At 70.1% G+C, this 107,223-nt stretch carries 94 protein-coding genes, 1 tRNA gene and 2 pseudogenes (1 of these 97 running past the window's edge); 44 read left to right on the forward strand and 53 right to left on the reverse strand.

What is annotated here, in order from left to right:
- Positions 1-100, reverse strand: the start of a protein-coding gene (locus tag QRN56_RS20480; protein ID WP_285106321.1) for a diacylglycerol/lipid kinase family protein. It extends 860 nt beyond the left edge of the window; only the first 100 of its 960 coding nucleotides appear in the window; the start codon lies at positions 98-100; its stop codon lies off the left edge, out of view.
- Between the two features lie 129 nt (positions 101-229).
- Here QRN56_RS20480 and QRN56_RS20485 point away from each other — a divergent pair, with 129 nt between their 5' ends.
- Positions 230-3,445 carry an ATP-binding protein gene (locus tag QRN56_RS20485; protein ID WP_285106322.1) on the forward strand — a complete coding sequence of 1,072 codons (3,216 nt, stop codon included), beginning with the start codon at positions 230-232 and terminating at the stop codon, positions 3,443-3,445.
- Here QRN56_RS20485 and QRN56_RS20490 read toward each other — a convergent pair.
- Genes QRN56_RS20490 through QRN56_RS20500 form a run of 3 tightly spaced genes read right to left on the reverse strand, consistent with a single transcriptional unit; the run spans position 3,429 to position 5,943 of the window.
- Entirely contained in the window at positions 3,429-4,178 is a 750-nt protein-coding gene (locus QRN56_RS20490; protein WP_285106324.1) for an ABC transporter permease, read from the reverse strand. The genes QRN56_RS20485 and QRN56_RS20490 overlap by 17 nt on opposite strands.
- A complete protein-coding gene (locus tag QRN56_RS20495) occupies positions 4,175-5,134 on the reverse strand; it encodes an ATP-binding cassette domain-containing protein (RefSeq protein WP_285106326.1) in 960 nt (319 codons plus the stop codon). The genes QRN56_RS20490 and QRN56_RS20495 overlap by 4 nt, the downstream gene beginning before the upstream one ends.
- Complete coding sequence (locus QRN56_RS20500) at positions 5,134-5,943, reverse strand: CPBP family intramembrane glutamic endopeptidase (protein WP_285106328.1); 810 nt, start codon at positions 5,941-5,943, stop codon at positions 5,134-5,136. Before QRN56_RS20500 ends, QRN56_RS20495 begins: the two co-directional genes overlap by 1 nt.
- Positions 5,944-6,110: 167 nt before the next feature.
- On the opposite strand from QRN56_RS20500, the gene QRN56_RS20505 reads away from it, so the two are divergent.
- Positions 6,111-6,473: a zf-HC2 domain-containing protein gene (locus tag QRN56_RS20505; RefSeq protein WP_285106329.1), complete on the forward strand. Its 363-nt coding sequence runs from the start codon at positions 6,111-6,113 to the stop codon at positions 6,471-6,473.
- A gap of 9 nt (positions 6,474-6,482) precedes the next feature.
- On the opposite strand, the gene QRN56_RS20510 is transcribed toward QRN56_RS20505, so the two are convergent.
- The 9 genes from QRN56_RS20510 to QRN56_RS20550 form a co-directional block, all read right to left on the reverse strand.
- On the reverse strand, positions 6,483-8,048 hold the full coding sequence (locus QRN56_RS20510) for a glycoside hydrolase family 5 protein (RefSeq protein WP_285106331.1): 1,566 nt from the start codon (positions 8,046-8,048) through the stop codon (positions 6,483-6,485).
- Between the two features lie 154 nt (positions 8,049-8,202).
- Positions 8,203-9,813 carry an FAD-dependent oxidoreductase gene (locus tag QRN56_RS20515; protein ID WP_285106332.1) on the reverse strand — a complete coding sequence of 537 codons (1,611 nt, stop codon included), beginning with the start codon at positions 9,811-9,813 and terminating at the stop codon, positions 8,203-8,205.
- Positions 9,810-10,892 carry a LacI family DNA-binding transcriptional regulator gene (locus QRN56_RS20520; protein WP_285106334.1) on the reverse strand — a complete coding sequence of 361 codons (1,083 nt, stop codon included), beginning with the start codon at positions 10,890-10,892 and terminating at the stop codon, positions 9,810-9,812. Before QRN56_RS20520 ends, QRN56_RS20515 begins: the two co-directional genes overlap by 4 nt.
- Positions 10,889-11,944 carry an ABC transporter ATP-binding protein gene (locus tag QRN56_RS20525; RefSeq protein WP_285106336.1) on the reverse strand — a complete coding sequence of 352 codons (1,056 nt, stop codon included), beginning with the start codon at positions 11,942-11,944 and terminating at the stop codon, positions 10,889-10,891. The genes QRN56_RS20520 and QRN56_RS20525 overlap by 4 nt, the downstream gene beginning before the upstream one ends.
- On the reverse strand, positions 11,941-13,032 hold the full coding sequence (locus QRN56_RS20530) for an ABC transporter ATP-binding protein (protein WP_285106338.1): 1,092 nt from the start codon (positions 13,030-13,032) through the stop codon (positions 11,941-11,943). The genes QRN56_RS20525 and QRN56_RS20530 overlap by 4 nt, the downstream gene beginning before the upstream one ends.
- Positions 13,032-13,928 (reverse strand): ABC transporter permease, encoded by an 897-nt coding sequence (locus QRN56_RS20535; protein ID WP_285106340.1) that lies wholly within the window; start codon positions 13,926-13,928, stop codon positions 13,032-13,034. The genes QRN56_RS20530 and QRN56_RS20535 overlap by 1 nt, the downstream gene beginning before the upstream one ends.
- 5 nt (positions 13,929-13,933) lie before the next feature.
- On the reverse strand, positions 13,934-15,004 hold the full coding sequence (locus QRN56_RS20540) for an ABC transporter permease (protein ID WP_285106342.1): 1,071 nt from the start codon (positions 15,002-15,004) through the stop codon (positions 13,934-13,936).
- A 2-nt stretch (positions 15,005-15,006) separates the two neighbouring features.
- The gene (locus QRN56_RS20545; RefSeq protein WP_285106344.1) at positions 15,007-16,668 is read right to left on the reverse strand and encodes an ABC transporter substrate-binding protein; all 1,662 of its coding nucleotides are present in this window, start codon (positions 16,666-16,668) and stop codon (positions 15,007-15,009) included.
- Positions 16,669-16,850: 182 nt separating this feature from the next.
- Complete coding sequence (locus QRN56_RS20550; RefSeq protein WP_285106346.1) at positions 16,851-17,303, reverse strand: hypothetical protein; 453 nt, start codon at positions 17,301-17,303, stop codon at positions 16,851-16,853.
- 118 nt (positions 17,304-17,421) lie between these two features.
- Between QRN56_RS20550 and QRN56_RS20555 the strand changes: the two genes are divergently transcribed.
- Positions 17,422-18,252 carry a TIGR02452 family protein gene (locus tag QRN56_RS20555; protein WP_285106348.1) on the forward strand — a complete coding sequence of 277 codons (831 nt, stop codon included), beginning with the start codon at positions 17,422-17,424 and terminating at the stop codon, positions 18,250-18,252.
- Between the two features lie 98 nt (positions 18,253-18,350).
- Here QRN56_RS20555 and QRN56_RS20560 read toward each other — a convergent pair whose 3' ends face one another.
- Together QRN56_RS20560 and QRN56_RS20565 are read right to left on the reverse strand one after the other, a co-directional pair.
- The gene (locus QRN56_RS20560; protein ID WP_285106350.1) at positions 18,351-19,118 is read right to left on the reverse strand and encodes an SDR family NAD(P)-dependent oxidoreductase; all 768 of its coding nucleotides are present in this window, start codon (positions 19,116-19,118) and stop codon (positions 18,351-18,353) included.
- 28 nt (positions 19,119-19,146) lie between these two features.
- A complete protein-coding gene (locus tag QRN56_RS20565) occupies positions 19,147-19,992 on the reverse strand; it encodes an SDR family oxidoreductase (RefSeq protein ID WP_285106352.1) in 846 nt (281 codons plus the stop codon).
- Between the two features lie 100 nt (positions 19,993-20,092).
- Here QRN56_RS20565 and QRN56_RS20570 point away from each other — a divergent pair, with 100 nt between their 5' ends.
- The 3 genes from QRN56_RS20570 (at position 20,093) to QRN56_RS20580 (ending at position 22,733) form a co-directional block, all read left to right on the forward strand.
- Positions 20,093-20,995: a helix-turn-helix transcriptional regulator gene (locus QRN56_RS20570; RefSeq protein ID WP_285106354.1), complete on the forward strand. Its 903-nt coding sequence runs from the start codon at positions 20,093-20,095 to the stop codon at positions 20,993-20,995.
- A gap of 121 nt (positions 20,996-21,116) precedes the next feature.
- Positions 21,117-22,193 (forward strand): hypothetical protein, encoded by a 1,077-nt coding sequence (locus QRN56_RS20575; RefSeq protein ID WP_285106356.1) that lies wholly within the window; start codon positions 21,117-21,119, stop codon positions 22,191-22,193.
- A 90-nt stretch (positions 22,194-22,283) separates the two neighbouring features.
- Positions 22,284-22,733 carry an SRPBCC family protein gene (locus QRN56_RS20580; protein ID WP_285106357.1) on the forward strand — a complete coding sequence of 150 codons (450 nt, stop codon included), beginning with the start codon at positions 22,284-22,286 and terminating at the stop codon, positions 22,731-22,733.
- Positions 22,734-22,746: 13 nt separating this feature from the next.
- Here QRN56_RS20580 and QRN56_RS20585 read toward each other — a convergent pair whose 3' ends face one another.
- From QRN56_RS20585 to QRN56_RS20600, 4 genes are all read right to left on the reverse strand, one after another.
- Positions 22,747-23,760 carry a protein kinase family protein gene (locus tag QRN56_RS20585; protein ID WP_285106358.1) on the reverse strand — a complete coding sequence of 338 codons (1,014 nt, stop codon included), beginning with the start codon at positions 23,758-23,760 and terminating at the stop codon, positions 22,747-22,749.
- Positions 23,761-23,807: 47 nt separating this feature from the next.
- Positions 23,808-24,290, reverse strand: coding sequence for an SRPBCC family protein (locus QRN56_RS20590; protein ID WP_285106359.1), 483 nt, complete (start codon positions 24,288-24,290; stop codon positions 23,808-23,810).
- Entirely contained in the window at positions 24,287-24,673 is a 387-nt protein-coding gene (locus QRN56_RS20595) for an ArsR/SmtB family transcription factor (protein ID WP_285106360.1), read from the reverse strand. Before QRN56_RS20595 ends, QRN56_RS20590 begins: the two co-directional genes overlap by 4 nt.
- A 381-nt stretch (positions 24,674-25,054) precedes the next feature.
- Positions 25,055-26,110 carry a LacI family DNA-binding transcriptional regulator gene (locus QRN56_RS20600; protein WP_285106361.1) on the reverse strand — a complete coding sequence of 352 codons (1,056 nt, stop codon included), beginning with the start codon at positions 26,108-26,110 and terminating at the stop codon, positions 25,055-25,057.
- Positions 26,111-26,258: 148 nt separating this feature from the next.
- Here QRN56_RS20600 and QRN56_RS20605 point away from each other — a divergent pair, with 148 nt between their 5' ends.
- The 3 genes from QRN56_RS20605 to QRN56_RS20615 all read left to right on the forward strand — a co-directional run bounded on the left by QRN56_RS20605 (position 26,259) and on the right by QRN56_RS20615 (position 30,723).
- Positions 26,259-29,183, forward strand: a complete 2,925-nt coding sequence (locus QRN56_RS20605; protein ID WP_285106363.1) for a CBM35 domain-containing protein — start codon at positions 26,259-26,261, stop codon at positions 29,181-29,183.
- Between the two features lie 288 nt (positions 29,184-29,471).
- On the forward strand, positions 29,472-30,476 hold the full coding sequence (locus tag QRN56_RS20610) for a LacI family DNA-binding transcriptional regulator (RefSeq protein WP_285106365.1): 1,005 nt from the start codon (positions 29,472-29,474) through the stop codon (positions 30,474-30,476).
- A gap of 109 nt (positions 30,477-30,585) precedes the next feature.
- The gene (locus QRN56_RS20615) at positions 30,586-30,723 is read left to right on the forward strand and encodes a hypothetical protein (protein ID WP_285106367.1); all 138 of its coding nucleotides are present in this window, start codon (positions 30,586-30,588) and stop codon (positions 30,721-30,723) included.
- Between the two features lie 40 nt (positions 30,724-30,763).
- Here the strand turns inward: QRN56_RS20615 and QRN56_RS20620 are convergent, their stop codons facing one another.
- Positions 30,764-31,849, reverse strand: coding sequence for a Gfo/Idh/MocA family protein (locus QRN56_RS20620; RefSeq protein WP_285106368.1), 1,086 nt, complete (start codon positions 31,847-31,849; stop codon positions 30,764-30,766).
- On the reverse strand, positions 31,834-32,544 hold the full coding sequence (locus QRN56_RS20625; RefSeq protein WP_285106369.1) for a ThuA domain-containing protein: 711 nt from the start codon (positions 32,542-32,544) through the stop codon (positions 31,834-31,836). Before QRN56_RS20625 ends, QRN56_RS20620 begins: the two co-directional genes overlap by 16 nt.
- A 134-nt stretch (positions 32,545-32,678) precedes the next feature.
- Here QRN56_RS20625 and QRN56_RS20630 point away from each other — a divergent pair, with 134 nt between their 5' ends.
- The 4 genes from QRN56_RS20630 (at position 32,679) to QRN56_RS20645 (ending at position 36,471) form a co-directional block, all read left to right on the forward strand.
- Entirely contained in the window at positions 32,679-33,689 is a 1,011-nt protein-coding gene (locus QRN56_RS20630; RefSeq protein WP_285106371.1) for a LacI family DNA-binding transcriptional regulator, read from the forward strand.
- Between the two features lie 105 nt (positions 33,690-33,794).
- On the forward strand, positions 33,795-34,682 hold the full coding sequence (locus tag QRN56_RS20635; protein WP_285106372.1) for an alpha/beta fold hydrolase: 888 nt from the start codon (positions 33,795-33,797) through the stop codon (positions 34,680-34,682).
- 237 nt (positions 34,683-34,919) lie between these two features.
- Positions 34,920-34,993 (forward strand) — tRNA-Pro (locus QRN56_RS20640).
- A 239-nt stretch (positions 34,994-35,232) separates the two neighbouring features.
- A complete protein-coding gene (locus tag QRN56_RS20645) occupies positions 35,233-36,471 on the forward strand; it encodes a tyrosine-type recombinase/integrase (RefSeq protein ID WP_285106374.1) in 1,239 nt (412 codons plus the stop codon).
- Positions 36,472-37,333: 862 nt separating this feature from the next.
- Here QRN56_RS20645 and QRN56_RS20650 read toward each other — a convergent pair.
- Entirely contained in the window at positions 37,334-38,239 is a 906-nt protein-coding gene (locus tag QRN56_RS20650; protein ID WP_285106375.1) for an SMP-30/gluconolactonase/LRE family protein, read from the reverse strand.
- Between the two features lie 141 nt (positions 38,240-38,380).
- On the opposite strand from QRN56_RS20650, the gene QRN56_RS20655 reads away from it, so the two are divergent.
- Together QRN56_RS20655 and QRN56_RS20660 are read left to right on the forward strand one after the other, a co-directional pair.
- Positions 38,381-39,349, forward strand: coding sequence for a dihydrodipicolinate synthase family protein (locus QRN56_RS20655; RefSeq protein ID WP_285106377.1), 969 nt, complete (start codon positions 38,381-38,383; stop codon positions 39,347-39,349).
- Entirely contained in the window at positions 39,346-40,074 is a 729-nt protein-coding gene (locus QRN56_RS20660; RefSeq protein WP_285106379.1) for an SDR family NAD(P)-dependent oxidoreductase, read from the forward strand. Before QRN56_RS20655 ends, QRN56_RS20660 begins: the two co-directional genes overlap by 4 nt.
- 97 nt (positions 40,075-40,171) lie before the next feature.
- Here QRN56_RS20660 and QRN56_RS20665 read toward each other — a convergent pair whose 3' ends face one another.
- From QRN56_RS20665 to QRN56_RS20680, 4 genes are all read right to left on the reverse strand, one after another.
- Positions 40,172-42,853 (reverse strand): golvesin C-terminal-like domain-containing protein, encoded by a 2,682-nt coding sequence (locus tag QRN56_RS20665; protein ID WP_285106380.1) that lies wholly within the window; start codon positions 42,851-42,853, stop codon positions 40,172-40,174.
- An 85-nt stretch (positions 42,854-42,938) separates the two neighbouring features.
- Complete coding sequence (locus QRN56_RS20670) at positions 42,939-44,243, reverse strand: ABC transporter substrate-binding protein (RefSeq protein ID WP_285106382.1); 1,305 nt, start codon at positions 44,241-44,243, stop codon at positions 42,939-42,941.
- A 49-nt stretch (positions 44,244-44,292) separates the two neighbouring features.
- Positions 44,293-45,150: a carbohydrate ABC transporter permease gene (locus QRN56_RS20675; RefSeq protein ID WP_285106384.1), complete on the reverse strand. Its 858-nt coding sequence runs from the start codon at positions 45,148-45,150 to the stop codon at positions 44,293-44,295.
- Positions 45,147-45,980: a carbohydrate ABC transporter permease gene (locus QRN56_RS20680; protein WP_285106386.1), complete on the reverse strand. Its 834-nt coding sequence runs from the start codon at positions 45,978-45,980 to the stop codon at positions 45,147-45,149. The genes QRN56_RS20675 and QRN56_RS20680 overlap by 4 nt, the downstream gene beginning before the upstream one ends.
- Positions 45,981-46,282: 302 nt before the next feature.
- Between QRN56_RS20680 and QRN56_RS20685 the strand changes: the two genes are divergently transcribed.
- From QRN56_RS20685 to QRN56_RS20695, 3 genes are all read left to right on the forward strand, one after another.
- Positions 46,283-47,083: an IclR family transcriptional regulator gene (locus QRN56_RS20685; RefSeq protein WP_285106388.1), complete on the forward strand. Its 801-nt coding sequence runs from the start codon at positions 46,283-46,285 to the stop codon at positions 47,081-47,083.
- 11 nt (positions 47,084-47,094) lie between these two features.
- Positions 47,095-48,276, forward strand: a complete 1,182-nt coding sequence (locus QRN56_RS20690; protein WP_285106390.1) for a mandelate racemase/muconate lactonizing enzyme family protein — start codon at positions 47,095-47,097, stop codon at positions 48,274-48,276.
- Between the two features lie 558 nt (positions 48,277-48,834).
- Entirely contained in the window at positions 48,835-49,455 is a 621-nt protein-coding gene (locus QRN56_RS20695; protein WP_285106392.1) for a hypothetical protein, read from the forward strand.
- Between the two features lie 230 nt (positions 49,456-49,685).
- On the opposite strand, the gene QRN56_RS20700 is transcribed toward QRN56_RS20695, so the two are convergent.
- Positions 49,686-50,228: a TetR/AcrR family transcriptional regulator gene (locus tag QRN56_RS20700; protein ID WP_285106394.1), complete on the reverse strand. Its 543-nt coding sequence runs from the start codon at positions 50,226-50,228 to the stop codon at positions 49,686-49,688.
- Between the two features lie 26 nt (positions 50,229-50,254).
- Here QRN56_RS20700 and QRN56_RS20705 point away from each other — a divergent pair, with 26 nt between their 5' ends.
- Positions 50,255-50,953: an SRPBCC family protein gene (locus QRN56_RS20705; protein WP_285106396.1), complete on the forward strand. Its 699-nt coding sequence runs from the start codon at positions 50,255-50,257 to the stop codon at positions 50,951-50,953.
- A gap of 256 nt (positions 50,954-51,209) precedes the next feature.
- On the opposite strand, the gene QRN56_RS20710 is transcribed toward QRN56_RS20705, so the two are convergent.
- A complete protein-coding gene (locus QRN56_RS20710; RefSeq protein ID WP_285106398.1) occupies positions 51,210-53,375 on the reverse strand; it encodes an MMPL family transporter in 2,166 nt (721 codons plus the stop codon).
- Positions 53,376-53,531: 156 nt separating this feature from the next.
- On the opposite strand from QRN56_RS20710, the gene QRN56_RS20715 reads away from it, so the two are divergent.
- Positions 53,532-54,113 carry a TetR/AcrR family transcriptional regulator gene (locus QRN56_RS20715; RefSeq protein WP_285106400.1) on the forward strand — a complete coding sequence of 194 codons (582 nt, stop codon included), beginning with the start codon at positions 53,532-53,534 and terminating at the stop codon, positions 54,111-54,113.
- A 1,184-nt stretch (positions 54,114-55,297) separates the two neighbouring features.
- Here QRN56_RS20715 and QRN56_RS20720 read toward each other — a convergent pair.
- Positions 55,298-56,035 (reverse strand): SDR family NAD(P)-dependent oxidoreductase, encoded by a 738-nt coding sequence (locus QRN56_RS20720; RefSeq protein WP_285106402.1) that lies wholly within the window; start codon positions 56,033-56,035, stop codon positions 55,298-55,300.
- Positions 56,036-56,155: 120 nt separating this feature from the next.
- Between QRN56_RS20720 and QRN56_RS20725 the strand changes: the two genes are divergently transcribed.
- The 5 genes from QRN56_RS20725 (at position 56,156) to QRN56_RS20745 (ending at position 60,486) form a co-directional block, all read left to right on the forward strand.
- Positions 56,156-56,830 (forward strand): TetR/AcrR family transcriptional regulator, encoded by a 675-nt coding sequence (locus QRN56_RS20725; RefSeq protein ID WP_285106404.1) that lies wholly within the window; start codon positions 56,156-56,158, stop codon positions 56,828-56,830.
- A 331-nt stretch (positions 56,831-57,161) separates the two neighbouring features.
- Positions 57,162-57,518 (forward strand): zinc-binding dehydrogenase, encoded by a 357-nt coding sequence (locus QRN56_RS20730; protein WP_350224593.1) that lies wholly within the window; start codon positions 57,162-57,164, stop codon positions 57,516-57,518.
- Between the two features lie 246 nt (positions 57,519-57,764).
- A complete protein-coding gene (locus tag QRN56_RS20735) occupies positions 57,765-58,832 on the forward strand; it encodes a DNA topoisomerase IB (RefSeq protein WP_285106406.1) in 1,068 nt (355 codons plus the stop codon).
- A 108-nt stretch (positions 58,833-58,940) separates the two neighbouring features.
- Positions 58,941-59,543, forward strand: coding sequence for a type 1 glutamine amidotransferase domain-containing protein (locus tag QRN56_RS20740; RefSeq protein WP_285106408.1), 603 nt, complete (start codon positions 58,941-58,943; stop codon positions 59,541-59,543).
- Entirely contained in the window at positions 59,536-60,486 is a 951-nt protein-coding gene (locus QRN56_RS20745) for an SDR family NAD(P)-dependent oxidoreductase (protein ID WP_285106410.1), read from the forward strand. Before QRN56_RS20740 ends, QRN56_RS20745 begins: the two co-directional genes overlap by 8 nt.
- A 161-nt stretch (positions 60,487-60,647) precedes the next feature.
- Here QRN56_RS20745 and QRN56_RS20750 read toward each other — a convergent pair whose 3' ends face one another.
- Entirely contained in the window at positions 60,648-61,607 is a 960-nt protein-coding gene (locus QRN56_RS20750) for an alpha/beta hydrolase (RefSeq protein WP_285106412.1), read from the reverse strand.
- Positions 61,608-61,760: 153 nt separating this feature from the next.
- On the opposite strand from QRN56_RS20750, the gene QRN56_RS20755 reads away from it, so the two are divergent.
- Complete coding sequence (locus QRN56_RS20755) at positions 61,761-64,514, forward strand: helix-turn-helix transcriptional regulator (protein WP_285106414.1); 2,754 nt, start codon at positions 61,761-61,763, stop codon at positions 64,512-64,514.
- Between the two features lie 34 nt (positions 64,515-64,548).
- Positions 64,549-65,232 (forward strand): GntR family transcriptional regulator, encoded by a 684-nt coding sequence (locus QRN56_RS20760; RefSeq protein WP_285106416.1) that lies wholly within the window; start codon positions 64,549-64,551, stop codon positions 65,230-65,232.
- Between the two features lie 178 nt (positions 65,233-65,410).
- On the opposite strand, the gene QRN56_RS20765 is transcribed toward QRN56_RS20760, so the two are convergent.
- Positions 65,411-66,736, reverse strand: coding sequence for an FtsX-like permease family protein (locus tag QRN56_RS20765; protein WP_285106417.1), 1,326 nt, complete (start codon positions 66,734-66,736; stop codon positions 65,411-65,413).
- Positions 66,733-67,485 carry an ABC transporter ATP-binding protein gene (locus QRN56_RS20770; protein WP_285106419.1) on the reverse strand — a complete coding sequence of 251 codons (753 nt, stop codon included), beginning with the start codon at positions 67,483-67,485 and terminating at the stop codon, positions 66,733-66,735. Before QRN56_RS20770 ends, QRN56_RS20765 begins: the two co-directional genes overlap by 4 nt.
- A gap of 385 nt (positions 67,486-67,870) precedes the next feature.
- Here QRN56_RS20770 and QRN56_RS20775 point away from each other — a divergent pair, with 385 nt between their 5' ends.
- Positions 67,871-68,524, forward strand: a complete 654-nt coding sequence (locus tag QRN56_RS20775; RefSeq protein ID WP_285106420.1) for a DNA-3-methyladenine glycosylase family protein — start codon at positions 67,871-67,873, stop codon at positions 68,522-68,524.
- Between the two features lie 122 nt (positions 68,525-68,646).
- On the opposite strand, the gene QRN56_RS20780 is transcribed toward QRN56_RS20775, so the two are convergent.
- On the reverse strand, positions 68,647-69,432 hold the full coding sequence (locus tag QRN56_RS20780) for an SDR family NAD(P)-dependent oxidoreductase (protein WP_285106421.1): 786 nt from the start codon (positions 69,430-69,432) through the stop codon (positions 68,647-68,649).
- Positions 69,433-69,979: 547 nt separating this feature from the next.
- Between QRN56_RS20780 and QRN56_RS20785 the strand changes: the two genes are divergently transcribed.
- The 5 genes from QRN56_RS20785 to QRN56_RS20805 all read left to right on the forward strand — a co-directional run bounded on the left by QRN56_RS20785 (position 69,980) and on the right by QRN56_RS20805 (position 75,062).
- Positions 69,980-71,053 (forward strand): alkaline phosphatase family protein, encoded by a 1,074-nt coding sequence (locus tag QRN56_RS20785; protein WP_285106485.1) that lies wholly within the window; start codon positions 69,980-69,982, stop codon positions 71,051-71,053.
- A gap of 4 nt (positions 71,054-71,057) precedes the next feature.
- The gene (locus tag QRN56_RS20790; RefSeq protein WP_285106423.1) at positions 71,058-72,653 is read left to right on the forward strand and encodes a RecQ family ATP-dependent DNA helicase; all 1,596 of its coding nucleotides are present in this window, start codon (positions 71,058-71,060) and stop codon (positions 72,651-72,653) included.
- 232 nt (positions 72,654-72,885) lie between these two features.
- Positions 72,886-73,251 carry a nuclear transport factor 2 family protein gene (locus QRN56_RS20795; protein WP_285106424.1) on the forward strand — a complete coding sequence of 122 codons (366 nt, stop codon included), beginning with the start codon at positions 72,886-72,888 and terminating at the stop codon, positions 73,249-73,251.
- 78 nt (positions 73,252-73,329) lie between these two features.
- Positions 73,330-73,800: a nuclear transport factor 2 family protein gene (locus QRN56_RS20800; protein ID WP_285106425.1), complete on the forward strand. Its 471-nt coding sequence runs from the start codon at positions 73,330-73,332 to the stop codon at positions 73,798-73,800.
- A 443-nt stretch (positions 73,801-74,243) separates the two neighbouring features.
- On the forward strand, positions 74,244-75,062 hold the full coding sequence (locus QRN56_RS20805; protein WP_285106487.1) for an NAD(P)H-binding protein: 819 nt from the start codon (positions 74,244-74,246) through the stop codon (positions 75,060-75,062).
- A 387-nt stretch (positions 75,063-75,449) separates the two neighbouring features.
- Here the strand turns inward: QRN56_RS20805 and QRN56_RS20810 are convergent, their stop codons facing one another.
- Positions 75,450-76,709: an MFS transporter gene (locus QRN56_RS20810; RefSeq protein WP_285106426.1), complete on the reverse strand. Its 1,260-nt coding sequence runs from the start codon at positions 76,707-76,709 to the stop codon at positions 75,450-75,452.
- A 103-nt stretch (positions 76,710-76,812) separates the two neighbouring features.
- On the opposite strand from QRN56_RS20810, the gene QRN56_RS20815 reads away from it, so the two are divergent.
- Positions 76,813-78,435, forward strand: coding sequence for a DUF5597 domain-containing protein (locus QRN56_RS20815; protein WP_285106427.1), 1,623 nt, complete (start codon positions 76,813-76,815; stop codon positions 78,433-78,435).
- 65 nt (positions 78,436-78,500) lie between these two features.
- Here the strand turns inward: QRN56_RS20815 and QRN56_RS20820 are convergent, their stop codons facing one another.
- Both QRN56_RS20820 and QRN56_RS20825 read right to left on the reverse strand, forming a co-directional pair.
- Positions 78,501-79,130, reverse strand: a complete 630-nt coding sequence (locus QRN56_RS20820) for a TetR/AcrR family transcriptional regulator (RefSeq protein WP_285106429.1) — start codon at positions 79,128-79,130, stop codon at positions 78,501-78,503.
- Between the two features lie 352 nt (positions 79,131-79,482).
- Positions 79,483-79,929 carry a serine integrase family protein gene (locus tag QRN56_RS20825; RefSeq protein ID WP_285106430.1) on the reverse strand — a complete coding sequence of 149 codons (447 nt, stop codon included), beginning with the start codon at positions 79,927-79,929 and terminating at the stop codon, positions 79,483-79,485.
- Positions 79,930-80,215: 286 nt separating this feature from the next.
- Between QRN56_RS20825 and QRN56_RS20830 the strand changes: the two genes are divergently transcribed.
- Complete coding sequence (locus QRN56_RS20830) at positions 80,216-81,544, forward strand: hypothetical protein (RefSeq protein WP_285106432.1); 1,329 nt, start codon at positions 80,216-80,218, stop codon at positions 81,542-81,544.
- A gap of 491 nt (positions 81,545-82,035) precedes the next feature.
- Here the strand turns inward: QRN56_RS20830 and QRN56_RS20835 are convergent, their stop codons facing one another.
- Positions 82,036-84,888 (reverse strand): ATP-binding protein, encoded by a 2,853-nt coding sequence (locus tag QRN56_RS20835; RefSeq protein ID WP_285106433.1) that lies wholly within the window; start codon positions 84,886-84,888, stop codon positions 82,036-82,038.
- Between the two features lie 214 nt (positions 84,889-85,102).
- On the opposite strand from QRN56_RS20835, the gene QRN56_RS20840 reads away from it, so the two are divergent.
- Both QRN56_RS20840 and QRN56_RS20845 read left to right on the forward strand, forming a co-directional pair.
- Entirely contained in the window at positions 85,103-85,669 is a 567-nt protein-coding gene (locus QRN56_RS20840) for a hypothetical protein (protein ID WP_285106434.1), read from the forward strand.
- 101 nt (positions 85,670-85,770) lie between these two features.
- Complete coding sequence (locus QRN56_RS20845) at positions 85,771-86,763, forward strand: NAD(P)H-quinone oxidoreductase (protein ID WP_285106436.1); 993 nt, start codon at positions 85,771-85,773, stop codon at positions 86,761-86,763.
- Positions 86,764-87,069: 306 nt separating this feature from the next.
- On the opposite strand, the gene QRN56_RS20850 is transcribed toward QRN56_RS20845, so the two are convergent.
- Positions 87,070-88,056, reverse strand: coding sequence for an SDR family NAD(P)-dependent oxidoreductase (locus QRN56_RS20850; RefSeq protein WP_285106437.1), 987 nt, complete (start codon positions 88,054-88,056; stop codon positions 87,070-87,072).
- Positions 88,057-88,137: 81 nt separating this feature from the next.
- Between QRN56_RS20850 and QRN56_RS20855 the strand changes: the two genes are divergently transcribed.
- Positions 88,138-88,701 (forward strand): TetR/AcrR family transcriptional regulator, encoded by a 564-nt coding sequence (locus QRN56_RS20855; protein WP_285106439.1) that lies wholly within the window; start codon positions 88,138-88,140, stop codon positions 88,699-88,701.
- Here QRN56_RS20855 and QRN56_RS20860 read toward each other — a convergent pair.
- Positions 88,661-89,602 carry a DMT family transporter gene (locus QRN56_RS20860; protein ID WP_285106441.1) on the reverse strand — a complete coding sequence of 314 codons (942 nt, stop codon included), beginning with the start codon at positions 89,600-89,602 and terminating at the stop codon, positions 88,661-88,663. The two genes, QRN56_RS20855 and QRN56_RS20860, sit on opposite strands and share 41 nt — an antisense overlap.
- A gap of 143 nt (positions 89,603-89,745) precedes the next feature.
- On the opposite strand from QRN56_RS20860, the pseudogene smpB reads away from it, so the two are divergent.
- Positions 89,746-90,221: pseudogene (gene smpB, locus QRN56_RS20865) on the forward strand (SsrA-binding protein SmpB).
- A gap of 78 nt (positions 90,222-90,299) precedes the next feature.
- Here smpB and msrA read toward each other — a convergent pair.
- Entirely contained in the window at positions 90,300-90,827 is a 528-nt protein-coding gene (msrA, locus tag QRN56_RS20870) for a peptide-methionine (S)-S-oxide reductase MsrA (RefSeq protein WP_502928822.1), read from the reverse strand.
- Between the two features lie 180 nt (positions 90,828-91,007).
- Here msrA and QRN56_RS20875 point away from each other — a divergent pair, with 180 nt between their 5' ends.
- A complete protein-coding gene (locus tag QRN56_RS20875) occupies positions 91,008-91,460 on the forward strand; it encodes an Lrp/AsnC family transcriptional regulator (protein WP_285106444.1) in 453 nt (150 codons plus the stop codon).
- Between the two features lie 222 nt (positions 91,461-91,682).
- Here the strand turns inward: QRN56_RS20875 and QRN56_RS20880 are convergent, their stop codons facing one another.
- The 4 genes and pseudogenes from QRN56_RS20880 to QRN56_RS20890 form a co-directional block, all read right to left on the reverse strand.
- Positions 91,683-92,210: an alpha/beta hydrolase fold domain-containing protein gene (locus QRN56_RS20880; protein WP_350224594.1), complete on the reverse strand. Its 528-nt coding sequence runs from the start codon at positions 92,208-92,210 to the stop codon at positions 91,683-91,685.
- Positions 92,170-92,352 (reverse strand): annotated as a pseudogene (locus QRN56_RS27670) (alpha/beta hydrolase fold domain-containing protein); the annotation flags it as partial. The gene QRN56_RS20880 and the pseudogene QRN56_RS27670, both read right to left, overlap by 41 nt.
- 70 nt (positions 92,353-92,422) lie before the next feature.
- Positions 92,423-92,629 carry a hypothetical protein gene (locus QRN56_RS20885; RefSeq protein ID WP_285106446.1) on the reverse strand — a complete coding sequence of 69 codons (207 nt, stop codon included), beginning with the start codon at positions 92,627-92,629 and terminating at the stop codon, positions 92,423-92,425.
- 521 nt (positions 92,630-93,150) lie between these two features.
- Positions 93,151-93,639 (reverse strand): hypothetical protein, encoded by a 489-nt coding sequence (locus QRN56_RS20890; RefSeq protein ID WP_285106448.1) that lies wholly within the window; start codon positions 93,637-93,639, stop codon positions 93,151-93,153.
- A 220-nt stretch (positions 93,640-93,859) separates the two neighbouring features.
- On the opposite strand from QRN56_RS20890, the gene QRN56_RS20895 reads away from it, so the two are divergent.
- The 4 genes from QRN56_RS20895 (at position 93,860) to QRN56_RS20910 (ending at position 98,079) form a co-directional block, all read left to right on the forward strand.
- Positions 93,860-94,282 (forward strand): hypothetical protein, encoded by a 423-nt coding sequence (locus tag QRN56_RS20895; RefSeq protein ID WP_285106450.1) that lies wholly within the window; start codon positions 93,860-93,862, stop codon positions 94,280-94,282.
- A gap of 343 nt (positions 94,283-94,625) precedes the next feature.
- Positions 94,626-95,030, forward strand: coding sequence for a hypothetical protein (locus QRN56_RS20900; RefSeq protein WP_285106452.1), 405 nt, complete (start codon positions 94,626-94,628; stop codon positions 95,028-95,030).
- 125 nt (positions 95,031-95,155) lie between these two features.
- A complete protein-coding gene (locus QRN56_RS20905; RefSeq protein WP_285106491.1) occupies positions 95,156-95,365 on the forward strand; it encodes a tyrosine-type recombinase/integrase in 210 nt (69 codons plus the stop codon).
- A 362-nt stretch (positions 95,366-95,727) separates the two neighbouring features.
- Positions 95,728-98,079, forward strand: coding sequence for a carbohydrate-binding protein (locus QRN56_RS20910; protein WP_285106453.1), 2,352 nt, complete (start codon positions 95,728-95,730; stop codon positions 98,077-98,079).
- A 77-nt stretch (positions 98,080-98,156) separates the two neighbouring features.
- Here QRN56_RS20910 and QRN56_RS20915 read toward each other — a convergent pair whose 3' ends face one another.
- The 9 genes from QRN56_RS20915 to QRN56_RS20955 all read right to left on the reverse strand — a co-directional run bounded on the left by QRN56_RS20915 (position 98,157) and on the right by QRN56_RS20955 (position 107,183).
- The gene (locus QRN56_RS20915) at positions 98,157-98,951 is read right to left on the reverse strand and encodes an SDR family NAD(P)-dependent oxidoreductase (RefSeq protein WP_285106455.1); all 795 of its coding nucleotides are present in this window, start codon (positions 98,949-98,951) and stop codon (positions 98,157-98,159) included.
- On the reverse strand, positions 98,948-99,799 hold the full coding sequence (locus tag QRN56_RS20920; protein WP_285106457.1) for a fumarylacetoacetate hydrolase family protein: 852 nt from the start codon (positions 99,797-99,799) through the stop codon (positions 98,948-98,950). The genes QRN56_RS20915 and QRN56_RS20920 overlap by 4 nt, the downstream gene beginning before the upstream one ends.
- Before the next feature lie 12 nt (positions 99,800-99,811).
- Positions 99,812-100,738, reverse strand: a complete 927-nt coding sequence (locus QRN56_RS20925) for an aldo/keto reductase (RefSeq protein ID WP_285106459.1) — start codon at positions 100,736-100,738, stop codon at positions 99,812-99,814.
- Between the two features lie 34 nt (positions 100,739-100,772).
- The gene (locus tag QRN56_RS20930; protein ID WP_350224595.1) at positions 100,773-101,294 is read right to left on the reverse strand and encodes an amidohydrolase family protein; all 522 of its coding nucleotides are present in this window, start codon (positions 101,292-101,294) and stop codon (positions 100,773-100,775) included.
- A gap of 143 nt (positions 101,295-101,437) precedes the next feature.
- A complete protein-coding gene (locus QRN56_RS20935; protein WP_285106461.1) occupies positions 101,438-102,229 on the reverse strand; it encodes an RraA family protein in 792 nt (263 codons plus the stop codon).
- Positions 102,226-104,157, reverse strand: coding sequence for a DUF8034 domain-containing protein (locus QRN56_RS20940; RefSeq protein WP_285106463.1), 1,932 nt, complete (start codon positions 104,155-104,157; stop codon positions 102,226-102,228). The genes QRN56_RS20935 and QRN56_RS20940 overlap by 4 nt, the downstream gene beginning before the upstream one ends.
- Positions 104,154-105,005 (reverse strand): carbohydrate ABC transporter permease, encoded by an 852-nt coding sequence (locus tag QRN56_RS20945; protein WP_285106464.1) that lies wholly within the window; start codon positions 105,003-105,005, stop codon positions 104,154-104,156. The genes QRN56_RS20940 and QRN56_RS20945 overlap by 4 nt, the downstream gene beginning before the upstream one ends.
- Complete coding sequence (locus tag QRN56_RS20950; protein ID WP_285106465.1) at positions 105,002-105,937, reverse strand: carbohydrate ABC transporter permease; 936 nt, start codon at positions 105,935-105,937, stop codon at positions 105,002-105,004. The genes QRN56_RS20945 and QRN56_RS20950 overlap by 4 nt, the downstream gene beginning before the upstream one ends.
- 4 nt (positions 105,938-105,941) lie before the next feature.
- Positions 105,942-107,183 (reverse strand): ABC transporter substrate-binding protein, encoded by a 1,242-nt coding sequence (locus QRN56_RS20955; protein WP_285106466.1) that lies wholly within the window; start codon positions 107,181-107,183, stop codon positions 105,942-105,944.
- Positions 107,184-107,223: the final 40 nt, after the last annotated feature.

The raw sequence follows: 107,223 nt of genomic DNA on the forward strand, positions 1-107,223 counted from the left end.
CGGCGAGGCGCTCGGCGGCCACGGCCTTGTCCAGCGCGGTGTCGAGGGCCTGCCTGGTCGTCTTGGCGGGGTTCCAGATGATGCCGAGGCGTGCGGTCATGGCGCCATGCTCGCACGCCGGGGGGCACGGCACGGGTGCGGGCACAGCACGTCACCCTTCTGGCCGGGACGGTCGTCGCGTGCGTCGTGGTCGCCGCGACGGTCTCCCGTCCTGTGCCAAGATCTGCCGGTGCAGATCAGGATGATCGGTCCGTTCGAGGTCACTCTGGACGACGGCGCCGCCGCCGACGTCCCCGGGACGCGGCTGCGCGCGCTGCTGGCCGCCCTCGCGCTCAACCCGGGCCGGGTGGTGCCCAGGGCCACGCTCGTGGACTGGATCTGGGGCGAGGCCCCGCCGTCCGACGCGACGAACGCGCTCCAGCGCCTGGTCTCCCGGCTGCGCAAGGTGCTGCCGGACGGCGCCCTGGAGGGTCAGGTGAGCGGCTACCGGCTGCTCGTGGACCCCGACGGCGTCGACGCTGTGCGGTTCGAGCGGCTGGTCGCCCGCGCGCACGACGCCGACGTCGCCGGCAGGGTCCGGCTGCTGCGCGAGGCCCTCGCCCTGTGGCGGGGCCCGGCGCTGCAGGACGTCGGCGGGACGGACGGCGGGATCGACGGTGCGGTCGGCAGCGGGTTCGGTGGTGGGAGCCTCGGTGCCGCCGTCACCCGGCTCGACCGGCTCCGCCTGACGGCCCTGGAGGACCGGTTCGACGCGGAGCTCGGGCTCGGCCACGGCGCCGAGGTGGTCGCGGAGCTGACCGACCTGGTCGCCGAGCACCCCGTGCGCGAACGGCTGGTCGCCGCGCTGATGCGCGCGCTGGCCGCGACCGGGCGCGACGCCGAGGCGCTGCAGGTCTACCAGCGCGCCCGCGAGGCCCTCGCCGACGCGCTCGGCGTGGATCCCTCGCCGGAGCTGTCGGCCCTGCACGTCGCCCTGCTGCGTGGCGAGCTGGCCCCGCGCGAGGCGACCCGCCGGACCAACGTCCGGGCCGCCCTGACCAGCTTCGTGGGCCGGGACGCCGACCTCGCCGTGGTGCGCGGCCTCGTCGCGGACCACCGGCTGACCACGCTGGTCGGGCCGGGCGGCGCGGGCAAGACCCGGCTGGCCACCGAGACCGCGGGCCTCCTGGCCGCCGACCTCCCCGACGGGGCGTGGCTGGTCGAGCTGGCCCCGCTCGGGCCCGACGACGACGTGGCGCAGGCGGCACTCACCGCGCTCGAGCTCCGCGACGCCCTGCTCGGCGAGGGGTCCACCCTGGACGCGACCGACCGGGTCGTCGCCGCCGTCCGCGACCGTGAGGCCCTGCTGGTCCTGGACAACTGCGAGCACGTGATCGACTCCGTGGCGCGGTTCGCCGAGCGCGTGCTCGGCGAGTGCCGGCGGCTGCGGATCCTGGCCACGAGCCGGGAGGCCGTCGGCATCCCGGGCGAGGCGCTCTGGCAGGTGCTGCCCCTGGCCCTGCCGGGCGCCGCGGCCCGCGACGACGAGATCGGCTCCGCGCCCGCCGTCCGGCTGCTCCTCGACCGGGCGGGCGCCGTGCGCGCCGACCTCGCCTCCGCCGCCGGCACCGACGCCGACGCCGCCATGCTGGCGACCATGGCGCGCGTCTGCCGGGCCCTGGACGGGATGCCCCTGGCCATCGAGCTGGCCGCCGCCCGGCTGCGCACCATGTCGATCGACCAGCTCGCCGCCCGGCTCGACGACCGGTTCCGCCTGCTGACCGGCGGCAGCCGCACCGCGCTGCCCCGCCACCGCACGCTGCGCGCGATGGTCGACTGGAGCTGGGAGCTGCTGACGGACGCCGAGCGGACGGTCCTGCGCCGGCTGTCGGTGTTCCGCGGCGGGGCGAGCCTGGAGGCCGCCGAACGCGTCTGTACCGACCCGGCGGCCGACGTCGCGCAGGACGACGTGCTCGACCTGCTCACCGCGCTGACCGAGAAGTCGCTGCTCGTCGCGGACGGCGACGCCCACGCCCCGCGCTACCGGATGCTCGGCACCATCAAGGAGTACGCCGCCGGGCGCCTCGCGGAGGCCGGGGAGGCCGAGCTGGCCCGCCGGGCCCACCTGGCCTGGTGCACCGAGCTCGCCGAGACCGCCGAGCCACACCTGCGCCGCGCCGAGCAGCTCACCTGGCTCGCCACGCTCACCGTGGAGCACGACAACCTGACGGCCGCGATGCGCGGGGCCCTGGCGTCGGGTGAGGCTGCGGAGGCGATGCGGCTGGCGGCGGGCTCCGGCTGGTACTGGTGGCTCAGCGGGCACAAGTCCGAGGGCATGGACCTGCTGCTGGCCGCCACCAGGCTGCCCGGCGACGTGGCGGACGACGTCCGGGCCTGGGTGTACGCCCTGCTCTCGGTGTTCCTGAGCGCCGGCCTGGGCGACGAGCACACGGCCGCCGACTGGATCCACAAGGCCTACCGCTTCAGCCGGGACGCCGAACGGCAGCACCCGGCGCTGCCGCTGACCGTCCCGCTGGAACGCCTGCTGGTGGCCCCGGAGGAGGGCGTGGCGGCCTGGACGGACGTGCTGGACGACGAGGACCCGTGGGTGCGCGCGCTGGCCCGCCTGCACCTGGGCAAGCTCAAGCTGATGATCGGCCAGGACGAGCTCGGGGCCGAGGCGGACCTCCGGCGCGCGCTCGCCGAGTTCCGCGCGCTCGGCGAGCGGTTCGGGATCTCGTTCGCCCTGTCCGAGCTGGCCGACCAGCTCGCGGCGCGCGGCGAGCTCGCGGCCGCCTGCGAGCACTACGAGCAGGCCGCCGTGGTCGTCACCGAGATCGGCGCCGTCGACGACGTCATCCAGATCCGCTCGCGCCTGGCCCATCTGCACTGGCTGCTGGGTGACGAGGAGGCGAGCGCGGCCGCCATGGCCGAGGCCGAGCGGCACGCACGGCGGGTCACGTGGCCGGGCACCCTGGGCGCGCTGGCGCTCGCCAGGGCAGAGCTCGCACGGTGGCGGGGCGACGCCGCCGCGGCGCACGAGCACCTCGCCACCGCCGCGGAGATCTGGGGTGAGGAGTCCGACGGGGCGCACGTCAGCGCCGTCATGCGCGACCAGCTCGGCTACCTCTCGCCCGACCTCGACGAGGCGCGCACCCACCACGCCGCGGCGTGCCGGGCCGCCGTGGAGACCGGGCACGCGCCGATGGTCGCCGTCGCGCTCGTCGGTGTCGCGGACCTGGCGCTGAGGCTCGGGGAGCACGAGCAGGCCGCGCGCCTGCTCGGGGCGAGCGCCGGGGTGCACGAGCGGCGCGACTACCGCGCCACGCCGGACATCGCGCGGGTCGAGGGCGCGGCGCGCGGCCGCCTCGGCGACACCGGGTTCGCCGAGGCGGCTCGGGCAGGACGGGAGCTGGAGCGGGAGTCCGGCTGGGAACCACTCGCCGCCGTCACGCTCGCTTCGTGAACGTGGCCCCCGCCCACAGGTAGCCCACCAGGGCGATGGCCACGCACCAGCCGACGGCGACGAGCGCGGTGCCGAGCGACGGCGTGCCCGCGAGCAGGCCGCGCACGGTCTCGATGATCGGCGTGAACGGCTGGTACTGCGCGAACTGCGCCAGCCCGGGGCCCATCGTGTCGGCCGGGACGATCGCGCTGCTGAAGAACGGCAGCATGACCAGCGGCACGGAGGCCAGACCCGCCGTCTCGGGCGACTTCGCCGCCAGGCCGAGCGCGACGGTCAGCCAGCCGGTCGCGAACCCGAGCAGCACGACCATGCCGGCCACGCCCAGCCAGTCCAGGGGGCCCGCCGCCGGGCCGAACCCGAGCAGGAACGCCACCCCGAGCAGGGCCGCGACGGCGACCACGTTCGTGAGCAGGCTGGCCACGACATGCCCCGTGAGCACGGCGCTGCGCGAGACGTCCATGACCTTGAACCGGTTGATGATCCCCTTGGTCATGTCGGAGTTCACCGCGGTGGCCGTGGACCCGAGTCCGTAGCAGACGGCCAGCAGGATCAGGCCGGGGGTCGCGTAGTCGATGTAGTCGACGCCGACGTCGAAGGCGTCGCCGAACATGTAGACGAACATCAGCAGGATGATGATCGGCATCAGCACCGCGTTGAACACGGCGGTCGGGTTGCGGGCGATGTGCTTGAAGTTGCGGCGCAGCATGACGGCGGCGTGGGGTGTGGCGCTCATCGGGCGGCCTCCGTCTCTGTGGTGCGGTCCGTCGTCTCGGCCGTCCGACCGGTGAGGGCGAGGAAGACGTCGTCGAGGTCGGGGGTGTGCACGGACAGCTCCTCCGCGGTCAGGGAGTACTCGTCGAGCCGGTCCAGCAGGGTGCGCAGCGACCGGGTGCCGCCGTCGCCGGGTACGCGCAGGCTCAGCGCCTCGTCGTCCCGCGTGCCGTCGGCCAGGACGCGCGCGGCGGCGTCGAGCTCCGCGAGGGTGGCGAACCGCAGCCGCACGTGGGTGCCGGGGATCTGGCGCTTGAGCTCGTCGGCCGTGCCCTGGGCCACGATGTGGCCCTGGTCCAGGACGGCGATCCGGTCGGCGAGCTGGTCGGCCTCCTCCAGGTACTGCGTGGTGAGGAAGATCGTCACGCCGTCGGCCACCAGGTCGCGGATGATCGACCACATCGTGCGGCGGCTGCGCGGGTCCAGGCCCGTCGTCGGCTCGTCCAGGAAGATGATCTCCGGGTCGCCGACCAGGGTCATGGCCAGGTCGAGCTTGCGGCGCATGCCGCCCGAGTAGGTCGACGCCGGCTTGTGCGCCGCCTCGGTCAGCTCGAACCGCTCCAGCAGCTCCGCGACGGACCTGCCGCCGGCGCCCCGGCCGTTGAGGTCGACCATGAGCTGCAGGTTCTCGCTCCCGGTCAGCAGCTCGTCGACGGCGGCGAACTGGCCCGTCACGCCGATCGCGGCGCGCACGGCCTTCGCCTCGGTCGCCAGGTCGTGGCCGGCGACCCGTGCGGTGCCGCCGTCGGCCCGGGTCAGGGTGGTCAGCAGGTTCACCGTCGTCGTCTTGCCAGCGCCGTTCGGGCCGAGCAGCGAGAAGATGGTGCCGGCCCGGACGTCGAGGTCGATGCCGTCGAGCACCACCTTGTCCTTGAACGTCTTGCGCAGTCCCGAGACCGCGATCGCCGAGGTGGGCATCACATGACCCCCAGCATCAGCGCGACGGTGCCGCCGGTGGCCATGAGCAGGGTGGTGCCGGCGTGCATCCCGATCGACAGCCGCAGGTCCTGCTTCTTCCAGACGAACCAGGGGCCGGGGAAGAAGAAGATCACGCGGGAGAGGAACACCCACGGCGACCAGAGGTGGTATAGCGAGAACAGGACGGTGCTGAGCACCGGCGCCCACGCACCCAGGTGGGCCAGGCGCGGCATCAGGAACCCGCGGAACCAGTACTCCTCGATGAGCGGCAGCGTGAAGCCGGTGAACGGGATGGACGCGGCCAGCGTGATGATCATGACCGTGCGGTCGTTGCCCTCCAGGTACGTGGTGGCGCTGGCGCCGACGTCGTCGAACGGGAGCCACGTGAAGAAGGCCTCGAAGACGGCCGTGTCGAGGACGGTCAGCACGGAGGACACCACGATGAACCAGGCCATGAGGCCGGCGACCATGGCGACGAGCCGGCCGCGCGGGACCGGCTTGTCCAGGTAACCCAGGACGCCCCGGAGCGAGTACCGGCCGGTGCGCCGGCGGCCGAGCCAGAGCAGACCGAACTGGAGCGGGTAGAGCACGATGACCAGGGCGATCGCCCAGCCCAGGAACGACGGGTAGTCGATGGCCCGCACCAGCGGCTGGGCCACGAGCAGGTAGACGGCGACGATCAGGACGCCGGGCACGAGGTGCAGCGCGATCGACAGGGGCAGGGAGTGGCGCTCGGCGAGCAGCAGCTCGACGACGCGGTTGGTTCGCGTGTCTTCGACGAAGGCCGTGGGGCCGGATATGTTCTCCATGCCGAGGATGCTGTCGGCACCCGCGGACACGACGCTGACACGACGCTGACACGGCTCCCGGACCGTGTCAGCGTGTATCACCCGCACGTTTGGGAAACTCCCGGTGGGCAGTGGCACTATTACCCGGCCAGTCAGACCGGACACTCTGCGCTAAGGGGGCAGTTCGCGTGAGGAACACGGGTGCGCGCCAGGCCGACGTCGCCAGGCTCCGCACCGCGTTGGCCGGGCTGTCGGGCGAGCCCGAGTGGTCGGGCGACGGCATGCAGCGCCCCGAGTGCCGCTCGACGCGGGCCTCGATCCACGACTACCTCTCGGGGCGGCTGCTCCCCCACCGCCGGCACCGGCTGGAGCGACACCTGGACGGCTGTGCCGCGTGCATCCGCGCGTTCATCGACGTCCGCCAGGTGTCCTGGAACCGCAGCGCCCTGGACCGGCGCCTGGTCGCCGACGACCACCGGGGCGGCCGGCACCGCCGGCCCCTCCGCCGACGTGTCAGACGTACAGGTCACTCGGGTGACCTGTACGTCTGACACGCTCCGCTAGGCCGCGCGGACCGCCACCTCGAAGACCCGGGCCACGTCCGGGGTGTAGTTGGACGGGTCGGTGATCACGAGCCGCACCTGGTCGACGGCGGCCGCCGGGCCGGGCGCGCTGACCAGGCCAAGCGTGTTGTCGTCGAAGACGGCCGCCTGCTGCCACCCGGCGGACGTGTGCACCTCGACCGTGAAGTCGCGCAGCACGTTGACCGAGCCCCCGCCGATGAACCCGCTGTACACGTCGACCTGGTCGACGACGGTCGGCGCGTCGAGCGTGATCGTCAGGGTGGGCATGGTGTCACCGGCCGCCGAGAGCCAGCGGCCCGCGTTGGTGCAGTCGCCGTCCACGGCCTTCGCCGCGCCGCTGGAGGCGCTCCCGGACGACGACGCGACCGCCGTGGCCCCGACCGCCGCGTGGTCCGCGCACGGGGACGCGTACGGCTGGTCGGCGAGCCACGCCTTGATCATCGCGCCCTGGTGCTCGCCGCCGAGCAGGTTCCAGTCGTGGTCGAACATCTGCGGCTTCCAGTAGTTGTCGAAGAGCCACGCCGTCCAGCTGATGTGCGGCCGGGCGTCGAGGTACTGACGCAGCGGGATGCCCCAGCCGGACGTCGTGCCCTGGGTGACCACCGGGTCGGAGAACTCGCCGGGCGGGTTCCAGCCGAACTCCGTGAGGATCACCGGGATCTGCTGGGCGGCGTTGCCGAACTTCGCGTCCAGGTTCGCGGCCGTGGCGTCCCCCTGGTTGGGGTACAGGTGGTAGACGTACGCGATGTCGTTCCCGACGATCGGGTCGGCCGCCGCCTGGTTGACGTACGTGCTCCACTGCGGGCCGCCCATGAGCAGCAGCGTCTCGGGCGCGACCGCCCGGATGTCGTCCACCACCGGCTGGATGTACGCCTTCCAGGTGGCCCAGCTCGCGGGCGCGACGGGCTCGTTGAAGACCTCGTAGATCACGTTCGGCACGTCGGCGTACAGCGGCGCCACGTAGTCCCAGAACTCCGCGACCGTGGACTGCGGGACGCCCGTGCTGCCGTAGTCGGACACGTAGTGCAGGTCCACGATGATGTAGATGCCCAGCTCCACGGCCTGCTGCACGTACGGGTCCACGTACTGGGCCACGTTGTCCTCGACGCTGAGCGAACCCCAGACCGTGACGGGCAGGCGCACGACGTCGGACTGCCAGCCGTCGGACACGGTCATGTCGATCACGTCGGAGATCGGCTTGGGATGGCACTCCGGGCACTCGGCGTTGTGCCGCGGCGCCAGCACGGACACGCCGCGCAGCTGCACGGGGGTGCCGGCGGCGTTCACGATCTTGTTGCCCGAGGTGCCCAGCCGCGAGACGGCGGCGGGGGCGGCCTCGGCGGCAGGCGTGGGCTCCGCGGCGGGGGCGACCCCGGCGGCTCCCGCCGCCGGGACCATCAGGCCGAGACCGGCCACGGCGAGCGCGAGCGCCGCGGCGGCGAGCGCGTGCCGCCGCGGCGGGCGGGCCGGTGGCCGGGCGACGGCGGGGACTGGTGAGGTGGGCTGGGGCGCGCGGCCCCTGTGGTGGTTGGTGCGCAGCACGATGGTTCTCCGTTCTTCGTTGAACGAGCGGTCGAGCTCCGGGGGTGGAACCGGTCAGCCGGGTAGCACCACCCCCTCGGTAGGCGCAGGCGGCGTGTCAGGCCTACAGATCCCTCGGGTGACCTGTAGGTCTGACACGTCGGGTGGTGAGGGTTCAGTCACGGTGGGTGCGGATCTTGTCGGGCCAGGCCAGCGCGATGCCGAGGGTGTCGCTCAGCAGGCGCTGGTAGTCGGCCAGCCGCGCGGGGTCGCTGCGCACCTTGCGGGGCGGCAGGCCGCGGTCCAGGCAGAACGCCACGAGCGCCCCGACGGCCTCGCCGATGCCCCACTCCACGGGGTGCAGCCGGTAGCAGCCGTTGGTGATGTGCGTCGTGCCGATGTTCTTGCCCGCGGGCAGCAGGTTCTCCACCCGCACCGGGACGAGGGCGCCGAGCGGCACCTGGAACGGGTACGCCTCGATGTCCACGTAGGTGCGGCCGGCGGTGCTGGGGTGCAGGTCGATCCGGTAGCGGCCCAGGCCCACGGTGTCGGGAAAGATCTCGCTGCCCGCGCCGTCGGGCCTCGCCTGCACGCCCACGTGCTGCTCGGTGACGGTCAGCTCCGCCTTGATGCGGCGGGCCTCGCGGATGTAGGGGGTCTTGGCCAGACCGTCCGGCGTGCCGGTCACGTCGGGGCGCAGGCGCAGTCCGGGGTAGCCGGTACCGCCGTCGGGGCGGGGTGCCTCGGTCTGGAGCCAGTGCAGGAACGAGAGCGACAGCTCGCGCGCGCCCGCGAGCGCCGCCGCGCGGGCGGCGTCGTCGACGCCGGGGCCGAGCAGGGGCGCCGCCCAGTAGTCGATCTGGGGCCAGTTGACGATCGTGACGTCGCCAACCGCGCCGCCGGCGAAGTTCTCGCGGGCCAGGACGCGGCGGAAGGTCCACAGCGGGAAGTGGGCGTTGCGGGCGTGGTCGGCCTCGAACAGGCGCGAGGTACGCGGCTCGAGGGTGATGGGCACGACGTCGTCGAAGGAGAGCTGCGGGCCGGGCCAGAAGGGGGCCACGGCGGTGCGCCAGTGGGCGTAGCCGGCAGGCCGACCCACGGTGTGGTCCTCGCCGGGCCGGTGCTCCAGGGCGAAGCACCAGGAGATCGCCTGCTGGTCGAGGGGGTCGGCGACGGCGGGGGCGTGCGGCTCGCCGGTCTCGTCGCGGCCCTCGGCGCCGACCACGTGCTCGACCGCGGCGAGCTCCAGCAGGTCGCCGAGCTCGGTGGCGTCCACGACGTAGTCGGCGTGCACGGTGGTCTCGTGGCCGTCGCGGGTGTCGCGCAGGGTGACGGCGTCCACCTCGTCGCCGGAGGTGTGGGCGGCGGTGGGCTCGTGACACAGCAGCAGCTCGATCTGCCCGCCGGCGCGCCAGGGCGCGATCATCTCCTCCAGCACGGCGGCCGCGACGCGCGGCTCGTGGCACAGGTGGCTGACGATGCCGAGGCCGGGGTCGAGCAGGGGGTCCGCGGCGGCGCGCGGCGTCAGGGGGTAGTTGCGGCGGTAGTAGTCGCGCACCCGACGGCGCAGCTCGGCGTAGCCGGGCGGGGCGTAGCCGTCCTCGATCCACGTGTGCTCGTCCGGGGGCACGGCCTGCGCGGTGAGCTGGCCGCCGAGCCAGTCGGTGGGCTCGGTCAGCACCACCCGCCGGCCCAGCCGGGCCGCGGTCAGTGCGGCGGCCACGCCGCCCAGCCCGCCGCCCACGATCAGCACGTCCGTCTTGCGCTCGCTCGTACCCGCGCTCATACGGTGCTCCCCCTCGTGTCTCCTGATGGTCCGGCCGGCGGCGCGGCCACGGTCTCTCCCTCGACGACGACGCACTCCACGAGCACGTCCGCGACCGGCTCGCCGGGCTCGTCGAGCATGCCGACGAGCGTGTCGATGGCGAGGCGGCCCACCTCGCGGCGCGGGATCTGCAGGCAGTCCCAGCGCACGGGGGCGTCGGGCGCGACGCCCTCCAGCACGGCGACGGAGACATCGCGCGGCACGGTCAGCCCGCGGTCCGCCAGGCCGTCGGCCAGCGGGTGGGCCAGCCATTCGGCGTCGGCGACGACGGCGGTGACCTCGCCCGTGGCGACCGCGTCGAGCCAGGCGGCATCGAGGCGTCCCTCCTCCAGGCCAGGGCTCGCCGGCGAGACGTCCCGCAGGCCGCGCCGCGCGACGGCGGACTCGTAGCCCCGCCGCCGGTCGGCGTAGGACTCCTCCTCGATGCCGGCGCGCAGGTAGCCGATCCGCTCGTGCCCGAGGTCGGCCAGCCGGTCGACGATCGCGGCGGCGGCCGACTCGTAGTCGGGCACGACGCACGTGATGCGTGTGCCGGGCACCTCGCGGCGGCCGATGTGCACGAAGGGGTAGCCGTCGGCCTCGAGGCGGGCCAGCTCGGCGCGGTCGGCGGCGACGCCGAGCAGCACCGCGCCGTCGGCCACGTTGAGGCGGTTGACGCCGTCGCGGTAGACGCGGCGCCGTCCGTCGCTGCCACCCGTGGAGGTGAACAGCACCAGGTCGTGGTCGATCTCCTCGGCCCGCTCCTCGATGCCGAGCAGGAACTCGAAGTAGAAGTCCTCGCGCGCCCGCGGGAACACCGCCTCGAAGGTGTGCACGCCGAGCAGGCGGTTGCGGCCGGTGCGCAGCTTGCGCGCCGTCGGGTTGGGCACGTAGCCCAGCTCCTTGATCGCGTCCTGGATGCGCCGGACGGTGGCCTCCGGGATGCGCGCGGCGTCCGTGTCGCCGCCGATCACGCGGGACACGGCGGACTGCGAGACGCCGGCCAGCCGCGCGACGTCGGACTGGCGGGGCGCCCGGGCACGGCGCGGGGTGGTGGTCACTCGTTCTCCTGTGTCTTCTGGTGCAGCCAGCAGCGGGCCCAGCGGCCGTCGCCGAGGTCGGTGCGCGGCGGTGCCTGCGTGCGGCACACGTCCATGGCGAACGGGCAGCGCGGGTGGAACCGGCAGCCGGACGGCGGGTCGATCAGGCTGGGCGGCTCGCCCAGGCCGTCCGCGTCGGCGTCGAACAGGGCCGCCCGGTCGCGCGCCCCGCGGCCCGGGTCGGGCGAGGACTCCACCAGCAGCCTCGTGTACGGGTGCTGCGGGTCGGCGATGACCTGCTCCTTGGGCCCGCCCTCGACCATCTCCCCGGCGTACATCACCACGATGTCGTCGCACAGGTAGCGGGCGCTGGCGATGTCGTGCGTGATGTAGAGCAGCGCGAGCCCGTCCTCGGTGCGCAGCCGGTCGAGCAGGTTGAGCATCTCCAGGCGGATCGACACGTCGAGCATCGAGATGGGCTCGTCGCCGAGCAGCACCTTGGGCTCGACGGCCAGCGCACGCGCGATGACGACGCGCTGCCGCTGCCCGCCGGAGAGCTCGTGCGGAAACTTGTCCACGAACTGCTCGGTGGGCGTCAGGGCCACGCGCTCCAGCAGCTCGCGCACCCGCCGGTCCAGCTCGGCCCGGCCGCGCACCCCGTGGTGCAGCTTGAGGGGCCGCTCCAGGTTGTGCCGCACCCGGTGCAGCGGGTTCAGGGAGCCGAACGGGTCCTGGAAGACGATCTGCACGTCCTTGTGGTAGCCACGCTCCACCCGCCCGCGCCGCTGCCGGACGGTTACGCCCTCCAGGGCGATCTCGCCGCTGGTCGGGGCGTAGAAACCGGCCAGCAGCCGGGCCAGCGTCGTCTTGCCGCTGCCGGACTCCCCCACCAAGGCGACCACGCGGCCGCGGTGCAGCGCCAGCGTGGCGCCCTCCACGGCGCGCACCACCGAGCGGGCGCCCACGGCCGAGCGCACCTCGAAGTGCTTGGTCACGTCCACGGCCTCCAGGACCGGGGTGTCCGGGGCGGGGGCGCCGGGGGCGGACGGCGCGGGCACCGTGGTCGCGGTCATCGGGCTCCTCCTGTGCTGGTGCCGGGTGCCGGCTGCGGTCTCTGCGTCGGGTCGTGCAGCCGGCACGCGACGGCGTGCCCGCCCTTCGTGACCAGCTCCGGCAGGTGCGTGTCGCACCCCTCGAACCGGGCCGCGCACCGCGGGTGGAACGGGCAGCCCGACGGCGGACGGCGCAGGTCGGGCGGCGTGCCCGGGATCCCGGTGAGCCGCCGCAGGGGCGCGCGCAGCGGCGGGAACGAGTCGCGCAGCCCGCGGGTGTAGGGATGGCGCGGGTCGTCGTAGAGCTCCGACGCGGTGCCGAGCTCCACGATGCGCCCGGCGTACATGATGGCGATGCGGTCGGCGAGCTCCAGCAACAGGGACAGGTCGTGCGTCACGAAGACGACGGCGAACCCCAGCGTCCGGCGCAGCCGCAGCACCTGGGCCAGGATCTGCCGCTGCATGACGACGTCGACCGCGGTCGTCGGCTCGTCCATCACGACCAGCTCCGGACCGCACGCGAGCGCGAGCGCGATGCTGGCGCGCTGCCGCATGCCACCCGACAGCTCGTGCGGGTAGCTGCGCGCCCGGTCCCCCGAGATGCCCACGGTCGCCAGCAGCTCGGCCGCGCGCGCCCAGGCGGCGTCGTTGCCCAGGGACCGGTCGTGGGTGCGCAGCGCGTCGGCGAACTGCGCGCCGAGCCGCATCACGGGGTTGAGGGCGTCCATGGCGCTCTGCAGCACGATGGACAGGGAGGTCCAGCGCAGCGCCCGCAGCGCCCTGGGGCTCGCGGTGACCAGGTCGACGGCGGCCCCGCCGTCGCGCGGCTGGAACACGATGCTGCCCGCGGTGGTGACGGCGGGCGGCCGCTGCAACCGGGTCAGGGCCGTGATCAGGGTGGACTTGCCGGAGCCCGACTCCCCCGCCACGCCGAGGATCTCGCCGCGGCGCAGGGTGAAGGTGACATCGGCGCAGGCGCGCACGGGGTCGCCGTCGGTCACGTACTCGACGGTGAGGCCGGTGACGCGCAGGACGTCGCCGTCGGCTCCCCGCGCGGCGGTGGTCCCGGCGTCGTCGTGATCGGTGTCGGACATGATCTGGGTGACCATCAGGCATCGCTCCCTACGGACGTCTGCTGTGCGCGGCGCACCACGGAGCGCCGCACCGTGCGCAGCTTGGGGTTGGCCAGCTCGTCGACGCCGAAGTTCACGAGCGTCGCCGCCGTCGCGACCAGGGCGATGCACAGGCCCGGCGGCACGAACCACCACCACATGCCGCGCAGCACCGCGCTCTGCTGCTGGGCGGCCTGGATCATGGTGCCCCAGCTGATCGCGCCGGAGTCGGAGATGCCGAGAAAGGCCAGGCCCGCCTCGGCCATGACGCCGCCGATGACGCCCGACAGGAACATCGCGGCGATCCAGCCGGTCAGGTGCGGCAGCACCTCGTGGAACAGGAGCCGGTGGTGCGGTTCGCCGAGGGTGCGCATGGCGAGCACGAAGTCGCGGTTGCTCACGCTCATCGCCTGCGCGCGGATGGTCCGGGCGCCGCCCGACCAGCCGAAGAACCCGATGATGAGCGCGATGACCCACAGCCCCGTGCCCTGCATGTAGCCGGCGACGATGAGGATGAGCGGCAGCACCGGCATGACGATGAACAGGTTGGACAGGAAGTTGAGCCAGGAGTCGGTGCGGCCGCCGAAGTACCCGGCGGGCAGCCCGACGAGGATCGCGAGCGCCGTGCCGATCACCGCCGAGAGGAACCCGACGAACAGGGAGCCGCGGGCGCCCTCGATGGTCTGCGCCAGCACGTCCTGGCCGAACTGGGTGGTGCCGAGCCAGTGCTCGGCGCTGGGCGGCAGGCCGATCGCGGTCAGGTCGTTGGCACGCGGGTCGAGGCCGGGCACGCTCGCCGTCAGCCACGGCCCGAGCACCGCGAGCAGCACGAAGAACCCGATGACGGACAGACCGACGCGGACCTTCCAGCCCTTCAGGAGTCCCGTTCTCATGGCGCTCACCCCTGTTCCCGGATGCGGGGGTCGAGCACCACGTACAGGGAGTCGGCCAGGAGGTTGGCGAGCAGGGTCGCGAGCGTCACGATGAGAAAGACCCCCTGCATCATCGGGTAGTCGCGCTTGTTGAGGGACTCGAACAGCAGGTAGCCGATGCCGGGGTAGCTGAACACCGTCTCGGTCAGCAGTGCCCCGCCGATCACGCCGCCGAGCGCCATGGCGAAGCCGGTGAAGCTCGGCAGCATGGCGTTGCGGGCGGCGTAGCGCAGGATGACGCGGCCGCGGGAGAGGCCCTTGGCCTGGGCGAGCAGCACGTAGTCCTCCCGGACGGTCGTGACCGTCATGTTCCGCATGCCCAGCAGCCAGCCGCCGAACGCGGAGAACACGATGGTCGCGGCGGGCAGCGCCCCGTAGTGCATGACCGAGGCCAGGAACGGCAGGTTGAACCCCTCGGCGAGGTTGGCGTCGTAGCCGCCCGACAGGGGGAACCAGCCGAGCACGAACCCGAACACCCACAGGGCCAGCAGCGCGACCCAGAAGTACGGCACGGACGACAGGAACGCCGTCAGCGGCGTGAGGATCGAGTCGAGCCGGCTGCCGGCCTTCCACCCGGCGATCACGCCGAGGCCCGTGCCGAGCACGAACGCGAGCACGGTGGTGGTGCCGACCAGCAGCAGCGTCCAGGGCAGCGCCTGAAGGACGAGCTCGCTCACCGGCACGGGAAAGTTGACGACGGAGACGCCGAGGTCGAACCGGGCGAGCTGCCCCAGGTACGCGAGGAACTGCTCGCCGAGGTTCTGGTCGGGGTCGCCGAAGATCGCCCGGATGCTCTCCAGGGTCTCCGGCGGCACCTGCTGCCCGCTGACCCGCTGCAGCTCCTCCACGATGGCGGAGGACGGGTCCCCCGGCATCAGGCGCGGCAGCAGGAAGTTGAGCACGATCGCTGCGGCGGCGGCCGCGGCGTAGAAGCCCAGCCGGCGCAGCAGGAACCCCCAGCGGCGCACGGCCCGCACCGCCGCGGGCGGGCCGCCCGGTGCCGTGCGCACCGGGGCGGGCGCCTCCGTCGTCGTCATGGTCAGCCCTCCGCCGGCTCGAGGCCGAGCAGCGTGAGGATGAGGTCCGGCCCCATCCCGACGAAGGGGATGTGGTCGAAGTTGTCCGGCGTGGGCCAGCCCGACCAGCGGGTCGCGTTGATCTCGACGAAGTAGAAGTTGTCGTACAGCGGGCTGAACGGCACCTCGTCCACGACGAGCTCCTGCATCCGCAGGCCCAGCTCCTTCAGCTCGGCCTCGTCGTCGGTGCTCTCCATCGCCGCGATGATCTCGTCGGCCTCAGGGTTCGAGAAGCGGCCCTGGTTGAGCGTCGCCTTCTCCCCCACCGGCACCACGAAGTCGCCGTCCAGGAAGCCGTAGACGCCGTAGATGCCGGCGCCGCCCGTGGATGCCGCGGTGATGTCGAAGTCGCCGAGGTTCATCGCGTCGTAGTAGCCGGCGGTGGGCTGCCCGGCGGGCTTGACCTCGACGCCGAGCGTGTCGCGCCAGCCGTTGATGAGGATGTCGGCGTAGCTGCCCCAGGCCCAGTCGTTGTTGAACAGGATGGTGGGCTGGTAGCTCTCGCCGTCCTTGACCAGGGCGCCGTCCTTCACGGTCCAGCCGCCGTCGGCCAGCTCGGCCTTGGCGGCCTCTGCGTCGACGGGCCACGGCTCGGCGAGCTCCGGGTTGATCCAGTCGGCGTAGACCGTGGCGTTGAGCCCGGTGGGTCCCGCCTCGGTGCCGGGACGCTGCAGCGTGGTGGTGATGGCGGTGCGGTCCATGGTCATGGCCAGCGCGCGGCGCACGTGGACGTCGTCGAACGGTGGCCGGCCGGCGTTGAACATGGCCGACATCGCGCCGCCGTTCGGGTAGAGCTGGTACAGGTTGTGCTCCGGGTCCTTGGCCGTGTACTCCTGCTCGCCGTTGGCCCAGGAGCCCTGCGCGATGTCGATGTCCCCGCGCAGGAGCTGCGCCTTGGCGGCGTCCGCGCTGGTGGGGATGATCTTGTAGGTGGACATGGGCAGCTCGCCGCCCCAGTAGTCGTCCCGCGCGGTGAGCGTGACCTGCTGGGGCTTGAACTCCGCGAGGGTGAACGGCCCGGTGCCGACGGGCTCGGGGTTGGTCCAGGTGTTGAGGTCCTGGTCGCGCCAGATGTGCTCGGGCACCATCGGCAGCAGGATGTTGGCGAACTGCTTGACCGTGGCGAACGACGGCTCCGCGAACGTGACCGTGAACGTCAGGTCGTCCACCTTCTCGGCCCGCTCGTAGGTGACGCCCGCGATCGAGAACTCCGGCTGCTCGATCGGCAGGTTCAGCGAGAAGACGGCGTCGTCGGCCGTGAAGGGCTCGCCGTCCGAGAACGTGACGCCGTCGCGCAGGTGCACCGTGAGCGTGGTGCCGGCGTCGTCGAACTCCCAGCTCTCCGCGAGCCACGGCTCGACCACGGCGCCGTTGCTGTAGTCGACGCGCATGAGCGGCTCGTAGACCAGCTCCATGTTGGGCGCCTTGTCGACGGCGGGGCCCACCACGTTGTAGTTGTGGACGAACGTGGTGCCGCCGTCCGTCTTGCCGTAGATCATCGTGTCGTCACGCCCGCCCGCGGTCCCGTCGCCGGACGACGAGCCGCCCGCACAGGCCGAGGTGAGCAGGACGAGTGAGACGACCAGCGCTGAAACGCGCCGCCCGAACGATCGTGCGTGTCCCATGCCAGATCCCTTCCGCTTCGTCGAGGTGGATCACCGCGCATACGCTGCGCATTCTCTGCTCATACGTATGAGCAGCGACTCGCGACGGTGCGGAGGGTTGCTCTTACGTATGAGCGAGGACATTAGGGGCGGGCCGGGCGGGGTGTCAACACCTTGGGGGTAGGAGGTTTGGAGCGGGAGGCTCAGGGGACCTGGCGGGCCTCGGGCGGCATCTCGTCGTCGATCGCCGCCTGCACGAACTGCATCAGGGAGTGCTCCGGACCGATCGTGAACCGCTTGGAGACCTTGAAGACGGGGTACGCGCCGTACTGGGCGCTCTGCACCAGCGCGGTGCGCTGGTCCGCGTCGTAGGACCAGTGCGCGCCGGCGCCGTTCCGCACGACCACCTCGCCGACGTACGCGCCCATGCCGAGACTGAAACCCTTGTCGAGATCGGCCGGCGATGCCGACTCCAGCAGGCTCTGGATCAGAACCTCGAGTGCTGTGATCGACTCGACCGTGTAGTCGAAGAGGTCGGAGGCACGAGAGCTCTGGACGAACTCGTCCGCGAGGCGGCGCATGAGCTCCGCCATCTCCCCGTCGCTGGGCGGGCGGACGTCGTCCGTTTCCTTGGGCTTCCTGCGCCACCATGCCATGCGGTCATCATGTCAGGGTGATGAGGGGGTGCGATTTCGGACGGAAAGCACAACGGTCCGGCGGTCAGCTCGCACGTTGATTGACCGGCCGCGTTTCCGGCGACCAGTATTGCGGGCTGTGACCTCGTCGAACAGGAGCCGGGACCGGTTTCGCGCCCTCGCGGCCGAGACCATGGACGCCGTCCGCGCCGGAAGCTACAGCGCAGGTGAGCGGCGTGTCGACATCGCCGACCAGGTCGCCGCCGCCGCCGCCGGGACGCGCCTGATCCTCCCCGGCACACCGCTGTCCGAGGGCGCCGCCTGGTCCGGCCCCACCACGGTCGAGGTGCGCGACGAGTCGAGCCTGGCGGCGGCGCGGCGCCTCGGCCCGGGCACCGCCTGCCTGGTCTTCGCCTCGGCCCGCAACCCGGGCGGCGGGTTCCTCAACGGCGCCCAGGCCCAGGAGGAGGCGATCGCGCGCAGCTCGGCGCTGTACGCCACCCAGACCAGCGCGCCCGAGTTCTACGAGCACCACCGCCGCGAGACGTCCCTGCTCTACAGCGACCGGGTCATCCTCTCGCCCGACGTCCCGGTCATCCGGGACGACGACGGCGTCCTGCTCGCCGAGCCCTACCCGGTCACCTTCCTGACGGCGGCGGCGCCGAACCTGTCCGCGATCGAGCGCAACCAGCCCCCCGCGGTGGGCGAGGTCAGGGCCACGCTCGCCCGCCGGGCCGCGCGGGTGCTCGACGTGGCCGCCGCCCATGGCAGCCGCCGGATCGTCCTCGGCGCCTGGGGCTGCGGAGTGTTCGGCAACGACCCTGCCGACGTCGCTTCTGCCTTCGCCGAGGCCCTGGCCGAGCGGCCGAGGTTCGAGCACGTCACCTTCGCGATCCTCGATGCGCGGCCCGGGCAGCCGGTGCTCGGAGCCTTCGAGAAGCGGTTGCGAACGGCGTATGAGGGCGCCTGACGCCCTCGCCGTCGGTGCCGGCGGCTTCGAAGGTCACCTCGATGTCGGCACCGGCGACCCGGACCTCAGGGTGCGCCGGGTGGTCCGGGCCAGATGACTCAGGCCTGGTCGGTGGGCATGACCCACAGCTCGGCTATGGACGCGTGCCGCGGGCGGGTGACCATGTAGGCGATGCCGTCGGCGATGTCCTGAGGCACGAGCGTCTCGGTGTTCTCGTAGAAGGCGTCGATGTCGTCGCGCATGGCCCCGCTGTTGTGGGAGCCGAGCTCGGTAGCGACGCCGCCGGGCTCCAGGACGCCGACCCGGACGTGCTTTGTGGTGACCTCCTGACGCAGGGACTCGGTGAAGCCGTTCACGCCGAACTTGGTCAGGTTGTAGACGCCGTAGTTCGCCCAGGCCACACGGCCGGCGATCGAGCTGATGTTGACGATGTCGGCGACCTGGCGAGGGTCGTCCTCGGCGGCCTTCAGGAGGTGCGGAAGCGCCGCGTTGGTCATGTAGAGCAGGCCTTGCACGTTGATCGCGAGCATGCGCTCCCACTCTTCGACGTCGGCGCCGACCACCGGGCCGAGGAGCATGAGACCCGCGTTGTTGACAAGCACGTCCAGGCGGCCGAGCCGATCGATCACTGTCTGGACCGCCGCTTCGGCCTGGGCGCGGTCGGTGATGTCGGCCTCGACGGCCAGGGCGGCGCCGCCCGCTGCCTGGATCTGCGAGGCGAGGATGTGGAGCCGGTCGGCCCGCCGGGCGACGAGCGCGACGGACGCGCCCTCCTTGGCCAGACGGCGGGCGGTTGCCTCACCGATGCCGCTGCTGGCGCCGGTGACAAGGGCGACTGTGCCGGCGAGAGGGGATGTCGATGTCATGTGGATGGCTTCCTGTCGAGGTTCTGTGTCAGACGTCGTAGGAGAGCGACGCGGACAGCTCTCGGTTCGCGTCGAGCTGCCCCTGGATGGTGGCGAGGTTCTGCTCGACCCCGGCGGTCGCGTCGGCGCCGGCCACGAAGCGCAGCGGCAGGTGCCCCGAGTCGGAGAGGGCAACGAGGGCCTGGGCCAGCTTCTTCGGATCGCCGCCCTGCTGCCCGTTCATGCTCTTCCAGGCCGCAACGGTCTGCGTGGTGCGCTCGGCGTAGTCCTCGATGTCCAGCTCGGGCCAGATGGTTGAGGACCCTTCGACGAGCAGCTCGGTGCGGAAGAAGCCAGGCTCCACGGCCATCGTCGAGATGCCGAACGGTTCGAGGTCGAACCGGAGGGACTCCATCCAGCCTTCGAGCGCGAACTTCGAGGCGGCGTAGGCGGCGCAGAACTCCTGGCCGATGAGTCCGGCCGACGACGTGACCGTGATGACCTGGCCCGACCGCTGTGCGCGCATGACCGGGAGGATCGCGCGGGTGACGTTCAGAGGCCCGAAGAAGTTGGTCTCCATCTGCGCGCGGAACTGCGCAGGGCTGATGTTCTCGAAGTAGCCGGCGTAGAAGTTGCCCGCATTGTTGACGAGAACGTCGATGCGACCGAAACGGTCGACGGCCGCCCGGGCAGCGTCGGCCGCGGCGTCGGGATCGGTGATGTCGAGGGAGAGGGCGAGCAGGTTCTCGTGCTCGCCGACCGAGGCCAGCACCCGGTCCGCGCTGCGGCCGGTTGCGACCACCGAGTGGCCGTCGGACAGAGCGGCGCGAGCGATGTCGACGCCCATGCCTCGGCTCGCGCCAGTGATGAACCAGACCTTCGTGTTGTTGTTCATGCCATCAGGAAATGCTGCCGCGGGCGTCGCAGGGAGACCCGCTTTATAGGGTTAATGCCAGTGACCCCCTACGACGGGGCCGCTGACGTATTTTCGAAGCATGGACACCCGGAACGACATCCGTGAGTTCCTGACCACCAGACGGGCCAGGCTCACCCCTGAACAGATTGGCCTGCCCGACTTCGGTGGTCGGCGGCGCGTTCCTGGGCTGCGCCGCGAAGAGGTCGCGCTGGTCGCAGGGATGAGCGTGGAGTATTACGTGCGCCTGGAGCGAGGGAACGCCACCGGCGTCTCCGAGGCCGTGCTTGAAGGCATCAGTCGCGCCCTCCAGCTTGACGACGCCGAGCGCTCCCACCTGTACGACCTCGTGCGTGCCGCCAACGAAGGCACTCACCGGCAGCAACGTCGCGCACGCCCCAGAACGCAACAGGTCCGGCCGGGTGTGCGACAGCTGCTCGACGCGATGGCCGACGTCCCCGCGTTCGTGCAGAACGGGCGGCTCGACATCATCGCCGTCAACAGGCTCGGACAGGCCGTGTTCTCGGAGATGTACGTACAGCCGCAACGCCCCGCGAACTTCGGCCGATTCGTGTTCCTCGACCCCCGCGCCCAGGGCTTCTACCGCGACTGGGGCAACGCGGCGCGCCAGACCGTCGCGATCCTGCGCACGGAGGCCGGTCGCGCTCCGCACGACCACCACCTGAGCGACCTGGTCGGCGAGCTCTCCACCCGCAGCGACGCCTTCCGCACCCTCTGGGCGTCCCACGACGTGCGCGAGCACCGCACCGGCGTCAAGGCGATCACCCACCCGGTCGTCGGCGACCTGGACCTGGACTTCGAGGTCATGGATCTCTCCTCCGACCGCGGCATCCAGCTGATCGCCTACTCCGCTGCGCCCGGCTCGGCCTCTCACGATGCACTCAAGCTCCTCAGCAGCTGGACGGCGACGACCAGTTCGGTCGACGAACACCGCACCGGCCAAGACACCGTGGAACACAGCTGAACAAGCGGGTGCTCGACCAGCTGTGGATACCGGCAGATCATCCTGTTCGGGTGACACCGACGCGCCGGCCGTCGAGGGATGCTGGTTCCGGGCCCAGCAGCGACGAGGCAGGAGAACCGACATGAGTGAGTCGACACCGATCAGCCGCATCTTCCGTCGCCCGGGCGCCACGACGGAGTCACGCGAGTCGTCGGCGCTCCTCGCCGGCGCGGTGGCCTTCGTGCTGGGGGTGCTCGTCGGGCTGATCGTGTTCCAGGGTCGCGACGTGCCGATCTCCGGGCGCGGCTCGCTCGGCGACTTCGCCGCCCTCGGCGGAGCACTCGTCGCGATCGGGGCGGTCCTCTTCGGTTGTGTCTCGCGACGCGGCCAGATCCGGCGCGAAGCGGCCGACGACAGGGAGCGGCCGCGCCTGCGCTGGTTCGACGTCGCGGCCCTGGCGCTGGCGCACGCCGTCATCGCGCTGCTGGGGTGGATCGGGCTCGCGTCGATCGTGAGCAGGAGCTTCGTCGGAGCGACCGCCTATCCGACGTCGGCCGCGGTGCTCGCCGGCGTGGCCCTGGCCGTGACCACCTACCTGACATTCCTGTCGGCGGTGAACCTCACCCCGATGACGCTCTCGCTCGTCCTGGCGGTGTTCCTCACCGTCGGAGCCTTCGCCAGCATGCTCAGCGCGACCGACCCGTTCTGGTGGAAGGAGAATCTCAGCGCACTCGGGATGACCGACGACATCTCCGCCATGGCGTTCAACCTGACCCTGATCGTCGCCGGCGTCATGGTCACGACCATCGCCCACTACGCGACCGCGTACCTCCCGCACTCGACTCCCGCGGAGGCGCGGGGCCGCAGCCGGGTCCGGATGGCGCTCGTGCTCATCGGCATACTCTTGGCGTGCGTGGGGGTCTTCCCCGTCGACGACTTCCTGGCGGCTCACAACATCGCCGCCACCGGGATGGTGATCGTGTACGTCGCGCTGGTCGTGAGCCTCCGCCGGTTGCTCCCGTCGATGCCCCGGGTGTTCGTCCTGCTCGGCTACACCTACGTCGGGGTGATCGTCGTTCTCGCGATCTTCTTCATCACCGGGTACTACAACCTGACGGCCGTCGAGCTGGTCGCGGCCATCCTCATCTTCAGCTGGATCATCGTGTTCCTGCGCAACACCGGGGCGGTCGAGGAAGGTCTCCAGCCCGGCAGCCGGTGACAAACCGTGCGCCCCGCCGATTCCCGGGCACCATGGGGGTACCGGCAGGCACCCTGCGGTCACATCCGAGAACCATCACGGAGGACAGCGATGAGCATCGAGACCCCGCGCCACACCACCACGGCGACCACCCACATCGCCGAGCCACCCGAGCGGGTCTGGGCCGAGCTCACCCACCCGGGTGCCCGGTGGATGCTGGGCGCGAACATCGAGACGGACTACCAGCCGGGCAGCCCGATCACCTTCGAGGGCCACTTCTTCGGTCGCGTCTTCGCCGACAAGGGCACCGTCATCGCCGTCGACCGCCCACGGCTGCTGCACTTCACGCACTTCGCGCCACTGAGCGGCCTGCCGGATGTTCCCGAGAACTACCACGAGATCCGGATCGAGCTCACGCCCGACGACGGCGGCACGCGCGTCACCGTGACCCATGGGAACATCGACACCGCGCAGCACGCGTCCGCCTCCGCGGGGCACTGGAAGGACGCGCTCGCGACGCTGGCCCACCGCGACGACGGGTCGGGCCCGACCCACTGGTGAGTCCGGCCCAGTCCTACTGCCCGGTCCGGCGGATCGCCTCCAGCGGGTACGGCGTCGACCGGCTCTCCCGCTGGAACGCGCGGTAGAAGTCCCCCACCACCGCGGCGACCGGCGCGTGCCGGAGCATCACCGCTGCGAGCGCCGCCGGAACTCGCTCCGGGGACACTCCCTCGGCACACGCGCGAACGAACGTCCTGCGCTCCTCCGGCCCGAACCCGTACAGCGCGACGGCCAGCCAGTTCACCAGGTGCGTGGCGGCGTAGTACCGGTCGTAGCCCTGGTGTTCGTGGAAGAAGTCGGACTCGCCCGGGGTGAGCTCGAAGCGGGAAGAGATCGCGAGGCCGTAGTCGGCGAAGTAGAGCCGCCTGCCGTCGGTCAGGATGTTCTGGAAGTGTGCGTCGAAGTGCAGGAGCCCACGGGCGTTCATGAACGAGAGGCCAGCCCTCAGCTCGTCGTCCACCATGGCGCAGGCCCGCTCAGCCGCCTCGTCACCGGCCCTGACCTGGACGTCCAGCCAGTCGTGCAGGTTCTGCGGGATGTACTCCAGGAACAGCACGAGGCTCGCCGTGGACTGCTGCACCGCCTCGATCCGGTGGCGGATCTCGGGTCCGCCGCCCCAGTAGGCGACGGCGTGCTCGACGTCGGCCAGCTCCTCGGGGAGCGGCTGACCGGCATCCGGTAACTCGCGCCAGTGGTACATCAGGGGGAACCCCTCGGACTCCCCGGCGAGCACCCAGTCCGTCGTCATGATCTGCGCGGCCAGCTCCCGCCAGGCGCCGAACCCCGGGCCACCGATGGTGCCGACTCCGAAGTGGCAGAAGACCGGCAGCCCGAACAGGTTCGCCGTGGAGCGGACGTTCTCGGGACGGCGCTCGAGGTCGGTGAGCCGCACCTGCTTGACGAACACCGGCGTCCCCTCGACGTCGAGCAGCACGGTCGCGCCGCCGATGCCGGAACCGATCGGCGTGCCGGCGTCGACGAGCTCGCGCAGCCCGCGGTCGCTGCACAGCGACAACGCCCTGGACACGGCTCCGTGGGCGGCCAGGCGAGCGCCGCGGGACAGGTCAGGGTTCGTCAACTGCGCCGCCCGGCACGAGCGCGGCGTATCCCGCGCTCATCGGCATGTAGTCGGCGTCGAAGTCGGCGAGGCTGGGCGGCGACGAGGCGGTCCAGGTACCACTCCCAGCCCGGCCCGGTCTCCGGCAGGGTCTTCGGGTCGAGCTCCCTCTGCCGCAGGGTCAGCGTGGTGCCGCCGTCCACCTCGGCGAGCTCGGCGCTGAGCCGCCAGTTGCCGTACTCGTCCTCGGCGCTGACGGCGAGCAGCCGCGGCGGCTCGCACGCGTCGACGCGGAACTCCGCCGGCGCTCCCGGCTCGGCCTCGGCGTTCATGGTCACCAGCACGCGGCCCGACGACGGGTCTCCGGTCCATGTGCCGAACCACCGGGCGAGGCGCTCCGACTCGGTGACGCTCGCCCACACGTCGTCGATCGGGACGCCGAACCGGCGCACCAGCACCAGGGTCCGCCCGTCGTCCTCCAGGGTTCCGGTCAGGTTCATGCGGTCCGCTCCTTCGCGCTGGTACCCGTGGTCTTCGTACCCGATGCGGTCGTCCCCCGACGGCGGTCCCGTGCCGCCCGGCGCACCTCGGTGCCCAGTGCGTCGAGGTGACCCGCGGTGACCGGCGCCCGGCTCGCGGTGAGCGCACCGATCAGCGCGCCCACCTCTGACAGCGGCCCAGGATCGAGCGCATAGCGCCGCTCCCGGCCGTCGTCGGTCCCCCGCACCAGGCCGGCGTCACTCAGCACCCGCAGGTGCCTGCTGATCGCCGGGCGTGACACCGCGTGCTCGGCCGCGAGGTCCACCACGCGCGCCGGGCCGTCCGCGAGCCGCAGCAGCAGCTCGCGCCGGATCGGATCGGCGATGGCCCCGAAGACGTCCACACCCCCAATGGTAACCGATCAGTTACCAATTCTCGAGTGACCCGCTGCACCGCACCGGCGCCTCGGGGCAACGCCTACGCCGCCGAGGGGGTAACGGTGAGCGAACATTGTTCGCTCACCGTTACCCCCTCGGCGGAGTGGTCCTTGCCCACCAGAACGGCTCAGTCGCTCGGGCCCTCAGGAACGAGGTTGGCCACCCGCACGTCGAACACAGCCCCCCGCCCTCGGCGAAGGCCTCGACGCCCAGCGCATCAGAACCGACAGGTTCAGGTTGAGCTCCTCTTCGTCGTCGCCCAGCGCCGGTTCGTCGAGGGCATCACCGCGGGCTCGTTCCGCTGACCGTCGGGTCTCCCCGCGGGACGACGTCGGACCACGGCGCCGTCACCCACGGGGAGGCCCGACCGAACCGCGCTCGACCAGGTGGACGTCGAGCGAGACGGGCTCGCGGGGGGCCTTCGTGCTGTCGGTCCCGGGCTCGGTCTCCGTCCGCTCGATCTCCGCAGGTTCTATCTCCTCCAGGATGATGCGCGACGCCTCGGCCACCTTGGCCGCCATGTCCTGCGCGACCGTGGTCAGGCCGGGGGTCGTGTACCGGGCGAAGTCGAGGTCATCGAACCCGATGACCGACACGTCGCCGGGCACCGACCCGCCCGCCTCGACGATGCCCGCCATGATCCCGACCGCGAGGTGGTCGGCCGTGGCGAAGACCGCGGTCACCTCCGGGTGGTCGCGGCGCAGCCGGAGGCCGAGGCGGCGGCCGTCCTCGAACAAGGTCAGCACCTCCTCCGCCTCGATCGCGCGCGGGTCGAGCCCGGCCTCCAGGCACGCCTCGCGGAAGCCTGTCCACCGCTGGCCCACCACGCCCAGGCCCTGGTAGGGCGGCCCGGCGAACAGCACGTGCCGGTGCCCGGCGTCGGCCAGGCGCGCGCCGGCGAGGCGGCCGCCCGCGTGGTCGTCGCTGCGCACCCCGATCGCCCGCGGGTTCGCGGAGTAGCTGTCGATGGCGACGAGCGGTACGGCGTCGACCCGCAGGCGGTCGATCTGCTCGTCGGTGAACTCGACCAGCACCACGCCGTCGAGCGACCAGCCGCGCACGGTCTGCGCCACCTGGTCCTCGTGCTCGATGCCGCGCAGCAGCACGTGGTAGCCGCGATGCCGCAGGTGGGTCTCCATGCCGCCGACCACGGCGACGGTGTGCGGGCTGACCAGCAGGCTGTTGTTCTCCCCCACCGGGACGAGCGCCGCCACGATGTGCGAGCTGTTCGCCGCGAGGCTCCGCGCCGGGATGTTCGGCACGTAGCCGAGCCGGGCGGCGATGCCCAGCACGCGCTCGATCGTCGCGGGCGAGACACGGGCGCGCTTGCCGTTCATGACGTTCGAGACGGTCATGACGCTGACGCCGGCCTCGTCCGCGATGTCGCTCAGTCGTGTGGTCACGCGAACCTCCCCCGTCGGCTTCCGGCTCCAGCCGCATCCTAGGTGGCCCTTGACCGGACGGTCGGCATCCCCTTACCGTCGTCGCAAGTTTACCGCTAAACCTCACCGTCGGTAGACCCCAGTGCGCATCCCGGTCGAAGGAGATCTCATGCCGCGCAGAACTGACACACGCACTTTCCCCGCCTGGCGCAGACGCCTGGCCCTGCTGGCGGCGGTCGCCGTCGCCGGCTCCGCCCTCGTGGCCGCGACCGCGGTCCCGGCCGGCGCCGCGACCAGCCGCTACCAGGCCGAGCAGGCCGCCCTGACCGGCGGCGCGGTCGTGGCCACCGAGCACGCCGGCTACACGGGCTCCGGCTTCGTGGGCGGCTACACCGACGGCAACAAGGGCGCCGCGACCTCGACGTTCACCGTGACGGCGTCCGCGTCGGGCCCGCACACGCTGGGCCTGCGCTACGCCAACGGCACCGGTTCGGCCAAGACGCTCACCCTCCTGGTGGACGGCGCCGCCCAGCAGGTCACCCTCCCGGCGACGGCGGGCTGGACCACCTGGGCGACCCAGAGCGCCGTCGTCACCCTGAGCGCCGGCAGCCACGCGGTGGCCTACCGGTTCGGCAGCGCCGACTCGGGCAACGTGAACCTCGACGCCCTCGACGTCACGGACTCGGGCGGCTCCAGCGGAGCCGACTACGGCCCCGGGCCGACGTTCGAGGCGGAGGCAGCCACCCTGGCGGGCGGCGCCGTGACCGCCACGGACCACACCGGGTTCTCCGGCACCGGGTTCGTGGGCGGGTTCACCGACGGCAACGCCGGATCGGCGTCGGTCACGTTCAAGGTGCAGGTCACGGCCGCCGGCGCGAAGGACCTGACGCTCCGGTACGCGAACGGCACCGGCTCCGCCCGCACGCTCTCGCTGTACGACGGCGGGACAAGGCTGACGCAGCTCTCCCTACCCGCGACCGCGAGCTGGGACACCTGGGGCACCGTGACGCACACCGCGACGCTGACCGCGGGCAACCACGACCTGCGGCTGGCCTACGCCTCGGGCGACAACGGCAACGCGAACGTCGACAGGCTCGATGTCGCCACGAACGTGCCGCCGCAGCCCGCCGGACCGGGCGAGGCCGAGAACGCCTACCGCTCCGGGAACGCCGCCGTCGCGTCCGCCACCGGCGGCTTCACGGGTGCGGGGTACGTCGGCGGCCTCACGACGACGGGCGCGCGCGTGCTGCGCACGGTCCAGGCCGGATCGGCCGCCACGGCGACCGCGACGTTCCGGTTCGCGACGCCCGCAGGCGCGCGCACGCTCGACCTGCTGGTCAACGGCCGGGTCACCGGCCAGGTCACCTTCCCCGCGGGCAGCGGCTGGCGCACGGTCACGGCGAGCGTGCCGGTCCGGGCCGGCGTCAACACGGTGGGCCTGCGGGCGGCGGGCTCGGGCGCCGACGTGCTGGTCGACAGCCTCACGGTCTCGGGCGAGACCGACCTGGCCGTGCGCGGCGCGTCGACGTCTTACCAGCAGTACGAGGCCGAGGCCGGGACGACGACGGGCACCAAGCTGACGCCGTCGCGCACCTACGGCACGGTGCAGGCGGAGTCGAGCGGTCGCAGCGCCGTCCGGCTGGACGCCGTCGGCGAGAAGGTGGACGTGACCCTCACCGCCCCGGCGAGCGGGCTGGTGCTGCGCTGCTCGATCCCCGACAACGCCGCGGGTACCGGCCAGACGTCGCCCCTGGCGGTCTACGCGAACGGGACCAAGCTCAAGGACGTGACGCTGACCTCGGCGCACTCCTGGCAGTACGGCGAGTACCCGTTCCACAACGACCCGGCGCTGGGCGCCGCCCACCGGTTCTACGACGAGCTGCGGTTCGAGATCCCCGAGCAGCCGGCCGGCACGGTCCTGACGCTGCAGAAGGACTCGGGCGCCGTGGCGCACGTCGACATCGACCTGGTGGAGGCCGAGCGGGTCGCTCCGGCGCTCACGGCGCCGTCGGGCGCGGTGTCGATCACGGCGCACGGCGCGACGTCGGGCGGTGGTGACGACACGGCGGCGATCACGGCGGCGGTGGCCGCTGCGAAGGCCGCGGGCGTGCCGGTCTGGATCCCGGCCGGCACCTTCCACGTCAACGACGCCGTCCGGGTCTTGGGTGTGTCCGTGCTCGGTGCCGGCCCCTGGCACTCGGTGATCGTGGGCACGGGCCGCGCGGGCGGCTTCTACGCGACCGGCGGCGGGGTGACCATCGCCGACGTCGCGATCTTCGGCTCCGCCACCGTGCGCGAGGACGCCGACGGTCAGGCCGCCATCGAGGGCGACTTCACGAGCGAGACCCTGCTGCAGAACATCTGGGTGCAGCACACCAAGGTGGGGCTGTGGGTGCGGCCGGGCTCGCGCGACCTGCTCGCGGTCGGGCTGCGCGTCCGTGACACGTACGCCGACGGCGTGAACCTGCGCTCCGGCGTGACCAACGCACAGGTGACCCAGTCGACGTTCCGCAACACGGGTGACGACGCGCTGGCCATGTGGTCGGACGGCGCGGCCGTGAGCGGCAGCGTGTTCTCGTTCAACACCGTCCAGGCGCCGGCCCTGGCCAACGGCCTGGCCGTGTACGGCGGCGGGGGCGGCAACCGGGTCGAGGACAACCTCGTGGCCGACACGGTCAACGCGGCCGCGGGCATCGCGGTCAGCACCCGGTTCGGCGTGCCGTTCACGGGCACCACCACGGTGGCCCGCAACACGCTGACCCGCACCGGCAGCCGCGAGCCCAACTGGCCGGCCGAGCTCGGCGCGCTGTGGGTCTACGCCGACGTGCACGCCATCGACGCGCCCATCGTGATCCGCGACATGACCATCCAGGACAGCACCTACGCGGGCGTGCTCATGTCGTGGCAGAAGTCGATCCAGCAGGTGAGCCTCGACCGGGTCGCGATCACCGGCTCGGGCACCTATGGCATCGAGCTGCACGCCGCGGGCAGCGCGACGTTCGCGAACACGACCGTGTCCGGGTCCGGGACCGCAGGGCTGCTGAACGACATGGGGTTCGTGCTCAACCGGCTCGGGGGCAACTCCGGGTTCTGAGATCGGTGCGGCGGTCGGCGCGGCGGGTCCTGAACCTGCCGTGCCGGCCGCGCAGCGGTGCCGGCCCGGGCTCACCTCGTGTAGGCCCGGGTCTCTCCGGTCTCCGGGTCGCCCGTGCCGGCGTCAGCTCCGGCTGTCCCGGCGGCGACGGCCCTGCCACGATGCAAGCCGATCGGCCGGCACACCATCCAGTAGGCTTGCCGCGAGGCAACAACACTGTCGTTGAGCGGGCCGGACATGGTCGGCGGGCGCGGCACAGCGGTTCGACGCGGACGCAAGGAGGCCACCGTGGGTCGACGCGAGGACGTCGCCCGCCTCGCCGGCGTCTCGGCACGCACGGTGTCCAACGTCGTGAGCGGCACCGTCAACGTCGCCGCCGGTACCCGTGAGCGCGTGCTCGCCGCCATCGAGGAGCTCGACTACCGGCCGAGCGAGATCGGCCGGATGCTGCGCTCCGGCCGCACCGGCATGGCCGCGCTCGTGGTGCCCGACCTCGACAACCCCTACTTCGCGGAGCTCGCCCGCAAGCTCATCGAGGCCGCCCGTGCCCACGGGTACACGCTCATGATCGAGCAGACCGACGGCGACCGGGACCGCGAGCGCGAGCTGCTCGCCCGCGCCGACACCAAGGCCGTGTTCGACGGGCTGATCGTGAGCCCGCTCGGCCTCACCGACGACGACCTGACCCGGTCCTCGCGCACGCAGCGGCCCGTGGTGCTGCTGGGCGAGGAGCCGCACCCTGGCTTCGACCACGTGCACATCGACAACTTCGTGGCGTCGCGCGACGCCGTCGGGCATCTGCTGGCCACCGGGCGGCAGCGGGTGGTGGCCGTCGGAGCCCAGCGGGCGGAGGGGTCCTCCAGCTCCCTGCGCCTGGCCGGCTTCGAGGCCGCGATGGGCGCGGCACCGCACGCCTCCGCCGACGTCGCCTACGTCGACGCGTTCACCCGGCGCGGCGGGGCCGACGCCACCCGGGCCCTGCTGCGCGGGCGCACGCTGCCCGACGCCCTCTTCTGCTTCTCCGACCTGCTCGCCCTCGGCGCGCTGCGGGCGCTGCGCGAGGCAGGGATCTCCGTGCCCGAGCAGGTGGCCGTGGTCGGCTTCGACGACATCGAGGACGGCCGGTACGGCAACCCCAGCCTCACGACCGTCTCGCCCGACAAGGAGGCCATCGCGCAGGCCGCCATGGACGCGCTGGTGCGACGGGTCGGCGGCGACGAGCGCGACGCGGTGCGCGTCATCGCACCGCACCGCCTGGTCGAGCGGGAGAGCACCGGGGCGAGCGGCGGCTAGTCACGCCCCGGCCGGCGCGGGCTCCTCCTCGCCAGGCACCGCGATCTCCGGAAAACGGACGCTCGCGTCCAGCCGCAGTGCCGCGACCAGCTCGCGGTAGAGGTGGGCGATGGTCACCACGGCACCGGTGCTCGCGACGTCCCGGATCGCTTCTGCCAGCGCCGCCGAGGTGAGCAACCAGGACCTGCCGCGGCACGTCGCGGCCGACCTCGCGGTGCAGTCGTTCCGGCGCGGCGTGGCGCCCTGACCCGAGCCCGGCCGAAGCGAGGCCCGGGTCAGCGCCCCAATCAGCGCGGCGCGTCCGACAGCGGGACGGCGGCGGGCCGCTCGCACCTGCTCTCGACGGCGACCGTCGCGCCGCTGTCGGCGGCCGCGAGCAGCGCGGTCATGATCTCCAGCACGTGGTAGGCGAGCTCGCCGTCGGCACGCGCGGGCACGCCCGGCGGCGTCGTCGCGAGATCCGCGACGCCGTAGCCGCGCCCCGCGTCCCGGTAGCCGGCGCTCAGCGGCAGGGTCTGCCAGGAGCCGCCGAGCTCGTGCAGCTCGACGTCGCCGTCGAACTGGTTGGGGTCGGGGACCACGAGCGAGCCGGTCTGGCCGTGGACCTCGATGTTCGAGGCCCGCGTCGCCACGGAGTCGAAGCTCATCACCAGGGTCGACAGCGCGCCCGAGACGTGCCGGAGCACCCCGGTCACGTGCGTGTGGACGTCCACCGGCACGGTCTCGCCCGCGCGCGGGCCGGACCCGATGGTGCGCGTGGCGCGCGTGTGGCTCGCGGCGCCGACCACCGACTCGACCGGGCCGAGCAGCGTGACCAGCGCGGTCACGTAGTACGGGCCCATGTCCAGCAGCGGCCCGCCGCCGGGCTGGTAGTAGAAGTCGGGGTTGGGGTGCCAGCGCTCGTGGCCCGGCGTCGTCATGGTGGCGGTCGCGGCGACCGGAAGGCCGATCGCGCCGTCGTCGATGGCCTTGCGCGCCGTCTGCACGCCCGTGCCGAGCACGGTGTCCGGGGCGCAGCCCACCCGTACCCCGGCGGCCCGCGCGGCGTCGAGGACCGCGCGGGCCTCCGCCGGCGTGACCGCGAGCGGCTTCTCGCCGTACACGTGCTTGCCGCCGGCGATGGCCTGCAGGGCGATCTCGGCGTGGGCGGCGGGGATCGTGAGATTGAGGACGAGGTCCACCTCGGGGTCCGTCGTCAGCTCCGCGACGGTCAGGGCGCGGACGTCCCGTTCGGCGGCGACGGCCTTCGCGCGGTCGGCGTCGAGGTCGGCGACGGCGACCAGGCGGACGGCGTCCAGGCGCTCGAACGTGGACAGGTACTGGCCGGCGATCGCCCCGACCCCGACGATCCCGACCCTCAGCGGCTGGCCCACAGGATTCCCCTCTCGATGACGGTACGGACGTTCGGGTCGTCGACGACGGCGAGCTCGTGGCCCGGCGTCGACACGAAGATGCGGCCCGCACCCCACTGGCGGGTCCAGATCGCGGGGCACGTGACCGGGCGGTGCCACGGGTCAAAGTCGCGCGCGGCGAGCGTCGTGGTCGCCAGCACGTCGTTGTACTCGTCGGACAGCACCCAGTACTGCTCGGTCGTCAGCTCGAAGTCGGAGATCCCGGCGACGATCGGGTGGTCGGCGCGTTCGGGCACGATGTCGATCGTGTGCCGCAGGAAGTTGTCGGCGGCCTCCCCCGCCAGCTCCGCGCGCGGCGCCTTGGGCGGGTGGGTGGCGAACTGGCCGCCGATCAGCTGCAGGTAGTCGGAGCTGTTGCGGTAGGAGTCGGCGATACCGCCGTGCCACCCCGCCAGCCCTGTACCGGCCGCCACCGCCGCGATCAGGCTGCTCAGCTCCGCGCTCTCGATCGTGCTCATGGTCACGGTCTGCACGATGACGTCGATGCCGGTCAGGTAGTCGGCGTCGGCATACACCGCCGTCGAGTCCTCGACCCGGACCTCGTAGCCGTGCTCCGCCAGGAACGGGAGGAACGAGTCCGTGGTCTCGACGGGCTGGTGCCCGGTCCAGCCTCCGCGCACGACCAGTGCGCGCTTGGTTCTCGACGTCGTCGTCATAGGTGCTCCGCTCCAGAAAGTTGCGCAACTCGTGGCTCGATGAAGTGCCAGCGACCCTTTGATACACGAGGACTTTTGCCGGATCAACCCCCAAAAAGTTGCGCAACTTCTACCGCCGTCGTTACGGTCGCCGCATGCCGAACCCTCGCCGCACCACGCTCGCGGACGTCGCGCAGGCGGCCGGGACGACGGTGCCCACGGTCTCCAAGGTGCTCAGCGGCCGCTCAGACGTCTCAGCGGGGACCCGCGACCGGGTCATGCGCATCGTCGCGGAGCTCGGGTACCGCGGCCGCTCCGGGCGGGACGCCGCGCCGCGCGGCGAGAGCTCACTCGTCGACCTCGTGCTGAGCGGGATCGAGGGCACATGGGCCAACCGGGCGCTGAGCGGTGTGGAGCAGGCCGCCGAGGAGGCGGGTCTCGACGTCGTCGTCTCCGTGGCCCGGCCACCCGGCGACGCCTGGCTCACCCGCCTGCTCGCGCGGCGTCCGCGTGGCGCCGTGCTCGCCCTGGTCGACACCAGCGCCGAGCAGCTCGCGACGCTCGCCGCCGCCCGGGTGCCGATCGTGCTGCTGGACCCGGTGCGCCAGCCGCCGTCGTCCGTCGCGAGCGTCGGGGCGGCCAACTGGGCCGGCGGGCGGGCCGCCGCCGAGCACCTGCTGGCCCTGGGGCACCGGCGGTTCGGGATCCTGGCCGGGCAGCGCACCCACCTCTACAGCCAGGCCCGCATCGACGGGTTCCGCTCCGCCGTCACGCAGGCAGGGCTCGACCTGCCCGACGACCGCGTGGTGCACACCGACTGGCGGCGCGAGCGGGCCACGGAGCAGGCCGTGGGCCTGCTGCGCGGCGGGACGACGCCGACGGCGGTCTTCGCGTGCTCGGACACCATCGCGCTCGGGGCGTACGACGCCGCCGCCGCGCTCGGGCTGCGCATCCCTGAGGACGTCAGCGTTGTCGGCTTCGACGACCTGCCGGAGGCGCGCTGGCTCAGCCCCGCGCTGACCACGGTGCACCAGCCCATCGCCGAGATGGGCGGGGCCGCGCTGCGCATGCTGCTGCGGATCAGCGGCGACCCGCCGCGGGAGGCACCCCGCGAGGAGCTCGCCACGCGGCTCGTGGTCCGGGGGTCGACGACGGCGGTGGGCTGAGCGGCCCGGGCCTTCGGGGATCACGGCCGGCGCGGACCGCTCGACGGGCACAGGCCTCGGTCACAGGTCCGCAAGGTGTCCGGTCTTGGGGGTATGAGTCGATCCGTGACCTCCAGCGTCGCCCTCGGAACCCACACCATCGCCGTCCGGCACGAGAACGCCGTCATCGACCAGCGCTACCACGTCGCCGGTGCCGGCCCCGTGTGCGTCGTCCACCCGGGCGGACCCGGGATCGGCTGGGACTACCTGCGCATGCCCGAGCTGGAGCGGACCATGACCATGGTGTACATCGAGCCCGTCGGCACCGGGGCGTCGGGCCGGCTCGCCGACCCCCGCGGATACAACCTGGGCACGTACACGCACTTCCTGCACGCGGTGGTGGAGCACCTGGGGCTACCGCAGGTCATGGTGCTCGGACACTCCCACGGCGGGTTCGTGGCCCAGCGCTACGCGCTCGACCACCCCGACCGCGTGGCCGCGCTGGTCCTGTACGACACCTCCCCCGTGACCGGTGACGACTTCTGGCCGACGGCGGTCGCGAACATGGAACGGTTCGCGCAACGCCACCTCGTCGAGCACCCCGAGGTGGCCGGTTACGTCGCCGGACTGACGGGCCGCCCCGAGCCGTCCGACGACGAGGGCGCGACCGAGGTGCTGCGCAGGATCTCGCCGGCCTACTTCCACGACTACTGGGGCCACGAGTCCGCCTTCGCCGTCGGGCGCAACGCCCTGCGGATGTACGCCGCCCCGGCGTGGGGCGAGGGCCCCGCCTTCGACGTGCGGGCGGAGCTGCCCGCCATCACGGCACCCACGCTGGTGCTGGTCGGCGACGACGACTTTATCTGCGGTCCGCGCTGGGCCCGGATGATCCACGAGGCCGTGCCCCGCTCGCGGCTGGCCGTCCTCGACCGGACCGGGCACCTCGGCCACATCGAGAGCCCCGGCAAGCTCACCGCTGCGGTGACCGGGTTCCTCGCCACGGTGGCCCGGTAGCCTCCCCCGTCGTGTCAGTCGTACAGGTCACTCGGGTGACCTGTACGACTGACACGAACGAACGGAGCGACCACCAGTCGCGGCGACCATCACTGTCCGACGCGCGATGGCTGGGTCTAACAAAGGACGTCCGACGCTCCGACCTCGCCTGGTCGGGCACAGCCCCCGAGGTGGGGTAGTATTTCCGTCGGCCCCAAGGGGCCAAACCGGTAGCCTTGAGCATGCTCAAGATCACCGCGGGCTGTGGCGCAGCTTGGTAGCGCACTTGACTGGGGGTCAAGGGGTCGCAGGTTCAAATCCTGTCAGCCCGACCGCATCAGGCCCGGGATTCCAACGGAATCCCGGGCCTGAAGGGTTTCTGAGACGTGATCCATCCATCACTTTCCCATCACTTTGAGTGCTCCGGCGCAGGTGAGTCCTCCCCCGTGCCTCGGTTGCTACGGGTTGAATCGGGTCCCGTCGGGTTGAGCAGGGTGCTGTCTCGACACGGGATCCGTGCTTCTGGTGATCTGCGGTACCCAGTCACCGCCACGCGGGGCGGTGAGGTGCGATGAGGGCGCGGATTCCTGCGGGGACGTTCGGTGACGTCTACATCGCCCAGACCAGCCCGTCCTCGTGGCGCTCCAGGACCCGGTTCCGCGACCAGGACGGCATGCTGCGGCTCGTCGAGGCCAGCGGTCCGACCGCGAAGACTGCCGAGCAGGCGCTGAAGGTCAAGCTCGCCCACCGCACGCGGATGGCGGGTGTCGGCGAGCTCCACCCCCACAGCCCGTTCCCCGACCTGGTCCGCGTCTGGCTGGAAGACCTCGAGCTGGACCCGGACCTCGCCCAGGGCACGAAGGACCTGTACGAACGGGACATGCGCACTCTCGTGGTGCCGGTGTTCGAGCACTTCGTGCTGCGGGAGATCACGATCAGCAAAGTCGACCGATTCCTGCGCACCCTGGCGAATCAGTCCTACTCCCGGGCCAAGCACGCCAAGGTCGTCCTCAACCTCGCCCTGGGAATGGCGCACCGGTACGAGGCGATCGAGAAGAACCCGGTCACCGGCACGAAACGCCTCAAGCGGCCCGCCACCCAGGCCACCGCCCTGACCCTGGAGCAGATCCAAGCCATCCGGGTCGCGGCCCGGACCTGGCGCCGCGGAGACGCGAAGGTGCCTGGCCCTAAGCCGGATGGGCAGCTGGAGGTCATCATCGAGGTCATGCTCGGCTCCTCCCTGCGGATCGGGGAGGTCCTCGCGCTGCGCAAGCGCGATATCGACCTGACCACCACGCCCGCAACCCTGCGGGTGGCGGGCACGATCGTGTCCCCGAAAGGCAGGCCGACCTACCGGCAACCCCACCCCAAGACTCGTACGTCGGTGCGGCGGATCGCGATCCCGTCCTACACCGCCACCGCCCTCAGGGACCGCCTGGTCGACCTCGCCGGCCACGAGCCCGGGACGCTCGTGTTCCGGACCAGGAACGGGACACCGTTGACGACGAACAACATCCGCCGCCGCCTGCGCGACGTCCTGGCCACCGCGGGCACCACCGGGGTGACGCCGCACTCGTTCCGGCGCACCGTCGCGACCACGATCGAACGCGCCGCCGGCGCCGACCTCGCAGCCCAGCTCCTCGGCCACACCAGCTCGGAGATCACGGTCAAGCACTACATCGAACCCAACACGAGCATCGACACCCGCACCGCCACCATCCTCGAAACACTCACACCGACAACCACGACGTCGCAAGCTTCGGGCACACCATCCACCGCCAAGATCTCAGGCGACGCAACCAGGACATAGCCAGACCTGTCAGCAGCGCGGCGCCTCGAAGATCGAGTTCCGCCTCTCACCGCGGTGACACCATTGGAGCGCGGTGCGGATAGAGATGCCGGTCGACCATTTGTGGTTAGTTCCGGGCAGTAGGCACGACCGTGCCGAATGATTTTCCGGGTTGCTGCCTCCGAAAGGCCGTCTCCTCGTCAGGGAGACGGCCTTTCGTGTGGCCTCCAGCTCGGTGCGACACCGGACTCGCCGCGGCTCGCACGGGTGCTTCACATCTAGGGCGCGTGCCCCTAGCCGCCGACTGAGGCCAGCGAGAGCGGACATGGCCACGGACGGGAGCCCGCTGCCAACGCGCGCAGCGGGTGCCGTCTGCACGTTCAGGATTCGGCGAACTCGCCCGAGCCACGGGTGGGCTCTTGTTCCTCGACTCAGCGCCCAATGGAAAGCACACCCTGCTGGATCGTCACTCATGCTAGCGTCGCGCACGCGGAACCGCAGGTCAGACCATGCCACGGCCGGTGCCAGGCAGGAGCACGCCACCGATCGACGACACTCCTATCGACGCACCGGTGTCACCTATCTGCGCAGCAGTCCCGCTGAGGTCGAATGGCACCGGTTCTACGGCCGCAGACTGACCGCGACCGTCACTCTCTCTTCGGGTGACGGGTCAGGGATCTCTCCCGGGCGGTAGCGCGGTAGGCGGCTCGCCGGAAGGATCGCCGTCGCACTGATGCCCGCGAGGACGAGCAAGAGGCAGCGCTCGGTACCCTGCATCTCGCGGAGGAGATCGACCTCGCCGACCGCGTCATGGTGGTCAACCCCGGCGGGTACATCGGGAGTCCACGCGACGCGAGCGACGAGCTCGGGGACCACGTCCGGCTCATTCCATCCCGTCTGGCCGCCACGACAACGCCGCCGGTCCGTCCAGGCCGACGTCGATGCCGAGGACCGCACCGTCGACCTCTCCCGGGTCGGGAAGTCCCACGCTCGCCGTCGTGACCACGAGCATTCCCGCCGCAAGGGCGAGTGCGGTGGGCCGGCGTGCGGGGAGCGGCACGCTCTCGATCAGGCGGCCCTGCGCCGAGTAGCGGTCCACCCGCGCCCCGTCCCAGACGGCGACCCAGAGCGCGCCCTCGTCGTCGATCGCCATGCCGTCCGGGTTGCCGTCCGGGACCGTGACGACGTGCCGCCGTCCGCCGAGCCTCCCGTCCTGGGCGACGTCGAACGCTTCCACGCTGCGGTTCGGCAGGGTGTCGATGTAGTACAGCGTGCGACCGTCCGCGGAGAACGCGAGGCCGTTCGAGACCGTCACCCCGGCGAGCCGCTCAACCACTCGACCATCGGCCTCCAGGCTGTAGAGACCGCACCGCGGCGTCCGCGACAGGGACTGGGTACCGGCCCAGAACCGGCCGCCGGGGTCACAACCGCCGTCGTTCATGAACGCCCAGCCGGGCGCGGCCGTCGCGTCGACCGCCGTGACGGTGCCGTCCCGGGCCACCCGCCAGAAACCCTGGTCGGCCGCAACGACCCAGCCGGACGACGGCCCCTGGGTCTTCCCCGGGGGCGCCTCGGACCTGGCGGGTGCCACCGGGGCGGCGCAGCCGATCCGGGACCCGACCACTACCGAGGGACCCGGGACGAGCCCCGCCCGTCCGAGCTCCCCGCGGTGCAGTCGGCCTGTGGCCATGTCGACCCAGATCAGCTCGCCGGCGTGCGCGTCCCACCGTGGCGACTCTCCCTGGACGTAACGCTCGGCGCACAGGATCTCGACCTCCCGGCAGCTCACGTTCCCGCTCCTGACCGCTCCATGACCGCACCCCTCACTGCACGCCCGCCTGTTCGGTGGTAATGGAACCCAATATATGGCACCCTAACTCATAATATGCATGCCGCATGCCACGAGTGACAGACGTCGAAAAGAGGACCCATGGCCCCGCGCCTCCACGGCCTGATGCCCATCCTGGCCACGCCGTTCGACGAGTCCGGGAGCCTCGACCGGGCCGGGTTGCGCCGTCTGGTCGAGTTCGAGCTCGCGGCGGACGTCGACGGCCTTGCCGTCTTCGGCATGGCCAGCGAGGGGTTCGCACTGACCGCCGCGGAACGGCGGGTCGTCCTGGGCGACGTGGTCGAGCTGGTCGCCGGGCAGGTGCCGGTCGTCGCGGGCGTCAACGGCACCTCGACGGTCAACGCCGTCGAGCAGGCCCGCGAGGCGGAGGCGGGCGGTGCCGACGCGCTCATGGTCCTGCCCCCCTTCATGGTCCGCCCGCCCGCCTCGACCCTCGTGGACTTCTACGGGAACATCGGGGCGTCCACCGGCCTCCCCGTGATGATCCAGGACGCGCCGGGAGTCACCGGGGTGGCGATGTCGCCCGCCCTGATCGCCGAGCTCAGCCGCGTGGAGCACGTGCACGCCGTCAAGATCGAGTCGCCGCCCACCACGCCCAAGGTCGGCCAGGTCGTCGACGCCGTCGCGAACACCGAGTTCGCGGTGCTCGGCGGCCAGAACGCCCAGTTCTGCCTCGAGGAGCACGCCGCCGGCGCGGTGGGGACCATGCCGGCGTGCGAGTTCCCCGACCTGCTCGGCCCGGTGCTCCGCCGTTTCGGCGCCGGAGAGGTCGAGCGTGCTCGGGCGGAGTTCCGCCAGATCCTCCCGCTCGTGCTCCTCGGCCTCCAGCCCGGGATCGCCTGGGCTGTGCACAAGGAAGTCCTCGTCGCGCGCGGCATCATCGAGCGGGCCACCGTCCGCTACCCGGCCGCTCCGCTCGACGCGACGAGCCGGGCCGCGTTGCGAGTCGTGCTCGACGAGCTGCGGCTGACCGGACAGGCTGCCCCTGTCGACGCCGTCGAGGCGGCCGACGCCTTCAAGGCGGCCGACGCCGTCGAGGCGAGCGCATGAGCGGCCGGGGCGTGCTCCTGGTCGGTGGCAACTCCGAGATCGCCGTAGCGGTCGCCGAGCAGTTCGCGGACCAGGGGGACGCCGTCGTCGGCGTCGGTCTCGCGCCGTGGGAACCCGACGGGGGCGACGTCTACCGCGGGTTCCTGGTGGCGGACTGCGCCGACCCCGCGCAGGCCGAGCGGGCCGTCGCGGACGCCGCCGAGATCCTGGGCCGGCTCGACGTGGTCGTGCTCGCCGCCGCGCAGATGCCGGTCGCCTCGGCCGTCGACACGAGCGACCTGCAGTGGCGTGGCGCGCTCGGGGCCACGCTGGACTCGGCCTTCTTCGTCGCGCGCGCCGCGCTGCCCCGGCTCGGTGCCGGCTCGTCGATCGTCGCCATCACCTCCGTCAACGCCGCCCTCGCGGCCCCCGGCCTGCCCGCGTACGCGGCCGCGAAGGCCGGGGTCGAGGGCCTCGTCCGGCAGCTCGCGCTCGAGTACGGGCCGCGTGGCATCCGCGTCAACACCGTGGAGCCGGGCTCGATCGCGTCCCACGACACGGGCGAGAGCGAGGGGTACCCGTTGGGCCGCATCGGCCGCCCGCACGAGGTCGCCTCGGTCGTCACGTTCCTGGCCTCGGACGGCGCGTCCTTCGTGACTGGCGCCACGATCCCTGTCGACGGCGGGCTCTCGATGTCGTCCCCGGCGGCCTGGCTCAAGCCGGCGCTGCGCGAGCGCTGGCTCTGAACCGCGGCAGCCGGGAGATACGCGGCCGCCGGGAGAACCGCGGCCGCCCGGGGCATCATGCCCCGGGCGGCCGCACCTCTCAGCACACCAGCACGGGTCAGCCCACCGGCACGAACTTGACCACGTTCGTGCGCAGGAAGTTCTTCCCCGTCGCCGCCGGGTTGGTCAGGGTGACGAACCCGCCGGTCCCGGACGCGAACGTGTGGGTACCCAGGGAGACCCATCGAGAGCCACCGGCGGTCTGGTCGTACTCCGTCGTTGCGGTCCCGTCCGCCGACGTCACCGCGTACCGGGCCACCGGTGTCCCGTTCGTGTTGGTCGGCATCCAGGCGTAGACCTCGTACTCCCCCGCCTGGTCGAGCTGGGGCCGCCACTGCGCGGACGCGGTCCCGGCGCTGCTGGTCCGGGTCGGCGTGGCCAGCCACCCCGGGACGCTCGACGGCGTCCACGTCCCGGTCTCGGTGTACCCGGTGTCCGCGACCCCGATGATGCTCATCGACAGCGGGGTCACGGTCGTCGTGGCCGGTGCCGACTCGTTGCCGACCAGGTCGAGCGTCCGCACCTCGATCGTGTGCGCCACGTCGTTCGCCAGGTCCTTGACCTCGTAGCCGAGCGGCCGGTTCGTCTCGTCATTGATGTTCCCGACCGGCAGGCTGCCGTTCTGGAGCTCCCCGTCGACGTAGACGTTGTAGCCACCGAGGTCGAGCTCGGTGTTCTGGTCCCAGTAGAGCACCGCCCGGCCGTTCGCGGCCTCCGCGACCAGGCCCGACGCCGGCGCGGGCGCCAGGTTGTCGGCGGGGGCCACGGCCGGCTTCGCGGCGGACGGCGAGGACTCGTTACCGAGCCGGTCGACGGCGGTCACCGTGATGTCGTAGGTCTGGCCGGCGAGCAGCTCGTGGAGCCGGAACAGGTTCCGGCGCACCGGCTGCCAGGTCAGCCGCTGCCCGTCGAGGTAGACGTGGTAGCCCACGACGTCCGCCCCGGTCACCGGGGTCCAGGTCGCGGTGAACCACGCGTCGCCGTTCGCCGGCGTCGTCGTGACGTCGACGGCGAGGCCGCCCGGCGTCGTCGGCGCACCCGCCTCCTGCGGTGCGGGCACGAACTTGACGGCGTCGACGCGCATCTGCCCGGGTGTGCCGGTCTGCCCGTACTCCACCGAGCCGCCCGACCCGGCGTTGAAGGCGAAGTTGCCCAGCCGCAGCCAACCGGCCGCCGGTGTCGTGTCCGTGACCTCGACGCTCGCCGTGCCGCCGGCGTGCGTGACCGAGAAGGCCGACGTCTCCGGCATGTTCGCGTCACGAGGCGGGACCCAGGCATAGACGTCGTAGCGTCCCGCCGTGAGCGTGGGCGCCCAGCGCGCCTTGGCGGTCGACGGGCTCGCGTAGCGCGTGGTGGACCCCCGCCAGCCGGTGACCGCCGTGGACGTGGCCCAGGTACCCACCTCCGAGTAGCCCGGCGAGCCGTGATCCACGACGGTCGACGGGACGAACTTCACGGCGTCGGCCCGCAGGATGCCCGCCCCCGCGGCGTCACCCGTGACGGAGACCCGCTGCCCGGCGCCCGGCGTCATCGAGTAGGCCCCCAGGCTCACCCACTGCTGGCCCGCGGTCGTCTGGTCCACTGTCACCGCGGTGCTTCCGCCGTCGTGCTGCACGGTGTAGCGCGCCGCCGTGTGGCCCGTGTCGAGCAGGTTGGGGTTCCACGCGTAGACCTCGTAGCTGCCAGCGGCCGGGAGGGTCGGCGTCCAGCTCGCCGTCGCCCCGCTCGCGCTGCTCGCCCGCACCACCTTGTCCTGCGCCCCGAACGCGACCTGGCGCCCGTCGGTGACCTCGTAGCTCCACGTGCCGGTCTCGGCGTACCCCGCGTCGCCGTTGTCCACCATCGCCGATGCCGCCGACCGGTCGTTCCCGTTCTCCACCGGGGCGAAGTAGCGGAAATGGTCCCACGTGGTCTCGGCCGGCAGGTTGCCGGTCTCGACGCCGTCGGTGTAGCCGAGCGTCGTGAGCCACACGTTCTGGATGCCGTGCGGGCCGGCCTTGTCCAGCGTGTACTTCAGCACGCCATCCGTGTAGAAGCGCACCTCCGTGGGCGTCCACTCGAAGCCGTACGCGTGATACGCGGCCGAGCTGTCGGCCTGGGTCACCAGGTTGCCCTGGTTGCCGACGTGGCCCGGCATGAACCAGTGCGAGTGGTAAGCGAGCTTGTCGGGGGCGTGCGAGTCGACCTCGAAGCCGTCGATCTCGTTGATCCGGTTGTGCGGCCCCGTGTAGCCCGGCACGTCGGGGATGTAGGCGGAGAGCCCCGTGGTCCAGAACGCCGAGTGGAACCCCCGCTCGCCCCACAGCTTCGCGCGCACCTCGTAGTACCCGTACCCGAACCAGCGCTTCGAGACGACGCCGCCGCAGCTCGTGACGATGTCACCGTACGGCTCGTCGAGCTCGTCGAAGGCGATGTGCAGCAGCCCGTCGTCGACGGTGACGTTCTCCGGCTGGTTCGTGCAGATGGCCTTGTCGCCCTCCCGGTAGAACCACTCGCTCTCGTCGAGGCCGGTGCCCTCCGGGGTGACCCCGTCGAACTCGTCCGCCCAGGCAGGCTCGTAGCCCGGAGGCACCAGAGAGGGGGCGCGCTCGGCGGCCGCCTGGACCGGAGACGCCGCTAGGGCCGGCTGCCCGGGCCGGCCGGCGGCCGGGCCGGCCAGGCCGAGCGAGGTGAGGGTGAGCACGGCCACGACGGCCACGAGTGCCGGTCGGGGGCGGGGTACGAGCCAGTTCGTCGTCACGGGTCTGCCTCCTTGCAGGGGTCCGGATGTCGATGGTTCCGTCCAGCGGCCGGGAGAGCGGCCGCCGGGCGTTGTGCCGCGGCTGCTACGCGTTGGCGTCGAGCAGGTCCTGCACTTCCTGCTTCAGGTCGTTCAGCCCGGCCTGCACCTCGGTCTGGCCGGCGAGGATCCGCGCGATGCCGGCGCCGATCGCCGTGTCCACCTGAGCGGTGACCGCGACCTTGTCCCAGGCGGCACCGCGCGCGTGCTCGGAGATCTCGGTCCGGAACTCGGTCTGGAACCGGTCCTTGGCCAGCGCCGGGATCTGGTCCGCCACCGACTGCGCCGCGGGCGCCACGGCCGACCCCTCGTAGAGCGCGGTCCCCGCGGCGACGTTCGTCGCCGCGTACTTGATGAACTCGCGGCTGGTGAGCTCGCCCTCGCCGGCGGTCGCGAACAGGCCGCCGCCCCAGCCGCGGTTGTACGACTCGTTGCCGCCGGTCGTCGGGCGCGCGATCGCCGCGATGTTGTCGACGATGTCCTGGGTGCCGCCGTTCGTCGTGACGAAGGTCGCGGCGAGCGGGGCGTCGTCGTACAGCGCGGCCCGGCCGGTGGCGAACAAGATGCGCGCGTCGGTCCGGGCCACGTTCGGCTGGATCAGCCCGGCGTCCAGCAGCGACACGAACCAGGTGACCGCCGCGACGCTCTCGGCGTCGCCGATGGTGCACTCGAGGCCGTCGGTGACCACCTCGCTGCCGAACCCCCACATCCAGTGCACGATGTCCTTGAGGTCGGGGTTCTTGGTCACCGCCGCGTACGGGATCAGGCTCTTGTCCTGCGCCTTGATGCCCTCGAGCGCCGTGGCGAAGTCCTCGACGGACATCCCGGACGCGATGCCGGCGTCGCGGGCGATCTCGCCGTTGGCGACGATGCCGACGCCCGACGCCGTGAGCGGCAGCACGTAGAGCTTGCCGTCGAGGGTGTAGGAGTCGAGCACGCCCTGCGGGATGCCGAGCCCCTCCGCGAGGTCGGTGAGGTCGGCCAGCACCCCCATCGGGGAGAGCACCTGCCATGGACCCGCCTGCCCCACCCCCATGAGCTTGCCCGAGCTGCCCGTCAGGGCGAGCTGGGTGGCGGCCTGGTCGTAGGGGTAGACGACCGGCTCGATCGTGACGCCGGCCTCCCCCGCGAAGCCGTCGACGACGGACTGCCACGCCTCCTTCTGCGCGTCCTCCCCCAGGGAGTTCCCGTAGAAGTTGATCGTCTTGGCCGCCGTCGCGCCCTTCGCCGACGCCGCCGGGGCCGGCGTCGTCGGGGCGCAGCCGGCCAGGGCGAGCATGCCGAAGGCGGCCGCCGCGGTGCTGCCGCCGAGGAATACGCGACGCGAGATGGTCGCGGACGTGATTGCCATGAACTGCTCCTTCGTGGGGGATGCGGGGATGGAGTTGATGGGAGGTGGGCTAACCCTTGACGGCCCCGGAAGCGAGGCCGGACACGAAGTACCGCTGGAGGAGGATGAAGATGACCGCGAGCGGCAGCGACGTGATCAGGGACGCCGCCATGAGCGATGGCCAGTCGGCGGTGCCCTCGTGGATGAACGCCTGGGTGAGCCCGGCCGGAAGCGTCTGCTTGTCGGGCCCCGCCAGCGTGAGCGCGAAGAGCAGGTCGCTCCAGCCGCGCATGAACGCGAACATGGCCGCCGTGATGAGGCCGGGGACCACCAGAGGGAAGACGATCCGGAACATCGTCGCCGTCCGGGACAGCCCGTCGACCTTCGCCGCCTCGAGGATCTCGTCCGGGAGGGCGTCCATGATCCCCTTGAGCAGGAACACCGTGAGGGGAAGGGTGAACGTCGTGAACGCGACGATCAGCGCCGTGTAGGTGTAGAGCAGGCCGGTCGAGCTCAGCATCAGGTACAGGGAGATCAGCAGGAGCGCCCCGGGGATGAGCTGCCCCACGAGGAACATGAACATGATCGCGTTGCGCCCGCGGTAGCGGAACTTCGACAGCGAGTACGCCATCAGCCCACCGACCAGCACCGACACCACGGCGGTGCCCGTCGACACGACGATGCTGTTGAGCAGGCTGTCAAGCAGCGCGTCGTTGCGGAAGAACCCGACCAGGTTGTCGAGCGTGGGATCGACGGGGAAGAGCGGCCGGTCCGGGGCGAAGACGTCCTCGCGCTTCATCAGGGCGGTCGCCGTGAGCCAGTAGATCGGCAGGAGCCCGAACAGGACGAGCACGAACAGCAGGAGACGACCAGGGATCGACAGGCTAGGGTTGACGATCCCCTCGCCGATGTCGCGTGCGCCGCTCATGACCTCTCCAATCGACGGTTGAGCAGCAGGTAGCCGCCGGTGACGAACGCGAGGAGCACGAGCCAGAGGACGCCCATGGCGGACGCCTGCCCGAGCTCGTAGCTGCCGAAGGCGAGCTGGTAGAGGCTCACGGCGAGCGTCGTCGTCGAGTCGCCGGGGCCGCCGCCCGTCATGACGAAGACGGTGTCGAAGTTGCCGAAGTTGTAGATGAACTCCAGCACCGCCACGAGGGTCACCGGGCCGAGCAGGTGCGGCAGCGAGACGAAGCGGAAGCGCTGGAACCGGGTGGCGCCGTCGATGGTCGCCGCCTCGAGCTGCTCGCCCGGCAGCGTCTGGAGCACCGCGAGCGCCACGACCATGATCCAGGGGAAGGAGTTCCAGGTCTTGGCGATCACTACTGCAGCCATCGCGCCGACGGGGTCGCCCAGCAGGCTGAGCCCCGGGAGCCCGAGCAGCGACAGCACGTGGTCGACGACGCCGTAGCTGTCGTTGAAGATCCAGGCCCAGAGGAAGGACACGACGACGCCGGGGAGCAGCCACGGCAGCATGAGGAGGCCGCGCAGCACGTTCCGGCCCCGGATGCGCGAGTTGAGCAGCATCGCGAGGGTGACGCCGAGGATCACGGGGAAGATCGTGGCCAGCGCGGCGAAGGTGAGCGTCGTGCCGACGTGCTCCACGAACTCGCCCCACACCGTCGCATAGTTGCCGACGCCGACGAAGTTGCGCTCGGGCCGCAGCAGGGACTGGTCGTAGAGGCTCGTGCCCAGGCTGGACAGGAGCGGGTAGATGGCGATCACGAGGAAGACCAGCACGGCGGGCAGCGCGATCATGAACCCGAAGAGGCTGTCCCTGGCGCTGAGTGTCGTCCGCCTCGTGGTGCCGCCCGTCATCCCGGGCGCGGGAGTTCCCGCCGCCGGTGGGTGGCTCGGTCGTGACCCCCCGGGCTCCCGGAGGGTCTCCGTACGTCGTTGTAGCGGTGCGTGCCCTAGCATGCCGCCAGTGAACCATATTGCGGATGGGAAATCTACAAATTGCATGACGAACCCATAATTGGATTGCTGGGTCCCAGGTCCGTGGCTACGATGGCGGCAAGACAGCGCATGCAGCGGACCCAGCCATAAGAAGGAGCACGATGACGTCGGAGTCGGTGGGAGGCACCCAGACCGTCGAGCGGGCCATGTCGTTGCTCGCCTGCTTCACCGAGGAGAGCGGGGAGCTGCGCGTGTCGGAGCTCTGCGCGATGACGGGGCTGGGCCAGTCCACGGTGTCCCGGATGATGTCGTCGCTCGACCGCATGCGGTTCGTCGTCCAGGACGAGCGCACGGGCCTCTACCGGCTCGGCCCGGCGGCGGTGTCGCTCGGCACGATCGCGCTCAACGGGTCCCCGGTGTTCAAGGCGGCCCGGCAGATCACCCAGAACCTGGCCCACGCGGTGGGGCTGGGGGCGAACGTCGCCGAGCTCGACGGCTTCTCGCTCTACTACCTCTGCAACTTCGAGGGTGAGCGGGCGCCCAAGACCTTCTCGATGGCGGGCCGTTCCGGCCCGCTGCACGCGACCGGTCTGGGCAAGGCGCTGCTCTCCGGGATGCCGCCAGAGCGGGTGGACGAGTACTTCGCGACCCCCCGGCAGCGGTTCACCCCGCACACCATCGTGGACCGGGACGCCATGAGCGCAGCGCTCGACGAGGTCAGGAGCCGCGGCTACGCGACAGAGGTCGAGGAGCTCGCGTTCGGCCGGGCCTGCATCGCCGCTCCGATCCGCAGCCGGGCCGGCGAGATCGTCGCCGCGCTGTCGGTGAGCGGCCCGCTGTCGGTGCTCGACCTCGACGCCCCGCAGGAGCTGGCCCTGCGCGCCATCGAGGCCGCGGACGAGATCTCGGTGGCGCTGGGTTACAGCCCCTCCCACAACGCCGCGGCCTTCGTCACCCCCTGACCCCTTCGTCGATGGAGACACCCGTGCGGATCGCCCGCGTCCAGACGTTCCCGTTGTTCCTGAGCAAGGAGGAAGCGGACAACTCCTATGCGGGCGACTCCGCGATCGCGCACCGCGGCTACATGATCAAACCTCCGTGGCGCAGCCTCTACTCCCCCGGCTACGAGACGCTCCTGGTCAAGGTCGAGACCGACGACGGGCTCGTGGGCTGGGGTGAGGCACTCGCCCCGGTCGCGCCCGAAGTCGTGGCGGCGATCGTCGACCACCTGCTCACTCCGCTGATCATCGGCGAGGACCCGCGGGCCGTGCGTGTGCTCTGGCACCGCATGACCGAGTCCATGAGAGAACGCGGGCATCTCCAGGGCCACCAGGCCGACGCCATGGCCGCCGTCGACATCGCGCTCTGGGACCTCTGGGGCCGAGCCACCGGCCTGTCGGTCTCGGAGCTGGCCGGCGGGCGGTTCGCCGAGACACTGCCGGCTTACGTCTCAGGCATCCGCGGCACGGACGACGCCGAACGGGCCGAGGGAGCCGTCAAGCTCGCCGACGCCGGGGTGCGCCGCATCAAGCTGCACCTCGGCACCGACATCGCCACGGACCTCGCGACGTTCGACGCCGTCCGCGCCGCGCACCCCGACCTCCACCTGGCGCTCGACGCCCACTGGACGTACCGGCTCGGTGAGGCCCGCGCCCTCGGGCGGGAGCTCGACGAACGGCGTGCCTGGTTCTTCGAGGCGCCACTGGCCCCCGAGGACGTCGAGGGCCACCGCGACATCGCCGCCGCCATCAGCACACCTGTCGCGGTCGGGGAGGCGATGCGGAGCCGCTTCGAGTTCGCCGACTGGCTCCAGCGCCGCGCTGCCGGCGTGATCCAGCCCGACATCGGCCGTACCGGCATCACCGAGGGGCTCGCGATCGCGGCGCTCGGCAACGCCTTCCACGCACCCGTCGCGCCGCACCACTCGGCTGCGTTCGGCGTCGCCATGGCGGCCGGCGTGCACGTCGCCGCGGCGTCCCCGGCACTCCTCGCGTTCGAGTACCAGCCCGTGACACTGCCGGTGGCGAACCGCATCCTGACCACGCCCCTGGAGGTCACCCCGGACGGCTCGTTCGTGGTGCCGCGACAGCCGGGACTCGGCGTCGAGGTTGACGAGGACGTGGTCCGGGAGTTCGTGCGGCACCCCCGACTCTGACGTGTCACCAGATGAGTACCGTCCCTGAGCGTCCTCAGGCGGCGAAGAGCAGGAAGAGCCCCGCCCAGGTACTTTTCATGCCCTTGGCGGCAACGCTCAGGATCCTGACCGATCGCGATTCACGGCCGGGTCGCCGAACTATGCTGAGCCCGAGCGAGGGGAACTATCCGCGTGACGGCAAGCGTTTCAGGACAGGACCGGCTCAACCATGAGTGGGCGGCTCACCGGCCCGCCGTCTTCGGCGCGGCATACCGTTTGCTGGGGAGCGTGGCCGACGGGCAAGTCGGGCCGGGGAATACGCCAGAGCAGATGTTATTCCGATCTCGCGAGTCTCAGCACCCAATGAAAAGCACACCCTGCTGGATCGCCGCTCATCCTAGCCTCGCCCATACAGATCCGCAGGTGAGAGCCTGGGACAGAAGGCGCTGGTCAGGAGCACGACCATTGGGCGGCATCGCGATCGACGGCAACATCACTCGGTCATGCTGTCTGGGTAGGCATCTCGTAAGCCAGGACTGATTCCAGCACCCTGCAAAGGGGCGCAGAGGGGCGGTTGCCATGAGGTACACGACACGCGTCGACGAGCGATATCTCGAATTGCGCGGCGCCACATGGCAGCCGCCCCTCGACCCCACCGCGATCAACACGCTGATCATCGACGACCACCGTGGTCACCCGCTGATCACGACGGGCATCAGCATGGGACCCGTCGAGATCGAGGTCGAAACATCAACCAGCCCTCCCAAACACGCGACCGACCCCCTCATGTGGGAAGAAGTCGTCGAGTTCGGCATCGAGGCCGGTGACGCCCATGTCCTCGTGGTCGGAGGGCAGGACACCACTGACCTATCGGCCCGGATCAACCCGGCCGGCCCCGGGTGGTACCGCGTCCGAGTGCACGCCTCGGGCCGTGACAACTCACCCGACCTTGTCGTTACCAGCCCCGTGGAGCAGTACCTCGTCCAGGCCTGGCCGCAGGCGCATGCCGCCCCAACAGTGATCGCCCTATCCCAGGCGAGCGCTCCGCCTTCCGTCACCACCACCGCGAGACAAGGGATCGAGATACTCGATGTCGAAGTCGCGCCCGAGATCGAAGCGGACCCCGAACGCGCCGCCCGCGTCAACGCACGCCTCGAGAAGGCCCGCGAAACGCTCCAGCGACTCGCTGAACGCAACTGAACCAGGATGGCCGGGACTGCTGCACACCTAGGTGTCACCTGCCCGCACAGCAGTCCCCCCTCAAGCAGCTCGTCGCGGCCCAACCACCCGACCCCATACTGCATCGTCGACGTACAGAACGACTGGTGCGGCCCATGCCACGACGACACAGTCCCCGCTTCGCCGGACCTGTCGTCGCCGATCAAGACATCGAAGGCTTCTGGCCACGATGGCGCAGCGGGCCGGGGTGCTCAGCCCGCCGTGAGCATGGCGACGAAGTCATCGATGAGCTGTTCGGGCGTCGTCGGCTCGTCGCCCTTGGCCAGGTGTCCAGCCAGGGCGAGGTCGATCGCGCCGTGCGCGACCGACCGGATCAGGTTCGCGAGGCGGCTCGGCGGCCCCGCGGGAAGCTTGGCGTCGCCCTGGCTCGCACCGACCAGTCTGAGCAGTGCAGCCCAGGCCGCGTCCGCACTCTGGCCCAGTTCTATCGAGTCGAAACTCCACGGACCGTAGACGAGCCGGAAGCGAGCAGGGAAACGCAGTGCCCGGCGTGCATACGCACGCATCGCGGTAGAAAGATCGCTCTCGCTTTCGAGCAGGGCGGCGTACTCGGCCAGCTCACGAGCCGCCACCGTAGCGAGCAGGGCCTCCTTGTCGAGGAAGTGCTTGTAGGGCGCGTTGTGCGAGACGCCCGAGCGCCGACCGACCTCCCGGAGAGTCACGCTTTCGGGGCCTCCTTCATCTAGCAGCTCGGTGGCGGCCAGGAGGAGCGACTCACGCGTCGTGGGACTCACTCGCCAAGCCTACCCGGGGGTTGACAGTGTCAACTGAACGTGGTGCGGTTGACACTGTCAACCACACCACGTTTGGAGACCTCATGGCATCCTCACCAGCCCGACCCCGCCGACGAGCGCGCGCCCTTGCCCTCATCACGGGAGCGCTCGGCACGCTGGGAGTCGCCGCTTGGCGCATCCTCGCTTCGCCCCGCAGCGCGCCGGCCTACGCCGGCCCGCGACCGGAGGAGGCTGGCGACGGATACGCGAGCGTGATGCACTCGGTGTACATCGACGCGCCTCCCGAGCACGTCTGGCAGTGGAGCAACAACCCGAGCCTGCGTCTTGAGGACCTCGTCAAGTTCGAGAACTTTCCCGCAGTTGTCGGCACCCAGCCCCTCGTCGGCCAGTGGCAACCCGGCCAGCGGGAGGGTGACCGACGTCGAGTTGAGTTCGCCGATGGCCACTTTCTCGCTGAGGAGGTGCTCATCGACTCCCCCGACAGGTTCCGGTACATGATCTGGGGCTTCACCAGCCCACAACGGCTCGTCGTGCGGCACGGCGTCGCCCAGTTCAGCTACACCCCTGAGAACGGCGGCACGCGCCTCACCTGGCAGTACACCTTCCTGCCCACGCTCGGGATCCTTCGCCCAGCGGTCAGGTCGTTCCTCGAGTCGACCATGTCTCCGATGATGAGGGCAACGCTCGCCGCGATGCGCGAGGGTGCGGAGGGACGATCCCGGTGACACCGCCCAGGCCCCACGCGGGCCTGGCCCCGATCTCCGAGAGAGCGGCCAGTCCCTGCGGGCTCGCCGAGGGCCAAGCGGCCACCTCCCGCCTCGGCTCGCAACGGCGCGCCACACTCCGTCGCGGCGTTGCCCCCGGGCGACGCCGCGCAGTTCTTGGCCGCACCCCCGACCAGCCCTTTCGCCCGCTCCGCCCGCAGGCCGGGTTCTGGGCACGGCGTCGCGGCGCCGAACCGAGGTTCGCTGCCGCAACGGTTCAGCGCCGCAGTTCCCCCGTCACTTCCTCCGTGAGCCCGATGGCGGTGTGAAGCCTGCGCAGGGCAGGGGGCGCCCACCAGTTACCCCGGCCTGCCAGTCGCATGAGGGCGGGGACGAGCACGCCACGGATGATCGTCGCGTCCACGAGCACGGCAAGGGCCATGCCGATGCCGAGCTGTTGAAGGAACGCGACCTCGCTGGTGGCATAGACCGCGAACGACGCGGCGAGCACCACGGCCGCGGCCGTCACCAGGGGTGCCGAACGCGCGATCCCGCGCGGCACGGAGCCAAGGATGTCGCCGGTACGGTCGAAGTCCTCCTTGATGCGGGCTAGCAGGAAGACCTCGTAGTCCATGGACAGACCGTAGGCGATGCAGAACATCAGCAGCAGGATGCTCGGCTCAACGGACCCTGTGGGTGTGAAGCCCAGCAGGTCGGCGAGCGCGCCGTCCTGGAAGCCCCAGACTACGACGCCGAACATGACGGTGAGGGACAGCAGGTTGAGGAATCCGGCCTTGATCGGTGCGATGACGCTGCCTGTCATGAGGAAGAGGACGACGAACGTGACGGCAACGAGGAGGCCGGCGACGAGCGGTAGTCGGTCGACGACTCCGTCGCGGTAGTCGGTGAGCTCGGCCGGGTAGCCACCGACCAGCACCTCGACCGGTGCGGGCAGTGCGCGCACGTCGTGGACGAGGCCGACGGGGTCGGTGGCGAGCCTCTCACCGGTCGGGACGACGGCCAGCCGTTGGCCTTCCTGGGTCTCGAAACGCTGCGGGCCGAAGGGGCCAGCGGCCTCGACGCGCTCGCCGTGCACGAAGCTTCCCGAGGCGGCGTCGACTCGTTCGATGCCGTCGATCAGGGACAGCGCGGCCGCGTAGGAGGCGAGGTCGTCGGCGGGGCCGGTCGTGACGACCTGGAGCGCGTCGGCGTCCTCGGTGCGGAAGTCGGCGCGGATGGTGTCGTACATGGTGCGCACGGTGTGGTCGCCCGCGAGCACGCGGTCGTCGGGCGAGCCGTAGACGATGCTGGCGGCGGGCGCGCCGAGCGCGAGCAGGATCGCCAGGCCGACCGCTCCGGCAGCGAGGGGCCGGCGCATCACGGCAGCAGGTACGCGATACCAGAACGTGCGTTCCAGGGGGCGGTCCGTGCGGGGCAGGAGCATGTGGTCGCCGGCGAGCTGGAGCAGTGCGGGTAGGACGAGCGTCGCGGCAGCAACGGCTGCGATCACGACGGCGATGCCGGCGTAGGCGAACGACGAGAGGAACGGAAAGGGGAACACGAGGAGCACGGCGAGGGAGGCCGCCACGGTGGCGCCGCTGAACACCACGGTGCGCCCGGCCGCGCGGACCGTGGCGCGCACGGCGTCGGCACGCTCGGCGTGGACATGCGCCTCCTCACGGAACCTGTGGACGACGAAGAGGCCGTAGTCGACGCCGAGGCCGATGCCCATGACCAGGGCGATGTTGGCCGCGAAGGTGGATACCTCGGTGAAGGTGGTCACGACCCGGATCAGGGCGAGGCTGCCGGCCACGGCGAACAAGCCAGTGGCGAGCGTCGCTGCGGCGGCGGCCCATCGGCGATAGACAGCCCAGAGCAGGAGCCCGACCAGTGGCAGCACGATCAGTTCCGCGCGCAGGAAGTCGGTGCGCGCCTGTTCGGCGACCGTGCGGAACACCTCGTCGCCACCCCCGAGTCGCAGAGTCCACCTCTGGTCGGCGTGTTCGGCGAGGAGCGCCTCGAGCGAGGGCAGCACCTCGACGCGGACGCGGTCGGCGTCGCCAGGCACCCAGGCCAGCACGAGGGCATGGCGGCCGTCCTCGCTGCGTAGCGTGTCGGGCGCGGAAGGTGACCAGTACGACCAGGCGTCCTCGACGCCGTCAGCAGCACGGAGAGCCTCGGTGAGCGCACGACCGGCAGTCGCGATCGTGGGGTGGTCCACGCCGGCGTCCGCGGTGACCAGGATGGCGACGTTGGGGCTGGACGTCCCGAACCGTTGCCCGAGCTGCTCGCGAGCCCGGAGGGACTCGGAGCCCGGCGCTTCGTAGCGGTTGAGCGACAGCGATTGGACGGTCCCGGCCGCTACCAGCGCACATGCGGCGAGCACGAGCGCTGCCAGGACGATGACGAGCCGTGGAAAACGGGTGACGGTGCGGCCGATCACAGGGTTCCCTTCAGGGTGCCATGATGCGAGCATTCGCTCGCATGAAGGGAGAATACGAGCACTTGCTCGTGTTGTCGAGCATGCGAGGATGCGAGAGTGACGCGACCGGTTCAGGACCAGGGAACTCCGAGACGGCAGGCGCGGGGAGAGCGGCGCATGGCGCAGATACTCCAAGCGGCGGCCCGCGTCCTCGGCGAGCAGGGGTACGAGCGCACCACGACCAACGCGATCGCCGCCGAAGCAGGCATCTCCCCCGGTTCGCTCTACCAGTTCTTCAACAACAAGGACGAGATCGTCACCGCCCTGGCCGAGCGCTACGCCCACGCGCTGGCGGCGTTTCAGGCCGACGCCCTGGACGAAGGCAGCAGCGCACACGACGGCGCACCCCGGGGCACCGCCGAGGTCGTCGTCGGCGTCATCGAGCCACTCGTCGAGTTCAATCTCGACCACCCCGGCTTCAAGGCCCTCTTCGGCCGCGCCGACCTACCCGCCTCGTTGACCACAGCGGTACGGCCGGTACAAGAACTGCTCGAGCACCGGGTGACCGGCCTGCTGAGCCAGGTCGTCCCGGGCCTGGAAGGCGAGGCACTCGGCCGGGCGGCCACGATGTGCATCCAGATCACGCGCGCCGGGATGCCACTGATCGTGGCGCCTGGAGCCGACCGCCCGGCGATGACCGCAGAGCTGCACGCCGCACTGACCGCCTACATCGACTCGCTGCGGGCGCGCGTGCCGTAGCACGCCATGGGCATCGGGCAGGCAACCTTCGACATCGAAGGCCTCGGTCGCAGAACGTCTCCAGATACCCCCGAAGCACCGGCACCACGAGGGGTGGGATCGACGCGTCCCGCTTCGACGCCTTCGCCTTTCACCCGCCAATCTCGATGTACCGCCCGGCGACCTTGTTGTTCGCTACCGCGCCGGCCAAGCATGGAACCCCGAGGCACTCCCGCGGGCGGGCGGCGTTCGCGGGGACCAAAGTGGTAACGCATGGACGCACCGGGGCGGAAGGCATCGTGCGGCGTCGTCCGCTGGTCGACACCGCGTTCGCGCTGGGCGTGCGGCTCAAGGGCGGCCACACCCATGACTTGTCGGCGCGGTTCCGGAGCACTCGCGCTCGACGGACGGCGAGACCAAGCAACAACACTCCGCCCGCCAGACGAGGATGCGGCCTGCGCAAGACACTTCGACGACCAGCTGTTTCGACTCGACTGCTCGAATCGCGCCCACTGCGCTTGACGCATAGGCATGCGACCACGCCTGACCGTCTCTAAAATAATCACCGCGATGCGCCTTAAGATCAAAGACCCCGAAGGCCACTCATGCGAATTCATCAAATCCCAGATACGTAATTGACGCCGACATCTCGGCATTTCGTTGCATTCAGTGACCGATTCCCGTAGATATGTCTTATGGGTGGGGTGCGGATGCGGCCATGGAGGTGGCTGGTCGGTGGCGGTGTCGTGGCCGCCAGTGCTGGGGTGTTCGCGTTGGCGGAGGGCAGCACGCCGTGGCTGGTCCTGGGTTTCGTCGCCGCGTGCGCTTCACCGGCCCTGCCGTTCGTGGCCCGGTGGTGGGCCGATCGCGAGCGGACACGCGTGGATCGCCGAGCCGTCGTCGAGTCGTCCGTCCCGCCCTGGGACACGGACGGACCCTCGTCGCTGTTGGCCCCGGATCGCCAGGTCGTCCCGTTCCGGGGCCGGGCCGTCGAGCTGGACGTCCTGGTGGGCTGGTGTGAATGCCGCCCTTCAAGGAGGCGTGTTCACCTTTCGTCCGCGATACGACTCATCGCGCCATGGAAGGCCGTGGTCCGGTGCATGTCCGCCGCCGTGTCCGTGGGGTAGCCAGGCACACCCACGGACACGGCGGCGGCGCGGGCCCGGCCCGGGTGAAGCTCCGAGCGGCCCTTCACGGCGGCGTCCTCATTGCTCCTGGTCGGTCGGCCTGACGAGGATCTCGCTGACCGAGACGTGGTGCGGCTGCGTGGCCGCGAAGATCACCGCGCCGGCGATGTCCTCCGGCTGCAACGTACGCATCGAGCTCGCCATCTGATCGGCCATCGCCCGAGTCCGCGGATCCGGGATGTGGCTGGTGAGCTCGCTGGCGGTGAACCCCGGTTCGATCACCACGACCCGGACCCCCTGGGTCGTGACCTCCTTGCGCAGCGCCTCCACGAAAGCGTTGACGCCGAACTTCGTCGCGGCATAGGCGCTTGAACCAGCCGACGCGATCCGTCCTGATGTCGAGGAGGTCTGGATCACCGTGCCCTTGCTCGCAAGGAGGTGCGGCAGCGCTGCGTGAATCATGTGCATCGAGCCCATGAGGTTCGTCGCGATCATGCGTGCCCAGTCCTCGGTGTCGGCACCGAGCACCGGGCCGACGAGCATGACGCCGGCATTGTTGACCAGCAGGTCCAGGCTCCCGAACTCGCTCACAGCCACGTCCACGGCAGCCTGCACGGAGCTTCGGTCCGTGACGTCCAGGCTGACGGCCCGGATCCTGCCCGGCGCGACGGCCTCGAGCTCTGCCAGCCGATCAGCCCGGCGGGCGCCGGCAACGACCAGCGCCCCCTGCCGCGACAGGGACAACGCGACCTCCTTACCGATGCCTGACGACGCGCCCGTGACCAGTGCGACCTTTCCGTCCAACGACGTGCCCACAGCTCTTCCTCTCGACTGCCGTCGCACTCATGCGCCGGAGACCAAGCGGACCGTCCAGTCCGCTTAGTGCACCGTAACACTAAACGGACCGACTGGTCCGCTTGTGCTAGTCTTGCGCATGTGAACTCGACCACCACAGGCCGCGCGGCGCAGTCGGGTTCCTCCGGCCACCGCGCCGAGCGTTCCGATGCCGTACGCAACCGTGGCAAGCTGCTCGAGGCGGCGGCAGAGGTCTTCGCCGAGCGCGGCACTGAGGCGTCGATTGCCGAGATCGCCGAACGTGCTGGAGTGGGCAAGGGCACCGTGTTCCGCCACTTCGCCACCAAGGAGGACCTCCTTGCGTCCATCGTGATCGATCTCGTCGACGGCCTGGCAGGGACCGCACGAAGACTCGCGCAGGACGATGACGCCAGTTCCTCCCTGTACGACTTCATGGCCACCGGCGTCGAGCTGCTTGTCCGTGACCGGGCGTTCTGCGAGGTCGTCGGGGAGCCGTCGCTGGCGGACGACCGGCTTCGCAGCGCCATCGCGCGGCTCGTCGACCAGGTGCAGGTCCTCGTCTCGCGCGCCGTCGAGCAAGGGGTGATCCGCCCGGACCTGACCGGGACCGACGTCGTGCTGCTCCTGGCGGGGGTCCAGCAGACAGCGCAGCCCCTACTGACTGCCCACCCGGACCTGTGGCGCCGGTACCTCAGGCTCGTCGTCGACGGGATGCGGTTCAACGGTGACCCGCTGCCCGCACTTCCGGCCCCTCCAGGTGGGCTCACCGACGATCTCGAGCGATGGCGCGCATAGCGCTCGTCCATCCCCCGTGATCGACGAGCGGCGGGGCTCCCGACCGGCGAGATTCCGACACAGCGCTGCGCACGTGCCCGAACCTCGCCGACTGGCCGGGGGAAGAGGCCAGCGCGTCAGAGGTTGGTGACAAGCGGGTCCAGTCGCTCTCTGCTTCCGGCATAGCAGTCCACGCTGCTCCGGTGAAACCCGGTGAGACTCGTACTTACCTGCGACTCGACCACCTCTGACACATCGTCGACCGAACGCCTCAGGCAGATGTGACAACCACCAGAAGACCGGTGCTCGCCTCGGCCAGGATCGGTGCGACCGGCCGGCCAGGCGCAATGAGGTGGCCACCCAGGGACGAGGAATCGATGCCGCGTTCGACTTCGCTGGTGCGCCTTCGATCCGCGAGCAGGCATTCGCAGTGCTCGCACCGGGTGGGCGACGCGTGCTCGTCGGCTTGGCCGGCTCGCCCGTCACCATTCCAGAGGACTCAGGAACCAGCTTCCGACGTCAGACCGTCGTCGGGGCCTATGGTTCCGAACCCAAGCACCTCGCCAGGCTTGTCCGCCTTGCCGAACGTGGCCGGCTCGACCTGAGCAGGTCGGTCAGCGTGACCCTGCCGCTGGCTCAGGCACACGACGCCGTCCGACAGCTCAAGGAGCGAGTCGGCAGTCCGGTGCGGATCGTCTTGCTCCCCTAGGTGCAGGCTGGGCTGCCTGCACACTTCCATCGAGCCTTCCCCTCTACGACTATGAGAGGCGTAGGGGCCACCAGACCAACCACCCCCGTTTGTCCCGCCATGACGCAGCCGAAAGTGGGCAGGGCGGGCCCTCCGGCCACAGCTCCCCGTGCATACAGGCGCACCTCCCGACGGATCGATCCCCGGCAGCCAAAATCAGTAACGTTACGGTGGTTGGTACCTGCACCCTCGGCCTAGCTTCATTTCATGACGCACGCGAGCACCTCCGCGGTGAGACTCTGCCGTGGCCCGGGCCTGCACCGACTCCCCGGGCGGCGCCAGGTGTGGGTGGACGACGCCGGGGCTCCCGTGCAGGACGCCGCGGAACTCGCGCGGCTCCGTGCACTGTCCGTCCCGCCCGGATGGACGGACGTGTGGGCCTCGAACGACCCGGTCGCCCGGATCCAGGCGACCGGCGTCGACGCGCGAGGCCGCACGCAGTACAGGTACTCGGCGAGAGCGACCGAGAATGCAGCACGAGCAAAGTTCCACGACCTGCTTGGCTTCGCCGGCGCACTCCCGCAGCTCCGCGCCCGGGTGGGGCGGGACATCACCTCCGCGAGTTCCGACGACGAGTGCCGGCAGGTGCTGCGTGTCGCCGCGACGGCGGTGCGGCTGCTCGACCGTGGCCTGTTCCGCGTCGGGAACGGGCGCTACGCGCGAGACAACGAGACCTACGGGCTCACCACGCTGACCCGCGAGCAGGTCGCCATCGACGGTACCGCCGTGGTGTTCACGTTCGTCGGCAAGGAGCACCGGCCCTGGCGTGTCGAGATCGAGGACGCCGCCGTGACAGAGGTCGTGCGGGAGCTGCTCGAGCAGCGTCCCGCGCCGGACGGCCGCGTGTTCGCGGCGCGGACCGCGCGCGCGCTTCACCCCATCAGTAGCACCGTGGTCAACGCGTACATCCACGGCGTGGTGGCCGAGCACGCCACCGCGAAGACGTTCCGCACCTGGGGTGGCACCGCCGCCGTGATGGCGATGCTCGGTGGGGCGACGGCGCACGACGCCCCCCAGTCACGCCGCCCCGATCTCGGCGCAATCGACGTCGCGGCGCACCTGCTGGGAAATACGCGCGCGGTGGCCCGTCGGTCATACGTCCATCCCGCCGCCTTCCACGCCGGCACGAGTGGCGAGGTGCGCGCAGCGGTCGACGTGGCGTCGGCCCGCGTCGCGACCCGCGACGTCCGCGCGCTGCTGCACGTCGACGACGTCGTGCGCACCATGACCCGGCAGCTCGCGGACCGTGCTGCGCCGTCCACGAACCTGTCGTGAGCTGTCGAGCCTGCCGCTCCGTCAAAGAACCGCACCCCGGAATGTTCGATACTCATCGAACGTTCATTCCGGGGTGAGGGACTCAGCCCTCAGAAGGAGACAAGAGAGATGCCCACCACAACCAACATCCACGTCCCGGACAACCGCGCGGCGATCCGTGCGGAGGTCGAGCCCAAGGGGCGCATCGCGATCCTGACCGCGGACCGGGTCGAAGACATCGAGTTCTTCTACCCGTACTACCGCTTCACCGAGGAGGGGTACGACGTCGACGTGCTCACGCCCGCTGGTGACGAGGTGAACGGGTACAAGGGCCTGGCCCTGAAGACTGGCGTCACACGGATCGACGACGCCACCGCCTCCGACTACGACGCACTGTTCATCCCGGGTGGCCTCGCTCCGTCCGAGGTGCGAGAGATCCCGGAGGCGCTGAAGTTCGTCAACGACTTCGCTGATACAGGCCGTCTGATCGGAGCCGTCTGCCACGGCCCGCAGATCCTGATCTCGGCGGGCCTGGCGACCGGTCGACGTATGACGTCGTGGCGTGACGTGGCCCCTGAGGTTCGCGAGGCGGGCGCGGAGTATGTCGACGAGCCCGTGGTCGAAGACGGCCAGTACATCACCTCGCGCAAGCCCGGCGACATGCCCCGCGAGCTGGCCCGGTTCCTGGAGCGTCTCGCGGACGCGAAGGACACGGGAGCACACCATGAGTGAGCTATTGCAGACTCCATTCGGTGCCAGCGCGACTGCCGATGACGTACTCACCGACGTCGACCTGGCTGGCAAGCGCTTCGTCGTCACCGGTGGCGCATCAGGAATCGGCGCGCAGACCACGCTCGCTCTGGCACGCCGGGGAGGGGAGGTCACGATCGGCGTGCGGGATCCTGGGGCGGCGCGGACGTGGCTGGCATCGGTGGGACCCGTAGCTGGTCAGATCAACGTCGCTTACCTGGACCTTGCCGATCTGAACAGTGTCGAGCAGTTCACGGCCGGGTGGAGCGGCGCACTGGACGGGTTGATCGGCAACGCCGGCATCATGGCACTTCCGCGGCGACAGGTCAGTGCCGCAGGCTGGGAGATGCAGCTGGCCACGAACTATCTCGGTCACTTCAAGACCGCTCAGGGCCTGCACGTCCCGCTGGCACGGGCGGGCGGTCGCGTGGTGCTGGTGAGTTCCGCGGCGCACCTGCGCGCCGGCGTCGACTTCACCGACCCCCAGTACGAACGGCGTGACTACGACCGATGGAACGCCTACTCCCAGTCCAAGTCCGCGGACGTGCTCCTGACGGTAGGCATATCACGCCGATGGGACGGCGACGGCATCACCGCCAACGCTCTGATGCCAGGTTGGATCACCACCCGGCTGCAGCGGCACCTTGACGATGACACGCTTCGGGCGATGGGAGCGATGGACGACGAGGGCAACCGCATTGACCAGTCCTACTTCAAGTCCACAGCCCAAGGCGCTGCTACGTCGGTGCTCTTGGCTGCATCGCCGCTCACAGCCGATGTCACCGGAAAGTACTTCGAGGACAACCAGGAGGCACCTGTCGTCGAGACGGGCGAGGGGCACGCTACTGGTGTTGCTCGCCATGCGATCGACCCGGCGAATGCGGACCGACTCTGGGAGCTCGGCGCCAGCGCACTTGCTCGATGACATGGAGAACGGCGCGGGGCGCCGGGTGGCGCACCACGCCGTTCCGTTCTTCACGCTGACCGCCGACTGGCACCATCGTCGACAGTCCTGATCGCGCAAGGTGCGGCTCCGCTCACGCCCCCTGCGCGCTAGGGACCGACGCACGATGGGCGTTCCTGCGACTACTGGAAGGCGTCGCGCAGGGATGCGGTGGCCAGCCAGATGGCGTGCTTGGCCGACTCGGTGTCGTGCAACGAGTTCACCATCGCGAAGTCGTGCACGATCCCGCCGAAACGCGCGTTCGCGGCCTTGACGCCGGCTTCCCGCAGTCGCGCAGCGAACGCCTCGCCCTCGTCGCGCAGGACGTCGGCGCCCGCGGTGATGATCAGCGTGTCGGGAAGTCCGGCCAGTTCCTCAAGGCTCGCCCGCAGCGGTGATGCGGTGCTCTCGGCGCGCTGCGACTCGTCGGTCGTGTACTGGTCCCAGAACCACTTCATACCCTCGCGGCTGAGGAAGTAGCCGACCTCGAACTCCTCGTAGGACTCGGTGTCGAACGCCGCGTTCGTCACCGGGTAGAACAGCACCTGCTTCAGGAACCGGACATCGCCGCGCGACTTCGCAAGAAGGCCCAGCGCGATCGCCATGTTGCCGCCCACGGAGTCACCGGACACCGCGATCCTGGTGGTGTCCAGGCCCTTGTCGCCGCCAGCGCTCGTCACCCACTGGGCAGCCGCGTACGACTGCTCGATCGCGATGGGGTACGCCGCCTCCGGCGACCGGTCGTACTCCGGGAACACGACCGCAGCGTGGGACCCGATCGCGAGGTCACGCACGAGGCGGTCGTGCGTGTGAGCGTTGCCGAACACCCAGCCGGCGCCGTGGACGTACAGGATCACCGGCAGGTCGCCGTCGGCGCCGACGGGCTTTACGATGCGAAGTCGCACGCTGCCGGTCGGCCCGCCGGTGATCTCGACCCACTCTTCGTCGACGTCCGGCTTCTCGATCGGGGTGTCCTGCACCGAGTCGACGACCTTGCGGCCCTCCTCCGGCGGGAGCTCGTACAGGAACGGCGGGGCCGACGTAGCGTCGACGAAGGCCTGAGCGGCCGGCTCGAGAGCGACGCCCTTGGGGTTTCCAGGCATGGTCCGTCTCCAAACTCGTGACTTCCCTGGCTCCTTGCCAGTCCTCACACTGTGATCGAGACGCTGGGCGCAGGGCATCCGTGGCGTGACGTAGATCGGGGGGCGAAGTGTCTAGTGTCGACACTTTGCCTGCGGGGCGCTTAGTCTGGCGGCGTGTCAGAACGGCCCACACTCGCCCACGACATGGTCGGGCGAACGAACGAACTGAGTCGGCTGAGCAGTTTGGTCGATAGGTCAGATGAAGCCGGGACGTCCCTGCTCATCCAGGGGGACGCCGGGATCGGCAAGTCCGCGCTTCTGCGAGCCGCGGTTGCAGAAGCAGGGCGATCTGGTTATCGGGTGCTGCGTTGCACCGGGCTGCAGGACGCGTCCCCGGTTGGGTTTGGCGCGCTCCACGAGCTGTTGCACCCGCTGCTCACCGATCACCTGCCCGCACTGCCGGCCCGCCAGCGAGAGGCGATCGCCACCGTGTTCTCGCTGGCCGACGGCCCGGCGCCAGACCGGCTCCTTGTGGGAGTAGCCACGCTGGGGCTGCTCGAGGAGGCCGCCGTGCGGCAGCCCCTGTTCCTCGCCGTGGAAGATCTGCACTGGATCGATGACGCCACCGCGCACACCCTCGCCTTCGTCAGCCTGCGGCTGGAGGGAGCCCCGGTGTTGATGGTCGCGACGAGCCGCCCGTCGTGGGGAGCTGCGCCCGAACTCGTGATGCCGGTCGAGACGATGTGGGTGGCGCCACTGGATGAAGGTCCAGCGGCAGAACTCCTGGCTCGGAACGCAGCCGGCCTCCCTGCCGCTGCGCGCAGACGCATACTGCGAGAAGCAGCCGGTAATCCCCTCGCGCTGAGCGAGCTGTCCGCTGCTCTGCTCGCGCAAACAAATCAGGCAGAGCTGGGTTCGGCGCTGCCGACCACCAGCGCGCTGGAGCGCGCGTTTCTTGCCCAGGCCGCCGGACTCAACCCGAGCAGTCGCCGTCTGCTGCTGCTCGCCGCGGCGGCGGACGACGCACCCATGGTGGACATCCTTGAGGCGGCGAAGGCCGTCGGCCTGGGGCTCGACGACCTCGCCCCGTTGGAAGACCGTGGGCTGCTCCGCGTTGTTGACGGCCGGCCGCAGTTCCGGCATCCGCTGCTGCGGGCTTCGGTCCTGGGGTCCGCATCGACGGCGAGCCTGCAGGGCATGCACGCCGCACTCGCCCATTCGATCCGTGACCCGGCCCGGGCGGTCTGGCACCAGGCAGCTGCCACCTTCGAACGAGACGACACAGTGGCCGAGGCGATGGAGGACGCCGCTCGCCGTGCTCGTTCGAAGGGTGCGCTGAGCGAGTCTGCTGCCGGCTATCAGCGGGCTGCGGCCCTCTCGGGGCAGGTGGCAGATCGTGCAAGACGCCTGTCTTGCGCCGCTGATGCGGCCCGGGCGGCAGGTATGGGTGAGGAAGCGCTGGAGATCCTGAACGAGGCGGACCAGATCGCCACGGAGCCGCAGACGCTCGCCGAACTCGCCACCACACGCATCGCACTCAGCCTGACCACGGGACTGGGCGGTCATCCTCGTGCCGATTGGACGGCGATCACTTCTCGACTACCGGGCGCGGAGAACGCTGCCCGGCGAGTCCAGATCCTGTGGGGCGCAGCTCTGAACGCTCGAGGACGCAACCTCCCCCCGGAGGACTGGCGCCGGCTGGAAGCGCAGATCCGGGCAGTCGACACCGACAGCCCGCTCAAGCCGGTCGCGCTCGCCCTCCTGGCGCCCCTCGGTCAGGTCGAAGAGGACATCCGGGCTCAGCTGCCCCGGTTGGTCTCCGAACTGCGGCACTTCCCGCTCGGTATGGTCTCGCTCGCGATCGCCGCCGAGTCGTTGCAGGACCTCGAGACCGCCCTGACGTGCTGGGGCCTGAGCCGTGAACTGTTCCACGAACGAGGAGCACCGGCAGACGAGGCGCAGGCCCTGCGCGGCCGAGCGTCGCTCCTCCTGCTCCGCGGCCGGATCCGCGAGGGTCTGGCCGACGCCGAGTTCGCTGGCCGCATGGCACGCGACACGACCCAGCCGCTCATCGAGACCATGTGCGTGGCAACCGTGGCGCGTGCCTATGCCATCCTGGGCGAGCCCGCCGCCATGAACGACGCGCTGGCACGCCTGCGCGAGATCGCAACCGCCAACCCACTCGCCATGGCCAACGCGGAATCCCGGTGGGCGACCGGAATCGTAGCGCTCGCCCACAACCACTACCGCGACGCACTCATCGAGTTCACCCACATGAGCGTGCACCCCACCCGAGCCCTGTGGGCCATCGCCGACCGCACAGAGGCCGCGGTTCGAGCAGACCGGGTCGACACCATACGGGAGAACGTGACCGCCGCCGACCAGGCCTCGCGCGCCTACCGCTCTGCCTTCCTCACCTCGCTCGTCGGGCGGAGCAAAGCACTGATCGCCGAGGCCGACGGCGACGCGGTGGCCGTCGAGGAGCATTTCCGCGGCGCAGTCCGCGCCGGCGAGCTCAGCGAGTCGCCGTTCGAGCTGGCGCGCACCCACCTGCTCTTCGGGGAGTGGCTCCGGCGAGAGCGACGCCCGGTCGACGCACGCCCTCACCTGAAGAACGCACTGACCGTGTTCGACGCGGTCGGGGCCAAGATGCTCGCCGACCGCGCGGCGTCAGAGGCGCGAGCCGCCGGCGAAGTGCTCCCCCGACCCGACCAGGGTTCGTGGCCGGCGGTTACCGTCCTGACACCGCAAGAGCTACAGGTCGCACTGTTGGCAGCGCGCGGGATGACCAATAAAGAGATCGCCGACCGCATCTACCTCTCGCACCGCACCGTCAGCACTCACCTCTACAAGGCCTTTCCCAAGCTCGGAATCGCCAGCCGTGCGCAGCTCCGTGACGCATTGACCAACGCCGGCCATACGATCTAGGACATCGCACACCAGAACAGGAGAAGCCCAAGTCATGGCAGGCAGCGCCAACGATGGGGTCATCGACAGCAGACCGATCGCCGATCAGGTGCACACGATCATCCGCGAGCGCATCCTGTCCGGGCAGCTGGCGGGCGGGGCGCCGGTGAAGGACTCGGTTCTCGCCACGGAGCTCGGTGTAAGTCGTGCGCCGGTTCGTCAAGCACTCGATCGGCTGGCGCTGAGCGGACTGGTCATCAAGCTGCCGAACAAGCCCTGTCGAGTCGTGAGCATCGACCGTGAGTCGCTGTCCGAGCTGCAGCTCCTGCGGTTCGCCGACGAGTCCGCGGCCATCTACTTTCTCGTGGCGAACCACAGTGATCTCTCGCCGCTGCAGGACAGACTCGAGGCCATCGATCATGCGTCGGAGTCGGGACGGTGGACGCAGATCGCGCAGGCCGACCTTGCGTTTCACCGGGAGGTGGTCGCGCTCACTGGCCTTCCGCGCCTCATCAGTCGGATCGATGACATCTTCGACCAGGTGCGCACGTGGCTCAACAGCACCGACCCTCCCGAGCTCATCGTCTCCACCCAGTTGCAACGGCACGTCGAGCTCACCGAGCTCCTCCTCGAAGCTCAACGCACCCGAGACCCCCGGCCAGCGATCACTGCCTGGGAAGCGCATATCCTCGGTGATCGCCGCGAACAGCTTGCCAGCCTTCGGGCCACGGCAAGATGACCTCCGTGCTCAACGAAGTTCACTGGCCTGGACCAGGCGAACAGCTCCGCCGCCGCTCCTGCAACGTGCGGAACTGCTTGCGGGTAGTTGCTGAGCAACACCTGGTGGGCTGAAACGGTGGTTCAGCGCTACGCCGCGCAGCGAACCAGTACGGCGCCTGGCGGGCCTGGCCGTCTGGTCAGCCTGCCAGGATCACCGCCAGGGTCCGGTCCGACCGCCGCGTGATGGTCGCCACTGTCGTGGCCAAAGCCAGCACGAGGCAAACCCCGACGAGGAGCCCCGCGACGCCCCAGGCCAACTCGGGCGCCACACGCACACCTGCGCCCGCGAGCAGCAGGCTCGTGCCGCCGCTGACGACGGTCGCGATCACCGTGGCGAGCAGCGCGGCGGAGACGACCAGGATCAGTGTCTCGAACAGCGCGACGCGGGTGGAAAAGGCCCGTCCCGCTCCCGCGACGGTGAGCAGCGCACGGTCCCGTTCACGCACGCGGCTCGCCATCAGGAGCCCGGCAGCGGCGCCCGTGACCGCCAGCACGGTGGGGCCGCCGAGCAGGATCGCGAGCGGTCGAGGGTCCCCGGACCCGCCGCCGGTCGCGGCTGCGACCGTCTGCTGCCCGGCCAGGAAGGTCCAAGGCAGTCCGATCGCGACGAGGAAGGCGGTGATCGCGGCGCTGCTGCGGTAGGGGTCGTCGACGACTGCCGCACGAGCGAGCGCCCACGAGAGCGAGAGCCGGTCCGGTACCAGCCGGGTCCACGACCGGACGAAGCCCGGCGCGAACAGAGCAGAGGTCACGCTCGTGGCGGCGACCAGCACCGGACCGATCAGCACGGCCTGCGCGGCACCGGTTGCGAGGGACCGCGGAATAGCGAGCATCATAGAAACGGCAACCGCGGTCAGAGATACCCCGACCGCGACGCGGCTCCAGGTGCGGACATCGTGTCGGCGCGAGCGTCGCAGCAGCGCGAGCGGCGCGGTCTGCGACGCCCGCCGGACCAGCGGGACCGCTGCGACGACGGCGACAAGTACCGCGCACGCCGCAGCGAGCGCAGCCGATACCCAGGACAAGGTGGGCCGAGTGGTGTCGAGGCCGCTCGAACCGTGCAGCAGAAACCGCACGACAGCAGGACACACTGCTACGGCTGCGGCCGTCCCGACCGCGGTGGCCAGCACCGCCACGATGGCAACCTCGACGAGGAGCAGACGGGCCGTCTGGGCAGGCACCATCCCCACGAGCGCCCAGAGCGCAAGCCTCTGCCGGCGCAGCTCGATCACGGTGCGTACCGCCGACGCCAGAACTGCCAGCACGCTGACGAGTGTCAGGACGATGACGGTGCCGGTGATTGCCAGCAGCGCGAGCCTTTCGGTGGCCTGCAAGCGCCATGCCGTCTCAATCAGGGTCGCGGGGATGCCCGCTGCCAGTCCTGCCGCGACAAGGACGCCGAAAGTGCCGGTCCATACGCGGCGGTCCTCGACAAGGTCCGACCAAAGGAGTGCGACGGTCATGCCGCCGCCGCGACGGCGTCGAGGAGTTGCTCCGGAGTCGGTTCGGCCAGCTCTTGGTGGACCGTGCCGTCGCGGAGCACGATGCCTCGGTCCGATCGGGCGGCCGACTCCAGGTCGTGGGTCACCATCAGCACGGCACTGCCCGCATCGCTGACCGAACGCAACAGGTCCAGGACTCGGCGCCCCGAGGCGGCGTCCAACGCCCCGGTTGGTTCGTCGGCGAAGACGATAGCTGGCTTGACCAGCAACGTCCGGGCGATCGCCACGCGCTGCTGCTGCCCGCCGGACATTGAGCCCGGCCGGGAGTCGGCGAGTGCCTCGAGCTCGACTGACCGCAGCGCCGCGGTGATCTCCTGCCTGGCCGGGTGACGGCCCGCGAGCCGCGCCGGCAGTGCCACGTTCTGCGCGGCAGTCAGCGATGGGATGAGGTTGTACGACTGGAAGATGAAGCCGACGCGTCTGCGTCGCAGAACGGCCAGCCGGCGCGGAGACAGAGCGCCAATGTCGACGCCGTCGATCGTGACCAGGCCGGAAGAGGGCCGTTCGAGTCCTGCGAGACAGTAGAGCAGCGTTGACTTGCCTGATCCGCTGGGCCCGACGATGCTCACCATCTCGCCCGCACGGACACTGACCGACACGCTGTGGAGAATCTCGACTTCCCCACCCTGGGACGCCGCGGGGAAGGTCTTTCGGACGTCGCTCGCTGTCAGCACGGCGTGCATGTCGGAATCCAGTCGTTCTTTGGCCATGGTCCAGGAGGATTCCGGATCTGCGACGGGCAGGCATCCGTCCGATGACGTATCTGACACGGTCAGTGTGGGTATCGAGCACCCTCGTTGACGAGGGAGCACCGCGTTGCAGGACGTCACGTCTGCCCAGCGCCGGCTGATGGCGGGCAGTAACGACCTTCGGTTGCGCGATTTCCCCCGGACTCGTTCTGCTGTGGCGCCCACCGGAGTCTCCTGCTGTGCAACCTCAGGAGGAAGTTTGGACATCGTGATCGACCGCGATCTCTTCCTCACCGTCTGACGCCGGCGATCTCCAGACATCAGATGCCGCCGGACCCCAGAGGAGCACCTCAGGCACCGCCGATCATCTCGCTGACTCGTCCCGACCCCGCGTACCGTCTCGGGTATGACTCCGGAGGAACACCTGCGGCAGGTCGACCCGATTCTCGGACAGGTCATGGACGAGATCGCCCGCGGTGGCGCCGGCGCGCCGCCCGGGCTGCCGCCTGATCCGGAGTCCTTGCGCGATCCGGACATCCCCAAGGACGGCTATGGCGTACTTGTCCGCGCGATCGTGAGCCAGAACATCTCGGGCTACGCGTCGCGGTCGATCTTCCGCAAGCTGAAGGAGCGGCACGGTGATCGCCTGCCGACGCCGCAGGAGCTGCTCACAGAGGATCCCGAGGAACTGCGCACGGGAGCTGGCCTGTCCCACGGGAAGATGACGTCGCTGCGCTCGCTCGCCGAGTGCATGCTCTCCGGTGCTCTCGACCTCGACCGGCTGCAGGAGCTGCCCGACGACGAGGTCATCGCGAAGCTCGACGTGGTCAAGGGCATCGGCATCTGGACCGCCGACATGTTCCTGGTCTTCCATCTCCGCCGCCCGGACGTGCTGCCCGTGGGTGACCTGGAACTACGCCGGGTCGTCGCCAAGGTCTACGGCCTGCCGAAAGCGCCTACCCCCGCCGAGCTCACACGCATCGCCGAGGCGTGGCGGCCATACCGGACGCTCGCGTGCTTATACCTCTGGCAGCTGGCGGAACAAGCCCCTCGCTTGTGAGGCGCGCTCCCGAACCTCGGCTCTCCCCCAGCGGTCTGGCACCCGTACCCCGGCTCACGCGCCGGGCGCGACCTCCGCACCTTCCAGTTAGGTCACGAACTCACGTCTGGTTCCTGGATGGGTCAGAGCGTCTCGGGCAGGCCGCCGTCGACCGCGTAGTTGCTGCCCGTGACGTTGGCGGTCCGGGGACTGGCCAGCAGCACCGCTAAGTCCGCCACCTCGCGTGGGGTCGTGAACCTTCCGGTCGGGATCCCGGCAACAGCGTCGGCCGCGACTGCGGCGGGGTCCTTGCCGGTCGCCTGCGCGACGGTCTCGGCCACGCCGTCGTGCCCCAGCCACAGACCGGTTTCCACCGGCCCTGGGCTGATGGTGTTCGCGCGCACACCGCGGGGTCCGAACTCCTTGGAGATCGACTTGGAGAAGTTCGACAGTGCCGCCTTGGCCGCGCTGTAGTCGATCACCGAAGGGTCTGGCAGGACCGCGTTGACCGAGCTGATCGTCACGATGCTCGATGCCGGACGCTTCATGAGCTCAGGCAGGGCCGCACGGGTAGCACGGACTGCGGACATCAGGTTGAGGCTCAGCGCCCAGTTCCAGTCGGCGTCGCTGACCTCCAGGAAACCACTGGTTCGAGGCCGCACCCCGCCGACGTTGTTGACCAGGATGTCGAGCTGACCGAACCGTTCTACGGCCGCCTCCACCATCGCCGTCGGACCGTCCTCTGCCGTGACATCGACCAGGAAGGGCGTCACGCCCGTCGCAGCCAGCGCTTCCAGCTCGGGGGTCAGGGTCCGGGCGACCGCAACGATCTTCGCGCCCTCCCGCGCGAGACCGTCCACGATGGCCAGCCCGATTCCCCGGCTGGCACCCGTGACGATGGCAACCTTGTCGTTCAACCCGAGGTCCATGGCGTCATTCCTCTCGTTCGTGCACGCACTTGCCCCGAAAGAACCGGGACCTGACGACCTGGGAGTTCACGGACGCGTCCGGTGTGGGGTTTGGTAACAGGAACTTCTCTGATTCCGTCAACCGGACCAGGCGCCGGCTCGTGCTCGTGTCCGGGAAACCCCATTGCCCAGTGCCGGGCCCCTACCCCGTGTCCGGGCCATCGTTTGTGCCTGCGCCTCCTGCTCGTGCTGAGCATAGGCCGACCCGCAGCCCGGGGCTTGTAGTCCTTCAGGCTCGATTCATCAGGAGCCGGGCCGCATCGCTGGGGAGCGATCCAAGAACCACGAGCATTCTCTGGACAGCGGACCGGCGTGGGGCCGCCGCCCGCAAGGTCTGGCGGCAGGACGGCGAGAATCACCCGCACACCATCGACGAGTACTGGATGGCTGATGCTGGGACGACGCACTGGTCAGGCGCCTTGGGATCAGTTTGCTTCAGACTGGTGGTGAGGAGAAGGGACGTCGCGTGCACACACTGGCTGAGGTGGGACCGGCTGTGCTGGCGGGGATGGGGGTTCCTGGGGGCGCCAACGGGCTCGGGCTGCCGGGAGCACGGAAGGTGTGCCTGCTGGTGGTGGACGGGCTGGGGTGGGAACTGCTGCGGGCACATACTCGGGACGCGCCGTTCCTGGCGTCCTTGATGCAGGCGCCGATCGCCTCGGGGTTTCCCTCGACGACTGCGACGAGTCTCGCGTCGCTCGGGACCGGGCGGCTGTCGGGAGAGCACGGCGTGGTCGGGTACACGTTCGCTGTCGACGGCGAACTGCTCAACGCGTTGGGATGGCACAGGCAGGGAGAAGGGCTGGACCTTCGGGACCGACTCGTGCCTGAGAAGGTGCAGCCGGAGCGGACCGTGTTCGAGCGGGCCGTCGAGGCCGGGGTGCCGGTGCAGCTGGTAACGCCACGGGAGATCGAGGCGAGCGGCCTGACCCGCGCCGTACTGCGAGGTGGCCAGGTGCGAGGGGTGCACGCACTGGGTGACCTGATCAGCCAGGTGCTGCACGCGCTGCGGGAGCACGACCGGATCCTTTGCTACGCCTACCACGCGGATCTCGACGGCCTCGGTCACGGCTACGGCCCGGGCAGCGACGCGTGGTGTTACCAGCTGAGCGTGATCGACCACGTCGCGGCGACGATCGCGAACGGGCTTCCGCCCGACGCGATGCTGGTCATCACCGCCGATCACGGGATGGTCACCGCGGGCGAGCAGGATCGGATCGACTTCGACACCGAGCCCGACCTCCGGGACGGCGTGAGGATGCTCGGCGGCGAGGGCCGCGTGCGCTACCTGTACGTCGAGGCCGGAGCGGTGGACGAGGTCGTCGACAACTGGCGTGGAGTGCTCGGCGACCGGGCCCAGGTGCTGCGGCGGCAGCAGGCGATCGACCAGGGCTGGTTCGGGCCGCGCGTCGCCGACCGGGTGTTGCCCCGCATCGGCGACGTCGTGGTGGCGGCGCAGGGATCGTCGGTCGTGGTCCGGTCGAAGGCCGAGGCGCGGCTGAGCCGGTTCGTCGGTCATCACGGTTCGCTGAGTGACGCGGAACGGCTCGTCCCTCTGCTGGTCGCGGCGAACGGGAGCTGACACGATGCAGGACATCGCGGCGCTCGCGCGCGAGCGATTGGGGTACGACGCGTTGCGGCCCGGGCAGGCTGAAGCGGTCGGGGCGGTGCTCGACGGGCAGGACACGCTGGCGGTGCTGGCCACAGGGACGGGCAAGACCGCGATCTACCAGCTTGCCGGGCTGGCCTTGGGCGGCCTGACCGTTGTGGTCAGTCCCCTGGTCGCCCTACAGCGGGATCAGGTGCGGGTGCTGTCCACGGGTGGCCTTGAGGCCACGGAGCTGAACTCTGGCGACCGCGCCGGACAGCACCAGGCGCGCGAGATGCTGGTGGAACGCCGTCCAGGATTTGTCCTGATGTCACCGGAGCAGCTCACCCATGCGGACGTACTCGAACTGCTCGCCGACTCCCGGCCGCACCTCGTGGCGGTCGACGAGGCTCACCTGGTCAGCGAATGGGGACAAGACTTCCGGCCCGACTACCTGCGGCTGCCAGCCGCGATCCAGGCGATGGGCCGGCCGCCGCTCCTCGCGCTGACCGCTACAGCTGCGCCGCCGGTCCGCGACGAAATCGTCCACCGCCTGCAGATGCGATCACCCGCCGTCGTGGTCGGTGGGTTCGACCGGCCCAACCTCAATCTCGCGGTGCACACCTTCGCCGACGAGGAGACCAAGAACCGGCGCCTGCTGAGCCACGTCCGGTCATCGCGCGGACCGGGTGTCGTCTACGTGGCGACCCACCGTCACGCGGAGGAACTGGCCGCAGAGCTCCGGCTCGCCGAGGTATCTGCACAGGCCTACCACGCGGGCCTTTCAGCAAAGGAGCGCCGCGAGGTCCAGGACGGCTTCCTCGCCGACCGGCACCGCGTCGTCGTGGCGACCGTTGCCTTCGGCATGGGGATCGACAAGCCCGGCATCCGCTGGGTCAGTCACGCCGAAGCGCCGGGCTCCGTCGACGCCTACTACCAGGAGATCGGCCGCGCAGGACGCGACGGCGAACCGGCCCACATCGAGCTGTTCTACCGTCACGCCAATCTCGGGATCAACCGGTTCTTCGCCTCGGGCGGGGTCCGCGACGAGGACCTCCACGCGGTCGCCAGCGCGATCGACGAGCACCACCCCGCGGACGTCGCCGAGCTCGCCGCGGTCAGCCTGCTCAGCCCGGCCACCGTCGAACGCGCGCTGGGCCGGCTGACCGACGCACGGGCAGTCACCGCCACGCACCGCTTCCAGCTCACCGCGCGTACCGATGTCGACAAGGCGGTCGCGGCGGCGTCGGCGGTCGAGCACGACCGGCGAGAAGTCGCCCGCTCCCGGGTGGAGATGGTCGCGGCGTATGCCGAGCACGGCGGCTGCCGGCGCGAGTTCCTGCTCAGCTACTTCGGTGAACGGTACGAGGGTCCGTGCGGCAACTGCGACAACGACCTGTCCGGCCGGACGGCCGTGCCGGTCGCCGATCAGCCGTTCCCAGTCGGCAGCCGCGTCAAGCACCGTACCTTCGGCCCCGGCGTGGTCGAGCGGTACGACGGGACGACCGTGACGGTCCTGTTCGACCGGGTCGGCTACAAGGAGCTGCGGACCGCGCTCATGACGCACAACCATCTGCTCGAACCCGAAGGATGATCGCCGAGAAGGTGCCGTGCCATGTCACGCACAGAGTCCGACACGCCTGATCGCACGAGGCCCGTCTACCGGCGTTCGTCGCCTGCAGGACCAGTCAGCGCGCCGCGGCAGGACTGACACAGAACTGTGGGCATACGTCAGTTGACTGATCTTCGAGCCGCTGCATTGCCCCCGTGCGGCGTGGGTGCGACTCTTCCCGTGAATCCGTTCCAGTCGAAAGCAGGTCACCACCATGGCAACTGTGTCTGAACTTCTCGAGGCGAACCTCTTCCAGGTGTTCGGCAATCGCGATGCGGCCAGCCGGCGAGCTGCGATCGAGCGCACTTACGCCACGGAGGTCAGCTTCACCGACCCGGAGGAAGTCGTCCATGGCTGGGATGCGCTGGAGGCCAAGGCGGCGGAAATCCTGCAGCAGGCTCCGGAAGCGTTCGTTTTCGCGGCCGACGGCCGCAAGTACGTAGGCGACGGGATCGGGGCGTTGCCATGGGCCTTCGGGCCAGAGGGCGCCCCGGTCATCCACGGGGTCGACGTGATCACGGTGCGGGACGGCGTCATCCAGACCGTTGCGACGTTCTTCGGCGAGGGCGAGCAGCCGTAACGGCACTCCGCCACCGATGCAGCAGCGGCCGTGAACGAACCGCGTCGTGCGCGGCGCGCCCCACGAGAAGGGAAGTCTGTGATCGACACCGTCCAGCGGCTTCAGGACCGCATCGCCATCCGCGAGCTCGTCGACACGTATGCTCGTGGGGCCGACCGCCGTGACGCCCGCTTGGAAGCGTCCGTGTTCGTGGACGACGGCCGTGTCATCCTCTTTAACGGCGACCCAGCCCACAACGACCCGCTGGACGAGATTGAAGGGCGCGATCGTCTGGCGGAGACGTTCGCCAGCCTCATCAGGCAGTATGAGGCGACGACGTACCTCAACGGCCAATCAACCGTCAGCTTCGTCGGCGACGACGAAGCTGACGGCGAGACGTACTGCATCGCGTTCCACATCCTCAATGATCAGGGCGAAACGTTCCTGGTGACCATGTCGATCCGCTATCTCGACCGCTTCGTGCGAACGAGCGACGGGTGGAGAATCGCGACACGGCGACTCATCTTCGACTGGACCGACACGAGGCCTTCGAAGCCATCGATCACCTGACATCGTGAAGCACTCGCCGCGAGGGCTCAAACATGACACCACCCGCCATGTCCGGCTCATCGCAAACCTGGCGCACGACGGGCCCTCCCTCATCTCTGGATCGGGGTGCGTCAGAGATCTAACCTCCAGGTGCTCCCATCCGGAAGGACCGCACCGCTACCGCCGCGGGCACGGTGAACATCCCTCCAGCAGTGGGACGGCACACGGAGCACCTTCGGCGGTGCCACTGTTACCGGCAGCAAGGACGACCGGATCCCCAACCCGCGCGAGTACCAGACCGCCGCACCGCTCTACGACTGGCGCGGAGCCTGGCGCCGGGAGTGGGAGGACCCAGGGCAGGTCCCGGTACTTCGAAATTCCGTGGCCTGGTGTGCTCGTCACGGTGTTGTCTGGCGTCACCGACCATTGACGAGCCGCGTCGTCCTGATCATGGGGTGATCGAAATGATCGTCGTCTCCGCAGCGTCCGGCGCCTTCGGACGGCTGGTCCTGTCCGAACTGCTCACCCGTGTCCCCGCCGGGCAGCTGGTGGCCGCCGTCCGCGACCCGGGCACGGTCGCGGACCTCGCCGCACGTGGCATCGAGGTACGTCGTGGTGACTACGACCAACCCGAAAGCCTGCGCACCGCCTTCCGCGGCGCGGACCGGCTCCTGCTGATCTCCTCCCCCGCGCTGGACACCGACCGGCGGACGGCGCAGCACCTGGCCGCGATCGACGCAGCCACCGGCGCGGGGGTCCGCACGATCGCGTACACCAGCTTCCTCGGGGCGGACCGCGGTGGCGACGGCATGAACGCCGCCCACCACAGCACCGAGCAAACGGTCGTGGAGAGCGGGCTCGACTACACGATCCTGCGTCACCCGTTCTACTCCGACGCCTTCATCAACGCCGGGCTGCGCACGGCCGTGGCATCCGGAACGCTCGTGAGTGCGTCGGGAGGGCGGGGACTGAACACCGCCTCCCGGGCGGATCTGGCCGCCGCCGCGGCCATAGCTCTGACCGACGACACCCACGTCGGCCGCGCCTACGACCTGGCCGGGCCGTTGTGGACCTACCCACAGCTCGCCGACGCACTCACGGCCGCCACAGGCAGACCGGTGGCGCATCACGACGCGGATGACACCTCAGGCCCGATGGGTTTCCTGATGGCGTTGGCGCGAGGCGGCGCTCTGGAACGGCAGACCGATGATCTGCGCCATGTGCTCGGCCGCCCGCCGACGAGCCTGGAGCAGGCCGTCGCGTACGCGCTCGACCCAGCGTGACCACGCGGACCGGCTCGTCGACACCGTCGTCCCGGTGGCCGCGGTCCTGGTCCTGTGCGACCCGGTGATCCCCATCCCGGTCAGCCTGACCGCCGCAATCCTCGCGGTCGTGGTCGTCGTCCTGGTCAGGCACCCACCACTGAGCACGCACACCCCGTCACCACCGCGCTGAGGCGCGAGCCCGGACACCGACGGCAACGGGCTCGCGACGGCGACCGGTCGGGCGCGCTGACGGAGCGAACAGGGCGGTCGTGTCCCGCCGGGTCTCCGGGACAGCTGTCACGTCGAACCAGGGCGCGCCAGTCTCGTTCGGGACTGGCGGCCTGGGTCGGCTGCCATTTGTGGGTGAGGTCGCCGCACGCACGCAGGTTCTACGTCGCCGGGTGTTCAGCGTGCGCGCTGGATCGGCTTGAGGACGACGGCGGAGACGAGCGCGAGGATGATCGCGATGATGAAGACGGGCTGGTAGCCGAGGCTGGAGACGAGGACGCCCGCGATGACGGGTGCGAGCACCTGGGGCAGCGTGTTCGCGATATTGAGGATGCCGAGGTCCTTGGCGTGCTCCTCCGCGCTGGGCAGCACCTCCGCGAGCAGAGCCTGGTCCACCGCGATGTAGATGCCGTAGGCGAAGCCGCCGATGGCCAGGAACGCGTAGAACGAGCTGACCTGCGCCGACATGACGAGCGGGAGCGCGGCAAGGGCGAAGATGACCGAGGCGGTCATGACGATGGCCTTGCGCCGGCCGAGGCGGTCGGACAACGGGCCGGACAGCAGGGTCGCCGCGCCGGACGCGATGGCCATGATCACGCCACCGGTGGCGATCACGGTGCCGGCACGTTCCACGCTCAGGCCGATGTAGTCGGTGAGCAGATAGAGCTGGTACAGCAGGATCATCATGAACGACAGCAGCAGGAGGAAGCGACCCGCCAGGGCCAGCAGGAAGTCACGGTCCCTCGGCGGGACGAACGAGCGCAGCAGGGCCCGCACGGACAGCGGGGCGCGCGGCTCGTCGCGGTTGTCGCGCTCGGGAGACAGCACGACGAACACGATCATGACCACGACGACCAGCCAGGGCAGCCAGCGCAGGCCCTCGCGCGGGGCGGTCACGAGTGCGCCCGCGACGACGCCTCCGAGACTCTGAGCGACGAGCTGACCAGCACCGATCAGGGCCGAGGCCTTGCCGAGGTTGTGCTGTGCCACCCGGTCGGGCAGTACCGCGAAGAGCGGCGCCAGGACGACCGCCAGGCCGATCTGCACGACCATCCACAGGATGACGAGGACCGGGAAGCTGCTGGTCAGCGACATGAGCGTCGAGGCGATCGCGAGCAGGAAAGCCCCCGTGGCGATCCAGGGGTTGCGTCTGCCGAACCGAGACCGGCTGCGGTCGGAGAGCGTGCCGAACACGATCGTGGCGATCATGCTCGTCAGCGATCCGGCCGCGGCGAGCGTCGCGTAGAGCGCGACCTTGCGCACGGGGTCCAGGTCGGTCATCAGGGCCTGGACGAGGGTGCCGGCCGCTGCGAACGGAAGCATCCAGCCGGCGTGGGCCAGGAAAAGCAGGGGGCCGAGGCGCCCGAGCTTGCGGGGCAGTGTCGGTCCGGCGGAAGGCGTCGTCGCGGACAGCACGGTGTCGGGTTGGGTGGTCACAGGGTGCTCCTTTGCATTGACCGGGGCTTGCCGTCGCAGCGTAGAACACAAACCCGTACACCTGCTACATTTTCGAGAACATTCGCGAGAGGAAGGCGCAAAGATGCCCGCAGTGCCCGTCGCAGCCGAGGCCACGAGCCGCACAGCCACCAGCCCGTCCCTGAGGTACGACGCCGGCGTCGCCCAGCTCGTCGTGGACGGGCGGCTCTATCTGGTCCGTGGAGGAGAGGTGCACAACTCCGCCGCCTCGACACCTGAGGCGGCCAGGTCGTCCTTCGCGGCGGCAGCAGCGGTCGGCGTGAACACGGTTCTCGCGCCCGTGCCGTGGGACGCCTTCGAACCGGTCGAGGGGCAATTCGATCCGGCGGTCGTGGACATGCTCGTGGCCGCGGCCCGCGAGGCCGGGTTGCGGCTGATCCTGCTGTGGTTCGGGGCATACAAGAACGGCGCATCGTCGTATGCGCCCGCGTGGGTCAAGACCGACCCCGATCGATTCCCGCGATGCCTCGACGAGGAGGGGGCGCGGACTGGCACCCTCTCACCGTTCAGCGCGGCCACGCGGGAGGCGGACGCCCACGCCTTCGCCGCGATGGTCCAGCGCGTCGAGGAGATCGACGCGCAGGACAGGACGGTGCTGATGGTCCAGGTGGAGAACGAGCCCGGGCTGCTGGGCCACTCGCGTGACCACGACCCGCACGCCGAGGAGCTGTTCGCCGCCGCGCCTCCGGCGGACGTACTGGAGGCGGCCGGGATCACCGCGCCACAGCCCGGCTGGACCTCGGCGTTCGGCGACGGGCTCGACGCGGACGAGCACTTCATGGCATGGGGCTTCGCCACCTACATCGACGCGGTCGCGCGGGCCGGCCGCGCCCACACCACCCTGCCGTTCTTCACGAACACCTGGCTCGACAGCGAGATCGACCTGCCCGGTTCCGCGCTCGCCGGTGGGCAGCGCCCCGGCACCTACCCCAGCGGCGGACCGGTCGCGGGCATGCTGCCGCTCTGGCGGGCGCTGGCTCCGCACCTGGACCTGATCGTGCCGGACATCTACTTCGGGGACTTCTCGGAGATCTGCGCGACCTACGGTGCCGCGTCCGACGGGCTGTTCATCCCCGAGATGCGCCGGGACGCCCAGGGTGTGGGCGACGCGTTCGTCGCGGTCGGGCAGCACGGGGCGATCGGCGTCTCGCCGTTCGGCATCGACTCGATCACGGAACCGGAGGCCACCCACCTGCGCGACGGGTTCGAGCTGCTCGCCGCCGTCGACCCCGACCTCCACCCAGGGCACGAGCGCCGTGGGTTCCACATCCCGCCGTCAACCGACTCCGACGCGCACGTCGACCTCCGCTTCGGTGGCGTCCGGCTGCGGGCGACACGACTCGTCCCCTTCGGCGAGGTCGCAGCTCCCGCCCAGGGCGCGTTCGGCGTCGTGATCCGCCTGAGCGCGACACGGTTCCTGGCCGCCGGTCGCGGATTCACTCTCACGTTCCACGACCCGGCCGGCGTGCGTCAGATCGGGCTGCTGTCGGTGCTCGAGCACCCGCGCTCACCTTCACACGACGACGGCGAGCGGCCGGTGCTGCGCCGTCTCAACGGGGACGAGACGGCGGGCGGGACCGCGTGGTTCCACCCGGCGCTCGCGCAGCAACAGTCCGAGGTCTTCCCGATCCCGATGTCCCTACAGCACAGTGGAGTGTCGACCTGCGAGGTGTACTGGCTCGACTGACCGGCCCGCAGCGCAACCGGGCGACAGCGGCGACCGGGCCACGACACGACCGGGTCGCCGCACGCTCAGTGCGGCGGCTCGGACCGGCGCGCCTGATCGGCCAGCGCCGCAACCCCGCCGTCCAGCTCGGCGACCAGGTCGAAGTCCGGCCGCAACAACCACTGCAGCTGCAGGCCGTCCCACAGGGCGACGATCCGCCGCGCCAGCACCCGGGCGGTGCCCGGGGCCAAGTCGAGACTCTCGTCCACCGCGATCCAGTCGGTCATGCCATCCACAACGCGCTGGTACCGCGCGACGAACCACTCGTGGGCCGGGTGCTCGGCCGCGGACGCCTCGGAGCTCAGCACCGCGAGCAGCCGCAGCAGGTGGGGGTGCCCCTGTCCGTTCTCCGCGAGCCGCACGATCGTCGTCCGTACCCCGTCGCGCGCCGGGTCGAGGTCGATCTCCCGGATCCCCTCGGCGTCCGCATGGTCCAGGACCGCTTCCAGCAGCAGCTCCTTGGACGGGAAGTGGTGCATCACGCTGGTGACGCTCACACCGATGTCCTTGGCGATCTGACGAAGTGACCCGCCTGAGTAGCCGCGCTCGGCGAACACCGCCGCGGCGGCCTCGACGATCTCGCGCCGCCGCTGAGGAGTCTTCGCGTACACACCCCGGGGCCCGGCGGGTCGGGACGGGCGTACTTCGCTGACCATCCCCACAACCTATCGGCACGACGAGCACGGCGACGGGAGCGGTGGCAGGAGACGGAACAGGACGTCATCGAATCGCCAAGCTGGTGAGCAGCACCGCCATGCCCCCCAACCACCGGGACGATGCTCGAGTACGAGCTCGGCCTTCCCGTGCACCGGTCCTGTCCCGCGACTACGAGAACCGCCGGCCCGACTTCACACCTCGCGACTGGGACCAGACACCCCGAAGCGCTGGTCTGAGCCGACTCCCACCCCGCCGGAGCCTCGCCTCCCGGAGCTTCGATACCGCGCGTTCAACAACCCTCGACTGCGCGCTCCCGGATCAATGTGCCGGAACTGCAGGGTTTACAACATGTCAGAAGGGACAGCAGTATCCGGCCTGCACAGGCGAGTGCTGCCGGACCACGGCCGCCTCCTCGGGGATCAGGACACCACCTGGCCCGCAGTACCCGTACCGGACCGGCCCGTGCCAGGCGCCCTGCTCGGCCTCGCGGCGGGCTGCGCGCTTGATCCTGTCGGACTTGTGGCCCGACTCGTACGCCGCCACAGCGACCAACTGCCGCGCCATCAACCGCCCTTCGACCGTGTTCAGGTCCAGGCCCCCACCACGGACCGCCTCGATCCGGACCGGATGCCGCTCGACCACGGTCCTCGCCCCGGCACGGATCTGCTCCACCAGCAGCTCGTACCCGGGACGCTTGCCACCGTCGCAGGCCGAGATGTCGTTATCGACCAGTATTACGGGGTCATGAAGGCTGAGCTGCGCCGCCAGGTCCAGGCAGTCCTCTTGCCGCCGCAGCACACCCGTGCCTGCAGACCCGAACGGTCCTGCGAGATCCGCACATACGCCGCCGCCAACACCAACTGAGCCACTTCCTCCCCGGGATGCGGCTCAGGCCAGGACCACACCCAGCGCGCAACCGCCAGGGCCGCATTCCTCCACCGCGAGCTCGCGCAGGTGCTGGGCGTCTCGCGCGGCCGGAGGACGGGCCGCCCGCAACCGCGGGAACCCGCAAGAGCAGGCCCGCACGGCACACATGACGGGTGTGGGACCGCCCCGGCCCACACGTTCAGCACGGAGGACCACGATGAACACCAACGAGAACGGCGACCCCGGCGTACAGGGCAAGGACGTACCAGGCCAGGACGAGGCGTTCGAGCTGCCTGCCGCCGCGTGGCGCGCCCGGCGTCGGACCGGATGGCTCGGTGCGGCTGCCGCGGTGGCCCTCGTCGCCGTCGGGGGCGGCGGGTACCTGGCGGGCGCCGTGGGGGCCGGTGGCCCCGACGGCGTGAGCGAGAGCACGGCCGAGGCGCCGATCATGCTGAACGCCCCGGTCGGTGCGGCGGACTCGCGCGGCGCCGAGCCAGCGCCCGGACCGATGGCAGCAACGGACACGGGTATGGCGGCCGAGAGTGCCGACCAGAAGTCGTCGTACCCGTACGGCTTCTGGGGCCGCACCGTGTTCCACGCGGGTGACGGCCTGTCGACGTCGGGCTCGGAGGCCGAGGCGTTCGGCCTCGACCCCGCCGGAGTCCTGTCGGCCGAGACGGCGCGCCGTGTGGGCGACACGCTCGGTGCCTCCGGGGAGCCGCGCCAGGAGGGTGGTTCCTGGGTGGTCGGCCCGGCCGACGGCAACGGCCCGACGGTCCACGTCTACGCGGACGGCTCGGGGAGTTTCGACTTCTACGACCCGGCGCGCGACCCGTGGTCCTGCCCGGTCTCCCCGGGCACGGCCGAGCCGGGTACGACCGGCGAGGCAGGCACCGACAGCCCGGAGATCCTCCCGGCCCCGGACTGCCCGACCGTGACGCCCGACGCGGCCCCGGCCATGGGCGACGCCGTCGCCGCGCTGCGGGACGTGATGGACCGCCTCGGCGTCGACCCTGCGGGCTTCGAGCTGGAGGCGGGCGAGTCGAATGAAGGCGACCCGTGGCGCTACGTCACGGCGTGGCAGGTGGTCGAGGGGCAGCGCACGGGGCTGTCATGGAGCGCGTCGGTGTCGGCGTCCGGCATCACGAACCTGTACGGCTTCCTCGCCGAGACGATCTCGCTCGGCCAGTACCCGGTGGTGAGCGAGACCGAGGCCGTGGAGCGCCTGGGTGACCCGCGGTTCGGCGCCTCGGGCGGCATGATCGCGCAGGCGGCGGACGCCCGCACCGCACAGGAGGGTGACACGGCCAGCAGCGACATGATGCCCGCCCCGAACCCGACGGTGCCCCCCACCCCGACCCCGGGCGCCCAGATCGCCTGGCCGGTGACTGACGTGACGATCACGTCGGGCCGTCTCGGTGTGGCGCAGCAGTCCATGCCGGACGGCGCGGTGCTGCTGCTCCCGGCCTACGAGCTCCGGGACGCCGACGGCAACGTCTGGCCGGTCCTTGCGGTCGCCGATGACGTACTCGACTTCAGACGTTGAACTGCGCATTGTTGCCCTGACCTGCTAGTTCGCCCTTCGGCCGAGCGCTGCGGGGGAATCAGGGCGGCGTACCGCTCCCCGCCGAGAGGATGCAATCGAACCACGGCGGGATGTCACGGTGCCGTATGGAACGTGCCCATGGTCTGCAACGTGGCTACCGCCGACATGATCAGCTCGTCTTCGCTGCTGTCGAGCGACTACGAGGACCGCCGGCCCGACGTCACACCCGCGACTGGGACCGACCCCCGAAGCGCTGGCCTGAGCCAACAGTCACCCCGCCGGAGCCTCGCCTCCCGCACCTTCGATACCCCGCACGTACTGCGCAGGTTTCTTGTCGCGCACTGGGGACTCAAGGTTCTGGCGGCGAAGTTCTACAAGGTGAACCGTGAGAGCCTCACGCGCGCCTGTCTGCACGGCTGGACGCACCGAATGCTTCGCACACGTCGTCGGGGGCGAGTCGATCCTCGCGGCGGCGTCAGCCCAAGGACTGACTACCCGGATCTCGGCCGGGGACGGAACGATCCGAGAGCCGGAGAAAGTGCTCGGCGACCTCGCGTCTTCACGCCCCATTTGGCGTAGATATGGCGGATGTACGTGACGACTGTGTGTGGCGACAACAACAGATCGTCGGCTATCTGCTGGGTCGTGAGCCCGGCGTAGATACGCTGCGCGACCTGGTGTTCACGAGATGACAACCCCGAAGCGTCCCTGCTCGTGGATCTCAGCCGCCTGTGGACTCCTCGACTGCGCAGGGAGTGCAGGATCCTGCTTGCGTCGCGGGTCGCGCCGTGGTCGTCGAAAAGTCGCATGGCTTCTGTGAGCGCGTTCGTGGCGGCCTCTCGGTCGAGGGAGAACATCCCGGCGGCCTCCAGCACCTGAGCTGTCACGAGTGGGCGGCGCACGGTGCCGAGCAAGTCAGCTGCGGCCCTGAGGTCGGCAGACGAACGGTCCCGGATGCCACGCGTCGCGGTAGCCACGGCGCGAACCAGAGAGCTCTCGGGGTTGAGATCGGCTCGTTCCTGGGCCACGGCTGCCACGAGATCCAGCGAGGGACGCTCATCCACCCGATGACAGATGAGGGCCAGCATGATGTCGTCCGCGAAGTCTGCCGGGGTCGTCATCGACGGGCTTGCCTCGCGTAGCGACGCCAGCGCCAGGCCAGCGTGTTGGTAGGCGTCGTGTGGCCGCCCCCGGTCCATGGCTTCCAGAGCCAGGCTCCATCGGCCGGTCTTGGTGAGCCCCGCCCCGTCAGCGAGCTGCTGGATGAGTGGACGGATGGTGTCCCGGAGCTCGACGTCGCCGGTCCGCAGGGAGATTCGGTGGAGCACGACGCCGGCGGTCGCGTTGGTGAAGTCGCCGAGCCCGAGTCTCGCTGCGAGGTCCACAACTGTCTCTGCTTGTGTGCGAGCCTCTTCGAGCCGGCCAAGATCGTGGAGGATGCGTGTGCGAAGCATCATCCAGTACGCCTCGGCGATCACGTTCTTCGCCGTCCGCGTCTCGGCCAGGCCGTCCTCGGTCAGGCGAAGAGCCTCCTCGCAGTGACCGGTGCTGTTCCGCATGAACGGGAGCCACAGACCCTCCGGCAGCCATAGACCTGCGAGAGTACCTGTTCGCGCTATCCGTGCGAGAGCGTGCCGCTGCAGCTTCTCGGCCCGGTCGAAGTGGTTCTCGTAGAAGACCAGGACTGACTCGGTCGCGTCGATCGTGGCCAGCGCGAGCCCGTCCCGGTCGTCGTCGGCGACCGCTCGCCCCTGTTCCAGACTGGTGCGGGTCCCGCCGCAGTCGGCCTTGTTGGCGAAGTTGAGGGCACGGACAGCGAGCAGCTGGACCTTTGTCTCATCGGAGAGGCCCGGGATCTCCAAGGCGGCCGAGGTCTCAACGATCGCCTGTTCGAAGCTCGACTCGGTGAGCTGGCGTGCCAGAGCCAGGCCGACGCGAGCACGTGCGTCCGCGCTCAGGAGCGGCCGCAGCGTGCGGATGATCTCCATGGCGTCCTCGACGAGACCGCCGGCAAGGACGAGTGGCAGCAGGTTTGCGACCTGCTCGGCGTGGCTCCGGTTCCCGCTGGTCAGCCGCGCACCGAGAATGACGAGGTCGGCCGCGCCGCGCATGTCGATGCTGGAGAGCTGTCTCGCCGCGGCGAAGAGCAGGTCGATGGAATCGTCGTCGCCGGCCTCGACCACTGACACGATCGTTGTCGCGAGGGTGGCGACACCCTCTCCCGCACGGAGGCGACTGTGCAGCACCTCCCGTGCCATCGCGCGGCGCAGTGTGGGGGAAAGGCTGTCCCTGGCTGCCGACTGCACGGTGTCGTGGCGGAACGCGAACGAGCTGCCGCGGTCGACGATGAAGCCGAGGTCAAGAAGTTCTTGAACAGCAGGTGCCGCCTCGGTCGCGGTCCGGCCGAGGATCTCCAGTACGCCGCTGAGCGGGAAGTCTCGCCCGTAGAGAGACCCCACCTGGGCTACCCGCAGAGCGTCGTGGCTCAGGTGGCGCAGGCGGTCGCGGATCGAGGTTCCGAAGCGAGCAGGGATCGTCTCGTCGTCAACATCGACCATGCCGCGCCCTGACCGCAGCAGCCCTTCCTCCTGCAGCCCCTGCAGGAGCTCGAGGACAAGCAGCGGGAATCCTGCCGCTCGCTTCATCGCGTTCTCCACCCCAGGCCCCGGTACCCGGCCGAGGGCATCGCGCGCCATCGCGTCCACGGCCGCCGGGTCGAGGGGTTGCAGCTCGACGATCGAGCCCACGTCGGCGATCTGGGACATGAAGCGTTGATGGGCGGTGCTGTAGACCCCGGTACGGGTAGCCAGCAGCCAGCAGATCGGAACGCCCTGGAGGTCACGGATGAGGGCCGTGAGAGCTCCGAGCGAGCCCGCGTCGAGCCACTGCAGATCGTCGACGACGACGAGCACTCCCGACGGGCTGGCGGCCACTTCCAGTTTCTCGGCGATCATTCGTGTCAGCCAGTACTGGGGGGCGACGCCCTGCATGACGGATGCCAGGTCGCTCGTCGCCACGAGTGGCGGATCGGTGCGGGACACGGCCTCGATGAGGGCGCCGAGCGGCGTCATGGCGGAGTCGATGTCCGGTGCGACGACCACAGTCGGCCAGCCGCGGCCGTCCGCGAGCTCGAGGGCATGCTGGAGCAAGCGGGTCTTGCCGATGCCTGGGTCCCCGGAGAGCACGGTGACAGCGCGCTTGCCCGAAACGGCTGCCTCGAACCCGTGCTCGATCCCGTCGGCCTCGTGCCGTCGGCCGCGGATGGGCACACGGTACCGGCCGGCCCAGTTCCCAGATAACGCGTCGTGGCCGATTCGGCGCGCCCGTCCGCCGTCAGCCAGCACCCTGTCAAAGATACGGCACGGCACGCGTGCGAGTGCCCCACCGGTGACATCGCTCGCACCATCCGCGCCGGGCATGCGAGGTGAGCTCTCAGGACGGGGGATGTGGGAGCCGTCGTCGCGAAACTACTTTCCTCATGCGGGTCTCACACCCGATGACGTGGCCTCGGTCACGCATCCGCGCCGGAGATCCGGCACAACTGGAAGGAAGAGTCCGATGAGTGTTGTTGTCCGCGAAGACCTCGTGCTGTCCCACGCCGTGGTCACCGCTGATGTGACCGCCCCGTTCGACCACGTCGACATCGAGCAGTGGCTGAAGACCCTGCCGACCCACGAGTACCAGCGTTGTGCGCCCGGCGACCACAAGGCCGCCGGCTACACGGTGGACGACGACGGCACCCCGATGTCGATCAACGTCGAGATGATCGGCACCGGGCTGGTCATCCAGCAGTACCGCTACGAGGTGGCGGGACCGCACTACTGCAAGATGGTGTCGCTGTCCGACGTGTACTCGGCGGCTGGCTGGACCACGACGCAGGTCATCTGGGAGCTCAGGATCGAGCAGCTCGAGGGCGACCAGCTCCGGTACGTGAACACCGTCACGTCGCACCCGACCGAGGACTTCCTGAAGTTCATCATCGAGAACGGTCAGACGTTCGAGGACGCTGCCGCTGCTCGTCAGCACGCTTCCGGTGAGCACTGCCTGCTCGAGACCCCGCACTATGCGCAGAGCATCGCGAACTTCGCGAAGGCGCGCGCTGCCGAAGCCCCGAGCGAGGCCTGAGCCACGCCGCGAGAACCCCTGACGAGCACCAGGTAGCCAGGTGACCGGAGGGGAGCCACAAGCCCCTCCGGTCACCGACGCCTGTGGAAGGAAGCGCATAGATGTCCTCAGCCATACGGTTCGATCGCCCCGGAGGCCCGGACGTTCTGCGCATGGTGCAGGTGGAACAACCAGAACCCGGGCCGGCCGAGGTACGGATCGAGGTCGCGGCAGCGGGCGTGAACAACGCCGACCTCCTCGAACGCCGAGGCCAGTTCCAGGTACCCCCTGGTGCTCCTCCCGGACTCGGCCTCGAGTGCGCGGGGACCATCACGGCCGTCGGGCGCGACGTGACCACCTGGCAGCCGGGTGATCAGGTCTGCGCACTGGTCGCGGGAGGCGCCTACGCGGAAGAGGTGATCGCACCCGCCGCGCAGGTGATGCCGGTCCCCCGAGGCCTCACCCTGATCGAAGCAGCAGCACTGCCCGAGGCCGCCTGCACCGTCTACTCCAACCTCGCCATGACCGTCGGCCTCACCGCCGGTCAGACGGTCCTGATCCACGGAGCCGGCGGCGGTGTCGGATCGTTCGCGATCCAATGGGCGACGGCGATCGGCGCTCGCGTCATCACCACAGCAGGGAGCACAGAAAAGACCCGGGCTGCGATCGCGCTCGGGGCCGTCGAGGCGGTCAACTACCGCACCGACGACTTCGTCACCGCGGCGCTCGACGCGACGGGAGGCGAAGGAGTCGACGCCATCCTCGACATCGTCGGCGCGACCTACCTGCGGCGCAACGTGGAGTGCCTCGCGCCGGACGGGCACCTGGTCGTCATCTCCGGGTCCGGACCGGTCGCCTTCGATCTCTGGGAGCTCATGGCGCGACGCGCCAGCATCTCAGCGACGCTCCTGCGAGGCCGCCCCGCGCACCAGAAGGCCGCCATCGTCGCCGGTGTGACCCGCGATGTCATCCCGCTCGTCGAAGCCGGTGCCATCCGCGCCGTCGTCGACACCGTCTTCCCGATGGAACAGGCCAACCGCGCCCACGAGCTGCTCGAGTCCGGACGGACGGTCGGCAAGGTCATCCTCGAGCCCAGCGGCCACCGGCCGCGATGAGGAGCCCGTGCCGGGAAGGGTGCCGTGTCCGCCGTCGGCTTGTCCTAGCCACCGGCCGAGCCAGCGGGAGCGGCGAGTCTCCGGATGGAAGTGTGTTCGCCACTGCACGAGGTGGGCACCCGGCGCGGATCCAGGGTACTGGCGAGCTGCGGCCTTCGCCCTCCCCCACGCTGAAACGCGAGACCATGGCCGGCGCGCCCGCGTCCGACGGCGCCGGGAACGACCTGACGACCGGCGAGGGGCGGCGGACCGGCCCGAGCCGGACTCACCACCGGCGATGAACGCGCGCGCCCTCCGGTCAGGCGGTCAATCGCCCGCTCTGGTCAGCTCGATGGACAGGTCCCAGAGGCGACGGGCGTTGTGGGCGTCGAGCGCGTACTCGGCGACGCCACGACGGACCCCTGGCGTGAATGGTTCCGCCTCTTGGCAGTCCTCGAAGTACCTACCGGTGACCCCTTCGACGACCGGCGAGGCAGCCAGCAGGACAGAGGTTGCGGCGCCTTGCTCGACGGTCTTCTCGGACACACCGGTCGAGCCCTTCGGATCAAAGCTCTGCGGGGGCGTGTCGATGTGGCGGCCGAGGTTGGTGCCCCAGATCCGGCCAGGGTTCAACGCGTTCACGGTGATCCCGTCCTCGGCCCACCGCTTGGCGGCCTCGATGGCGAAGAGGATGTTCGCGGTCTTGGACTGCGCATAGGCGAGCCACGGATCGTACGGGCCGGTGGTGAAGTCGTAGTCGTCGAAGCGGACCGGGCCGTTGACGTGCCCGACCGAGCTGAGGACGACCACACGGGCGCCGCCGCCGGCGGCCAGCGCCCCGTGCAGTCCGACGGCGAGTGCGAAGTGGCCGAGGTGGTTGGTGGCGAACTGAAGCTCGTGGCCGTCGACCGTGCGCTGCTCGGGGGTGGCCATCACGCCGGCGTTGTTCACAAGGATGTGCAGAGGTCCGCTCCAACCGGCGACGAACTCGCGTACCGAGTCGAGGTCGGCGAGATCGAGTCGTGCAGCGTGCACCGGAGTTCCGGTGCCGGTCTGGATCTCCTGCGCGGCACGGGTGGCCGCATCGAGGTTGCGCGCGGCGATGGTGACCTCGGCGCCTGCCGAGGAGAGGGCCCGGGCGGTCTCGTACCCGAGGCCCCCGGCCGCACCGGTGACGAGGGCACGCTTGCCGGTCAGGTCGACGCCGGCGATGACCTCGGCGGCGGTGGATGTGGCGCCGTATGGCGTCGTGATGCGCTCTGACATGGTGTTCTGTTCTTCCTGCGGCGGAGAGTGTGCCGAACCGTGTGGCACTCGCGATATGCTGAAGCGGAGCCGCGTCCGCTTATGCATCTGTCGTAAGCGGAGCCGCGTCCGGATGCAAGGGAGGAACCGATGGCTCGCACACTTCGCGCCGATGCCCAGGCCAACTACGAGCGCATTCTGGAGGTCGCCGCCCGCAGCTTTGCGCGCGACGGGGCGGACACGTCGCTCAAGGCGATCGCCGCCGAGGCCGGCGTCGGCATCGGCACCCTGTACCGCCGTTTTCCCACTCGTGACGATCTGATCGAGGCCACGTACCGGCAGGAGACCGACCGCTTGCAGACCTCCGCGGGCGCTCTTCTCGCACAGCTTCAGCCGGTGCCGGCGCTGCGGGCGTGGATGGAGCAGTTCGTGGATTACATGCTCACCAAGCGGGGCATGGCCGACGCGCTGCCGGCGATCCTCGCGTCGCAGGAGGGGCTGCGTGCGCACAGCCGCGACGCCCTCGGCCGCGCCGTCGCCGAGCTCCTGAACGCGGGGGTCAGCGCCGGCGTGATTCGGGCTGATGCAGACGCCAGCGACACGCTCATGGGTTTGGGAGGGATCACATTGATCAGCGGGCATGAGCACCAGCGCGAGCTCGCCTCCCGGCTCATCACCCTTCTGATCGATGGGCTCGTCGCGACCCGTCTCTAGCGGGCGCCGCAGTCGGCCTCTTCTTGCGCAGGACGAGGGCGGCGCCGACAAGGATCAGGGCGCTGCTGAGAGCCTGCAGCAGGGTGATGCTCTCGCCAAGGACGAGGAAGCCGGCCAGCACCGCGATGATCGGGGATGCGTAGGTGGTCAACGACGCGATGGTCGGACCGGAACGTCTGATGAGCGCGAAGAACGTGGTGAACCCGGCCGCACTGCACGCCGATCCGAGCACCAGCAGGGCGACCCACGTCGTCGGCGTGGGCACGGTAACGGGCTCCGCGACGAGGGCGAGAGCCACCAGGATCGGTGCAGCGATGAGGATCATCGCCGCGGTAGTCGTGAGCGAGTCGGCATCGGCGAAGAGGCGGGAGATCAGGACGGCGCCGACGGCGTAGCTGAGGGCGGCGCCGACGATCAGCAGCGCAGACGGGCCTGTGAGTTCAATGCCGAGGAGGACGCCCACGCCCGTGATTCCGATCACCAGTCCCAACCAGCCCGTGAGAGCCAGGCCGTGGTCGCGCACGAGGATCAGAGTGATCACGGCGACGAAGATCGGCTCGAGGGCGATCAGGACCCCGGCCGTCCCGGATGGCACGTCTTCCTGGCCGAATGTGATCAGGCTGACCGGCAGCACGACCTCGACGATCGCGACGAGAAGCAATGCCCTCCACCGTGTGATGAGGAGGCGCCAGCGTCCGCCTCGAAGCAGCACGGGCCCCAGGACGAGGCCGGCGATGATCGTGCGGCCCGCCGCGATCCAGAGCGGGCCGATCTCCCGCAGCGCGATGTCGTTGAACAGGTAGGGAATCCCCCACAGCACCGACACCACGACGAAGAGCAGCCAGCCGGGGGGCTTCGATCGCCGGTCGGAGCGGGCAAGGCTGCGAGTGTTCAGGACCATGCTGCGACGATAACGACGCCACCCCCCGTCGTGAACACACTATGACAAGTGCAAGAGCACTCAGACTTAACAATGTGCATGTACTGGCGGCATCGACGCTACTAATGTTGCGTGGGAACTGCGACAACAGATAGGAGTTGGTTGTGCCGGGAGAACGAGGGCGGAAGGTCGTGGCGACCAACCGGCGCGCACGGCACGACTACCTGATCGAGTCCACCTATGAGGCAGGGCTGGTGCTGACCGGCACGGAGGTGAAGTCGCTGCGGCAGGGCCGGATCTCGCTGTCGAACGCGCACGGATTCATCAGCGCAGCAGAGGCCTGGCTGGATGCGGTGCACATTCCCGAGTACACCGAGGGCGCATGGAGCAACCACTCCCCACGCCGACCGCGGAAGCTGCTCCTGCACAAGAAGCAGATCCTGAAGATCGATGCTCAGATCAGCCGGCGCGGGTACGCCCTGATCCCGCTCTCGGTCTACTTCAGTGACGGGCGGGCGAAGGTGGAGCTCGCCGTCGCGAAGGGCCGGCGAGAGTTCGACAGCGGCAGGCCGATCGGGAGCGCGAAGACGCCCGTGAAGCGCAACGGGCTCTGACGGCTCACCGCCGCGCCGCACGCTGATCCACGCCGTGATTCCGAGCGTTGACACAGGAAGCCTGCCAGTGACCGTAGCCGCTGGCAGGCTTCCTCGTTCTGCGGTCAGGCGGCCGCAGCGTCCGGCCTCTCCGGCAAGGTCCACTCGGGTCGCACGTACTGGCACTGATATCCGCCGGGGTAACGCTGCAGATAGTCCTGCTGCTCGTCCTCGGCCGGCCAGAACCGGGTGGCCGCCGTGACCTCTGTGGTCACCTTGCCCGGCCACCTGCCCGACGCATCGACCTCACTGATCGTGTCCTCGGCGATCCGACGCTGCTCCTCGCTGGTGTAGAAGATGCCCGAGCGCACGTTCACGCCGACATCCCCGCCCTGGCGGTTGCGCGTCGACGGGTCGTGCACCCGGAAGAAGAACTCCAGCAGCTCCCGGAAGCTCGTCACCACCGGATCGAACACGACCTCTACCGACTCCGCGTGCGTTCCGATGTCGTACCCGATCGGGTTCTCGATGTCACCACCGATGTATCCGACGGTGGTCGAGAGGACACCCGGCTGCCGACGCAGCAGCTCCTGCAGCCCCCAGTAGCAGCCACCAGCAAGAATCGCTGTCTCTGTCTTCACTTCTCTCTCCATTCCTTCCTCCGTCTCGGCACCACTCCAGCGCGCTCAACGATCGAGCCGGCAAGCCAGGCAGTGCACCAGGTCGGCCGTAGACACGACGATAGGACGCGCGGCGCGCCGGGCAAAGACAGGATGGAAAGTGTTGGGCGCGAGATACTTTACATTGTGCCTCTCTGACCCTAGGGTGCGGGCATGATTGAACTGGATGACATCGACTGGCAGATCCTCACCGCGCTGCAGCAGGACGCGCGCATCGGGTACCGCGAGCTCGGCCGCCAGGTCGGTCTGACGCCCCCGGCGGTCGCGAACCGGGTCCGCAGGCTGGAGGGAAGCGGCGTGATCCTCGGTTACAGCGCCCGCGTCGACCCGGCCTCGGTCGGGTATGGGGTGGAGGGGTTCGTCCACATCGCCAGTGCGGGACGGAAGCAGTCCTACACGATCGCCGCGCAGGCAACCGCTGAACCGCGCGTGCTCGAGGACCATCGCGTCGCCGGCCAGAGCGACCACATCCTCCGCGTCGTCGCGGAAAGTCTCAGCGACCTCGAGCCCTTCATCGACAGGCTCAACGACAACGGACGCCCGATGACCTCGCTGGTGTTCTCCTCACCCAAACGGTGGAGCCCTGTCCCCCGCCCCAGCCACTGATCGGCGTGGGTGTCGACGGCGTCGACCCCGCCACATTCTTCGAGACCGACAGGTCGTGAAGTGGTTACTTGACATCTCCACCTCACGACCGGCGCCTTCGTCTCCGCCGACCGCCCCGCGCGGCGTCAGAAATGAGGACAGTCTCCCCGGACGTCGCACCTCGCTCGCCGTTGGTGCCCGGCATGGGAGGGGAAACCTGCCGCCAGGGGCGCGGTGACCCGGTCAGCTCAGGTGGTGCACAAGCTCTGCCGCGGCGTGACGGAAGGATGCCTGGACCGACGGGACACCTTGGATCGGGTTCAGGAGCATCCAGTCATGGATCAAACCGATGTACTCGATGCTGACGACCTCGACTCCTGCCTCGCCGAGCTTGCGGCCGTATGCGATGCCTTCGTCTCGCAACGGGTCGTTCTCCGCGGTCAGGATCACGGTTGCAGGCAGGCCTGTCAGCTCGGCGACGCTCGCCTTCAGCGGTGCCGCATAGATGTCGTTCCGCGTTTCGTCGGTGGGTGTGTACGTGTCCCAGCCGAACTTCATGAAGTCCCGAGCGAGGAACCGCCCCTCTGCATAGTCCTGGTACGACTGGCTCTCGACGTCGGAGTCCAGCGCCGGGAACAGCAGCAGCTGCACGCTGACCGCCGGTGCTTCCGCTCCTGGGTGGTCCTTCGCGTACAGGGTCAGGGCAGCAGTGAGGTCGCCGCCGACGCTGTTACCGGCGACGGCGATCTTCGACGCGTCCAGTCCCGGCAGCGCCGTTCCGTCCGATCCACTGCAGTGCGGCGAAGCTCTGCCGCAGCTGGGTGGGGTAGATCGCCTCGGGGATCGGGGTGTACTCGACGAACACCACCGCGAAGCCGGTCGCGATGACGAGGTCTCGGGTCAGGCCTTGATGATTGTCGAAGTCACGGCGTCAGGGATCGGGTTGTGTGGTGCCATGATGGGTATCCTTTTCGGTACGGCGGTCAGCGCCGGCGGCGCAAGTGCTTGTCGGCGAGCGCGGGTATGACTGCGTCGAAGTTGTCGGCAGGGTTGATGTCGCTGCCGGGTTCGGCGATCTCGTCGATGCGATCCAGGATGGGAGCGTCCAGGACGACGTCGGCGCTGGTGAGCAGATCGTTCAGCTGCTCGGGCGTGCGCGGGCCGATCAGGACGGCACGACCACCTGTCACGCTTCGCTCACCAGGCCCGACCGGGAGGACCCATCCATCACGGTCGACCACAGCGAGCGGCCGTTACTCGCCGACGCCGGTCCTGTGCAGCGACGATACCGACGGGTCCCCGACAGGAGACCCCGGAGCGCGGACCGGCCGAAACCTGTGGATAACACGGGGACAAATCTGTGGATACTGGCCGTCAGAGTGCGTTCCGCGCCTTGGTTATTAACGACTCCGGATGATGCGGCGCTGTGGAAATTCCTACCAGCCCCAGCCGCCGGACTGCTCGGGTTCCCGGTCGGCGGCGTCGCGTCGCGCTCGTTCGTCAGCGTTGGAGCGGATCTGGGCGGCGCGGGCTCGTGCGTCGGCCAGGACCACCAGGACGCGGTCCAGGGGCCGCGGCCCAGGACGGCCGAGCTGTCGGGTTCCCAGTTCGTCGTTGGTCGTGATGGCTTCCAGGGCTCGAGCGGCGGCAGCGTATGCGTCACCGCGCTCCCCTTCCGACACTCGCTGTCCGAGTGGGGCTACTAGGTCGGTCACCTGGTAGCGGTCGCAGTACGCCACCACCTGCCGCATCGCCGCCTGCCAGTCCCCGCGTGCGGGGCCGTCCGGGGGCGGCGGGCGACGGTCTCCATCCACGGCTGCGGGTTGGTCACCGCATCGTCGATCAGGGCGTCCAGACGGGTGGCGATCAGGTCGGCGTGCCGGGTGAGCCAGGCATGTACGAGCGGATCGATCGGCGATCGGTCCCCCCGGACCGGTGCTGAGTCGGTCTGAGCCGTGCGATCGGCGCTGGTGTCGGCGTCGGACTGGGCTTGGTCGGTGGTGAGGTCGGCCAGGTATTCGGTCATGATCTTGCGCACCGAGGTGACGTCCAGGTGCTCACGCTTCTCGGCGGCTCGTGTGTGGCCGATGGTCTGGGCGACGTGCTCGATCTGAGGCCACCACTGGGTCAGCTCGACCCGCGGGTAGAGGTGGTCGACCAGGGCGCGCAGCATCGGGATCTGTCGGTCGAAGTGGTCCAAGTTCCGGATGATTTTCTTTACTGGCTCAAGGCGCGCCTCCGGCGCGCTGGGCCGTCCGACCGGCGGGGCCCCGCGATGGGGCCCCGCGCTGCGGGCGCTTCGCGCCCTCCGCGCACCCCACCGCACCCCGACGGCCTACCGGCCCAATCCGCTAGCCTCCCGCTATGGCAGAAACCGCAGGCTGTGGGAGCGAGCCAGTGACCGGCGCCGGATGGTCCCGATGACGTTCCGCTACCCCACCGAGAGCCCGGAGGAAAGCGCGGCCTATTGGAGGCGCCTGCGGCCCCAAGGCACGTTTGTAATCGCGGTCGCTTTCGTCCTGGTCTTCGCGGTCGGAGGCCTGCCGTGGTCGTGGGTTGTGGTCTTGACCGCAGTCTCAGCGGTCTCGGGGATCCCGGCGTTCAGTGCCTGGATCACTGACCGGCGCTGGGCACGCCGTCTAGCTGCTATCGGGGGCAACGCGCGGCCCCGATTGATCACACTGGGCTTCGCCTTCGGAGCCACGATCGTGCTGCAAGGAGTCCTCGGCATGACACTCGGCACCTGGCCTGCGACAGCCCTCGCACCGGTGGCCTTCGCTATCGAGTTCCTCATCGCACGGGAACGTCTCCGCAAGCGGGCAGCGGATAACGGCAAGCGGTAGGGCACGAGCCTCCGGCGGGCACCCGGGAATCAAGAGGATCGAGGGAGCCGCGGGGTCCCTGTTCCTCCGGGGGTCAAGGGGTCGCAGGTTCAAATCCTGTCAGCCCGACAGATCAGGCCCGGGATTCCAACGAATCCCGGGCCTGAAGGGTCTCTGAGACTTGAACCACTCTCCACTTTGAGCGCTCTGGTGCAGGTGGGCTCTCCCCCCGCACCCAGGTTGGTTCGGCTTCCGTCGCCTCCTGTCGGGTTGGTCAGTTCGCAAGCTTCGGACAGGTCCACTCCCCTGCCCTGGAGGCCTCAGCGACTCACCGTGCCCACAGCCATCCGGGCGGTGAGGTCTGATGGGTAGGTCGCGGATTTCGATCGGGACGTTCGGCAGCATCAACACCACCCAGAACAGCCCGCGGTCCTGGACCGCGAGAGCGAGGTTCCGGGACCCGGACGGGGTCCTTCGGCCGGTCGAAGCCAGCGGCACCACAGCTGTGGTTGCGGAACAAGAGTTGAAGGTCAGGCTCGCTCACCGCATCCGGATCGTCGCCAGTGTCAGTGACCTGCACCCGCACAGCCCGTTCCCCGAACTGGTGAGGGTCTGGCTCGAAGACCTCGACCTGGACCCCGACCAGGGCACCAAAGACCTCTACGAACGCGACATACGCACGCTCGTCCTTCCGGTGTTCGAGCACTTCGTGCTGCGCGAGATCACGATCAGCAAGGTCGACCCGCTTCTACGCACCCTCGCGGCATAGTCCTACTCCCGCGCGAAGCACGCCAAGGTCGGCCTGAACCTCGCCCTGGGGATGGCGCACCGCTACGAGGCGATCGAGAAGAACCCCGTGACCGGCCCCTGACGACCAACAACATCCGACGACGCCTGCGCGACGTCCTCGCCGCCGCGGGCATCACCGGGGTAACCCCGCACTCCTTCCGGCGGAACGTGGCGACCACGATCGAACGTGCTGCCGGCGCTGACGTCGCTGCACAGCTCCTCGGCCACACCTCGACCGAGATCACGGTCAAGCACTACATCGAACCCAACACGAGCATCGATGCTCGCACCGCCACCATCCTCGAAACGAGCTAGGACAAGGAGCGCCTTACTACATCAGGTTCGCGACGAGACTCGCGGCAATCCACCAGACAAGCGACCAGGCTTGCCGCGTGCAGGTCCAAGATCCTGCCCCGGAACCGTCCCGTTCCGCGCAGCTGGACCTGCGGTGAGCCTTCGCCCTGGCACCACCCCAGCAGCGTCTCCAGTTCGACGGCCCGCCGGTGGAACGGGACGACCCGACGCCGACGCCTCACCGTCAAGGTCCGACGCGAGATTGACGGAACCGGGATCGCGCCCCTGATCGTCCGGAGAACCGAACCCACACAGACGTTGACAGAGTGCCATGCCTGACGCTTCAATCAAGGCACTTAATCGACTATCGATTGGAATCGACGATGATTCGAAGAGCAGGCACGATCGCGATCGCGGGCCTGACCACCACGATCCTGCTCGTCGCCGCAGCCCTGCCCGTGACGTCCGTGGCGGCGCCCGAGGTGGGCAGACGACTGCATGTCCGGATGAGTGGCGACGACGCCAACCCCGGCACGTCGCACCGGCCGCTCCGAACCATCCAGGAGTGCGCCGACGTGGCGGCTCCAGGTGACACCTGCGTGATCGGCAGCGGTGTCTACCGCGAGACGGTGACACCGCGCCGCAACGGCACGCAGGAGAACCCGATCACCTTCCAGGCAGCCCCCGGCGCCACCGTCGTCGTCGACGGGACGGACGTCGTCGAGGGATGGACGCCCGTCACGACCACTGAGCTCGACGAGCTCGCGGCGGCGGATCCCACGCTCACCGGCTCCGAGTTCGCCGGCTCTGTCAGCGACGGCGTCGTCTATCGCGCGGAGGTCGCCCTCTCCACCGATCTTCCCGGCCACCAGGTCTTCCTCGGCGGCACGATGGCACCCGAAGCAGCCTGGCCACATGCCGGCGACGACCCGGCACACGCCGCTCGCGCCCGCGCGGACTGGGGCACTCAGACCGTGCTCGGAGACGACGGTCTCTCCCAGCCCGAGGGCTACTGGGTCGGCGCGCGGCTGACGTCGCACAACTGGTTCGTCAGCGAGACCGGACGGGTGACGGCGTCGTCACCAGGATCCGTCACGGTCGACGGGCTGCCCTCCTGCGTAGGCCTCAGCCCGAACCGCGTGAACCTGTACGCACTGTCGGACAAGCTCGCGCTCCTTGGCCGCGACCGCGAGTGGTACTACGACGAGGAGTCGGGGACGTTGTACGTTCGCGTGCCGGGCGGCGACCCCACCGACGTGCTCATCGAGGCGAAACAGCGCGAGCTCGGGTTCGACCTGTCCGGCCGCTCGTACGTGAACATCGTCGGACTCGGCCTCAAGGGCACCACCATCCGTACGTCCGACACGACGCACCATGTGACCCTCGACGGGCTCACCGCTCGGTACGTCTCCGAGTACGCCGACCTCGAGATCGATCCGAACAAGGTGACGCCTCCAGACCCGTGCGATGTCCTGACGGCCGGCGAGACGACGAGCGGCATCGAGCTGCACGGACACGACAACACACTGCGCAACAGCACTGTCGCGTACAGCGCGGGCAACGGCGTGGTCGTGACGGGCGAGCGCAACAGAGTCCTGGACAACCTCATCACCGACACCGACTACATGGGCAGCTACGCGGCCGGGATCAACCTTCTCGGCAGCGCGCAGACGATCACGCACAACACCATCATCGGGACCGGTCGCAGCAGCATCAATATCGACAACAAGGTCGCCGGCACCAACGCGTCCGGGCACCACATCGCGTACAACGACATGGGCGACTACGGCCGGCGGGTAAACGACGTCGGCGCGGTCTACGTGTGCTGCAAGGTCGATCTCGGCGACACCCTCGTGGACCACAACACCATGCACGACGCAGCGCCCACAGCGGCGGACGGGCCGGCGCCGGGTGTGTACCTCGACCTCGAGTCGTACAACGGCGTGGTCGCGAACAACGTGACGTGGAACCGCACCACCTACGGCGTCGTGCTGATCAACCCGAACGGCGGGCACGCATCGGGCACGAAGGTCATCAACAACACCAGCGGCACCGATCGCAAGGCGATGAGCCTCTTCGGGGGTACGTACGCCGACATCGAGGTCACGAACAACCTCGGCGACGTCGACAGCGCTGCCGGCGCCACGCTCACCGGCAACCTCCCGAACACCGGGGCCGCGTTCACCAGCCCGGCCGGACGCGACTTCACCGTGGGCCCGACGTCGACGGCCCGCAACGCCGCCGTCGCGCGCCCGCCGTACACGGACGGCTCGACGGACGCCGTGCCCACCGTCGGCGCCTACCAGTACGGCGCCCCCAGGTGGCGCGCGGGAGCGACGCTGCGCGGTGCGACCGTCGAGGCGGAGTCGTTCGCGGCGAGCTCGGGCGTCAGCACGCGCGCCGGCGCGAGCGGGATGGTCTTCGGGAGCTTCGACGGTGGCGACTGGGTCTCGTACGAGGACGTCGACTTCGGTGACGGCCGCGACATGATTCGGCTCGGCATCGCCACAGATGATCCGTACGGCGGGCAGCCGATCGAGGTCCGCATCAACTCCGCCACTGGTCCGGTGATCGGCACGCTACGAGTCAGCTCGACCGGCGGGTTCGACAACTTCTCCGCCCAGTACGCACCGATCGTGCCGACGGCCGGACTGCACGACGTGTTCCTTCGTGCCACCGGCACGGGGCCCGGGGTCGGCGACGTCGACACGGTCGCCTTCGTCACCTCCGACTAGCACGGCCGACCGATATGGACGTGGGGCCGGACGCGTCGCGTCCGGCCCCACGTCCATATCGGCGTATCGGCGCGTGATCAGCCGTGCGGCCGGGCACGCAGGCTCGTGACGCCACCATCGACGTCGAGCACGGCTCCGGTCGTGGACGCGTTGCGCGGCGATGCGAGGTGCACGACGGCGTAGGCGATCTCCTCGGGTGTGACCAGCCGGCCGATGGGCTGGCGGGCACGGAGCGCGGCACGCTCCTGTGCGGGTTCTGCCGCGTGCGTGAGGAGCCGATCGATCCAGGGCGTGTCCGCGGTGCCCGGGCAGACGGCGTTCACCCGGATCCCGTCGGGCAGATGGTCGGTCGCCATCGCGAGCGTGAGGGAGAGCACCGCTCCCTTGCTCGCGGAGTACAGGGCACGCCCAGGAATGCCGTTGCGGGCCGCGATGGACGAGATGTTCACGATCGCGGCGTGCGCCGACTCCCGGAGGAACGGCAGGACGGCAGAAGTGACCCGCGCGATGCCGGTGACGTTGACGCTGAGCACGCGTGCCCACTCGACGTCGTCGTTGTCGGCGATCGTGCCGACGGCGCCGATACCGGCGTTGTTGACGAGAATGTCGATCCCGCCCATCTCGGTCGCCGCGGTGACGATCGCGGCCTGCACCGCCGCCCGGTCAGCGAGGTCGGCGGCGTACCCGCGGACACCGGCGGGCAGGCCGGTCGGGGCCAGGTCGAGGACGGCGACCCGCGCACCGCGGGCGAGAAGCTCACCGACAGTCGCCAGACCGATGCCGGACGCACCGCCGGTCACGACGGCCACGAGCCCCGCGAGCTCGGACCCGTCGGTAGAGGAACTGTGCGGCAGGAACGATGCGCCGCTCATGCGGGCACAGCCGTCTGTCGCGCGTGGCCGAGGCCGGTGATCTCCAGGTCGACGACGTCACCGGCCTTCAGATAGGGCTGGTCCGGCCTGCCGAGGGCGACGCCGGCAGGCGTCCCCGTGTTGATGACATCTCCCGGGTACAGAACCATGTACTGACTCAGATGCACGAGGATGTCGGCGACCGGGAAGATCATGTCGGCGGTCGTCCCGTCCTGACGCGGCTCGCCGTTCACCCACAGCCGCAGGCGCAGGTCTTGTGGGTCCGCCACCTCGTCGGCGGTCACCAGGTAGGGCCCGAGGGGGTTGAACGTCTCGCAGCTCTTGCCCTTGTCCCACTGCCCGCCCCGTTCGAGCTGGAACTCCCTCTCGGACACGTCGTGCGAGATCGAGTAGCCCGCGACCGCGGCCAACGCTTCCTCGCGCGTCTCCCCGTAACGGATGGTCGACCCCACGACGATCGCGAGCTCGACCTCCCAGTCGGTCTTGACCGACGCCCGTGGGATCTTTACCGCATCGAAGGGGCCCACCACGGTCATGGGGTCCTTCATGAACACGACCGGCTCCACAGGGATCGCGGCGCCGCTCTCGGCCGCGTGGTCGCGATAGTTGAGCCCGATGCAGACGACCTTGTTCGGTCGCGCGACGGGCGCGCCGACCCGCAGGCCTGTTGCTCCGTCGAGAACGGGCAGCACGCCGCGCTCGAGGGCGTCGCGGGTGCGGCCGATCCCGTCCCCTGCGAGGAACGCGCCGTCGAGATCTTGCGTCAGCGGCCGCAGATCCCTGATCACATCGTTGTCGTACACGACCGGGACCTCGCGCCCCACTGCTCCCAGACGACCGAATCTCATGTCTTCCCTTTCTCAGGATCGGCGGGGGGCGGCGCTCGGGCCACCACCCGATGACAACAGCACGTCGGACCGCAGCGCCTCGGCATCACCGGCCGCTCGAAGCAGCTCGACGTTGCGCGCGACCTGCGCGGCGGAGTCCGCGCCGAGCACCACCGACGCCACCGGCGGCGCGGGCAGGCGCCCGAACGCGACCGCAGCCTCGGGGAGCGTGAACCCCTGGGATGCGGCGATCTGCGCGAGCTCGCGCGCGCGTCCGAGAACCTCCGCGGGCGGCGCGGCGTACTCGAAGTGCGATCGCGCGTCCGGGACATCCGTCGCGAGCAGTCCGCTGTTGAACACGCCGGCGCTCAAGATCGCGACGCCACGCTCCGCACACTCGGGCACGAGCTCGTCGAGCGCGCTGTGGTCGAGAAGCGTGAGCCGGCCCGCGACCATCACGGCGTCGACGTCGCACTCGCGAACGAACCGCAGGAGAGTGGGGACGTCACTGGTACCCACACCGATCGCACCGACGTCCCCGGCCGCGCGCAGGCGTTCCAACGCCGGGACGGCGTGCCCGATCGCCTCGTCGGCATGCTCATCAGGGTCGTGGACCAGTGCGATGTCGACGTGCCCCAGGTCGAGGCGCCGGAGCGACGCGACGATCGAGCGGACGACTCCCTCTCCACCGAAGTCCCACACGCGTCGTGCGGCCGGACCGGAGCCGGAGACAAGGCGCCCAACCTTCGTGCTGACCGTGTAGGCGTCACGCGGTCGCCCTCGAAGCGCGCGTCCGAGCCTGTGCTCGGACAGCCCGAGACCGTAGTGGGGCGCGGTGTCGAAGTAGCGGATGCCGTGATCCCACGCGGTCGCGACGATCGCATCCGCCTCAACAGGCTCCAGCGGCACGTAGAGGTCGCCGAGCTGGGCAGTGCCGAGACCCATCTCGGTGACGGGCACACGACCGGGCCCTACCGGAACGGTCTTCATCAGCTCACCCCCGATGTCTTGTCAGTCCGTATGCGTCCAGTGCGGTCCCCTCGAAGAGGGCGAACCGCTCCGCGGCAGTCCAATCCCGCACCGCCGCGGCGATCCGCGGCCAGGGCCGCGACGTCTGCTCACCGATGAGCGAGACGGGCCAGTCGGTGCCGGCCATCAGCCGTGCGGCCCCGAGCTCGGCACGAGCGATCTGCACCAGCACGTCGATGTCGTCGGCCTGCACGGCCGCACCCGAGACCTTCGCGAACGCGCCGGGGTGCCCGGCCAGGACGGCCAGGCGACAGCGCCATCGCGCCCGGTCACCCGCCGGCTCCGGGCCACCGAGGTGGTCGACGACGACCGTGAGTCCGGGTACCGCCCCGCACAACCGCGCGACGAGCTCGAGCCCGGCTTCGGCCACGAGCACCTCCAGCACCAGACCGGCTTCGTACAGCGCGGCCAGCGACGCGCGCAACGCGTCCGAGACGGGGGCGGAGGCCCTGGCATCCCCGACGACGAGCCGGATACCCCGGAGCAGCGCCGTCGAGCCCGTCGCGCCGCAGCATCGTGGCGGCGTCGTCGAGTGTGAACGCCTGCCTGATGGGGCGCGTCCGGGCCTCGTTCAGCCACTCGCGGTCGAGCAGCTCCGCGCCCCACACGTGGAGGTGTGCGTCGATCACGTCAGGCGAGCGGGGGTCGTCCGCCGTCACGCCATGCCTCGTACTCGGCCCGGCTGTTCGACGTGAGCGGGTAGTAGTCCGACAGACGGGCGCCCTGCTCCAGACGCATCCTGCTGAACTCCTCCCAGTTCTCGTGGTCCTCCGCCGACTGCACCAGCTCGAGCGCCTTGCCGGACGGCACGATCACCGCACCGTCGTCATCGGCCACGACCACGTCGCCCGGCAGGCACAGCACACCACCGGCGGCGACCGGCACGTCGTACGCCCACGGGAACAGGTCCGTCTGCGACGCGTAGTGCGGCGTGGTCCCCGTGCACCAGATCGGCACGCCGAGGTCACGCACGCGCGCCGCGTCGCGGATGCGTCCGTCGACCACGATGCCCGCCCCACCTCGCCGCTTGAAGTAGCGCACGAGCATGTCACCGAAACATCCGGTGAACGAGCTGCCGTAGGCCTGGACGACGAGCACGTCGCCCTCCTGCACCGTCTCGAGGACTGCCCAGAGCGCGGTGTCCCGCTCGATGTACTCCTGGTTCGTGCCACTTGCGATGTCCTCGCGCTGTGGCATGAACTGCAACGTGAGCGCGGAGCCGACCACGCGGCTCCCCCGTTCGAGCGGCGTCGGCCCCTGCACCGCCGTGCGGCCGATGCCCATACCGTTGAGCTTCGCGCAGGCAGTGGCAGCGCTCACCGCGTCCATCCGACGCAGGAGGTCAGGGGTGGCGCGCTCGAACGAGTCGCCCCGGACGGGCAGCGGCCAGACGGACGACGGGGATTCGAGAGTGGTGTTCATGCGTTCTCCTTGATCGAACCGGCAAAGCTCTGGTGGTGGGCGCCGTACGCACGCCGTGTGATCGCGAGGTCGAGGCTGATGCGGGTGCGAGGCGGCATGACGACGACGAGACGGGCGCTTCCGACGGCCACCCGCTCGCTGCGCGACGGTGCGTGCGGGATGGCGTAGTCGCGAGGGTCACCGGGATAGCCCGGCACGGCGACGGCGTAGGTGGCGGCGTCGATGCGGTCTTCGCCGAACGCGCCGGACGTCAGGATGACCGTCTGTTCGTCGGGGCCGAGGTTCACGAGCTCGACCGCGACCTGGGCAGACGTGGCCGCACGGACGAGCGCGGCCACGTCGGCGGGAAGACCCGGCCTGCCACGGCGACCGTCAGCGACCAGGATGCGGGCGTGACTCAGCCCACCGTAGTAGAGGGCTGGCGGCGCGCCGGTGACAAGCTGGGTGAGGATCTCGGTGACGACCGGGTTGAGCCGCTGCCAGAAATGGATGTCACCGTCCTCTGGCTCATCCGGCGCCTCGTCGATGAGTCCGAGCCGCCGGAGCACCTGCCCCAGGGCGAGCTCCAGCGCCGCCTCCGGATAACCGGGGTTGCGGCCGGCGAGGAACTCGATCCACGGCGCCTCATGACCCTGTTCCTCCTTGTCATGGAACCAGCGCACGGCGTTCCAGTCACTGCCCGAGGCAGCCCGGATGCGTTCGAGTCGCGCAGAATCCTCCGCCGAGTGCGAGATCCAGTCGAGCCACAGCACCGGTTCGAGCGGCATCGGGTGGTAGTCGAACCATCCGTCCGGGCCGTACCGGTACGGAACCAGTAGCTCGGTGGTCTCCTCGTCGGCCTCCAGGCGGTCCGCCCAGCCCGGCCCGAGGCTCCCCCGTGACGCGATGCGGTCCTGCACGGCACCACGCGCGAGCACCGCGTCAAGGAGCCCCCGGACGAAGTCGAGCCGGTCGAGCTCTCCGGTGAGAGCAACTGAGTTCAGAGCCGCGACGATCGCCGCCGACGCGATGGAATGCAACCCGTGCGGCCACGTCCATCCGTAGTGGCCCCCGTACCAGGCGCCGCCGTGGAGGCCCCCGACCGTGCCGTCGGGGGCGACGTTGTCGGGCAGCACGCCGTCGTTGGCCGCGGCCCGTTCCCGCCACGCGTCGATGTACTCGAGCGCCCAGTCGGCGTAGCGCGCCTCCTGTGCGTAGAGCCAGGCGTTCGTGGCCAGGGTCGTCGCCGCGAGGTTGACCGCGGTGTCGCCGCGCCCCATTCGCTCCTGCATCGCCCGTCCCATGCGAGCGGCGGCGCCGGGCGCGCGCAGGTCGTCCCACTCGCGCAGGTCCGGCAGATCCCGTAGCGGCAGGCCATAGATCTCCATGCCGGCCTGGTCGGCGCGGTACTCCTCCCAGTCCTCGCCCACGCCCCAGCGCGGTCCGCCCGAGCCGGTATGTGGTGCCACGATCGTGCGTGTGGACGCGTCATAGTTCCCCGTCGACGAGCCGGGCAGGTAGAAGTCGGCGAACCGCCGCGCGCGGGCGCGGAACGCCGCGTCGTCAGGATCCGCGGCGCAGATACCGAGGAACAGCGGTAGTGACTCGCCCTGGTGAAACCAGTCGTAACCCACCTCGTACTCGTCGCGCACGAACCCGAGCTCGGTAAGCTGCCGGGTCACGCCCTCCCAGTGGTGCTTGGCCGCGCCGAGCAGATCGTCCGCCCCGCCCAGCCGGTAGAGGGCAGGCCAGTTGAAGAACGGCTCGTAGAAGTCGTCGACACCGTCCCTGCCGTACATGCGGCCCGCGTACCGCAGTCGGCCGTCCGGTTCGCAGAAGCGCTCGGCGAAGCGACGCCAGGCCTGGTCGAGAACTGCGAGCAGCTCGCGCTCGAGCAGGGCCCACCGCGGCACCTCGCGGAGCGGCACGGCCGCTGTGATGCGCATCATCCCTTCACCGCCCCGGACGTCAGGCCGCCGATGATCCGCTTCTGCAGCAGCACGTAGAACACGATGACCGGCACGACGGCGAGCAGCATGTTCGAGTACACGAGCGCGTAGTCGGTGGAGTACTTGCTGACCGCGGCGAAGACGCCCGTCGTCACCGTGTAGAGCCCCGAACCTGGTCCGAGGATGATCCGCGGGTTGACGAAGTCGGACCACACGCCGACAGCGTTGAGCACCACGGCGGTGGCGACGGCGGGACGCATGAGCGGGAAGATCACGCGCCAGAACGTGCCCAGCCGGGATGCCCCGTCGATGCGGGCCGCTTCGTCGAGCTCGCGCGGGATGCTCTGCACGTATGCGGAGAACAGGAACAGCGTCGTCGGAATGGTGAGCGCTGTCTGGAACAGGACCAGTCCGGGCACCGTGCCCATCAGACCCACGGTCTTCAGCACGTAGATCACCGGGATGACGATGGTCTGGCTGGGGATGAAGAGCCCTGCGAGCATCACGAGCAGCACGAAGCGGTGCCCCCGACCGGCACCGCGTGCGATCGCGTATGCCGCCGGGCCCGTCGCGAGGATCGACAGGACGTTGACCACGATCACGAGCAGAGCGGTGGTCCCGTACGCCGCCAGCACGTTGAAGTCGGTCGACGTCGCGGCCGCGGCCACGTTGTCGACGGTGAACCCGTCGGCGGGCAGCCCGAACGGCGACTCGAGGATGTCCCTCTCCGTCTTGAACGCGTTCGCGACCAGGAGGTAGAGGGGCGCGGCCATGAGCACGACAAGAAGGAGGAGGCCGGTGACCCGGCCTATCCGGCCGACGCTCCCGCCCTGGCGGGTGATCATCATGCCGCCACCGCCTCTTCGCTGCGCCGCCGTAGCTGAGTGAGCACGACGGTGACGACGATGATGACAAGCATCAGGACCACCGACTGTGCCGCACCGTAGCCGAGCTGCGACCTGCTGAAGGAGGTCGTCAGAATGTTGAAGACGGCGGTCTGCGTCGTGCCGGCAGGCCCGCCCGCGGTGAGGGCCAGCACGATCTCGTAGACGCGCAGAAGTCCGATCGCGGCCAGCACCACGTTGAGTGTCACCGTCGGCGCGAGCACCGGGAGCTTGACGCGCCAGAACGACACCCAGGGCCCTGCGCCGTCGATCTTCGCTGCCTCGAGCAACGACGCGTCGAGCGTCTGCAGACCGGCAAGGTAGAGGATGACGTTCACGCCGAAGCTCGCCCAGATGATGACCAGGGGTGTCGTGACCATCGCCCAGACAGGATCCGCGAGAAACGGCATGCGCTCCGCGCCCGAGGCGGTGAGCACCGAGTTCACCGCGCCGTTGGTGCCAAGGATCGACGCCCAGAGGAAGCCGAGGATGATCGGTCCGACGACGTACGGAGCGAACACGAGGACCCGCATGACGGTGTTCACCCACGTGTTGCGGTTGAGCATCAGCGCGATCCCGAGGCCGAGCGCGTTGCACACCAACGTCCCGACCACCGCGATCACGGTGGTGTAGGCAGCGGCGCGCACCACCTCGGGGTCCTGGACCAGAAGCTCGTAGTTGCGCATCCCCACCAAGGACGGCGGGATCGTGAAACCGTCCCAGTCGGTGAAGCTGAGGTAGACGGCGATCCCGATCGGGATGAGCACGAAGAGTGCGACGAGCACGAGGGCCGGACCGATCATGACGGTGTCCGTCAGGAACGCACCGGTCGCGCGCCTGCGCCGCCGGACGACGGCCGGAACCGCCGGGGGCATCACCCCGCCGGTTCCGGTCACACTGCTATCGAGCAGCATTCGTACCCCACCACGAGTCGAGGGCGGCGGTCGCGTCCGCAGGCGTCGTCCCGACGTACAGCGACTGGATCTGCTTGTTCAGCTCGTCGCCGAACCCGGGTGGGACGCCGGGTCCGGAGGTTCCGATCACCACGCCGGGAGCGGCGTCAAGGATCGCGCCGACCTCCTTGTTGAGCGGAGTTCCGTCGTAGGAGTAGCCCTGCCGGTAGTTGCCCTCGGACGCGAGCGATGCCGTCACCGCGGCCTCGTCGGTGACGAGGTACTCGACCAGGTCGAGCGCGAGATCCTGGTTGTCGGAGTCCTGCAGGATCGAGTACGGCTGGGCCGGCCCGCCCATCTGGGCTGCGGGCTCACCGGTCAAGGACGGCATCGGGAAGACGCCGACCTCGAAGTCGCTCACGGCCTCGTCGATCGACGGCACCACCCAGTTGCCCATGACGTACGTCGCTGCCGCGCCTGAGGTGAATCCGTCGATGGAGTCCTGGTACTTCAGACCGAGCGCGTCCGGGTCCACCAGACCGTCCGAGATCCAGGTCGAGTACTCACCGAGGTAGTCGGCGTACGCACTGTCGGTGAACGTCGTCCTGCCGTCAGTGACCCCTCCGTAGAAGTCCCCGGAACCGAGGAGGTCCGGGTTCGCCATCATGGCGAACTGCGCCCCGGTCACCCACTCGCCGGCCGTCTGCAGCGGGAGGTAGTCGGCCGCCTTGAGCGCGCGGAGCGCTTCGGTGAACTCTTCGACGCTCGCAGGTGGCTCGTCGATACCAGCCGCGGCGAAGGCATCCTTGTTGTAGAAGACAAGTGACTGGATCTGGGCGCCTGTGGCGACCTGCCAGATCTTGCCGTCCAGCTCGTTCTCCTCGGCCAGAGGCGTGTCGAGCACCCACTCGTCCTCGGGGTAGGACAGCATCTGCGGCGCGACCACCGGGTCGAGATTGCTCGCGACGATGTCCGGGACGTCACCCGAGGCCAGCTCCTGCTGCAGGGTCGCCTGGACGTTCTCGGCGCTTGGCACCTCGATGGTGACCGTGACGCCGGGGTGCTTGTCCACCCACGGCTGGACGAGCTCCTCGTAGTACTCCTTGGTGAGCACCGGCGTGATGTTCGCCAGGATGCGGAGCTCGGTCTCGCCGCCCCCCTCACCGCTCGTCGAGCAGCCGACCAGCAGAGCGGCACCCACAGCCGATGTGGCGAGGAGTGCGGCACCTCTTCGAGTGCTGTGTTGCATGAATCCTCCTTGATTACGCAATCGCCTATCGATAGGCGAT

The organism is Promicromonospora sp. MEB111, assembly GCF_030209445.1.
GTDB lineage: Bacteria > Actinomycetota > Actinomycetes > Actinomycetales > Cellulomonadaceae > Promicromonospora.

Excerpts from the sequence above, each read along its gene's own strand:
- QRN56_RS20490 (WP_285106324.1), bottom strand. The coding sequence starts at position 4,178 with ATGAGCGCCACACCCCACGCCGCCGTCATGCTGCGCCGCAACTTCAAG.
- QRN56_RS20495 (WP_285106326.1), bottom strand. The coding sequence starts at position 5,134 with ATGCCCACCTCGGCGATCGCGGTCTCGGGACTGCGCAAGACGTTCAAG.
- QRN56_RS20500 (WP_285106328.1), bottom strand. The coding sequence starts at position 5,943 with ATGGAGAACATATCCGGCCCCACGGCCTTCGTCGAAGACACGCGAACC.
- QRN56_RS20515 (WP_285106332.1), bottom strand. The coding sequence starts at position 9,813 with ATGAGCGCGGGTACGAGCGAGCGCAAGACGGACGTGCTGATCGTGGGC.
- QRN56_RS20525 (WP_285106336.1), bottom strand. The coding sequence starts at position 11,944 with ATGACCGCGACCACGGTGCCCGCGCCGTCCGCCCCCGGCGCCCCCGCC.
- QRN56_RS20530 (WP_285106338.1), bottom strand. The coding sequence starts at position 13,032 with ATGGTCACCCAGATCATGTCCGACACCGATCACGACGACGCCGGGACC.
- QRN56_RS20535 (WP_285106340.1), bottom strand. The coding sequence starts at position 13,928 with ATGAGAACGGGACTCCTGAAGGGCTGGAAGGTCCGCGTCGGTCTGTCC.
- QRN56_RS20540 (WP_285106342.1), bottom strand. The coding sequence starts at position 15,004 with ATGACGACGACGGAGGCGCCCGCCCCGGTGCGCACGGCACCGGGCGGC.
- QRN56_RS20545 (WP_285106344.1), bottom strand. The coding sequence starts at position 16,668 with ATGGGACACGCACGATCGTTCGGGCGGCGCGTTTCAGCGCTGGTCGTC.
- QRN56_RS20550 (WP_285106346.1), bottom strand. The coding sequence starts at position 17,303 with ATGGCATGGTGGCGCAGGAAGCCCAAGGAAACGGACGACGTCCGCCCG.
- QRN56_RS20560 (WP_285106350.1), bottom strand. The coding sequence starts at position 19,118 with ATGACATCGACATCCCCTCTCGCCGGCACAGTCGCCCTTGTCACCGGC.
- QRN56_RS20565 (WP_285106352.1), bottom strand. The coding sequence starts at position 19,992 with ATGAACAACAACACGAAGGTCTGGTTCATCACTGGCGCGAGCCGAGGC.
- QRN56_RS20570 (WP_285106354.1), top strand. The coding sequence starts at position 20,093 with ATGGACACCCGGAACGACATCCGTGAGTTCCTGACCACCAGACGGGCC.
- QRN56_RS20575 (WP_285106356.1), top strand. The coding sequence starts at position 21,117 with ATGAGTGAGTCGACACCGATCAGCCGCATCTTCCGTCGCCCGGGCGCC.
- QRN56_RS20580 (WP_285106357.1), top strand. The coding sequence starts at position 22,284 with ATGAGCATCGAGACCCCGCGCCACACCACCACGGCGACCACCCACATC.
- QRN56_RS20590 (WP_285106359.1), bottom strand. The coding sequence starts at position 24,290 with ATGAACCTGACCGGAACCCTGGAGGACGACGGGCGGACCCTGGTGCTG.
- QRN56_RS20605 (WP_285106363.1), top strand. The coding sequence starts at position 26,259 with ATGCCGCGCAGAACTGACACACGCACTTTCCCCGCCTGGCGCAGACGC.
- QRN56_RS20615 (WP_285106367.1), top strand. The coding sequence starts at position 30,586 with ATGGTCACCACGGCACCGGTGCTCGCGACGTCCCGGATCGCTTCTGCC.
- QRN56_RS20625 (WP_285106369.1), bottom strand. The coding sequence starts at position 32,544 with ATGACGACGACGTCGAGAACCAAGCGCGCACTGGTCGTGCGCGGAGGC.
- QRN56_RS20630 (WP_285106371.1), top strand. The coding sequence starts at position 32,679 with ATGCCGAACCCTCGCCGCACCACGCTCGCGGACGTCGCGCAGGCGGCC.
- QRN56_RS20645 (WP_285106374.1), top strand. The coding sequence starts at position 35,233 with ATGAGGGCGCGGATTCCTGCGGGGACGTTCGGTGACGTCTACATCGCC.
- QRN56_RS20655 (WP_285106377.1), top strand. The coding sequence starts at position 38,381 with ATGGCCCCGCGCCTCCACGGCCTGATGCCCATCCTGGCCACGCCGTTC.
- QRN56_RS20660 (WP_285106379.1), top strand. The coding sequence starts at position 39,346 with ATGAGCGGCCGGGGCGTGCTCCTGGTCGGTGGCAACTCCGAGATCGCC.
- QRN56_RS20670 (WP_285106382.1), bottom strand. The coding sequence starts at position 44,243 with ATGGCAATCACGTCCGCGACCATCTCGCGTCGCGTATTCCTCGGCGGC.
- QRN56_RS20675 (WP_285106384.1), bottom strand. The coding sequence starts at position 45,150 with ATGAGCGGCGCACGCGACATCGGCGAGGGGATCGTCAACCCTAGCCTG.
- QRN56_RS20680 (WP_285106386.1), bottom strand. The coding sequence starts at position 45,980 with ATGATCGCGCTGCCCGCCGTGCTGGTCTTCCTCGTGATCGCCATCTAC.
- QRN56_RS20685 (WP_285106388.1), top strand. The coding sequence starts at position 46,283 with ATGACGTCGGAGTCGGTGGGAGGCACCCAGACCGTCGAGCGGGCCATG.
- QRN56_RS20690 (WP_285106390.1), top strand. The coding sequence starts at position 47,095 with ATGGAGACACCCGTGCGGATCGCCCGCGTCCAGACGTTCCCGTTGTTC.
- QRN56_RS20695 (WP_285106392.1), top strand. The coding sequence starts at position 48,835 with ATGAGGTACACGACACGCGTCGACGAGCGATATCTCGAATTGCGCGGC.
- QRN56_RS20715 (WP_285106400.1), top strand. The coding sequence starts at position 53,532 with ATGGCGCAGATACTCCAAGCGGCGGCCCGCGTCCTCGGCGAGCAGGGG.
- QRN56_RS20735 (WP_285106406.1), top strand. The coding sequence starts at position 57,765 with ATGACGCACGCGAGCACCTCCGCGGTGAGACTCTGCCGTGGCCCGGGC.
- QRN56_RS20740 (WP_285106408.1), top strand. The coding sequence starts at position 58,941 with ATGCCCACCACAACCAACATCCACGTCCCGGACAACCGCGCGGCGATC.
- QRN56_RS20745 (WP_285106410.1), top strand. The coding sequence starts at position 59,536 with ATGAGTGAGCTATTGCAGACTCCATTCGGTGCCAGCGCGACTGCCGAT.
- QRN56_RS20750 (WP_285106412.1), bottom strand. The coding sequence starts at position 61,607 with ATGCCTGGAAACCCCAAGGGCGTCGCTCTCGAGCCGGCCGCTCAGGCC.
- QRN56_RS20760 (WP_285106416.1), top strand. The coding sequence starts at position 64,549 with ATGGCAGGCAGCGCCAACGATGGGGTCATCGACAGCAGACCGATCGCC.
- QRN56_RS20765 (WP_285106417.1), bottom strand. The coding sequence starts at position 66,736 with ATGACCGTCGCACTCCTTTGGTCGGACCTTGTCGAGGACCGCCGCGTA.
- QRN56_RS20770 (WP_285106419.1), bottom strand. The coding sequence starts at position 67,485 with ATGGCCAAAGAACGACTGGATTCCGACATGCACGCCGTGCTGACAGCG.
- QRN56_RS20775 (WP_285106420.1), top strand. The coding sequence starts at position 67,871 with ATGACTCCGGAGGAACACCTGCGGCAGGTCGACCCGATTCTCGGACAG.
- QRN56_RS20780 (WP_285106421.1), bottom strand. The coding sequence starts at position 69,432 with ATGGACCTCGGGTTGAACGACAAGGTTGCCATCGTCACGGGTGCCAGC.
- QRN56_RS20785 (WP_285106485.1), top strand. The coding sequence starts at position 69,980 with ATGGGGGTTCCTGGGGGCGCCAACGGGCTCGGGCTGCCGGGAGCACGG.
- QRN56_RS20790 (WP_285106423.1), top strand. The coding sequence starts at position 71,058 with ATGCAGGACATCGCGGCGCTCGCGCGCGAGCGATTGGGGTACGACGCG.
- QRN56_RS20795 (WP_285106424.1), top strand. The coding sequence starts at position 72,886 with ATGGCAACTGTGTCTGAACTTCTCGAGGCGAACCTCTTCCAGGTGTTC.
- QRN56_RS20805 (WP_285106487.1), top strand. The coding sequence starts at position 74,244 with ATGATCGTCGTCTCCGCAGCGTCCGGCGCCTTCGGACGGCTGGTCCTG.
- QRN56_RS20815 (WP_285106427.1), top strand. The coding sequence starts at position 76,813 with ATGCCCGCAGTGCCCGTCGCAGCCGAGGCCACGAGCCGCACAGCCACC.
- QRN56_RS20820 (WP_285106429.1), bottom strand. The coding sequence starts at position 79,130 with ATGGTCAGCGAAGTACGCCCGTCCCGACCCGCCGGGCCCCGGGGTGTG.
- QRN56_RS20830 (WP_285106432.1), top strand. The coding sequence starts at position 80,216 with ATGAACACCAACGAGAACGGCGACCCCGGCGTACAGGGCAAGGACGTA.
- QRN56_RS20840 (WP_285106434.1), top strand. The coding sequence starts at position 85,103 with ATGAGTGTTGTTGTCCGCGAAGACCTCGTGCTGTCCCACGCCGTGGTC.
- QRN56_RS20845 (WP_285106436.1), top strand. The coding sequence starts at position 85,771 with ATGTCCTCAGCCATACGGTTCGATCGCCCCGGAGGCCCGGACGTTCTG.
- QRN56_RS20855 (WP_285106439.1), top strand. The coding sequence starts at position 88,138 with ATGGCTCGCACACTTCGCGCCGATGCCCAGGCCAACTACGAGCGCATT.
- QRN56_RS20860 (WP_285106441.1), bottom strand. The coding sequence starts at position 89,602 with ATGGTCCTGAACACTCGCAGCCTTGCCCGCTCCGACCGGCGATCGAAG.
- msrA (WP_502928822.1), bottom strand. The coding sequence starts at position 90,827 with ATGGAGAGAGAAGTGAAGACAGAGACAGCGATTCTTGCTGGTGGCTGC.
- QRN56_RS20875 (WP_285106444.1), top strand. The coding sequence starts at position 91,008 with ATGATTGAACTGGATGACATCGACTGGCAGATCCTCACCGCGCTGCAG.
- QRN56_RS20895 (WP_285106450.1), top strand. The coding sequence starts at position 93,860 with ATGACGTTCCGCTACCCCACCGAGAGCCCGGAGGAAAGCGCGGCCTAT.
- QRN56_RS20900 (WP_285106452.1), top strand. The coding sequence starts at position 94,626 with ATGGGTAGGTCGCGGATTTCGATCGGGACGTTCGGCAGCATCAACACC.
- QRN56_RS20910 (WP_285106453.1), top strand. The coding sequence starts at position 95,728 with ATGATTCGAAGAGCAGGCACGATCGCGATCGCGGGCCTGACCACCACG.
- QRN56_RS20915 (WP_285106455.1), bottom strand. The coding sequence starts at position 98,951 with ATGAGCGGCGCATCGTTCCTGCCGCACAGTTCCTCTACCGACGGGTCC.
- QRN56_RS20920 (WP_285106457.1), bottom strand. The coding sequence starts at position 99,799 with ATGAGATTCGGTCGTCTGGGAGCAGTGGGGCGCGAGGTCCCGGTCGTG.
- QRN56_RS20935 (WP_285106461.1), bottom strand. The coding sequence starts at position 102,229 with ATGAACACCACTCTCGAATCCCCGTCGTCCGTCTGGCCGCTGCCCGTC.
- QRN56_RS20940 (WP_285106463.1), bottom strand. The coding sequence starts at position 104,157 with ATGATGCGCATCACAGCGGCCGTGCCGCTCCGCGAGGTGCCGCGGTGG.
- QRN56_RS20945 (WP_285106464.1), bottom strand. The coding sequence starts at position 105,005 with ATGATGATCACCCGCCAGGGCGGGAGCGTCGGCCGGATAGGCCGGGTC.
- QRN56_RS20955 (WP_285106466.1), bottom strand. The coding sequence starts at position 107,183 with ATGCAACACAGCACTCGAAGAGGTGCCGCACTCCTCGCCACATCGGCT.